The 115343-nt window shown below is 60.8% G+C and carries 105 protein-coding genes, 1 tRNA gene and 1 pseudogene (1 of these 107 running past the window's edge); 66 read left to right on the forward strand and 41 right to left on the reverse strand.

From position 1 onward, the window contains the following. Positions 1 to 523, reverse strand: the 5' portion of a protein-coding gene (locus JOD50_RS08130) for an IMPACT family protein (protein WP_204881120.1). The gene continues 170 nt to the left of window position 1, outside the view; 523 of the gene's 693 nt are visible here — the first part of the coding sequence; its start codon is at positions 521 to 523; its stop codon lies off the left edge, out of view. A gap of 101 nt (positions 524 to 624) precedes the next feature. Here JOD50_RS08130 and coaE point away from each other — a divergent pair, with 101 nt between their 5' ends. The 3 genes from coaE (at position 625) to JOD50_RS08145 (ending at position 4623) form a co-directional block, all read left to right on the forward strand. Next, positions 625 to 1272: a dephospho-CoA kinase gene (gene coaE / locus JOD50_RS08135; protein WP_338052074.1), complete on the forward strand. Its 648-nt coding sequence runs from the start codon at positions 625 to 627 to the stop codon at positions 1270 to 1272. Positions 1273 to 1281: 9 nt separating this feature from the next. Then, complete coding sequence (gene uvrB, locus JOD50_RS08140; protein ID WP_204881122.1) at positions 1282 to 3375, forward strand: excinuclease ABC subunit UvrB; 2094 nt, start codon at positions 1282 to 1284, stop codon at positions 3373 to 3375. Positions 3376 to 3549: 174 nt separating this feature from the next. Continuing rightward, a complete protein-coding gene (locus JOD50_RS08145) occupies positions 3550 to 4623 on the forward strand; it encodes a TerC family protein (RefSeq protein WP_204881611.1) in 1074 nt (357 codons plus the stop codon). Positions 4624 to 4757: 134 nt separating this feature from the next. Here JOD50_RS08145 and hemL read toward each other — a convergent pair whose 3' ends face one another. The 8 genes from hemL to hemE form a co-directional block, all read right to left on the reverse strand. Continuing rightward, complete coding sequence (gene hemL / locus JOD50_RS08150) at positions 4758 to 6080, reverse strand: glutamate-1-semialdehyde 2,1-aminomutase (protein WP_420825532.1); 1323 nt, start codon at positions 6078 to 6080, stop codon at positions 4758 to 4760. Further along, positions 6077 to 7090, reverse strand: a complete 1014-nt coding sequence (gene hemB, locus JOD50_RS08155) for a porphobilinogen synthase (protein WP_204881123.1) — start codon at positions 7088 to 7090, stop codon at positions 6077 to 6079. Before hemB ends, hemL begins: the two co-directional genes overlap by 4 nt. Positions 7091 to 7135: 45 nt before the next feature. Then, positions 7136 to 7897 (reverse strand): uroporphyrinogen-III synthase, encoded by a 762-nt coding sequence (locus JOD50_RS08160; RefSeq protein WP_204881124.1) that lies wholly within the window; start codon positions 7895 to 7897, stop codon positions 7136 to 7138. 81 nt (positions 7898 to 7978) lie between these two features. Next, the gene (hemC, locus tag JOD50_RS08165; protein WP_204881125.1) at positions 7979 to 8878 is read right to left on the reverse strand and encodes a hydroxymethylbilane synthase; all 900 of its coding nucleotides are present in this window, start codon (positions 8876 to 8878) and stop codon (positions 7979 to 7981) included. A gap of 15 nt (positions 8879 to 8893) precedes the next feature. Beyond that, positions 8894 to 10093, reverse strand: coding sequence for a ferrochelatase (locus JOD50_RS08170; RefSeq protein WP_204881613.1), 1200 nt, complete (start codon positions 10091 to 10093; stop codon positions 8894 to 8896). 26 nt (positions 10094 to 10119) lie between these two features. After that, a complete protein-coding gene (gene hemQ, locus JOD50_RS08175) occupies positions 10120 to 10818 on the reverse strand; it encodes a hydrogen peroxide-dependent heme synthase (RefSeq protein WP_204881126.1) in 699 nt (232 codons plus the stop codon). Between the two features lie 57 nt (positions 10819 to 10875). After that, positions 10876 to 12303: a protoporphyrinogen/coproporphyrinogen oxidase gene (locus JOD50_RS08180; RefSeq protein ID WP_204881127.1), complete on the reverse strand. Its 1428-nt coding sequence runs from the start codon at positions 12301 to 12303 to the stop codon at positions 10876 to 10878. A 42-nt stretch (positions 12304 to 12345) separates the two neighbouring features. After that, positions 12346 to 13434 carry a uroporphyrinogen decarboxylase gene (gene hemE / locus JOD50_RS08185; protein ID WP_204881128.1) on the reverse strand — a complete coding sequence of 363 codons (1089 nt, stop codon included), beginning with the start codon at positions 13432 to 13434 and terminating at the stop codon, positions 12346 to 12348. Positions 13435 to 13544: 110 nt separating this feature from the next. Between hemE and JOD50_RS08190 the strand changes: the two genes are divergently transcribed. Next, positions 13545 to 15002 (forward strand): glutamyl-tRNA reductase, encoded by a 1458-nt coding sequence (locus tag JOD50_RS08190; protein ID WP_204881129.1) that lies wholly within the window; start codon positions 13545 to 13547, stop codon positions 15000 to 15002. Here the strand turns inward: JOD50_RS08190 and JOD50_RS08195 are convergent. The 4 genes from JOD50_RS08195 to JOD50_RS08210 are packed head-to-tail and all read right to left on the reverse strand — an operon-like array spanning position 14999 to position 20347. Beyond that, a complete protein-coding gene (locus JOD50_RS08195; RefSeq protein ID WP_204881130.1) occupies positions 14999 to 16381 on the reverse strand; it encodes an alpha/beta fold hydrolase in 1383 nt (460 codons plus the stop codon). The two genes, JOD50_RS08190 and JOD50_RS08195, sit on opposite strands and share 4 nt — an antisense overlap. A gap of 53 nt (positions 16382 to 16434) precedes the next feature. Beyond that, positions 16435 to 17028 carry a hypothetical protein gene (locus tag JOD50_RS08200; RefSeq protein WP_204881131.1) on the reverse strand — a complete coding sequence of 198 codons (594 nt, stop codon included), beginning with the start codon at positions 17026 to 17028 and terminating at the stop codon, positions 16435 to 16437. 36 nt (positions 17029 to 17064) lie between these two features. Then, positions 17065 to 19629: a DEAD/DEAH box helicase gene (locus JOD50_RS08205; RefSeq protein ID WP_204881132.1), complete on the reverse strand. Its 2565-nt coding sequence runs from the start codon at positions 19627 to 19629 to the stop codon at positions 17065 to 17067. A gap of 25 nt (positions 19630 to 19654) precedes the next feature. After that, positions 19655 to 20347, reverse strand: a complete 693-nt coding sequence (locus JOD50_RS08210; RefSeq protein WP_239541557.1) for an MBL fold metallo-hydrolase — start codon at positions 20345 to 20347, stop codon at positions 19655 to 19657. A gap of 73 nt (positions 20348 to 20420) precedes the next feature. Here JOD50_RS08210 and JOD50_RS08215 point away from each other — a divergent pair, with 73 nt between their 5' ends. The 11 genes from JOD50_RS08215 to secG all read left to right on the forward strand — a co-directional run bounded on the left by JOD50_RS08215 (position 20421) and on the right by secG (position 32852). Beyond that, positions 20421 to 20792, forward strand: coding sequence for a GntR family transcriptional regulator (locus JOD50_RS08215; RefSeq protein WP_204881133.1), 372 nt, complete (start codon positions 20421 to 20423; stop codon positions 20790 to 20792). A gap of 71 nt (positions 20793 to 20863) precedes the next feature. Beyond that, positions 20864 to 23746, forward strand: coding sequence for an excinuclease ABC subunit UvrA (gene uvrA / locus JOD50_RS08220; protein WP_338052076.1), 2883 nt, complete (start codon positions 20864 to 20866; stop codon positions 23744 to 23746). Between the two features lie 168 nt (positions 23747 to 23914). Beyond that, entirely contained in the window at positions 23915 to 24583 is a 669-nt protein-coding gene (locus JOD50_RS08225) for a lysophospholipid acyltransferase family protein (protein WP_204881134.1), read from the forward strand. 22 nt (positions 24584 to 24605) lie between these two features. Then, positions 24606 to 26531: an excinuclease ABC subunit UvrC gene (gene uvrC / locus JOD50_RS08230; protein ID WP_204881135.1), complete on the forward strand. Its 1926-nt coding sequence runs from the start codon at positions 24606 to 24608 to the stop codon at positions 26529 to 26531. Between the two features lie 26 nt (positions 26532 to 26557). Then, the gene (gene rapZ / locus JOD50_RS08235; protein ID WP_204881136.1) at positions 26558 to 27451 is read left to right on the forward strand and encodes an RNase adapter RapZ; all 894 of its coding nucleotides are present in this window, start codon (positions 26558 to 26560) and stop codon (positions 27449 to 27451) included. Positions 27452 to 27453: 2 nt separating this feature from the next. Beyond that, positions 27454 to 28494, forward strand: coding sequence for a uridine diphosphate-N-acetylglucosamine-binding protein YvcK (locus tag JOD50_RS08240; protein WP_204881137.1), 1041 nt, complete (start codon positions 27454 to 27456; stop codon positions 28492 to 28494). Positions 28495 to 28545: 51 nt separating this feature from the next. Next, positions 28546 to 29526: a DNA-binding protein WhiA gene (gene whiA, locus JOD50_RS08245; protein ID WP_204881138.1), complete on the forward strand. Its 981-nt coding sequence runs from the start codon at positions 28546 to 28548 to the stop codon at positions 29524 to 29526. 211 nt (positions 29527 to 29737) lie between these two features. Next, positions 29738 to 30367 carry a superoxide dismutase gene (locus JOD50_RS08250; RefSeq protein WP_204881139.1) on the forward strand — a complete coding sequence of 210 codons (630 nt, stop codon included), beginning with the start codon at positions 29738 to 29740 and terminating at the stop codon, positions 30365 to 30367. 104 nt (positions 30368 to 30471) lie between these two features. Further along, positions 30472 to 31710: a phosphoglycerate kinase gene (locus JOD50_RS08255; RefSeq protein WP_204881140.1), complete on the forward strand. Its 1239-nt coding sequence runs from the start codon at positions 30472 to 30474 to the stop codon at positions 31708 to 31710. Then, positions 31711 to 32520 (forward strand): triose-phosphate isomerase, encoded by an 810-nt coding sequence (gene tpiA / locus JOD50_RS08260; protein ID WP_204881141.1) that lies wholly within the window; start codon positions 31711 to 31713, stop codon positions 32518 to 32520. Between the two features lie 68 nt (positions 32521 to 32588). Continuing rightward, positions 32589 to 32852: a preprotein translocase subunit SecG gene (gene secG / locus JOD50_RS08265; RefSeq protein ID WP_239541559.1), complete on the forward strand. Its 264-nt coding sequence runs from the start codon at positions 32589 to 32591 to the stop codon at positions 32850 to 32852. A gap of 100 nt (positions 32853 to 32952) precedes the next feature. Here the strand turns inward: secG and JOD50_RS08270 are convergent, their stop codons facing one another. The 3 genes from JOD50_RS08270 to tkt all read right to left on the reverse strand — a co-directional run bounded on the left by JOD50_RS08270 (position 32953) and on the right by tkt (position 37921). Next, a complete protein-coding gene (locus JOD50_RS08270) occupies positions 32953 to 34584 on the reverse strand; it encodes a glucose-6-phosphate isomerase (RefSeq protein ID WP_204881142.1) in 1632 nt (543 codons plus the stop codon). Between the two features lie 2 nt (positions 34585 to 34586). Next, complete coding sequence (tal, locus tag JOD50_RS08275) at positions 34587 to 35708, reverse strand: transaldolase (protein WP_204881143.1); 1122 nt, start codon at positions 35706 to 35708, stop codon at positions 34587 to 34589. Between the two features lie 110 nt (positions 35709 to 35818). Continuing rightward, positions 35819 to 37921 carry a transketolase gene (gene tkt / locus JOD50_RS08280; protein ID WP_204881144.1) on the reverse strand — a complete coding sequence of 701 codons (2103 nt, stop codon included), beginning with the start codon at positions 37919 to 37921 and terminating at the stop codon, positions 35819 to 35821. Between the two features lie 253 nt (positions 37922 to 38174). Between tkt and JOD50_RS08285 the strand changes: the two genes are divergently transcribed. Beyond that, complete coding sequence (locus tag JOD50_RS08285; protein WP_204881145.1) at positions 38175 to 39161, forward strand: heme o synthase; 987 nt, start codon at positions 38175 to 38177, stop codon at positions 39159 to 39161. Between the two features lie 139 nt (positions 39162 to 39300). Here the strand turns inward: JOD50_RS08285 and JOD50_RS08290 are convergent, their stop codons facing one another. The 3 genes from JOD50_RS08290 to JOD50_RS08300 all read right to left on the reverse strand — a co-directional run bounded on the left by JOD50_RS08290 (position 39301) and on the right by JOD50_RS08300 (position 42094). Next, positions 39301 to 40263, reverse strand: a complete 963-nt coding sequence (locus JOD50_RS08290) for a COX15/CtaA family protein (RefSeq protein ID WP_204881146.1) — start codon at positions 40261 to 40263, stop codon at positions 39301 to 39303. Positions 40264 to 40350: 87 nt separating this feature from the next. Continuing rightward, complete coding sequence (locus JOD50_RS08295) at positions 40351 to 41106, reverse strand: ABC transporter permease (RefSeq protein ID WP_204881147.1); 756 nt, start codon at positions 41104 to 41106, stop codon at positions 40351 to 40353. A gap of 1 nt (position 41107) precedes the next feature. Next, a complete protein-coding gene (locus JOD50_RS08300) occupies positions 41108 to 42094 on the reverse strand; it encodes an ABC transporter ATP-binding protein (protein WP_338052077.1) in 987 nt (328 codons plus the stop codon). A gap of 174 nt (positions 42095 to 42268) precedes the next feature. Here JOD50_RS08300 and JOD50_RS08305 point away from each other — a divergent pair, with 174 nt between their 5' ends. From JOD50_RS08305 to JOD50_RS08330, 6 genes are all read left to right on the forward strand, one after another. After that, positions 42269 to 43087 (forward strand): helix-turn-helix transcriptional regulator, encoded by an 819-nt coding sequence (locus JOD50_RS08305; protein ID WP_204881148.1) that lies wholly within the window; start codon positions 42269 to 42271, stop codon positions 43085 to 43087. A 262-nt stretch (positions 43088 to 43349) separates the two neighbouring features. Further along, the gene (gene sufB / locus JOD50_RS08310) at positions 43350 to 44810 is read left to right on the forward strand and encodes a Fe-S cluster assembly protein SufB (RefSeq protein ID WP_204881149.1); all 1461 of its coding nucleotides are present in this window, start codon (positions 43350 to 43352) and stop codon (positions 44808 to 44810) included. A 1-nt stretch (position 44811) separates the two neighbouring features. Next, positions 44812 to 46107 (forward strand): Fe-S cluster assembly protein SufD, encoded by a 1296-nt coding sequence (gene sufD / locus JOD50_RS08315; protein WP_204881150.1) that lies wholly within the window; start codon positions 44812 to 44814, stop codon positions 46105 to 46107. A gap of 32 nt (positions 46108 to 46139) precedes the next feature. Then, complete coding sequence (sufC, locus tag JOD50_RS08320) at positions 46140 to 46895, forward strand: Fe-S cluster assembly ATPase SufC (RefSeq protein WP_109302908.1); 756 nt, start codon at positions 46140 to 46142, stop codon at positions 46893 to 46895. Positions 46896 to 46901: 6 nt separating this feature from the next. After that, entirely contained in the window at positions 46902 to 47231 is a 330-nt protein-coding gene (locus JOD50_RS08325) for a metal-sulfur cluster assembly factor (RefSeq protein ID WP_204881151.1), read from the forward strand. Positions 47232 to 47396: 165 nt separating this feature from the next. Then, positions 47397 to 48998, forward strand: a complete 1602-nt coding sequence (locus tag JOD50_RS08330) for an ABC-F family ATP-binding cassette domain-containing protein (protein ID WP_204881152.1) — start codon at positions 47397 to 47399, stop codon at positions 48996 to 48998. Between the two features lie 35 nt (positions 48999 to 49033). Here the strand turns inward: JOD50_RS08330 and JOD50_RS08335 are convergent, their stop codons facing one another. Genes JOD50_RS08335 through JOD50_RS08345 form a run of 3 tightly spaced genes read right to left on the reverse strand, consistent with a single transcriptional unit; the run spans position 49034 to position 50784 of the window. Beyond that, positions 49034 to 49999 carry an SURF1 family cytochrome oxidase biogenesis protein gene (locus JOD50_RS08335; protein WP_204881153.1) on the reverse strand — a complete coding sequence of 322 codons (966 nt, stop codon included), beginning with the start codon at positions 49997 to 49999 and terminating at the stop codon, positions 49034 to 49036. Next, complete coding sequence (locus JOD50_RS08340) at positions 50000 to 50323, reverse strand: hypothetical protein (RefSeq protein WP_338052078.1); 324 nt, start codon at positions 50321 to 50323, stop codon at positions 50000 to 50002. A gap of 2 nt (positions 50324 to 50325) precedes the next feature. Then, positions 50326 to 50784 (reverse strand): DUF3099 domain-containing protein, encoded by a 459-nt coding sequence (locus tag JOD50_RS08345; RefSeq protein WP_204881154.1) that lies wholly within the window; start codon positions 50782 to 50784, stop codon positions 50326 to 50328. Positions 50785 to 50939: 155 nt separating this feature from the next. Between JOD50_RS08345 and JOD50_RS08350 the strand changes: the two genes are divergently transcribed. Both JOD50_RS08350 and JOD50_RS08355 read left to right on the forward strand, forming a co-directional pair. Then, the gene (locus tag JOD50_RS08350) at positions 50940 to 51686 is read left to right on the forward strand and encodes a beta-ketoacyl-ACP reductase (protein ID WP_204881155.1); all 747 of its coding nucleotides are present in this window, start codon (positions 50940 to 50942) and stop codon (positions 51684 to 51686) included. A 53-nt stretch (positions 51687 to 51739) separates the two neighbouring features. After that, positions 51740 to 52498, forward strand: coding sequence for an SDR family oxidoreductase (locus tag JOD50_RS08355; RefSeq protein WP_204881156.1), 759 nt, complete (start codon positions 51740 to 51742; stop codon positions 52496 to 52498). A gap of 97 nt (positions 52499 to 52595) precedes the next feature. Here the strand turns inward: JOD50_RS08355 and JOD50_RS08360 are convergent, their stop codons facing one another. Both JOD50_RS08360 and serB read right to left on the reverse strand, forming a co-directional pair. Beyond that, positions 52596 to 54374 carry a VanW family protein gene (locus JOD50_RS08360; protein ID WP_204881157.1) on the reverse strand — a complete coding sequence of 593 codons (1779 nt, stop codon included), beginning with the start codon at positions 54372 to 54374 and terminating at the stop codon, positions 52596 to 52598. 126 nt (positions 54375 to 54500) lie between these two features. After that, the gene (gene serB, locus JOD50_RS08365; protein WP_204881158.1) at positions 54501 to 55421 is read right to left on the reverse strand and encodes a phosphoserine phosphatase SerB; all 921 of its coding nucleotides are present in this window, start codon (positions 55419 to 55421) and stop codon (positions 54501 to 54503) included. 81 nt (positions 55422 to 55502) lie between these two features. On the opposite strand from serB, the gene JOD50_RS08370 reads away from it, so the two are divergent. The 5 genes from JOD50_RS08370 to JOD50_RS08390 all read left to right on the forward strand — a co-directional run bounded on the left by JOD50_RS08370 (position 55503) and on the right by JOD50_RS08390 (position 59907). Beyond that, positions 55503 to 56288: an ABC transporter ATP-binding protein gene (locus JOD50_RS08370; protein ID WP_204881159.1), complete on the forward strand. Its 786-nt coding sequence runs from the start codon at positions 55503 to 55505 to the stop codon at positions 56286 to 56288. Positions 56289 to 56302: 14 nt separating this feature from the next. Then, the gene (locus tag JOD50_RS08375) at positions 56303 to 57100 is read left to right on the forward strand and encodes a TSUP family transporter (protein WP_204881160.1); all 798 of its coding nucleotides are present in this window, start codon (positions 56303 to 56305) and stop codon (positions 57098 to 57100) included. A 186-nt stretch (positions 57101 to 57286) separates the two neighbouring features. Continuing rightward, a complete protein-coding gene (locus JOD50_RS08380) occupies positions 57287 to 57544 on the forward strand; it encodes a type B 50S ribosomal protein L31 (RefSeq protein ID WP_109302917.1) in 258 nt (85 codons plus the stop codon). Between the two features lie 108 nt (positions 57545 to 57652). Further along, complete coding sequence (locus tag JOD50_RS08385; protein ID WP_204881161.1) at positions 57653 to 58744, forward strand: lipoate-protein ligase LplAB; 1092 nt, start codon at positions 57653 to 57655, stop codon at positions 58742 to 58744. Positions 58745 to 59115: 371 nt separating this feature from the next. Continuing rightward, on the forward strand, positions 59116 to 59907 hold the full coding sequence (locus JOD50_RS08390; RefSeq protein ID WP_204881162.1) for a hypothetical protein: 792 nt from the start codon (positions 59116 to 59118) through the stop codon (positions 59905 to 59907). Positions 59908 to 59995: 88 nt separating this feature from the next. Here JOD50_RS08390 and JOD50_RS08395 read toward each other — a convergent pair. From JOD50_RS08395 to JOD50_RS08415, 4 genes and pseudogenes are all read right to left on the reverse strand, one after another. Continuing rightward, a pseudogene (locus tag JOD50_RS08395) lies at positions 59996 to 61262 on the reverse strand (IS3 family transposase). Between the two features lie 204 nt (positions 61263 to 61466). Further along, on the reverse strand, positions 61467 to 64133 hold the full coding sequence (gene pepN, locus JOD50_RS08405) for an aminopeptidase N (RefSeq protein WP_204881164.1): 2667 nt from the start codon (positions 64131 to 64133) through the stop codon (positions 61467 to 61469). A 160-nt stretch (positions 64134 to 64293) separates the two neighbouring features. Then, positions 64294 to 66336 (reverse strand): acyl-CoA dehydrogenase family protein, encoded by a 2043-nt coding sequence (locus tag JOD50_RS08410; protein WP_204881165.1) that lies wholly within the window; start codon positions 66334 to 66336, stop codon positions 64294 to 64296. Between the two features lie 2 nt (positions 66337 to 66338). Next, complete coding sequence (locus tag JOD50_RS08415) at positions 66339 to 67139, reverse strand: TetR/AcrR family transcriptional regulator (protein ID WP_204881166.1); 801 nt, start codon at positions 67137 to 67139, stop codon at positions 66339 to 66341. 146 nt (positions 67140 to 67285) lie between these two features. Between JOD50_RS08415 and JOD50_RS08420 the strand changes: the two genes are divergently transcribed. Genes JOD50_RS08420 through JOD50_RS08430 form a run of 3 tightly spaced genes read left to right on the forward strand, consistent with a single transcriptional unit; the run spans position 67286 to position 70891 of the window. After that, the gene (locus JOD50_RS08420) at positions 67286 to 68602 is read left to right on the forward strand and encodes an acetyl-CoA C-acetyltransferase (protein ID WP_204881167.1); all 1317 of its coding nucleotides are present in this window, start codon (positions 67286 to 67288) and stop codon (positions 68600 to 68602) included. A 1-nt stretch (position 68603) separates the two neighbouring features. After that, entirely contained in the window at positions 68604 to 69953 is a 1350-nt protein-coding gene (locus JOD50_RS08425) for a 3-oxoacyl-ACP reductase (protein WP_204881168.1), read from the forward strand. 2 nt (positions 69954 to 69955) lie between these two features. Then, positions 69956 to 70891 (forward strand): MaoC/PaaZ C-terminal domain-containing protein, encoded by a 936-nt coding sequence (locus JOD50_RS08430; protein WP_204881169.1) that lies wholly within the window; start codon positions 69956 to 69958, stop codon positions 70889 to 70891. Here JOD50_RS08430 and JOD50_RS08435 read toward each other — a convergent pair. Beyond that, positions 70860 to 72044, reverse strand: coding sequence for a glycosyltransferase (locus tag JOD50_RS08435; RefSeq protein ID WP_204881170.1), 1185 nt, complete (start codon positions 72042 to 72044; stop codon positions 70860 to 70862). The genes JOD50_RS08430 and JOD50_RS08435 overlap by 32 nt on opposite strands. A 231-nt stretch (positions 72045 to 72275) precedes the next feature. Here JOD50_RS08435 and JOD50_RS08440 point away from each other — a divergent pair. From JOD50_RS08440 to JOD50_RS08450, 3 genes are all read left to right on the forward strand, one after another. Further along, positions 72276 to 72361: transfer RNA gene (locus tag JOD50_RS08440), tRNA-Leu, on the forward strand. A gap of 87 nt (positions 72362 to 72448) precedes the next feature. Further along, positions 72449 to 72973 carry a terminase gpP N-terminus-related DNA-binding protein gene (locus JOD50_RS10705; protein ID WP_420825533.1) on the forward strand — a complete coding sequence of 175 codons (525 nt, stop codon included), beginning with the start codon at positions 72449 to 72451 and terminating at the stop codon, positions 72971 to 72973. Positions 72974 to 72994: 21 nt separating this feature from the next. Beyond that, positions 72995 to 73928 (forward strand): IS5 family transposase gene (locus tag JOD50_RS08450; protein WP_338052079.1). Its coding sequence is split into 2 segments (ribosomal slippage): positions 72995 to 73372 and positions 73374 to 73928, totalling 933 coding nucleotides; the frame shifts between segments, so codons are not numbered across the junction. Here JOD50_RS08450 and JOD50_RS08455 read toward each other — a convergent pair. Beyond that, complete coding sequence (locus JOD50_RS08455; RefSeq protein ID WP_204881172.1) at positions 73925 to 74308, reverse strand: MerR family transcriptional regulator; 384 nt, start codon at positions 74306 to 74308, stop codon at positions 73925 to 73927. The genes JOD50_RS08450 and JOD50_RS08455 overlap by 4 nt on opposite strands. Before the next feature lie 121 nt (positions 74309 to 74429). Between JOD50_RS08455 and JOD50_RS08460 the strand changes: the two genes are divergently transcribed. The 5 genes from JOD50_RS08460 (at position 74430) to JOD50_RS10635 (ending at position 76446) form a co-directional block, all read left to right on the forward strand. Further along, positions 74430 to 74693, forward strand: coding sequence for a hypothetical protein (locus JOD50_RS08460; protein WP_204881173.1), 264 nt, complete (start codon positions 74430 to 74432; stop codon positions 74691 to 74693). 5 nt (positions 74694 to 74698) lie between these two features. Further along, the gene (locus JOD50_RS08465) at positions 74699 to 75034 is read left to right on the forward strand and encodes a ribbon-helix-helix domain-containing protein (RefSeq protein WP_204881174.1); all 336 of its coding nucleotides are present in this window, start codon (positions 74699 to 74701) and stop codon (positions 75032 to 75034) included. 175 nt (positions 75035 to 75209) lie between these two features. Further along, positions 75210 to 75452 carry an antitoxin VbhA family protein gene (locus tag JOD50_RS08470; RefSeq protein WP_204881175.1) on the forward strand — a complete coding sequence of 81 codons (243 nt, stop codon included), beginning with the start codon at positions 75210 to 75212 and terminating at the stop codon, positions 75450 to 75452. Further along, positions 75452 to 76312 (forward strand): Fic/DOC family protein, encoded by an 861-nt coding sequence (locus JOD50_RS08475; RefSeq protein ID WP_204881176.1) that lies wholly within the window; start codon positions 75452 to 75454, stop codon positions 76310 to 76312. Before JOD50_RS08470 ends, JOD50_RS08475 begins: the two co-directional genes overlap by 1 nt. Positions 76313 to 76314: 2 nt before the next feature. Continuing rightward, the gene (locus JOD50_RS10635; RefSeq protein ID WP_338052081.1) at positions 76315 to 76446 is read left to right on the forward strand and encodes a recombinase family protein; all 132 of its coding nucleotides are present in this window, start codon (positions 76315 to 76317) and stop codon (positions 76444 to 76446) included. A gap of 38 nt (positions 76447 to 76484) precedes the next feature. On the opposite strand, the gene JOD50_RS08480 is transcribed toward JOD50_RS10635, so the two are convergent. The 3 genes from JOD50_RS08480 to JOD50_RS08490 are packed head-to-tail and all read right to left on the reverse strand — an operon-like array spanning position 76485 to position 79304. Then, positions 76485 to 77303, reverse strand: a complete 819-nt coding sequence (locus tag JOD50_RS08480; RefSeq protein ID WP_017836498.1) for an AAA family ATPase — start codon at positions 77301 to 77303, stop codon at positions 76485 to 76487. Then, a complete protein-coding gene (locus JOD50_RS08485) occupies positions 77300 to 78700 on the reverse strand; it encodes a Mu transposase C-terminal domain-containing protein (RefSeq protein ID WP_204881177.1) in 1401 nt (466 codons plus the stop codon). The genes JOD50_RS08480 and JOD50_RS08485 overlap by 4 nt, the downstream gene beginning before the upstream one ends. Before the next feature lies 1 nt (position 78701). Further along, complete coding sequence (locus JOD50_RS08490; RefSeq protein ID WP_017836496.1) at positions 78702 to 79304, reverse strand: recombinase family protein; 603 nt, start codon at positions 79302 to 79304, stop codon at positions 78702 to 78704. A gap of 332 nt (positions 79305 to 79636) precedes the next feature. Here JOD50_RS08490 and JOD50_RS08495 point away from each other — a divergent pair, with 332 nt between their 5' ends. The 5 genes from JOD50_RS08495 (at position 79637) to JOD50_RS08515 (ending at position 83443) form a co-directional block, all read left to right on the forward strand. Next, positions 79637 to 81136: an MFS transporter gene (locus JOD50_RS08495; protein WP_204881178.1), complete on the forward strand. Its 1500-nt coding sequence runs from the start codon at positions 79637 to 79639 to the stop codon at positions 81134 to 81136. Positions 81137 to 81153: 17 nt separating this feature from the next. After that, positions 81154 to 81726, forward strand: coding sequence for a TetR/AcrR family transcriptional regulator (locus JOD50_RS08500; RefSeq protein WP_132064289.1), 573 nt, complete (start codon positions 81154 to 81156; stop codon positions 81724 to 81726). Positions 81727 to 81761: 35 nt separating this feature from the next. Continuing rightward, a complete protein-coding gene (locus JOD50_RS08505; RefSeq protein ID WP_017836493.1) occupies positions 81762 to 82052 on the forward strand; it encodes a DUF3817 domain-containing protein in 291 nt (96 codons plus the stop codon). Positions 82053 to 82151: 99 nt separating this feature from the next. After that, positions 82152 to 82520, forward strand: coding sequence for a recombinase family protein (locus tag JOD50_RS10465; protein ID WP_338052121.1), 369 nt, complete (start codon positions 82152 to 82154; stop codon positions 82518 to 82520). After that, a complete protein-coding gene (locus tag JOD50_RS08515; protein ID WP_204881179.1) occupies positions 82514 to 83443 on the forward strand; it encodes an IS3 family transposase in 930 nt (309 codons plus the stop codon). Before JOD50_RS10465 ends, JOD50_RS08515 begins: the two co-directional genes overlap by 7 nt. A gap of 99 nt (positions 83444 to 83542) precedes the next feature. On the opposite strand, the gene JOD50_RS08520 is transcribed toward JOD50_RS08515, so the two are convergent. After that, complete coding sequence (locus tag JOD50_RS08520; protein ID WP_070491369.1) at positions 83543 to 84802, reverse strand: IS256 family transposase; 1260 nt, start codon at positions 84800 to 84802, stop codon at positions 83543 to 83545. Between the two features lie 228 nt (positions 84803 to 85030). Here JOD50_RS08520 and JOD50_RS08525 point away from each other — a divergent pair, with 228 nt between their 5' ends. The 4 genes from JOD50_RS08525 to mshC all read left to right on the forward strand — a co-directional run bounded on the left by JOD50_RS08525 (position 85031) and on the right by mshC (position 89848). After that, the gene (locus tag JOD50_RS08525; protein WP_204881180.1) at positions 85031 to 86407 is read left to right on the forward strand and encodes a M20/M25/M40 family metallo-hydrolase; all 1377 of its coding nucleotides are present in this window, start codon (positions 85031 to 85033) and stop codon (positions 86405 to 86407) included. A gap of 59 nt (positions 86408 to 86466) precedes the next feature. Then, complete coding sequence (locus JOD50_RS08530) at positions 86467 to 87618, forward strand: acyl-CoA dehydrogenase family protein (RefSeq protein ID WP_204881181.1); 1152 nt, start codon at positions 86467 to 86469, stop codon at positions 87616 to 87618. 32 nt (positions 87619 to 87650) lie between these two features. Further along, the gene (locus JOD50_RS08535) at positions 87651 to 88487 is read left to right on the forward strand and encodes an undecaprenyl-diphosphate phosphatase (RefSeq protein ID WP_204881182.1); all 837 of its coding nucleotides are present in this window, start codon (positions 87651 to 87653) and stop codon (positions 88485 to 88487) included. Between the two features lie 74 nt (positions 88488 to 88561). Next, positions 88562 to 89848 (forward strand): cysteine--1-D-myo-inosityl 2-amino-2-deoxy-alpha-D-glucopyranoside ligase, encoded by a 1287-nt coding sequence (gene mshC / locus JOD50_RS08540; protein WP_204881183.1) that lies wholly within the window; start codon positions 88562 to 88564, stop codon positions 89846 to 89848. A 44-nt stretch (positions 89849 to 89892) separates the two neighbouring features. Here the strand turns inward: mshC and JOD50_RS08545 are convergent, their stop codons facing one another. Further along, positions 89893 to 90816, reverse strand: coding sequence for a PAC2 family protein (locus tag JOD50_RS08545; RefSeq protein WP_204881184.1), 924 nt, complete (start codon positions 90814 to 90816; stop codon positions 89893 to 89895). Positions 90817 to 91001: 185 nt separating this feature from the next. On the opposite strand from JOD50_RS08545, the gene JOD50_RS10470 reads away from it, so the two are divergent. From JOD50_RS10470 to JOD50_RS08615, 15 genes are all read left to right on the forward strand, one after another. Further along, entirely contained in the window at positions 91002 to 92144 is a 1143-nt protein-coding gene (locus JOD50_RS10470) for a site-2 protease family protein (protein WP_239541562.1), read from the forward strand. Next, positions 92119 to 93213 carry a tRNA (adenine-N1)-methyltransferase gene (locus tag JOD50_RS08550; RefSeq protein ID WP_239541831.1) on the forward strand — a complete coding sequence of 365 codons (1095 nt, stop codon included), beginning with the start codon at positions 92119 to 92121 and terminating at the stop codon, positions 93211 to 93213. The genes JOD50_RS10470 and JOD50_RS08550 overlap by 26 nt, the downstream gene beginning before the upstream one ends. Before the next feature lie 69 nt (positions 93214 to 93282). Next, positions 93283 to 94959, forward strand: a complete 1677-nt coding sequence (arc, locus tag JOD50_RS08555) for a proteasome ATPase (RefSeq protein ID WP_204881186.1) — start codon at positions 93283 to 93285, stop codon at positions 94957 to 94959. 2 nt (positions 94960 to 94961) lie between these two features. Beyond that, positions 94962 to 96680, forward strand: coding sequence for a depupylase/deamidase Dop (gene dop, locus JOD50_RS08560; RefSeq protein WP_204881187.1), 1719 nt, complete (start codon positions 94962 to 94964; stop codon positions 96678 to 96680). Positions 96681 to 96739: 59 nt separating this feature from the next. Beyond that, positions 96740 to 96931, forward strand: a complete 192-nt coding sequence (locus JOD50_RS08565; protein ID WP_101630127.1) for a ubiquitin-like protein Pup — start codon at positions 96740 to 96742, stop codon at positions 96929 to 96931. After that, complete coding sequence (locus JOD50_RS08570; protein WP_204881188.1) at positions 96928 to 98421, forward strand: proteasome accessory factor PafA2 family protein; 1494 nt, start codon at positions 96928 to 96930, stop codon at positions 98419 to 98421. Before JOD50_RS08565 ends, JOD50_RS08570 begins: the two co-directional genes overlap by 4 nt. An 83-nt stretch (positions 98422 to 98504) precedes the next feature. Beyond that, positions 98505 to 99491: an FKBP-type peptidyl-prolyl cis-trans isomerase gene (locus JOD50_RS10640; protein ID WP_204881189.1), complete on the forward strand. Its 987-nt coding sequence runs from the start codon at positions 98505 to 98507 to the stop codon at positions 99489 to 99491. A gap of 68 nt (positions 99492 to 99559) precedes the next feature. After that, positions 99560 to 99961 carry an FKBP-type peptidyl-prolyl cis-trans isomerase gene (locus tag JOD50_RS08580; RefSeq protein ID WP_101630130.1) on the forward strand — a complete coding sequence of 134 codons (402 nt, stop codon included), beginning with the start codon at positions 99560 to 99562 and terminating at the stop codon, positions 99959 to 99961. 52 nt (positions 99962 to 100013) lie between these two features. Then, positions 100014 to 102119, forward strand: a complete 2106-nt coding sequence (locus tag JOD50_RS08585) for a WYL domain-containing protein (protein ID WP_204881190.1) — start codon at positions 100014 to 100016, stop codon at positions 102117 to 102119. A gap of 8 nt (positions 102120 to 102127) precedes the next feature. After that, entirely contained in the window at positions 102128 to 102529 is a 402-nt protein-coding gene (locus JOD50_RS08590; RefSeq protein ID WP_204881191.1) for a hypothetical protein, read from the forward strand. A 129-nt stretch (positions 102530 to 102658) separates the two neighbouring features. Next, entirely contained in the window at positions 102659 to 102931 is a 273-nt protein-coding gene (gene tatA, locus JOD50_RS08595) for a Sec-independent protein translocase subunit TatA (RefSeq protein WP_204881192.1), read from the forward strand. Between the two features lie 45 nt (positions 102932 to 102976). Then, positions 102977 to 103762 carry a twin-arginine translocase subunit TatC gene (gene tatC / locus JOD50_RS08600; protein WP_204881193.1) on the forward strand — a complete coding sequence of 262 codons (786 nt, stop codon included), beginning with the start codon at positions 102977 to 102979 and terminating at the stop codon, positions 103760 to 103762. Between the two features lie 126 nt (positions 103763 to 103888). Next, a complete protein-coding gene (locus JOD50_RS08605) occupies positions 103889 to 106906 on the forward strand; it encodes a DEAD/DEAH box helicase (protein ID WP_338052084.1) in 3018 nt (1005 codons plus the stop codon). Continuing rightward, positions 106899 to 108629, forward strand: coding sequence for an amidohydrolase family protein (locus tag JOD50_RS08610; protein ID WP_204881195.1), 1731 nt, complete (start codon positions 106899 to 106901; stop codon positions 108627 to 108629). The genes JOD50_RS08605 and JOD50_RS08610 overlap by 8 nt, the downstream gene beginning before the upstream one ends. Positions 108630 to 108634: 5 nt before the next feature. Then, complete coding sequence (locus JOD50_RS08615; RefSeq protein ID WP_204881196.1) at positions 108635 to 109369, forward strand: polyprenol monophosphomannose synthase; 735 nt, start codon at positions 108635 to 108637, stop codon at positions 109367 to 109369. 115 nt (positions 109370 to 109484) lie between these two features. On the opposite strand, the gene JOD50_RS08620 is transcribed toward JOD50_RS08615, so the two are convergent. The 5 genes from JOD50_RS08620 to JOD50_RS08640 form a co-directional block, all read right to left on the reverse strand. Continuing rightward, positions 109485 to 109832, reverse strand: coding sequence for an RNA polymerase-binding protein RbpA (locus JOD50_RS08620; RefSeq protein WP_204881197.1), 348 nt, complete (start codon positions 109830 to 109832; stop codon positions 109485 to 109487). Between the two features lie 139 nt (positions 109833 to 109971). After that, a complete protein-coding gene (locus JOD50_RS08625) occupies positions 109972 to 110949 on the reverse strand; it encodes an SPFH domain-containing protein (RefSeq protein ID WP_204881198.1) in 978 nt (325 codons plus the stop codon). A 3-nt stretch (positions 110950 to 110952) separates the two neighbouring features. Next, positions 110953 to 111414 (reverse strand): NfeD family protein, encoded by a 462-nt coding sequence (locus JOD50_RS08630; RefSeq protein ID WP_204881199.1) that lies wholly within the window; start codon positions 111412 to 111414, stop codon positions 110953 to 110955. Positions 111415 to 111462: 48 nt separating this feature from the next. After that, on the reverse strand, positions 111463 to 112416 hold the full coding sequence (locus JOD50_RS08635; protein WP_204881200.1) for a methyltransferase domain-containing protein: 954 nt from the start codon (positions 112414 to 112416) through the stop codon (positions 111463 to 111465). Positions 112417 to 112460: 44 nt separating this feature from the next. Further along, a complete protein-coding gene (locus JOD50_RS08640; RefSeq protein ID WP_204881201.1) occupies positions 112461 to 113093 on the reverse strand; it encodes a peptide deformylase in 633 nt (210 codons plus the stop codon). A 160-nt stretch (positions 113094 to 113253) separates the two neighbouring features. Between JOD50_RS08640 and JOD50_RS08645 the strand changes: the two genes are divergently transcribed. After that, the gene (locus JOD50_RS08645) at positions 113254 to 113619 is read left to right on the forward strand and encodes a DUF3054 domain-containing protein (protein ID WP_204881202.1); all 366 of its coding nucleotides are present in this window, start codon (positions 113254 to 113256) and stop codon (positions 113617 to 113619) included. 171 nt (positions 113620 to 113790) lie between these two features. Next, positions 113791 to 114072, forward strand: a complete 282-nt coding sequence (locus JOD50_RS08650) for an Lrp/AsnC family transcriptional regulator (protein WP_204881203.1) — start codon at positions 113791 to 113793, stop codon at positions 114070 to 114072. Positions 114073 to 114209: 137 nt separating this feature from the next. Here the strand turns inward: JOD50_RS08650 and trpD are convergent, their stop codons facing one another. Continuing rightward, the gene (gene trpD, locus JOD50_RS08655) at positions 114210 to 115253 is read right to left on the reverse strand and encodes an anthranilate phosphoribosyltransferase (RefSeq protein ID WP_204881204.1); all 1044 of its coding nucleotides are present in this window, start codon (positions 115251 to 115253) and stop codon (positions 114210 to 114212) included. Positions 115254 to 115343 lie beyond the last annotated feature (90 nt).

Consider the following 115343-nt stretch of genomic DNA (forward strand, 5'->3'; position numbering starts at 1 on the left):
GCATCACATGTTCGGCGCGGCCCGCCTGAGCCATGTCCACCGTAACCAAAAGTTCTCGCTGACGGTGCCACGTCTCAAAACGCGCGCCATCCAGCGCCTGCGAAACCGAATCCGAATACGCGCGAACCAAGCCGCCCGCACCCAACAGGATCCCACCAAACCAGCGCGTGACCACCGCGACGATGTCCGTGAGGTCGCGGCGCTCATCGGAGGTTTCACGCTGAGCCAGTGCCGTCAACATGGGGATGCCAGCGGTCCCAGCCGGCTCGCCGTCATCGGAAGAGCGCTGGGTGTCTTGATCAGGGCCCAGAACAAATGCAGAGCAGTGGTGGCGGGCATCGTGGAACGCGCGGCGCTGCTCCTCGATCACAGCGCGGGCATCGTCCTCGGTACGCACCGGCGCCAGGACGGTGCGGAACACGGAACGTTGAATCTCGATCTCGTGCACGTGCTCAGCCGCCAAACGCGTAAAGCGGGAGGCCCGCACGTGCGGGTCAGCAAGCTCAATCGGGGAGGAAGTCATCGTTTCCAGTCTAGATGCCAACTACAGTGGATGAAGGACCCAGCGAGCAGGACTCAGCGACCAAGACGCAGCCAGCAGGACCCGGCTTTCAAGGAGGCAACGTGACGGATCAGCCGAGGAACAACCCGCGCATCGGGCTCACAGGCGGGATCGCGGCAGGCAAGTCGACTGTTGCGCGGAGGCTCGCTGAGGAGCACGGCGCACTCATCATCGATGCGGACACGATCGTGCGCAAGCTACAGGAGCCGGGAGGCCGTGGGCTGGAAGCGATCGTCGCGGAGTTCGGCGACGACATGCTGACCGCAGACGGCACCCTGGATAGGGCCCGGCTCGGCGCCTTGGTCTTCAACGACGAGGATGCGCGGGCGCGCCTGAATGCGATCATCCACCCGATGGTGCGGGAAGAAGCGCAGCGCCTCGCTGACTCTGCCGCGCCGGGACAGTTGATCATCGAGGACATCCCGTTGTTGGTTGAAAGCGGCCAGGCGGGCCGCTTCGATCACGTGATGGTGGTTGAGGCACCGCTTGCCGAGCGGGTGCGCCGCATGGTCGAAGACCGCGGAATGCACGAGGACGATGCCCACGCCCGCATCAAGGCGCAGGCGACGGATGAACAGCGGCGTGAAGTCGCAACGCATGTGCTGGTGAACCACGGCTCGGTGGATGAACTACATCAAGCGGTCGATGCGGCGGTCGCCTCGATCATCGCGGTGCCGCGCGACGCTGATAGCGGCAGGGGTACCGACTAGGCTTAACGCATGTCGTTGGCGCAGAAAATTGATCGTGTGGTCCACCCGTTCGAGGTGGTTTCTGAATTCGAGCCGGCAGGGGATCAGCCGCAAGCTATTGCGGAGCTCAAGCAACGCATCGAAGGCGGGGAGAAGGACGTCGTCCTGTTGGGCGCGACCGGTACCGGTAAGTCCGCTACCGCGGCGTGGCTCATCGAAGCCGTGCAACGCCCGACGCTCGTCCTGGTTCAGAACAAGACGCTGGCCGCGCAGCTGGCCAACGAGTTAAGGCACCTGCTGCCGAACAACGCGGTCGAATACTTCGTCTCGTACTACGACTACTATCAGCCGGAAGCCTATGTTCCGCAGACCGATACGTTCATCGAGAAGGACTCCTCGATCAACGAAGAAGTCGAACGTCTTCGGCACTCCGCAACCAACGCGCTGTTAACCCGCCGCGACTGCGTCGTCGTATCCACGGTCTCCTGCATCTACGGCCTCGGTACCCCTGAGGAATATATCAAGCAAATGGTGACCCTCAAGGTCGGCCAGGAACTGGACCGCGACCAGATGCTACGGCAGTTCGTGCAGATGCAGTACACCCGCAACGACGTGGACTTCCACCGCGGAACGTTCCGCGTGCGCGGCGACACGGTCGAGATCATCCCGATGTATGAAGAGCTCGCGGTGCGCGTCGAGTTCTTTGGCGACGAGATCGAATCGATCCAGACCCTGAACCCGATCACGGGCGATGTGGTTCGCGACGAAAACGAAATGTACATCTTCCCGGCCTCCCACTACGTGGCCGGCGATGACCGCATGCACCAGGCGATCGGAACCATAGAGGACGAGCTGCGTGAGCGACTGCAAGAGCTAGAGAGCCAGAACAAGCTCGTTGAAGCTCAGCGCTTGCGGATGCGTACGACCTACGACCTCGAAATGATGCAGCAGATGGGCTTCTGCAACGGCATCGAGAACTATTCACGCCACATCGACGGCCGTGCAGCCGGTTCCGCGCCGCACTGCTTGCTGGATTACTTCCCGGATGACTTTCTGCTCATCATCGATGAGTCCCACGTGACTGTGCCGCAGATCGGCGGAATGTACGAAGGCGACATGTCCCGTAAACGGACCCTCGTCGAACACGGATTCCGTCTGCCTTCCGCGATGGACAACCGCCCGCTCAAATGGGACGAGTTCCTCGAACGGATCGGCCAGACCGTCTACTTGTCCGCAACGCCAGGCAGGTATGAGCTGTCCCAGGCCGACGGCTACGTCGAACAGATCATTCGCCCAACTGGCTTGGTGGATCCCAAGATTACAGTCAAACCAACCAAGGGGCAGATCGACGACCTCCTGGGTGAGATCAACGAACGCGTCGCCCGCAACGAACGCGTACTCGTGACGACGCTGACCAAGCGGATGGCTGAAGACCTCACCGACTACCTCGCCGAGAACGGGGTCAAGGTCGAATACCTCCACTCCGACGTCGACACCCTACGCCGCGTCGAGCTGCTCACCGAGCTGCGGATGGGTACCTTCGATGTGCTCGTCGGCATCAACCTGCTCCGTGAGGGCCTTGACCTGCCCGAAGTCTCGCTCGTTGCGATCCTGGATGCGGACAAGGAAGGCTTTCTGCGCTCCACGACCTCGCTCATCCAGACCATCGGCCGTGCCGCACGTAACGTCAACGGCGAAGTACACATGTACGCCGACACGATGACCGACTCGATGAAGCAGGCAATCGAAGAGACCGAACGCCGCCGCGAAATCCAGATAGCGCACAACGAGAAACACGGGATCACCCCGGCCCCTCTCAAAAAGAAGATCGCGGACATCACCGAACAGCTCGCACGCGAAGACGCCGACACCAACGAACTGCTCAACAACTTCGACTACGGCGCCGGCCACCGCGGCTACAACGCGCTACAAGACGACAAGAAGACCGATACACGCGGCGGAACCATCGCTGCGCCAAGCGAAGACCTCGCAACGCTCATCGCACAACTGTCCGAACAGATGCACGCGGCAGCCGCCGACCTTCAATTCGAACTCGCCGCACGATTGCGTGACGAAGTCGCAGACCTCAAGAAAGAACTGCGCGCCATGAAATCGGCCGAATAACCCTCCCGTAAAATAAACGAGAATGTATCGACTCACCGGGCTAGCCGGTGACGTGGGAAGGACCCCGTGGTCAATTTATCTACTCTGACCGCGCTCGCCGCGAGCGCGCCGACAGCGGGAGCATCGACCGCGAGCGTTACAACACCGATCCCTGTGTGGTTTGAAATCGGTTCGATGATCGTGCTGGTAGCGATCCTGCTGATCGACCTCATCGTGATCGGACGTCGCCCGCACATGCCGTCGATGAAGGAAGCCGGCATCTGGGTTGGTGTCTATGTTGCGCTCGCGCTCGTGTTCTTCGGGTGCATGTGGGCGGCCGCGGGGCAGACCGATGCGCTCCAGTTCCTTGCGGGCTGGATCACGGAGTATTCGCTCAGCATCGATAACTTGTTTGTGTTCATCATCATCATGACGAGCTTCGCGGTTCCGCGTGAACTGCAGCAGAAGGCTCTCATGATCGGTATCGTGATCGCGTTGATCGCACGCGGCCTGTTCATCCTTGCGGGCGCGGTTCTGATTGAACGCTTCGTGTGGGTCTTCTACATCTTCGGTGCGTTCCTGCTGTGGACTGCGATCAAGCAGGTCATGGATCATTCGGATGACGAAGAAGACCAGCCTGGCCTGGTCAAGCGCTTGACCGCCAAGCTCAACTTTGCCGACCACTACGACGGCTCCAAGCTGCGCACCACGGTCAACGGTAAGCGGATGTGGACGCCGATGGCGGCCGTCATTCTTGCTCTCGGCGTTACTGACGTGATGTTCGCGCTGGATTCGATCCCAGCGATCTACGGCATCACACAGTCGCCGTTCATCGTGTTCACGGCGAATGTTTTCGCGCTCATGGGTTTGCGTCAGCTGTACTTCTTGTTGGGTGGCTTGCTGGACCGCGTCATCTACCTGACGCACGGAATTGCTGCGATCCTCGTGTTCATCGGTATCAAGCTGATCCTGCACGCCCTACACGAGAATGAACTGCCGTTCATCAACGGCGGCAAGCCGGTACCGGTTCCGGAGATCACGACGGAGTTCTCGCTGATCTTCATTGTGCTCGCGTTGCTGATCGCGGTTGTGTGGTCGTTTATTTCACCGAAGGGCCGCGAGGTCGCTCACTGGGCTGCGGCTCGGGCGGCGGCTGAGAAGCGCATCGCGGCTCGCCGGAAGGCCGCAGAAGCGGAAGCGAAAGGGGCCGATGCCTCGGCTAAGACCGAGAAGAAGAAACCCGGCAAGCGTAAACCGAACGCATCGTAGCCAGCGTCCGCTTAGATAGAGGCTACAAAGCGGCACAGAGCGATGGGGTGGTCATTCCAACAGGAATGACCACCCCATCGCTGTCAGCGCCGAGCCGGAGCGTCTGATGCCGACCTATGAGGGCTGCACAGCGCTTAGGCGTGTGCGGCCGCCTTCGCAGCCACCGGAAGGGCTTCGAGGATGCGGTTCACGATCGCGTCGTCATGCTGTGCGGACACAAACCAGGCCTCGTAAGCCGATGGTGGCAAGTAGATTCCGGAGTCCAGCATCGAGTGGAAGAACCGGCCGAAGGCCTTGACGTCCTGTTGCTTAGCCTGCTCGTGGTTGGTGACGTCGCCGTCACGGAAGAAGACCGAGAACAACGTCCCAGCAGTGTTGATCGTGTGAGGGACGCCGGCTGCTGTGAGTGCTTCGTCCAAGCCAGCCTGGATAGCCTTAGACGCGCGTGCAACGGCCGCGTGAGCATCCTCATCCAGCGCACGCAACGTAGCAAGTCCCGCCGCGGTAGCGAGTGGGTTACCTGAGAGCGTACCGGCCTGATAGACCGGGCCGTTCGGAGCCAAGCGATCCATGATCTCCTTGCGTCCACCGAATGCACCGACTGGCATGCCGCCGCCAATGACCTTGCCGAACGTCATGAGGTCAGGAGCCCAGCCTTCGCCGTCCACGCCGTAGTAGCCGGTTGCGGAAGCGCGGAAGCCGGTCAAAACCTCATCGGAGATCAACAGGGCGCCAGCTGCGTGGGCGGTCTCTGCGAGGAAACGGTTGAATCCGATGCCGTCTTCAGTGCCCGGGGTCAGAACGCCGGTGTTGCACGGCGCGGCTTCCGTGATGATCGCGGCGATTTCCGAACCGCGGGCAGCGAACAGCTCGCGTACGGCCTCACGGTCGTTGTACGGCAGCACCACGGTGTCTTTCGCGGTGCCCTCGGTAACGCCAGCCGAACCAGGAAGTGCGAAGGTCGCAAGCCCCGAGCCGGCCTCAGCCAGCAGAGAATCGACGTGGCCGTGATAGCAGCCAGCGAACTTCACGATCACATCGCGTCCGGTAAAGCCGCGAGCCAAGCGGATCGCCGACATCGTAGCCTCGGTACCCGAGTTGACCATACGCATCTGCTCAAGCGGAGCGATCATCGAGGTCACAAGCTCAGCGAGCTCAACTTCGCCTTCATGCGAAGCGCCGAAAGACAACGAATGATCGGCGGCCGACTTCACTGCATCGATCACGTCAGGGTGGGCGTGGCCCAGAATCATGGGACCCCACGAACCCACCAGGTCCACGTACTCGTTGCCGTCCGCATCGGTCACGTGCGCACCCTTACCCGCAACAAGGTACGGGGGAGTGCCACCAACCGAGCCGAATGCTCGCACCGGCGAGTTCACGCCACCCGGAATAACCTTCTGGGCGCGCTCGAAAACTTCAGCACTGTGGGTCAGATTGCGGTGTTGAGTGGTCACAGGAACTCCTTCGGTGCTCGGCCGGAAGCCAAAAGTTCAGCGGCCTCCAGTGCGTAATAGGTCAGCAGGGTGTCAGCACCTGCACGTTTGAACGACAACAAAGATTCCAGCATGGTGCGTTCGCGGTCCAGCCAGCCTTGAGCGGCGGCGGCCTCGATCATCGAGTACTCACCCGAAACCTGGTAGGCACCCACCGGGACAGGGGAGGCCTCAGCGACCGCACGCAAAACATCAAGATACGGCAAACCAGGCTTAACCATGACCATGTCCGCGCCCTCAGCGATGTCCTGCTCGAGCTCCCACAGCGATTCACGCAAGTTAGCCGGGTCCTGCTGGTAGGTGCGGCGGTCACCTTCGAGGGACGAGTTCACGGCTTCGCGGAACGGACCGTAGAAAGCCGAAGCGTACTTCGCGGTGTACGCGAAAATGCTGGTGTCTTGGTAGCCCTTGGCATCGAGCGCCTCACGGATCACACCGATCTGGCCGTCCATCATCCCGGAAGGCCCCAGCATGTGCGCACCAGCCTCGGCCTGCGCAACCGCCATGTCCGCATAGATCGCAAGCGTCGCATCGTTATCAACTGCCGCAGGGGAGTCGCCGTCCGTCGACAGCACGCCGCAGTGGCCGTGATCGGTGAACTCGTCCAAGCACAGGTCGCTCATGACAACCGTGTCATCTCCGACCTCCTTGCGTACCTCCCACAAAGCCACGTTGAGGACCCCGTCCGGATCCACGCCCGCGCTACCAACGGCGTCCTTGGTTTCCGGAACACCGAAGAGCATGATGCCGCCCAGGCCAGCTTTCACGACATCGTGCGCCGTGCGCTTGAGCGAATCCATCGAATGCTGGACCACGCCAGGCATCGAGGTGATCGGGCGCGGCTCAGTCGCGCCTTCACGGATGAAAACCGGGAGGACGAAATCGGCTGGGCGCAGCGTGTTCTCGCGCACGAGAGCACGCACCGCCGCTGTTGAACGCAGCCGGCGAGGGCGATGATGTGGGAACGCCATGAACAGATGCTCCTTAGGTGGATTGATCCGGACGACTCATGGTCGTCAGGCTTGAGTGGTTTGTGTCGGTGAGACCGTCCGAAGTGCCGCGACGAGGTCAGCGGGGTAGGGGTGCTCGGCCTGCGCGGCGACGGCGTAGCCACGCTCCACGATGCGTTGCGCGGTCGGCTTTCCGATCGCGATGAGCTTGGTGGTTTCCGGCGGCCGATGCGCGAGCACCAGATCCGCGATGTGCGGGCTTGTGAGCAGAAAGGCATGGAATTCGCCGGCTTGGATGCGGGCCGGCAACTCGGCAGGAAGCGGCGCTGGAACCGGTGCGTAGGCGTCGAAGCGGTCAACGTCCCAGCCGAGGTTGGTGAGTCCATCCTTGACGGTCGGCCCGGCCTGCGCTGAAACCGGGTACGCAATCGAACGAGGGCCTTCGACATAGCGTGGGAACGAGGCGACGAGGGCTTCCCCCGAGCCCTCCGCAACGTGGGCAACACGGATGCCAGCCTCTTCGAAGGCTGCCGCGGTGGTGTGGCCGACCGCAACCACGGAAACGCTCGAATGCGGCGCGAAGACGCCGGCTGAACCGAGCGCTTGGACGGTGGTCTTCGACGTCACCACGAGGTGTGCGTCGCCGCCGCGGCTTAGTCGCTCATTGAAAGCCGCGATCGCATCGGAATCGGCGAATGAGAAATCGATGAAGGGATAGGCACACGGCTCAAAGCCGGCGTCTTCTAGCGCCGAACACAACCGAGCCGCGCGGCCAGCAGGCCGAGGGACCAATACCTTCGGAGCTGTAACCCGGAGCCTGTCTGACACGCACCTATCCCATCATCGATTCAATCGCTATATTTGCGGGGCATGGACTGCCGCGCTGGAGCTGCACGTTGAGCACAGCAGTTATGCCTTCAAGACTGTGCCGGCACCGGCGTCGAGCAGTCGCTGGGCCAGCACAGCGCCGAGCTCTACTGCGTCGCTCGCTGGGCCTTCAACATGGTCGACCCAGGTCTGCGAACCGTCGGTCGCGAACGCGCCGCCACGCAACGTGAGGACGCCGTGCTCAACCGTCGCGTACGCACCCACTGGAGCCGAACATCCGGCCTCGAGCGTGCGCAGAAGCGAACGCTCAGCCATAACCGCGGCACGAGTGTCCGCGTGGTCAGCGGACGTCAGTGCCTCGCCGTACCACGTGCCCTCAGCGTCCTCGGAACGGATTTCGAGCGCCAACGCACCCTGAGCAGGAGCCGGAAGGAACTGCTTCGGGTCGAAACGTTCGCTGATGTGCTCCTCGAGGCCCAAACGGTTCAGCCCCGCAGTCGCCAAAACAACGCCGTCCAGCTCACCGTCCGTGACCTTGGCCAAACGCGTGTCAACATTGCCGCGAATCGGCACAACCTGAAGATCAGGGCGCATAGCGCGCAACTGAGCTGCACGACGCGGGGAACCAGTCCCCACGGATGCGCCGGCTGGAAGGTCGGCCAGCGTCATCCCGTCACGGCTGCACAGCGCATCCGTAACATCCTCGCGCTGCGGGATGCATGCCAGAGCGATGCCGTGCTCAGGGGTCGTCGGAAGGTCCTTGAGCGAGTGGACTACCGCATCGACCTCGTTGCCCAGCAACGCCTCACGCACAGCATTCACGAACACGCCAGTGCCACCGATCTGAGAAAGGTGGCGGCGGTCCGTATCGCCCCTCGTCGTGACGTGGACGAGCTCGAAACGGTCCTTACCGACCGTCAGCTCGGCAGCCCACCCTGCCTGCGTCAGCGCGAGTTTCGAGGCACGCGTACCGATGCGCATCAGATCACCCAAGAATCATTCACCAGCCTGTTGACTTTGGTTCTCACGCTGAGCCTTACGCTCAGCGATCATGACCGCAAGTTCGCTCTGCTCCCCAGCGTTAGCGACATCCGCATCCGAATCGACGGCGGACGTTGTCGGCTGGATCGCGCGCTGGTTCGGGCAGCAACCTGCGCCGCACACATCGAACGTCGGGCCGAAGCTCGTGACGCACTTGCGCGGGAAGGTCGGGTCAAGCCGCTCTTGCACCAGGTCAGCGAGCGCCGCGATGAACTCAGGGGACTCGCCCGCGGTAGGGATGCGAACAAATGCGAGACCCGCCTCGTCAGCGGATTCCTTCGCCTCGGTATCGAGGTCCCACACGACCTCCATGTGGTCCGTCACGAAACCGATGGGAACCACCATGACCGCGGTGCGCTTACCTGGAAGCTCAGCGATCACATCGTTGACGTCCGGCTCAAGCCACGGAATGAACTCCGGGCCCGAACGCGACTGGTACACCAACTGCCACGGGAGGTTACCCACGGATTCCATGACGTACTCGGCGGCCGCGATGTGCTGCTTTTCGTACCAGCCGCCCGAACCCTCTTCCCAGGTTGCACGCGGGCCAGAGGTTTCGGCCATCGTGTTCGGGATCGAGTGGGTCGTGAACAGGATCTCGATCTGCTCGTCCTTGTGGCCTTCGGCGCGGAACTTCTCGAGGGCTTCGCGGATATGTGCGGCAACAGGATCCAGGAAACCAGGGTGGTTGAAGAACACGCGAGCCTTGCGGATATCCAGCTCACCCTCAAGACCCGTCGCATCCAACGCGATACCGAAGTCCTCGCGGTACTGACGGCACGACGAGTAGGAAGAGTAGGCCGAGGTCACGATGCCCAGGGCCGTACGGTGGCCGTCAGCGTGGATCTGCTTGACGGTGTCCGCCATGTACGGTTCCCAGTTGCGGTTACCCCAGTAGATCGGTAGGTCGATGCCGCGACGGGCCAGCTCGGCTTCGAGGGCAGCGATCATCGCCTTGTTCTGATCGTTGATCGGCGACTTGCCGCCCATCGAACGGTAGTGAACAGCGACCTCTTCGAGGCGCTCGTCTGGGATGCCGCGGCCGTGCACCACGTTCTTCAGGAACGGGATGACGTCCTCTTGGCCCTCAGGACCGCCGAAGGACGCGAAGAGGATCGCATCGATCGGCTCGGCCTCATCGATGTTGCACGGCATCGAGGTATCGGAGAAATCAACCGTGGTCACAGGAGTACGCCCGCCATTTCCTTGATGTCATCGAACATGCGGCCGGTGTGGAACGGCAGCTCATCGCGCACGTGCAGGCGTGCGTCGCTGTAGCGCAGGGTGCGCATCATGTCGACGAGTTCGGTGAGCTCGTCGGCTTCGAAGGAGAGCAGCCACTCGTAGTCGCCCAAAGCGAAAGCAGCTACGGTGTTGGCGTTGACGTTCGGGTACTGGCGGCCGAGCATGCCATGCTCACGCAGCATGCGGGAACGCTCTTCCTCTTCGAGGATGTACCACTCGTAGGAGCGGGTGAATGGGTAGACGGTGATCCACTTGCGTGGCTTGACGTCTGGGTCCATATAGGACGGCATGTGCGCGCGAGCGAACTCCGCAACCTGGTGAACGCCCATCGCCTGCCACACACGGTCAAGACCAGCAGCGGCCTCCGAGTTTTCGAACTCGCGGATGGCCTTCTGCATCTGCTCTGGGTCTTCGCCGGTCAGCCAGATCATGATGTCGTCTTCGGCGCGGAAGCCGGAGACGTCGTAGAGGCCGCGTACTTCAACGCCGCGAGCCTCGATCGACTTGATGGTGGCTTCGATGTCTGCGACGACGCGGTCAACGTCCAAGTTAGCGTCGCTCAAGCCAACGAGCTTCTGATAAACGTTGTAAGAACAGTACTTCACCTGCGTTGTTGCAATGTCAGCTTTGCTCATAGTTATCTCTCCATCACAGACGGGCCATGAGGCCGCGGATTGGTGTTTGTTTTAAGCCTATCGTTCGGTGGTACCAGAAGGTGCTGGCGGCACGTGGGTTGTCTTAGCGAAGCGTGCGATCGCATCTAAACCTGTTCCTGCACGCCACGATCCGGTGAGTTCAAGCGTCGGGTCTTCACTCAGCGCGATGCTGAGCGCGGCCAGCGATTCCGCATGACCTGGCAAGCGGCGGCGTTGGGTTACAGGCCAGTCTTGGACGAGCCAGTCGCGTACCTCGATCTCCGCGGCGTCGACACCCGTCATCGCTGCGAGGTCCTGGACCGCCTGCTCAGGGAACAGTGCATGGTCGGGCAGTTCGCCATCGGCTGGCGAGTAGCTGAGCCGTACGAACACACGGTCAGCAACCTTGGAGGCCTCACGCTCGATGTGTTCCCACTTGGCTGAAAGATGCGTCATCGCCTTGGCCCGAACACCGAGGGTATTCGGCGGAACGAGCACGCCGTTGCCTCGCGGATTCCTGGCCAGCTTGGGACTCACGACGCTCATCGCGACGAGCCGGACGGGGGAGGCTGGAGCCTCAGGGATGTGCGTGGCCACCTCAGGTGCGGGCTCAGATAACAGGTCCCGAGCGGTGTCGGGATCGGCCGCAACAGCTAGGGTCGCGGCGTCGAAGCTACGACCGTCGTCTGCCAGCACGGTCCATCCGCCGCGATCATCGCGGCGTAACGAGCTCACGCGCACGCCAGTTTCGAGAGTGCCGCCGCGTTGCTTCAGCGCATCTACGAGACCATCGATCAGCGTCGACATCGTCGGCACGGTCGCTCCAACGGCCGCGCCGGCCGTCTTACCTGACTGGTTGTTTGCGCGTCGCTTGTCCAGGACAGCGCGGGCGCCTCGGCGGAGGCTTCCGTACTGCTTGACGCTGTCGATCAGCCCAGGCACGAGCGCCTCAAGTTCGAGCGTGCGCGGATCAGCTGAATGCACACCCGTGATGAGCGGTACCAATAGGCGGTCAGCGACTCGTTTGCCCATGCGTTTTGACACGTAGTCGTACGTCGAGATGCCCAGCTCAGCCCCGTAGCTGCCCGGCAAGAGAGCGTCGCCCCATGCGCGGAGCGCACCCCACCAGCCCACGGCCCGCTTGACGTCATCGTTGAGCGGCTCCGTGGGGATTCCCCACAGCGAGGTTCCGGGGATTGGGAACGGACCGTGATTCGAGTGGATCCAGGATGCGTTGCCTTGCGGGCTTGCAACCTGGTCGCTCAGCCCGAGGGCTTCGATCCACTCCACCATCGCGCCGGTCCCGATTGCGTAGGATTCGGCGCCGCCGTTGAGGCGTACGCCATCCAGCACGATGTCGGACACGGCTCCGCCTGCATGATCGGCCGCCTCAAGAACGGTCACGTTGCGCCCGGCGTCTGCGGCGGCCAGCGCGTGCAGGAGCCCGGATGGGCCCCCGCCGATCACGACGTAGTCACAGCTCATGGTCTTTTGGACTTCAGTGGTTGGTGTCAGAGTGCAGTGTGGTCAGAGTTCGTGGATGTAGGAAACCAGATCCGTCAGTACCTGCGCCTCGGTCGTCGGTGGGACGCCGTGGCCGAGGTTGACGACGTGGCCAGGAGCTTTGCGGCCTTCTTCAACGACGCGGCGGGCTTCAGCGAAGCGGACCTCTTCCGTCGAGAACAGGACGGCCGGGTCGATGTTGCCTTGGACTGCCGTGGTCGGCTTGAGCTGGGCGAGCGCGGAGGGGATGGTCATGCGGTGATCAAGGCCCACAGCGGTCGCGTCGACCTCTTCGATCGCTTTGAGCATGTGGCCGGAACCGAGTGCGAAGTGGGTGCGTGGGGTTCCGAGGTCGGCTACGTGCTGCATCGCGATCGTGCTGAACGGCTGGGCGTGCTCGCGGTACGTCGCTTCAGAGAGCGAACCGGCCCACGAATCGAACAACTGGACCGAAGATGCGCCGGCCTCAACCTGGGCGCGCATGAAGAGGCCCGATGCGTGGGCGACCCACTCGGCGAGCTTGGCCCACAAGCGTGGCTCGGCGGTCATGAGTGCACGGGTCTTGAGGTGGTCACGCGAGGGGCGGCCTTCGATCATGTAAGACGCAACTGTAAACGGGGCGCCGGCGAAACCGATGAGTGGGGTAGTGCCGAGCTCATCGATCGTGAGGCGGACCGCTTCGCGGATGCATTCGAGGCCTTCTTGGTACACGTCATCGAGCGCGGGCAGGGCGTCGATGTCGGCTTCGGACGCGATAGGTGAGTCCAATACTGGGCCTACACCAGGCTCAATCTCTACGCCGAGTCCGGCGATCTTGAGTGGCGTCATGATGTCGGAGAAGAAAATGCCGGCATCAACCTTGTGCCGACGCACTGGCTGGCATGTGATTTCTGCCACCATGTCTGGGATGAGGCAGGACTCGAGCATGTCGGTGCCGGCGCGGACTTCTTTGTATTCAGGAAGCGAGCGGCCAGCCTGGCGCATGAACCAGACGCTCGGTGCGGCATCCGTGCTTTCGCCGCGTAAACGCTTGATGAGCGGGGCATCCGCGGTACCGCCTTCAGCGGTCGTGCGGTGCAGAGGGTGAGATGAAGGCAAAGTCACAGTTGTCATTGTGCCTTCATTATCTCATTGCCAACCTGGGAGGATTCTGAACGACACCTGGTGTTCATATGCCAGTCGCCTGCCGGCCATCGTTCGAGTCGCGGACTAGAATGGCAATCATGCTTATCGCCCTTCGCGCAACTCATGATCGCTTGGGGCTGGACGCCCTCGAACGCGTTACGCGAGGGGCTGACCAGCTCGACACCATCATCGACCGTCTTAACCAGGCTCACTCGGAACAACCGCTGTCCGGGTGGGTCTCGATGTCTACGTGCAACCGCCTTGAGATCTACCTCGACGCGGATCTCTTCCACGACGCTGTGGAGCTCGTCGCTCAGGCCGTATCGGAGGCTTCTGGACTCGCTCAAACCGAGGTTGAAGAGCTCCTGGTTGCTGACGCCGGGTCCTTGTCGGCTCAGCACATGTTCACGGTCGCTGCTGGCTTGAACTCTCAGGTGGTTGGCGAAGGCGAAATCAACGGCCAGGTGCGCTCGAGCTTCTCCGAGGCGCTGGCCGAGGGCCGCACGACGTCGATGCTCAACGACTTGTTCCAAGGCGCGTTGCGTACCGCGAAGAACATTAGCCACCGCACGACGATCGGTGCCGCTGGCCGCTCGTCCGTTACGGTTGCGATCGATCAGGCTGAGCCGACGACAGGTTCCCTCACTGGCGCGCGTGTGATCGTGGTAGGTACGGGCGCGATGGCCCGCATCGCTGCCTCGGATCTGAACCGCCGTGGTGTCGCACGCTTGGATGTTTTGTCCGGTTCTGGCCGCGCCAAGAACTTCGCGACGACGCACAACGCTCATCCTTTGGCAACTGACGAGATGCCTGCGGCGCTCGCGGCCTCTTCGCTCGTTGTTGCGTGCTCGGGCCGCGGTACTGCGCAGATTTTGACGCAGGATGTCCGCGACGCGATGCAGCTGAGGGAGCTGTACAACGCTGAGCACGCATCGGCGAAACTCGGTGAGCTCGTGATTCTTGACATGTCGCTGACTTCCGACTTGGAGGAAGGCGTGCGTTCGATTCCGGGCGTGCGCGTTCTGGGGCTCAAGGATATTTCGGCTGACGCTTCCGACCAGGAAGAGATCGAGCGTGCTCAGGACATGATTAACGCGGGCGTGGGCCGTTTCGAGCTGCGCCAGCAGATCCGCCGTCTGGACCCAGCTGTTTCGGCTCTGCGCCGTTCGGTGCGCTCTGAGATTGAGCGTGAGATCGAGGGCGTGCGCAATAATCACGACGAGGAAACCGTCAAGGTTGTAGAACGCGCTTTGGGGCGCGTCTATAAGCGCCTCTTGCATTCCCCGATGATGCGCGCCCAGGAGCTCGCTAAGGAAGGCGAAGGCCAGAAGTTCATGTCCGCGGTCCACACGCTGTTTGGCGTTGACCTCGAGCAGGGTGGACAGGTCCCTAACGACCCGGTTTCGATCGAGGCTCGCCAGACGCTACGCGAGGTTTCCGAAGGGGACCATAACGGCCCAGCACAAGCGATGCCGTTATCTGAAATCCGCGAAGCATTCGTTGATTACGAAGAGACGGCGAGCGTCATCGAGGACGAGCTCAAAGAAAAGCGCTAGCGGCCGATGCGCTCCCGCAACGCACCGAGGACTGTTGCGGGGTCGTCGGAGAGGCCATCGTGGTGATGATCCGCTGATTCCCACACGTTGATACCGCGGATTCTCGACGCGGTCTCGAGCGAGAGGTCGCGGTCCACATAGATGTCCGGCGTGTAGACGGCTGCCGCGACAGGAACCGTGTTGCTGGCCAGCTGACCGTCATCGTAGAGCGGCGTCCACGCATCGTATTCATGCAACGCGTGTGCGAGCTGCTCGAGTGGCTGCAACGCCGGGTCCTGCTCGAAATCCTCGGGCAGTGCGGCTTCGCCGATGAGCTGTGGAATATCGGTATCTGGCAGGGTCTGCGGATGAGTTTCGTGTTGTGAACGCGACGCCGCCCACCGGGTTGCAGGACCAGACGTGTAGATCGCTTCCTGAAACAGCCAATAGATCGGGTTGCGCGCGTGATCCACTTGCGAGCCCAGAAGCGAAAGCATGACAGGGGAGAGGCTCCTACCGGATCCGGCGCCCTGCGTTAGCGCGTCCTCGAGCCCGAAACGCAACTGCTGCACGCGCGAGTTACCGCCCAAAAGCATCCCGAGGCGTTGAACCGTCAGTTCAGTCACGACGTGTCCGTTGGCCAAGCGGTACGGCTTCCCCGCAGCGCGTGCGCGGCGTACCTCGGTGTACAGATCGCTCAGCTGTTGCTCTGAGTGCGGCCACGCGGTGAAAACCTCTGCCTGACGCTCCGCGATACGTGCGTAAGTCGCGTCATACACCCGCTTGGGGTCGCCTTCAATAAGGCCAAGCCCGCCTGTAATCATTGAGCCGGCCAGCGCATCGGGAGCGAAGCTGAGGTAGCTCATCGTGATGAAGCCGCCGTAAGACTGGCCGAGCGTGAACCACGAATCAACGCCCATAGCCAGCCGGATCGCCTCGGCATCCGCAACGATGTCAGTCGCGCGGAAATGAGACAAGAACTCGATCTGTTGCGCGATCTTCTGGGATTCCCGTTCGCCTGAGCCGATTGCTGACAAGGTCGCGGCGCTGATGGGCGACGAACCGCCGGTGCCTCGCTGGTCGAGCAACAGCACCCGGAAGTGCGGAAGGAGTTGGCCGAGCCAACCCGACGAGGGGTTCGCTGGCCGCAAGGCCTCGAAGCCTGGGCCGCCCTGAAGATAGACAAGCCACGGACGCTTGTCGGCATCCTCATCGGTTGAGCGGACTTCGCGCGCACGCACCGTCACGGTAGCGGCACCGGAATTAGCAGACGCCGGCTCCGTTGCGACGCCGTGCACGAGTGGCACTTCGTAAAGAACTGAGGATACGACAGCGCCCCGGCATGCATCCGCATCATCGCGGCGGAGTAGCGTGGCGGGGCGAACAGTCAAAGAAGTCAATTGAGCGCTGACCTTAGATCCACAAAAGACGCGTCACTCGGAGTGACCGAGCCTTAGTTGAGCTTCTGCAGAACGATGCTGTCCTGACCGTTGGTTAGCTCGACACCGTCAGCGGTCTCGGAAACGCGCAATGCGCCGGAGGTCAGGAACTGGCTCATGTTGTCGGATGGCTCCTGGTCGGCAGGTTCGCAGTCGCTCATGGTGCTGTGCGATTCCGTCAGCGTCACATCGCTGCCGTTCGTAGCGACCTTATAAGCACCGGTGGAGCACTGGCCCATACCCACGAGCATGCCAGCGCCGTCGCCCTCAGGGGTCAGGACGAAGCTACCGAGCTTGTTCTTCCAGGTGTTGCCGTTAACAGTCAAAGACTTGACGCTCAGCTGAGTGGACTCGGAGAAACCAAGGACGGAAACGTCGGAAGCCTTCGTGGAGGTTCCACCATGCGAGGAAGCTTCAGTGGTGGACTCAGCCTTGGTGTTTTCACCTTCAACAGAGCCGTCTTCCATGTGGAACTGGGAGGACTCTGGGGTAGGGGAATCGAGAGTCGTTGGGTGTTTGGGCGAACAACCTGCCAGGGAAGCAACTACCAACGATGCAGGCGCCAAGAGCGCAGCTGCGCGAACAATGCGAGTGGAAAGTCGTGACATGTACACCATTCTATCGCTAATTTGTGTTTCACATGCTCAACGGCGCTCGCCCGTGCCGTCGATGCGGCCGATCGCCGTGACGGTCAAGGCGAGCTCGCCTCTTTCATCGGTCTCATCCAAATCGATAACGGCGTCGAAACCCCAGTCGTGGTCGCCCTCCGGGTCAGCGAACGTCTGGCTGACTTTCCAGATCGGGCGGCCATCGGAATCCTTCGTCTCAACAATCTGCAACAGTTCGGGCGAGCGGCCGCCAGGGCCGTCATCGATGTCTTCGTGTTCAGCGAAGTAATCGTCCATCAGATCAGCCCACGCATCCGCATCGAAACCGGCATCGCCATCGAGCTCACCCAGCGCAACATCCTTCTCCGCGCCGAACAGCTTGACGCGAGAGAACATCGCGTTGCGGACCATGACCCGCAGCGCACGCCTCTGTTGAGACAAACGCGGTGGCTCAGCGGGTTGCTGAACCGACTGATCCTCAGGGACCTCACCCGAGGCCAGAGCCTCCCACTCGCTCAGCAGTGAGGAGTCGACCTGCTCGATCATCTGACCAAGCCACTCAGTGATGTCCTCAAGCTCCTCCGTCACCGCGGAATCAGGAACCGAGCTGCGCAAAGCCTTATACGCATCCGTGAGGTAGCGCAACAGAATGCCCTCGGCGCGCGTGACCTGATAGTTGCGCACGTACTCGCCGAAGCTCTGGCCGGTCTCATACATTTCACGGACCACCGACTTAGGCGAAAGCTCGTAGCCCGCGAGCCAGCCGGCACCCTGGCGATAACGCTCGAACGCCGCCTCGAGCTCTTCCCGCAGAGGCTGGGGGTGCGTGATCTCATCGAGGCGGTTCATGCGCTCGTGATACTCAAGGCCGTCCGCACGCATCTGCGCCATAGCCTCGTTCTTAGCCTTCTTGACTTGCGCGCCGATGACCGGGCGTGGATCCTCAAGCGTAGCCTCAAGAACAGAAACCACATCCACCGCATAATCAGGGGAGTCTTGGTCCAGCATCTCTAGCGCTGCGATAGCGAAGCTCGAGAGCGGCTGGTTCAGACCGAAATCCTCAGGCAAGTCAACCGTGAGATGCAGACGGTTGCGGTACTCGTCTGGCTCGCCGCGCTCCAGGACGTTGGTCGCCAAGAGCTCCTTGATGATGCCCAACGCCTTCTTGACGTGCTCACGGTTGCGGGTCGGCGGCTCGTGATTCTGCGTCAAAATATCGCGAGCATGCGCGAACGCATCGCCCTCGTAGGCGAGCAGGTTCAGGATCATCGCGTGCGAGACCTGGAAGGACGACGTCATGGTCTCCGGCTCAGCGGAAACCAGCCTCTCGAACGTCTTCTCGCTCCACGAAACGAAACCTTCCGGCGGAGTCTGCTTCTTGACCTGTCGCAGCTTCTTCTGATCATCCCCGTGACGGGCCCGTGCCTTCTCCATGGCCTTAGCGTTAGCGATCTCATGCTCCGGAGCCTGAACCACCACATCGCCTGCCGTGTCATAACCGGCCCGGCCCGCACGTCCAGCAAGCTGATGGAATTCACGCGCGTTCACGTGACGGCTGCGCTGGCCATCGAACTTGGACAAAGCCGTCAAGATCACGGTGCGGATCGGAACGTTGATACCCACCCCGAGCGTGTCGGTGCCGCAAATGACCTTGAGCAAACCGGCCTGCGCCAGCTGCTCGACGAGGCGACGATACTTAGGGAGCATCCCCGCGTGATGCACGCCAATACCAGCGCGAATCATCTTCTTGAGCGTCTGACCAAAACCGGACGCGAAACGGAAGCCACCCACGAACTCCGCGATCCGGTCCTTCTCTTCGCGGCTGGCCACGTTAAGTGAAAGCAAGCCCTGAGCCTGCTCGATCGCCTCGCGCTGCGAAAAATGTACAACATAGACCGGGGCCCGGTGCGTTTCGACGAGTTCCTTGATCGTCTCACCGATCGGCTCCATGCCGTACTGGTGATGGAGCGGAATAGGCCGCTCAGAACCCGAGACCGTCACGGCATCGCGGCCCGTGCGTTGCTTGAGGTCTTCTTCAAAGAACGTCGTATCGCCCAAGGTCGCCGAGAGCAACAGGAACTGCGACTGCGGCAGTCCGAGAAGCGGGACCTGCCACGCCCATCCTCGCTGTGGATCAGCGTAGAAGTGGAACTCGTCGGCAATCACGACTCCGCAGTCCGCGCGTTCGCCCTCACGCAACGCCATGTTCGCGAGAATCTCCGCGGTGCAGCAAATGATCGGCGCCTTCGGGTTCACACTCGCTTCGCCCGTAAGCATACCCACGTTCTCAGCACCGAAAACCTTGATCAGGTCAAAGAACTTCTCCGAAACCAGCGCCTTGATCGGCGCGGTATAAAACGAACGCTCACCGCGTGCCAACGCCGCAAAGTGCGCCGCGATAGCAACCATCGACTTACCCGAACCCGTCGGGGTAGCAAGAATCACATGCTTACCCTCAACAAGCTCCATCACGGCCTCATCCTGAGCCGGATACAACGTCAGCCCACGGTCCGAAACCCACCGCACAAACGCATCGTAAATCGCTTCCGGAAGGTTCGTTTCCGTTGCATTCGGAACACGATCAGACAGATTCACACTCATATTTACAGCCATCACCAGCTACGCGTTACCAGCCGCGGGCACGCCACTCGGGCAGGCTCGCGCGTTCGGCACCCAGCGTGGTGCCGTCGCCGTGGCCAGGCAAAACCACAGTGTCATCCGGATAGCGGCCAAACAGCTTGGTCTCAACATCATCAATCAGCGTCGCGAACCGCTCCGGGTCGTTCCACGTATTCCCCACACCACCAGGGAACAACGAGTCACCCGTAAAGAGGTACTGAACGCCGCCGATAGAGGTAGCCAACGCAATCGAACCCGGCGTGTGCCCGCGCAGCCAGATCACATCCAACGTGACACCGCCAGCGGTCACCGTGCCACCATCGTCCACAGAATCAGTGAACGTGACACCTCGCATTTCTTCCACGGCAGGAATATCCAGCGGATGCCCGATGAGGCGCGTACCTTCCGTGAGCATGTCAGCCAGCGCTCCCGTATGGTCATGATGCTGGTGCGTGATCACGATGGTCGGCGCGGCTTCAGCGCCGATGGCGGCACGCAAAACGTCCGGCTCGGCAGGCGCATCGATCAGCAAGACGTCCTGCGGATCAGCTACTGACTGCAGAATATAAGCGCGGTTATCCATATCGGACACCGCGACCATGCTGAGCCGAGTGAACTCATCCGATGCAATGAGCTGTGCTGGTGAATTCTGTGCTGGTGAATCTGCTGGGGAAGCTGGTTCTTGAGATGCTGGAGCCATGCCTCGTAGTATACCCTGATACATATCTACTATTGTGTTGTGTTGAAGGCACTGATGACGCCGGAAAGCTGCTATGACAATCCTCGCTGAGTTTGCGATCTCTGATGAAGATATGCCCCCGTACCGCCAGGTGCGTCGCGCTATTGCCCAAGATATTCGAGAGGGCAAGATCGCTGTAGGAACCAAACTCCCGACAGTGCGTGCCCTCGCGACACAACTCGACCTCGCAACCAACACGATTGCCCGGGCATATAAAGAACTCGAAGAGCTTGGCCTCGTCGAAGGACGCGGGCGAGCGGGGACCATCGTGACCCCAGGCGCTGGCCGCGCATCGGCGAAACTCGCATCCAATGCATCATGGTTCGCGCGCTCAGCAGATGGCGCGGGGCTCAGCCTCGAAGCCGCACTCGACCTCGTCCGTGCGGCCTGGCCTTCCAATAAATAACCGCAACAGCGCCCGCCAGTAATCACGAGCCCCCGCTCACTAGCAAACACACACTCACTATTATTGGAGCTGTGACTTCTTCCGTGACCACACCGTCCACCACGCGCCCAGACCGCACCCGCATCGTCGTCCAGGGAGCCCGCGAACACAACCTCAAAAACGTCGACGTGACCTTGCCGCGCGACGCGATGATCGTTTTTACGGGGCTATCCGGATCCGGTAAGTCCTCCCTTGCGTTCGACACGATCTTCGCGGAAGGCCAGCGCCGCTACGTCGAGTCGCTCTCGGCCTATGCCCGCATGTTCCTGGGGCAGGTGGATAAGCCCGACGTCGACTTCATCGAAGGGCTGTCCCCGGCGGTTTCTATCGACCAGAAGTCCACATCCAAGAACCCGCGTTCGACCGTCGGTACCGTGACCGAAATCCACGATTACCTGCGCTTGCTGTTTGCGCGCGTCGGCGTTGCACACTGCCCTGAATGCGGCGAGAAGATCACCGCACAGACCCCGCAACAGATCGTGGATCAGCTGATGCGGGAAGGGGAGAAGACCCGGCTCGCGGTCATGGCGCCAATCGTGCGCGAGCGCAAGGGCGAATTCCAGGACCTCTTCGCGCAACTTTCGCAAGACGGCTATGCCCGCGCCCGTGTTGACGGGGAAACCATTCAGCTTTCCGGTCCGCCGAAGCTCGCGAAGCAGTACAAGCACACGATCGAGGTCATCGTCGACCGCATCGCAATCAAAGACTCAGCGATGCAGCGCCTCACCGACTCGATTGAGACTGCCCTCAAACTTGCGGACGGGCGCGTCATGATTGACTTCGTGGACCGCGATGCCGATGCGGCGGACCGTACCCGCACGTTCTCCGAAAAGCTCGCGTGCCCCAACGACCACCCGGTCCAGCTCGAAGAGATCGAGCCGCGTACCTTTTCCTTCAACAACCCGTTCGGTGCATGCCAACGCTGCGACGGCATCGGGCACCAGCTCGAAGTAGACCCCGACCTTGTGGTTCCAGATCCTTCCACGACGCTTGCGGAAGGCGCGATCGCTCCGTGGGCCGTGGGCACCCAGGTTGCAAAGTACTGGGTTCGTGTCATGGCCGGCCTGGGGGACGAGCTCGGCTTCGACGTCAACACGCCGTTTGAAAAGCTGCCTAAGAAGGCCCAGAAAGCGCTGTTGCACGGCAAGGACTACAAAGTCACTGTCGCCTACCGCAACCGTTTCGGACGCGAACGCCGCTACACGCAGGGTTTTGAAGGTGTACTCGGCTACATCAAGCGTAAGCACGGTGAAACCGAATCAGACACCGCTCGTGAACGCTACGAAGAGTACATGCGTAACGTCCCGTGCCCGGAGTGCAACGGTGCCCGCTTGAACCCGGCCGTCCTCGCGGTTCTCGTGGGTGGGAAGTCGATTGCTGAGGTCTCCGAGATGGCGCTCGATGAAGCCTATGAATTCGCGGCCAACCTCGAGCTCAACGAACGTGAAGCAAAGATCGCTACCGAGGTCCTCAAAGAGATCCGAGCGCGCCTGAAGTTCATGCTCGACGTCGGCCTCAACTATCTCAACCTGTCGCGTGCATCGGCCACGCTTTCGGGCGGTGAGGCCCAGCGCATCCGCTTGGCAACTCAGATCGGTTCGGGGCTTGTCGGCGTCCTGTACGTGCTCGATGAGCCGTCCATCGGCTTGCACCAGCGCGACAACCGCCGCCTCATCGAGACCTTGACGCGCCTGCGCGACCTCGGCAACACCCTCATCGTCGTTGAACACGACGAGGAAACGATCGAAGAAGCCGACTGGATTGTCGATGTGGGGCCCGGCGCCGGCGAGCACGGCGGGCAGATCGTGCACTCGGGCTCGCTTGCCGAGCTCAAGAAAAACAAGGAATCCATCACGGGCTCGTATCTGGCGGGCCGCCGTAGCATCGCAGTTCCTGAACAGCGCCGCAAGCGCGACACCAAGCGCCAGCTCAAGATTGTTGGCGCGCGTGAAAACAACCTCAAGAACGTGACCGTTAACGTTCCGCTCGGGATGCTCACGGCCGTCACGGGTGTGTCCGGTTCGGGTAAGTCGACGCTCATCAACGACATCCTGTATCGGGTTCTGGCGACAAAGCTCAACAAGGCCAAGCTCGTTCCGGGTCGCCACACCCGCGTCGAAGGTCTTGAACACCTTGACAAGGTGATTCACGTGGATCAGAGCCCGATCGGCCGCACTCCGCGCTCCAACCCTGCGACCTACACGGGGGTGTTCGACCACGTCCGCAAACTATTCGCGGAAACTCCGGAAGCGAAGATGCGCGGCTACCTGCCGGGACGGTTCTCGTTCAACGTTAAGGGCGGGCGTTGCGAAGCATGCAAGGGCGACGGAACCATCAAGATCGAGATGAACTTCCTGCCGGACGTCTATGTTCCGTGCGAGGTGTGCCACGGCGCCCGCTATAACCGCGAGACGTTGCAGGTCAAGTACAAGGGCAAGTCGATTTCCGATGTCCTTGACATGCCTATCGAGGAAGCCGCTGAATTCTTCGCTGCGTTCAGGCCGATCGCTCGCCACCTCGACACGCTGGTCGATGTGGGCCTCGGCTATGTACGGCTCGGTCAGCCGGCAACGACGCTGTCTGGCGGTGAGGCGCAGCGTGTCAAGCTCGCGTCGGAACTGCAGAAGCGTTCGAACGGCCGCAGCATCTATGTTCTGGATGAGCCGACTACGGGTCTGCACTTCGAAGACATCAGCAAGCTTTTGCGTGTGATTCAGGGACTCGTGGACAAGGGCAACTCGGTTGTTGTGATTGAGCACAACCTTGACGTCATCAAGTCCGCTGACTGGATCATTGATCTTGGTCCGGAAGGCGGTTCCGGTGGCGGCACGATCGTCGCGGAAGGAACCCCTGAAGATGTTTCGAAGATTGAGGCCTCGCATACCGGTTTCTTCTTGAACGAGATCCTCAACTGATGTCCGACTCGCATATATGTCTAAAACCGCATGTATATGTGTGCCGTAAACCTCAATTCATGAGATAAAACTGGGTGATATTCGTGGCACAATTGCAAGCGGAAAACTTCCAGAACATGCAAGCGAAGTATGCCAATTGCGGCATGCAGGTAAGGTGACGATTCCGAGATGGCAAGCATCGACTTCTTCAAGCCCGTCGTAGCGCGGGCCATCAAGCTTGTCTTCAGACCGACCATCACCGGCTTCGAGAACGTACCGAAAGAAGGTCCGTTCATCGTTGCCTCAAACCACTTGTCGTTCTTCGACTCGGTCATCATCCAAGCTCTGATGCCGCGCAAGGTCGCGTTCTTCGCGAAAGCGGAGTACTTCACGACCCCGGGTTTCAAAGGCCGGCTCATGAAGGCGTTCTTCACCTCCGTTGGGTCAATCCCCGTTCAGCGCGGCCAGCAAGCAGCTTCCGTTGCTGCGCTCGACAAACTCGTGGAGATCCTCGAAGACGGCTCCGGCGTCGGAATCTATCCTGAAGGCACGCGCTCGCGTGACGGCCGCCTCTACCGTGGCCGCACCGGCGTCGGCTGGCTTGCACTAGCAACCGGAGCCCCGGTTGTCCCTGTGGGACTCATCGGAACTGACAAGCTCCAGCCGGCGGATTCCAACCGCATCCGCCGCCACAAGTTCCAGCTCCACGTGGGGCAGCCACTCGCGTTTGAACACCCAGGTCCTAAACATCCGTTGCCGCTACGTCGTAAAGTAACTGATCAAGTGGTCGACGCAATCGCGAAGATCACGGGACAAGAACGGGTAGGGGAGTACAACAAGGCCCCGACAGCCGAGTAGAGAACCAGGTGAGGTGATTCAGGTGGCCGATCCGGCATCGTACCGCCCTGAGTCATCTCAGATACCTACAAGCCCAGGCGTCTACCGTTTCAGGGACCCTGCGGGCCGCATTATTTACGTCGGCAAGGCTAAGAACCTCCGAAACCGCCTCAACTCGTATTTCGTAGCGCCCGAACAGCTTTCGCCGAAAACGTACACGATGGTGCACACGGCTTCATCGGTTGAGTGGACTGTGGTGGCGTCAGAGCAAGAGTCGCTGCAACTTGAGTACACGTGGATCAAACAGTTCAATCCGCGTTTCAACATCATGTTCAGGGACGATAAGTCCTACCCGTACCTCGCTGTCACGGTGTCTGAAAAGTACCCTCGCGCCCAAGTGATGCGAGGGGACCGCCGTAAAGGAACCAAGTACTTTGGGCCGTTCTCCCCGGCGAAGGCTGTACGCGAGACTCTTGACCTGCTGTTGAGGGTGTTCCCGGTCCGGACGTGCTCGGCCGGTGTTTTCAAACGGGCCGAACGATCAGGCCGGCCGTGCCTGCTCGGTTACATCGACAAATGCTCGGCCCCGTGCGTCGGGCGGGTGAGCGAAGATGAACACCGCGAGCTCGTCGACGGCCTGGTTCGTTTCATGGCAGGCGACGGCAAGCCAGCGATCCGGTCTCTCGAAACCAAAATGAGGCAAGCGGTAGCTGAGCTCGATTACGAATCCGCTGCCCGCTATCGTGATGACATTCAGGCGTTGCAGAAAGTCTTTGAACGTAACGCCGTAGTGCTCGATGAGTCGACGCACGCCGACATCTTCGGTATCGAGCAAGACGATCTTGAAGCTGCCGTGCAAGTTTTTCACGTCCGGCATGGCCGAATCACGGGTCAGCGTGGTTGGGTCATGGAGAAGGTCGAAGACCTCGAAACGCCACAGCTTGTTGAGCAGCTCCTCGAACAGGTTTACGGTGCATACGACGACGCCGACAGGATTCCACGGGAAGTGTTGGTCCCGGAGCTACCGACGCATCTTGACGCCCTGACCGGCTGGCTGTCTGAACTGCGCGGCGCGAAGGTTTCGCTGCGCGTGGCTCAGCGTGGAACCAAACGTGAGCTTGCAGAGACCGTGCAGGAGAACGCGGTTCAGGCGCTCAAGCTCCACAAGATCAAGCGCGCGGGTGACATCACGGTGCGGTCCGCCGGCCTGCAACAGCTTCAGGAAACCCTCGGGCTCAGCGAACCGCCGTTGCGCATCGAAGGCTATGACAACTCGCACTCATCGGGTACCAACGTTGTCGGCTCGATGGTCGTGTTCGAGGACGGCCTGCCCAAGAAATCCGACTACCGCCGTTTCATGGTCAAAGGCGATGCCGCTCGTGACGACACGGCCTCGATGTATGACGTGATTTCGCGCCGTTTCCAGCGTTACTTCGAAGACCTCGCTGAAGCTGAAACTCACACTTCCGGCGAGATCAGCGCGGAGGAAGCGACCAAGGCGCCAGCCGCAAAGTTCGCTTACCCGCCGTCGCTGGTTGTGGTCGACGGCGGGCCTCCGCAAGTCGCGGCCGCTCAGCAAGCGCTCATGGACTTAGGCATCACAGACATCGCTGTGGTGGGGTTGGCGAAGCGACTCGAAGAGGTCTGGGTTCCGGGGGATGACTTCCCCGTGATTTTGCCGCGGCAGTCCGAGGGGCTTTTCCTGCTGCAACGGGTGCGTGATGAATCCCACCGGTTCGCGATTACGTTCCACCGGGAACGCCGCGGGAAATCGATGCTCGAGTCCATCTTGGACACCGTCGATGGGCTGGGGCCTGCCAAGCAGAAGGCCCTGCGTGCGGAGTTCTCGTCGCTCAAGAAAATGCGTGCGGCCACTGTCGACGAGTTGCAGAGCACTAAGGGGATTGGCCCGGCGCTCGCCCAGAAGATCTACGATGCGCTCCACAGTGAGGACGGCGAGGCCCGCTAAGCCTGGCGGTTGGGTAGCCTTAGGTTATGCAGATTGAGCAGCCAGCTGAGGTTCCCCAGAAGAACACGATTGTTGTCATGACCGGCATGTCCGGCGCGGGCCGTACGACGGCGGGCCACGCCTTGGAAGACATGGGGTGGTATGTCGTCGATAACTTGCCGCCCCAGATGCTGCAGACGCTCGTGGATGTCTTGTCCCGGTCGCGCAGCCAGGAGTTCAGGATCGCGGTTGGTATTAACGTACGTTCCGAGCAGGTCCTGGAAGACCTCACGAGCACGCTCGCTCAAATGGATACTGACGGCATCGAGTATCAGATGCTGTTCATTGATTGTGACGATGCGACGTTGGTGCGTCGCTTTGAACAAGGACGCCGTCCGCATCCGTTGCAGGGTAGTGGCCGCATCGTGGACGGGATCGAGGCCGAGCGCGCGCTGACTGAAGGCCTCCGTGAGTGCGCTGATTTCACGGTGGACACCACGACCATGAGTGTGCATGATCTGAGCCGTTCGGTGCATCACTTGTTCAACGAACAAGGCCCGGTCGTGTTGACGCTCAACGTGATCAGCTTCGGCTTCAAATACGGTGTGCCGATGGACGCGAACTTCATGGCGGACGTGCGTTTTGTGCCTAATCCGCATTGGGTTCCTGAACTGCGCCCGCTGACTGGCCAGGACAGCGAGGTATCGGAGTATGTCCTCGGCGCGGAAGGCACCGGGACCTTCGTCGACCATTACGTTGCGGCACTCGAATCGGTTTTCGATGGCTACCGTCGCGAACGCAAGCACTATGCAACGATCGCGATCGGCTGCACTGGCGGTAAGCACCGTTCGGTTGCGATCGCTACCGAGGTTGCTCGCCGCCTGGATGAGCATCCGCATTTGAAAGTTGTGCTTTCACACCGTGACTTGGGGAGGGAGTAAGCGTGGATATCCCTACACATGTGCTCCCTCTGGTTGCTCCTCGGCTGAGCTCGAGCCAACAACGTTCACGTTGGAAGATCACGGCACTGGGCGGCGGGCACGGTCTGCACGCTTCTTTGCGGGCGCTGCGGTTGCTTGATGCGGACCTCACCGCGATCGTGACGGTTGCCGACGACGGCGGCTCCTCGGGACGCATCCGCGACGAATTCGGTGTGCTCCCGCCGGGGGACTTGCGTATGGCGCTTTCCGCTCTGTGCGATGACAGCGAATGGGGTCGTACGTGGGCGCGCGTGATGCAGCACCGTTTTACGACGTTGCCTGATTCTCCGCAAACCATGGAGGGCCACGTCCTCGGTAACTTCCTCATCGTGACGTTGTGGGAAATGCTGGGCGATGCGGTTGAGGGTCTTGAATGGGCCGGCCAGTTGCTAGGCGCTCGCGGCCGAGTTCTGCCGATGTCTACTGACCCGCTGCGCATCAGGGGCACTGTGGTGACGGAGCGGAACGGCCAGCTAACTAGCGAGGTACATGAGGGCCAGGTTGCCCTGGCTAAGGCCGCGCACCAGGGTTCCGTGACCGAGATCTGCTTGCTACCTGAGGAAGCTAGCGGCACGCCACAGGCTCTCGATGCGATTCGTGAAGCCGACTGGAACGTTCTGGGCCCTGGCTCCTGGTACACGTCAGTCCTGCCTCACCTGCTTCTTGAAGACAGCCGGAAGGCCCTCAGCGATTCGAAGGCTCGCACCCTCGTGACAATGAACCTGACGTCCTCGGCGCAGGAGGCGTCTGGGTTGAAGTCTGCGGACCATCTGAAGATTCTGGCCCGCTACGCTCCGGAGCTGCACATCGACGCGGTGCTGGCCGACCCGTCGACGATTGATGACCGCGCGTATTTCTGTCAGGTCGCTGAAAACATGGGGAGCCAAGTGTTTTTTGACCGTGTGGAATCACGGGTACAAGAGTCGGTTCATGACCCGTTGCGGCTCGCTGCAGCGTATAAGGATGTTTTCGCTCACTTCGAGTCCAACGGCGCGTCCCGTTAGACTTAAGATCTTTGTAAGGTTCCGTGTAAGCCGAAAGGGATGTCAACGCTCATGGCATTGACGAATGCTGTTCGAGATGAATTGGTTGCTGTGGATGTGACCGTGACGTCCCAGCGTCGTGCTGAGGTAGCGACGATGCTTCGACTCGCGGGCGGTTTGCATCTTGTCGGTGGGCGGATCGCCGTTCAGGCTGAGGTCAGTGGTGAAGCGATCGCCCACCGTATTCAGAAGACGTTGGCTGAGGTTTTCAACGTTCGATGCGCTATGCGGTTGGTTAGCGGTGGTGGGCTTCGTAACTCGGAGCGTGTTGAGATGCAGGTTTTGGGTGACGGTGCTTCGCTCGCACGGCAGACGGGTTTGGTTGATGGGATGGGCCGCCCGGTCCGTGGCCTTCCTCCGTCGATCGTGAACGGTTCTGTGGCTGATGCGGCGGCCGTGTGGCGTGGCGCGTTCTTGGCCGCGGGTTCTCTCACGGAGCCTGGGCGTTCGTCCGCGCTAGAGATCGTGTGTCCTGGCCCGGAGGTTGCGTTGGCGCTGGTTGGCGCTGCCCGCAGGCTTGGTATTACAGCCAAGGCGCGCGAGGTTCGTGGGCAGGATCGCGTGGTTTTGCGTGATGGCGAGGCCATTGGCCTGCTACTGCAGAAGATCGGTGTTGTTGAGACGGTTAAGGTGTGGGAAGAACGCCGTGCCCGCAAGGAGGTCCGCGCGAACGCGAACCGCCTAGCTAACTTCGACGACGCAAACCTTCGTCGTTCCGCGCAGGCAGCGGTTGCCGCGGGTGCACGCGTTCAGCGCGCGCTGGAGATCCTGGGCGACGACGTTCCTGAACACCTGCGTGATGCAGGTACGCTGCGCATCGAACACAAGGAAGCGAGCCTCGATGAGCTCGGGCGCTTGGCTGATCCGCCGCTCACGAAAGACGCGATCGCTGGTCGAATTCGCCGTTTGCTCATGATGGCGGACCGCGTTGCCGACGAACGTGGAATCCCGAACACGACGACTGCAGTCCCTGCGGATATTCTCGACGATTAGGGAATAACAACGGATGAGGGAATAACTATCCGGTGACGTTGGTTACACGCACATGAGGGCATCTTTCGGAATGGCTCCCAATAGCTTGTGGACCCCAGTGCTCGCACGGCTCACACCGACAGGTTGGAACCGACGGGTGCACAGGTTCGCATCATAAATACCTAATGACCGGCAACGGAGATTCCGGCTGGTCGAACGCATGGAGGTTACCTTGACTCAGTACACGCTTCCGGATCTGGACTACGACTACGGTGTACTCGAGCCGCACATTTCCGGCAAGATCATGGAGCTTCACCACTCCAAGCACCACGCAACCTACGTAAAGGGCGCTAACACTGCGCTTGAGCAGCTGGCAGAGGCACGCGATAAGGGCGACCTGTCCAACGTCAACAAGCTGACCAAGGACCTCGCGTTTAACCTCGGTGGCCACACCAACCACTCGATCTTCTGGAAGAACCTCTCTCCAGAGGGCGGCGGCGAGCCAACCGGTGAGCTCGCAGAAGCCATCAACCAGAACTTCGGTTCTTTCGAGAACTTCAAGAAGCACTTCAACGCAGCCGCACTGGGCATCCAGGGCTCCGGCTGGGCACTTCTGACCTACGAAGGCATCGGCGGCAAGCTCCTCATCGAGCAGCTCCACGACCAGCAGGGCGATGTCCCAGTAGCAACCCAGCCACTTCTGATGCTGGACATGTGGGAGCACGCTTTCTACCTTGACTACCTCAACGTCAAGGCTGACTACGTTGATGCTTTCTGGAACATCGTCAACTGGGACAACGTTTCGGAGCGCTACGCAGCAGCTAAGGAAGGCGCAGCTAAGCTGGTTCTTCCAACCGCCTAAGCAAGGCTTTTAGCGCAACGCACGGTTCGCCGCTCTCGTCCGTTTCTTGCGGATGAGAGCGGCGGACATCGTTAACGCCAGAGTTATCCCGTAGGCTTAGATGTATGCCTGCCTTTACTCTTGAGGATTTGATGACCAAGGGCGTCAAGGGCCGTACGGTCCTGGTGCGCTCCGATTTGAACGTTCCACTCGATGAGGAACGAAACGTGACTGACGCTGGCCGCGTCAAAGCGTCGATCCCTGTGATTTCACGCTTGGCTAACGCTGGTGCGCGCGTGATCGTGATGGCACACTTGGGTCGCCCGAAAGGTGAGCCTGATCCTGCTCTTTCGATCCGCCCGGCAGCCGAGAAACTCGCTGAATTGAGCGGCTTGAACGTCAAGGTCGCCGAAGATGTGGTGGGCGAGTCCGCTCAGTCTTTGGCGCAGGAGCTTGCCGATGGCGAGGTCCTCGTGATCGAGAACGTTCGCTTTGAAGCTGGTGAGACCTCCAAGGACGACGTCGAACGTGAGGAACTCGCGAAGCGCTACGCTGCGTTGGCTGGCGAGGACGGCGCCTACGTGGATGATGCGTTTGGCGCGGTTCACCGTAAGCACGCCTCTGTTTTCGATATCGCTCGTGTTTTGCCTGCGTATCAGGGTGACCTCGTTCGTGACGAGCTTGAGGTTTTGAAGCGCCTCACGGTTGAGCCGAAGCGTCCATTCGTTGTTGTCTTGGGTGGTGCGAAGGTTTCTGACAAGCTCGCCGTGATCGAGCGTTTGTTGACCGTCGCAGACCAGATTCTGGTTGGTGGTGGCATGGTCTTCACGTTCTTGAAGGCTAAAGGCTACGAGATCGGTAGCTCGCTGGTTGAAAAGGATCAGCTTGAGACCGTCAAGGGTTACCTCGAGCGTTCCGGCACCGACGGCCACGCCGAGATCATCTTGCCAACCGACATCGTGATGGCTGATTCGTTCGCCGCTGATGCTGCGTATGAGACACGCCCAGTTGATGACCTGACCGGCGGCACGATCGGTGAAGCAGGAATGGGTCTGGACATTGGCCAGGAATCCGCAGGCTTGTTTGGCGAGAAGATCGTCACGGCGGCTACGGTCTTCTGGAACGGTCCGATGGGTGTCTTCGAGTTCCACGCGTTCGCGAGCGGCACGCGCGCAGTCGCGAGTGCTCTAGAGCGCTCTGAGGCGTTCACGGTTGTTGGCGGCGGCGATTCCGCGGCTGCTGTGCGAAGCCTCGGACACAACGATGACGATTTCGGCCACATCTCGACCGGTGGCGGCGCCTCGCTGGAATACCTTGAAGGTAAGGAACTCCCAGGCTTGACCGTCTTGGAGGAGAACAACTAGATGGCACACATCACCAACGGTGAGTTTGCGCGCCGTCCTCTGATCGCTGGCAACTGGAAGATGAACATGGATCATCGCCAGGGCATCACGCTTCTGCAGAAGACCGTGTGGACGTTGCAAGACGCGAACCACAACTTCGATCGCGTTGAGGTTGCTGTATTCCCGCCGTTCACTGATCTTCGCAGCGTCCAGACGTTGGTAGCAGGCGATGATCTGCCTGTAGTCTACGGCGCTCAGGATGTTTCAGAACATGATTCAGGGGCGTACACGGGCGAGATCTCGGGTCAGTTCCTGGATGCGCTCGGTTGCTCCTACACCCTCGTCGGGCATTCGGAGCGCCGCACGCTCCACCAGGAGACCGATGAGGTCGCGATTGCGAAAACGGCTGCCGCTTTGCGCCATGACATGACTCCGGTTGTGTGCGTGGGGGAGCCGCTTGAGGTGCGCCAGGCTCAGGAGCATGTTGAGCACACGTTGGCTCAGGTCAAGGCTGTGATCAGTACGCTCGACGCGGACACTGTTTCGAAGCTTGTCATTGCGTATGAGCCGGTATGGGCTATCGGAACTGGCGAGGTCGCTGGCCCTGACGATGCGCAGGAGATGGCTCACGCTATCCGCGAATGCGTCAAGCAGGTTCACGGTGAGGATGCGGCGAACGGCGTTCGCATCCTGTACGGTGGGTCAGTGAAAGCAACCAACGTGGCTGAGATTATGCAGGAAGCCGATGTTGACGGTGTTCTTGTGGGTGGCGCAAGCCTTGACGCCGTGGAGTTTGCTAATATTGCTAGGTTCGAACAGCACTACGCGTAGGTGCGCGTGCGTGCCGAACGTGGTTTGAGACAGAATATTTTTAACGGACGTAGAAGCTCGAGGAGATCATGTCGGGTTTGATCAACGCCTCGCAGGTCACCCTGCAGGTCCTTGTATTGATTACCAGCATCTTGCTCATCATGACGGTGCTGTTCCATAAGGGCCGTGGTGGCGGTATTTCGGATCTGTTCGGTGGCGGTATGGCGTCGTCGATGCAGTCGTCCGGTAGCGCAGAGCGGACCTTGAATAAGATCACGGTGACGATCTCGGTCATTTGGGCTGTGTGCATCGTCCTGTTGGCTCTCTTGATGCGGCTCAACGTTGAAGCATAGCGCGGAAGGTTAGCGCGGAAGCCTAGCGCTTTGACTGACTCTGAAAAGTTTGGGGGGCGGACCACACGGTCCGCCCCCCAAACTTTTAACCCAACGCCAGTTACGCCGAGGCTTGTATAGCTTTGAGCTTGTTCACGATGTAGGGGAGGCCTTCCGCGGGGTCGTCCACTGTGACCATCACGACGGGGCGGCCGCGTTCCGCGAGAACGCGTGCGTCACCGGTGGCTTGGGCCGCTAGTTGTTCTCCGCCTGTGTGGCTCAGTCCCGGGATTGTGATGTCGTTGACCGAGCGTGCCAGAACGTGGATGAAGATGCCTTCCGCGGGGCCACCTTTGTGAGCCTGGCCGGTTGAGTGCAGGAACCGTGGGCCCCATCCGAATGCTGTCGGGCGGTGGAAGATGTCGGTGATCGTCTGCTGTAGTGGTGCTGCGACATCACGGTGGGTGTTCCTATCCGCGAACACATTGATCGCAACGTAGCTACGTTCCGTCGCGACCTCACGGAGCGCGTCGATAGCGGATTCGAGGCACGTGACCTTGGAGTGATCGATCCACGATCCGTAAGCGGCAACGGTGATCGGCCCGTCGGTTGTGCAGCCTTCGCTCGATGCGCTGCTATGTTCTGCAGCGAGCAAGTTTTTCGCCGCTTGTTTGGAGGCTTCGACGTCGGGCTGGTCGAAAGGGTTGACGCCGATACGTCGGCACGCCACGGCAACCGCGTATTCCCACACGATGAACTGTGCCGCCAAGCTACCTGAAACTGTGACGCTTGGGCCGGCTGTCTGCGGGAGAGCGGTGTTGCCTCCGTGTAGATAGACGTGAAGGACATCGTCAGCGTGGTCGAAGGCGACGCTGTTGGCTGACGAAACGATCTCAACGGTCGGGACGAGGCCGATGCCCTGTTTACCGGTGGACTCCGCCACGAGTTGCTCAATCCATGCGCTGAAGCCCGGCAGGTTAGCGGCGTCGTCGTGGATCACCAGCTTGTTGCGTTGAGGATGCTGACCAGCCAACGCAGCGCCCAGGATGAGCGCGGGGTTCTCAGGGCTGTCGGGGATGCATTCAGCCTGCGCGTCCATCGCCTCTGTGAGGACACGCTCAACGTCGACTCCCGCAAGTCCGGTTGGTACAAGACCGAAAGCCGCGAGTGCAGAGAAACGTCCACCAACCGTGGGATCGGCTGTGAACATCAAGAGGCGATGCTTGTTTGCCAACTGCTCAAGAGGCGAACCCGGGTCAGTAATGACGACAATGTGCTCGGAGAGTTTAAGTCCTGCCTGCTCGATAGCGTCACTAAAGACGCGGAACGCAACGTCCATTTCGAGTGTGCTTCCGGACTTGGAGGCGACAATCATGAGTGTCGTCTCGAGGTCCGTGAGCGTATCCGCGAGCATCCCTGGGTCCGTCGAGTCAATGACTGTGAGTTCTACATCCGCAGCGCGAGCCGCAACCTCGGAAGCCAGGGTTGAACCACCCGTACCAGCCAGGATGATCCGTTTGATGCCACGCTCTTTCAGCGTGCCACGGAGCTCCGCGATAGGCTCGAGAAGCGGACGAGAAGAAGGGAACGGGTTAGCCCACCCGAGCCTCTGTACCGCTTCAAGGGCGGCTTTCTTACCCCACAGGGAAGCATCTTTGGCAGCCAGCCGGGAAGCAACTCGATCCTTGACGAGCTGGGGGAGCTGGCCCTCCACAGCGTCCTTGATCTCATGACTTGTGTGTACGGAAAGCATTATCATATTTGGCGGGCCTCAGCAGACGCGAGTTCGGCCTCGAGTTGCGTCAAGAGATCCTTCCAAGCATCCACGAATTTCTGCACGCCTTCACTTTCGAGCTTGGCGATCACTTCGTTGTAGTCGATCCCGAGTTCGCTGAGTTCATCGAGGATCGTGTCCTGCTCACGGTAGGTTCCACTCACGGTGTCCTGTGCGTCACCGCCGTGGTCGGCTACCGCGTTGAGTGTGGCTTCCGGCAGCGTGGTCACTGTCAGCGGAGCTACAAGCTCATCAACGTATAGAGTGTCCGGGTACTCAGGGTTCTTGACGCCCGTCGACGCCCACAAAGGACGCTGCGGATGAGCGCCCTGAGCCGAAAGAGTCTTCCAACGCTGCGTCAACGAAACCTCGCGGAAGATCTCGTAGGCGAGGCGAGCGTTCGCGAGAGCTGCCTTGCCGCGCAACGCGAGGGCTTCAGGTGTGCCGATCGCCTCGAGCCGAGCATCAACTTCGGTATCGAGGCGGGAAACGAAGAATGAAGCAACCGAGTGAATTCGGCTCAAGTCCACGCCGGTATCGCGGGCCTTCTCAAGGCCGCGCAAGAAAGCGGACAGAACCTCGCGGTAGCGTTGCAAGCCAAAGATCAGGGTCACGTTGACGCTGATGCCGCGAGCCAGACATTCGGTGATCGCTGGGAGTCCCTCGTCAGTCGCTGGGATCTTGATCATGACGTTCGGGCGGTCCAGCGACTCCCACAGCTCAACGGCCTGATCGATCGTCGCTTGGGTGTCGAATGCATGGCGCGGATCCACCTCTATGGATACGCGGCCGTCGACGCCGTTGGTTGCGTCATAGACAGGACGCAACAGATCAGCGGCCTGCGCGACGTCCTTCGAGGTAATCGCAACCACCGCGTCGTCAACGGAAGCCTTCTTGGCGGCCTGTTCAGCGATGTCTTCCGCGTAGCTTTCCGAATCAGACAGGGCGGAGGCGAAGATCGCAGGGTTCGTGGTCACGCCAGTGACGTTCACATCACGCACTAAGGACTCAAGCGAACCGCTCGTGAGGCGGCTACGCGACAAGTCATCGAGCCAGATGGAAACACCTGCATCGGCGAGAGCCTGAGTATGAACGTTAGACATGAACGAGAACTCCTGAAACAAGACCTAGCAAACGTGAATGAGTGAAGCGTGGGCGCCCTGTCGGCCCATACTGCGCTGTTTGTGAAACCGGGCGCCCACGCATTCGCAAATTAGCGGGACGCAACCTCTACGGCGGCCTCAACAACCGCATCGGAGGTGATGCCGAACTTCTGGTACAGCGTGTCACCATCGGCGGAGGCGCCGAAGTGATCCAAGCCAACGATGCGGCCGTTGCTGCCAACCCATTCGTGCCAGCTCATCGGGTGAGCGGCTTCCACCGCAACGCGTGCGGTGACCTCGGATGGCAGAACCGATTCGCGATATTCGTCGTCCTGGGCGCGGAACCATTCGATGCACGGCATCGAAACAACGCGTGCAGCGATGCCGCGCTCAGCGAGAGTCTTCTGAGCCTCAACCGCAAGCGCAACCTCGGAGCCGGTACCGATGAGGATCACTTCTGGGGTGACCTCTTCGCCGTCGCGGGTTGCTTCACGCAAGATGTAGGCGCCGCGTTCAGCAAGCTCAGCTGCAGCGAAGCCGTCCGTTTCGCGTGGCAGGGTTTCAACGCCCTGACGCGTCAAGATGATGGACGACGGGTGATCGGTGGTTTCGATCATCTTCTTCCACGCGACCGCAACCTCGTTCGCGTCCGCAGGACGGATCACGTCAAGGTTCGGGATAGCGCGCAAGGAAGCGAGCTGCTCAACCGGCTGGTGAGTTGGGCCGTCTTCGCCGAGGCCGATCGAATCGTGCGTCCACACGTAGATCGATGGGATGCCCATCAGAGCGGACAAACGCACTGCAGGGCGCATGTAGTCAGAGAAGATCAGGAACGTACCGGAGTAGGCGCGGGTCGGAGACGACGTCACGATGCCGTTGACGATAGCGCCCGCAGCGTGCTCGCGGATACCGAAGTGCAGGTTGCGGCCGCCTGGGCAGGCCTTGTACGTATCAGTGGCCCACGAGGACGGATTGAAAGACTTAGCGCCGTTGATGAACGTGTTGTTCGAACCCGCGAGGTCAGCCGAGCCACCCCACAGTTCCGGAAGCACAGGGGCCAAAGCGTTAATGACCTTGCCCGAGGCCGCACGGGTAGCGATCTTCTCGCCTGCCTCGAAGCGTGGCAGAACATCCGTCCAGCCCTCTGGGAGTTCGCCCTTCTCAAGGCGCTCATTCAGAGCCACGGTCTCAGCCTCGGAACGGGCGCGCCACGCATCCATCGCGGCATCCCAGTCCTCGCGCAGCTGCTCGCCACGTTCCTGAGCCTTACGCGTGTAAGCGAGCACAGCATCGTCAACAACAAAGCTCTGCTCAGGGTCAAAGCCCACGGCCTTCTTCAAACCAGCAACCTCATCGCCACCCAGCTTGGCGCCGTGAATACCGCCCGTGTTCTGCTTGGTCGGCGAAGGCCAACCGATCACGGTGCGCAAAGCAATCAACGACGGACGGTCAGTCTCAGCCTTAGCGGCCTCGATCGCATCGTTGAGGGCCTTCATATCCTCAACGTAGTCGCCCGTACGCAACCAGTCGACGCGCTGAGTGTGCCAGCCGTAGGAACGGTAGCGAGCCTCAACATCTTCGGTGAAGGCAACGTTGGTGTCGTCCTCAATCGAGATCTTGTTGTCATCCCAAATGACCACAAGCTGGCCCAGCTGCTGGTGGCCGGCAAGCGAAGACGCCTCGGAAGTCACGCCTTCCTGCAAGTCGCCATCGGAAGCGATCACGTAGATGCGGTGATCGAACGGCGACTCACCCGCAGGAGCGTCCTTATCGAACAAGCGGCGCATCCGGCGCTGAGCGTAAGCAAAGCCAACAGCTGAAGCCAAGCCTTGACCGAGCGGGCCAGTTGTGAACTCAACTCCGGCAGTGTGGCCGTACTCCGGGTGACCCGGAGTCAGGGCATCCCACGTACGCAGAGCCTTCATGTCATCGAGGCTCAGGCCATAGCCCGTCATGAACAGCTGAGTGTAAAGAGTCAGCGACGTGTGGCCAGGGGAGAGGATGAAACGGTCACGTCCAGCCCACTTAGGGTCCTGCGGGTTGTGACGGATGTGCTGCTGAAACAGCAGGTGAGCGACCGGAGCAAGCGAGATAGCGGTACCCGGATGCCCGTTGCCCACCTTCTCAACCGCATCAGCGGCCAAAACTCGAGCGGTATCTACCGCTGCAGCATCTTCTTGCGTCCATGTGAAAGTCTGGCTCGCCGAGGGCATTAATGGTCCTTTCGAACTGCTCGCTGACGGGTGTCGCTGATAACTGGGCACGCGGGTTCAGCCTGCCGGCGTGGCAATTCGGAGCCGGAAACGCGCGCGATGACCCGATGTGTCTAAGCCTACCCGCACATGTCCAGTAATCGAGGGCATAGGGCGGTAGAATAAGAAGAAGTATGCAGGATTTGCGTCATCCTGTGCTCCGCATCACTGCGCCCCGTGCTTGGCGCGACCCAACGTCATGAGGTAACCGTCAATGTCCACCTTGAGCCATCTGGAAACGTCTACTCCCGCCGTGCCGCGTCATCAGCGTCAGCCCGGCGAGACTCGTGGCGCCTTCCTGTCGCGCAAGGCTAAGGCCTATCTGGCACTGACTAAGCCCCGGGTCATCGAACTGTTGCTCGTGACGACGTTGCCGACCATGATTTTCGCTCAGCGTGGCTGGCCGGACTTGATTGCGATGCTGGCGACCAACATCGGCGGCGCGATGGCGGCCGGTAGCGCGGGCGTCTTCAACTGCTATTTCGACCGGGACATGGACAAGGTCATGAACCGGACGAAGAACCGTCCGTTGGTGACCGGCGAGATCACGCCGAATGCCGCGCTCGTGTTCGGGTGGATTTTGGGCGTCTTGTCGATCGCAGTTTTGTGGGCCGGAACTAACCTCCTGACCGCGGCGCTGGGTCTTGCTGCGATCCTCTTCTACGTTGTCCTGTACACGCTGATCCTCAAGCGCAAGACTACGCAGAACATCGTGTGGGGCGGCATCGCAGGCTGCATGCCTGTTCTGATCGCGTGGGCCGCTGTGAAGAACACGATCGAGTGGCCAGCCATCGTCTTGTTCCTCATCATCTTCTTGTGGACGCCGCCGCACTACTGGCCGCTGTCCATGAAGTATTCGGAGGACTACGAACGCGCCGACGTTCCAATGCTCGGGGCTGTTGCGCAGGGCCGCACGGTTTCCGCTCAGGTGGTTGTGTATGCGTGGGCCACGGTCGCGTGCTCGCTGTTGCTGATCCCGATGGGCGACGCCGGCATCGTGTACACGGTGGTTGCGCTGGCCTCTGGCGGATGGTTCATCTGGGAATCCCACATTCTGCACCGTGAAGCAGCACAGGATCACAGCGCGAAGAGCCTCAACCGGAAGGCGATGCGCGTGTTCCACCTTTCGATCATGTACCTCACGCTTCTGTTCATTGGCCTGGCGATCGACCCGTTCGTCGGATCGCCACTTCTGGGCTAGAACATATTTACTTGCACAACGTATTGACTGACAAACAGAGCCGCGCTTCACTCGCTGAGTGAAGCGCGGCTCTGTTGTTTAGTTGGGTTAACGTTTGGCTGGGTTCCGCATGGCTCTGTTGCCGTGCGGCTGGTGCCACCTAGTTGACGGTGCGGTCCCACACGTTGGTCACCGCGGAGATCAGCAGGGCGGAGCCGAGCATGTGTGCCAGAACCAGGCCGATCGGTAGGCCTGAGAAGTGCTGCCAGTAGCCGACTCCTGCCTGGATGAGGATCACGCCGATCGCCATAAGGTAGGCGTTCTTGAGGCTCGCGATGTTGCGGCGCATCACAATGACCAGGCCAACGATGATCAGAAGCGTGAGCACGTAGACCGGCACAGTGTGCATGCGGGTCACGATGAGGGGGTTGAACGTGTGTCGTGGCGCGCTTTCGTCACCTGCGTGCGGGCCGGTGCCAGTGACGGTGGTTCCCATCACGATAACCCAAGCGGCTAGAGCCCACGCAGTCGCTGCGATCACACGCAGCGGGCCAAACACTGGCAGCGGAGTGAACGGCACGTTTTCCTTGAGGGCCACGGAGCTTTCGATGTCTGGGTTGCGGTAGGCGCGGCCGGTGCGGTTGACGAGCAGAACTGCGAGTGCGACGCACGCTGCGGACGCAAGGAAGTGGAACGACACAACCCAGGGGTTGAGCTTGGTGAGAACCGTGATGCCACCGATGACGGCTTGTGCCGGGATGATGCCCAGAAGCGCCCAGGACAAAACGAAGATGTTCGTGTGAGCCTTGCGGGAGCGCCATGCGGCAACGATCATCGCGACTGCGATCGCCGCAAGCACGAAGGTCAGGGTGCGGTTACCGAATTCGATGAGGCCATGGATGCCCATTTCCGGGGTAGGGGTCATGGTTTCGGGCGTACACCTGGGCCACTCGGAGCAACCGAGGCCGGACTTGGTCAACCGGACGGCACCACCCGTCACGATGATCCCGATCTGCGAGATCAAGGAAGCGATTGCTAGACCGTGAGCGGTTTTCGTCACCGGCTGGTAGCCGCTGGCTTGTGCGCCAGTTGGCTGAGTTGGCGACGAGGTGGTCGCTGTCATGACGGTTCCTTTCCGGGGCTTGGTGTGAGGTTCGGTTGTGGGGTCGAATGGGGCACGCCCCTCATCGAGATGTGCAATGCCGCACCCTCAATTGTCCCATCTAAAGTGGCGTATTGCGGCCGCGACGAGGATCACGGCCCACACGGCGAGCACGATCGTGGCTTGGATGTTGATGTGGCCGTGTGCGAGGGCGTCCCGCATCCCTTCGCCCAGCGCCGCGGAAGGTAGAAGCTGTACGAAACCTGCGAGCGCATCGTGCAGTCGGGTCAGAGGCATGAGGACGCCGCCGATTGCAGCGATCAGAACGAGACCGATGTTGGTGATGGCGAGCGTTGCTTGTGCTCGCACGGTTCCGGCGATCAGCAGGCCCAGAGCGGTGAATGTGATGACGCCGAGGACCCCGATGAGCACAGCCCAACCGGAGGTCGCTTGGGGCTTCCATCCGAGGAACGTGGCGACGATGCTGAGCACGGTCACGTGGAGCAACGCGACGAGGGCTACGGCTGTGATCTTGCCGAGGATCAGCCCTGACTTACCCAGGGGAGTCGTAGCTAGAGCTCGCAATACGCCGTACTGGCGGTCGAAGCCGGTTTGGATCGCTTGGCCAGTGAAGCCCACGCTCACGAGTGCGAGGGCGAGCACGCCCGGGGTCGCTGCGTTGATGCGGGTATCCGCGATGCCGTCGAGCACCGATGTTGTGGTCAGAGCCCCGAGCGCGAGCAACGGCAGGATGAGGGAGACCAGAAGCTGCTCCGCGTTGGTCACGATGATTCGGGTTTCATAGCCGGCATGGCGCAGGACCCGGGTGAGCGCGGGGGCCGGAAGGCTTGCAGTTGTGCTCATGTCAGTCCTCGCCTTCAGTGGTTTGTGATGCGACTTCAAGGAAAACGTCTTCGAGGCTACGCCGTCCAAGGTGCATGCTCGCGGGCATGAGGTCGGCCTTTTCGAGTGCGGACGCGAGTTCGCGTAGCTGCTGGGGATTCGTCACATCGTCGATAATCCACGTGCCTGGTCGTGCGTTGGTTGCGGTGAGAGGAACACCGGCTTGATCGAAAACGCGTGTGAGGTCAACGGCCTCGGGGAAGGTGAGCGTGAGGCTCGCCGTTGCATCGGCGTCCAAGAGGTCAGAGACACTCGACTGCTTTACGACGCGTCCCCGGTCCATGATGAGGATGTAATCGGAGAGTCGTTCGGCCTCTTCGAGCAAGTGGGTCGTGAGGATAACCGCCGCGCCATCGCTCGTGAGTTCTTTGATGATGTCGAAGACAAGCAGACGCGATTGCGGGTCAAGCCCCGCGCTAGGCTCATCGAGGAAGAGTACTTCGGGCCTTCCGAGCATCGCCATCGCGAGTGAAACGCGCTGTTTCTCGCCCCCGGAGAGGCGCCGGATGGAGCGGCGCGCGAGGTGCGCGATGTTGAGCTGTTCCATGAGTTCGGGCAAGGGACGTGGATTCTGGAACAGGCCGGCAACATGTTTGAGCAGACGCAATGGGGTTTGAGCTGGCGGTAGTCCACCGTCTTGCAACATGACACCTACCCGGGAGCGCAATGTAGCTGACGCGCCCCACGGGTTCTGACCCAGCAAAGAAATCTTTCCGGCGTCAGGTTTTTGCAGGCCCTGGCAACATGCGAGGGTGGTGGACTTACCTGCACCGTTCGTTCCGAGCAGGGTAGTTACCTGCCCACGAGCTGCGGTGAAGGACACGCCTTGAACCGCCTTGATGGGGCGGGTTTTCGAACCGAAAGTTTTCGCAAGCCCCGAAACCTCGAGGGCGATGTCCGCGGTCCGTGTTTCGGGCGCGGAAACTTGGGGTGAATTGTTTTGGGCCACGTTGATATCGTATCGAGCCACTCGTGCGCTTCACTCACTCTGGTCAGCGGGTTGACTGGTTACGATGGTGGATACGTGAGATTTTCCAGTCGAGCTCTAACGCTCCTGGAGAAAGCGACTCGAGGAGAAGATGACTCGAGGAGATGATCACCCGAGGAAAGGCGGCATCCGTTCATGTCTGAAGAGTCCTTCGAAGATGGTGTTGATCGCATCCAGCGAGAAAGTGCCGCTGAGCACGAGCCGCAGCTGGGGCCTGAAGAATCAACGCGTGATCGTGTACTGCACAGCGTGATGGTGAACGGCCCGATCACGGCGGCCAAGCTCGGTAAGGAGCTCGGGCACACTGCTGCCGCGATCCGCCGTCACCTCGACAAGCTTGAAGAAGAAGGCCTCATCGAAGTCAAGGACATGGGCCGTAAGCCTTCGCGCGCAGGCCGGCCTGCGCGTCATTATGTGGTGAATCCGCAGGGGCAGTCTCAGTGGGGTTCCCGCAATGCGGATGTTGCGGTCAAGGCTATTGAACGTTTGTATGCCTTGGGTGGGGAACGTGCGGTTGAAGATTTTGCGCGTGACCTCGCTGCAGAGCAGGAGGCCCGCTATACCGCGATGCTTGAGGGCTCCGAGAAGGGCGCGGAACGCATTGAGGCGCTGGCTCAGGCTCTCGCGGCCGACGGCTATATGGGCTTTACTCGCGATGTTTCGATTACGGCTGGCCGGACATCGATAAGTGCTAAACAGATCTGTCAGGCACACTGTCCGTTAGTTGATATCGCCGCGGCTGTTCCCGCGATCTGCGATGCCGAAACCGAGATGTTTCAGCGGGTTTTGGGCGTGGATGTGCGCAGATTGTCAACGATGGCGGCAGGTGGCCATGTGTGTACGACGCACGTGCCGCTTGATCGTGGAGCGTTGACTCTCAAGGAGAAGGCTAAGGGGACGCGTGAGAAGGTCACGCGCATCGCTGGGCCGCGCCGACCATCGGCTGACAAGTGAAAGCTGATGAGAAGAACGGGTAAGTCCTTTGTGCCGGCTGCGAACTGAGGTTCGGCTTAGTTGACGCCAATATCGGATAACGCAACAGTTAAGTACTGTAATTCTGTCGTGAGGTCGGCGGCCTGGAATAAATCAGGCAATGCCACCGTTACAGGGCAGTAGAGAACTCACGTGAGTCAACATCCCATGCGAATGCACGAGTCGCATGGGTGCAAACATCAGTGACCCGACGCTGGCGTGTGCCAGCAGAGAAGAGGACGCGATGACGGATCAACAGGCGCCTAGCGCAAAGGATCCAGGTGTAATCGCCGAAATCCTCGAGGCGAACCCGGAACTCGAGGGTATTGGTAACTACGAATACGGTTGGGCTGACTCCGACGCCGCCGGACAGGACGCGGAACGTGGTCTCGACGCGGATCGCGTTCGTTCCATCTCGGCGAAGAAGGACGAACCCGAATGGATGCTTAACAGGCGTCTGCGCGCACTGAAGTACTTTGAACGTAAGCCAATGCCAACCTGGGGTCCAGACCTCTCCGGCATCGACTTCGACAACATCAAGTACTTCGTCCGTGCTTCCGAAGGCCAGGCACAGACCTGGGAAGACCTTCCGGAAGATATCCGCAACACGTACGAGAAGCTCGGCATTCCTGAGGCGGAACGCAACCGCCTCGTCGCAGGTGTTGCCGCGCAGTACGAGTCCGAGGTTGTGTACCACCAGATCCGTGAGGATCTTGAAGAGCAGGGTGTCATCTTCCTCGACACCGACACCGCTCTGAAGGAGCACCCGGAGTTCTTCGAAGAGTACTTCGGCACTGTGATCCCAGCCGGTGACAACAAGTTCGCGGCCCTCAACACCGCAGTATGGTCCGGTGGTTCCTTCGTATACGTTCCGAAGGGCGTCCACGTCGAGATCCCTCTGCAGGCCTACTTCCGCATCAACACGGAAAACATGGGCCAGTTCGAACGCACCTTGATCATCGCTGACGAGGATTCCTACGTTCACTACATCGAAGGCTGCACGGCTCCGATCTACAAGTCGGATTCCCTGCACTCCGCTGTGGTTGAGATCATCGCGAAGAAGGGCGCACGCGTCCGTTACACGACCGTCCAGAACTGGTCGAACAACGTGTATAACCTCGTGACCAAGCGCGCTGTATGCGAAGAAGGCGCTGTCATGGAATGGGTCGATGGCAACATCGGTTCCAAGATCACCATGAAGTACCCAGCTGTGTACTTGACCGGTGAGCACGCACGCGGCGAGACCCTGTCGATCGCGTTCGCAGGCGCAGGCCAGCACCAGGACACCGGTTCGAAGATGGTTCACATCGCACCGAACACGTCGTCCTCGATCGTCGCTAAGTCGATTGCGCGTAACGGTGGCCGTTCCGGCTACCGCGGCCTGGTCCAGGTTCGCGAAGGTGCGCACGGTGTCAAGAACAACACCGAATGTGATGCGCTACTGGTCGACACGATCTCGCGTTCGGATACCTATCCGTACATCGACATCCGCGAGGACGATGTGCAGATGGGTCACGAAGCAACCGTTTCGAAGGTTTCCGAAGACCAGCTGTTCTACCTCATGGCGCGCGGCATCCCGGAGGACGAGGCCATGGCGCTCATCGTCCGCGGCTTCGTCGAGCCGATCTCGCGTGAGCTCCCGATGGAGTACGCGCTTGAACTCAACCGTCTAATCGAACTTCAGATGGAAGGATCTGTTGGCTGATATGTCTGAGACGACTTCCACACAGCGTCCTATGGGCGCACCACTGATCGCGGGCTTCACGGAGGAAGGCGAAGACCTTTCCCCGATGAACGCTGATCAGGCTCAGGGCGGTAGCCCTATCGGCGGCGACGCCGTGAAGAGCCATTCGCACGGCGGGGCACAGGCCGGCCAGGTGAGCGCTAACGACACCTCGCGTGCAGGCCGTGCCACGAGCTTCAACGTTGAGGACTTTCCGGAGCTGACCGGCCGTGAAGAGGATTTCCGCTTCACGCCACTGCGCCGACTCAAGGGCCTCCACAAGGATGAACTCGCCGGCGCCGCTCCAGGCCTGAGTCAAGAAGTACTCGCAGGTACAGGCGAGGTCCGCATCGAGCAGGTTGCACAGGACCACGCGGCTGTTTCCTTCATGGAACCAGAAGACCGCCTCTCGGCGAACGCATACGCAGCCGCTCAGCAGGTTGAGCTCGTGACAGTTCCGGCGGAAACCGACGGCCTCGTCACCAAGCTGACCCTGCGCGGTGAGCACAGTGATCCAGCCGGCCAGCACATCACCGTCGTGGCAGAGCCAGGAGCCAAAGCAACCGTCGTGTTCGACCACATCGGCTCGGCTGTTCTGACCCAGCACATCGAATACGACATCAAGGACGGCGCTGAGCTGACCATCGTGTCGCTGCAGAACTGGGAAGACGACGCCGTTCACGCCGCCAACATGCAGGCACGCATCGGCGCTGAAGCGAAGCTCAAGCACGTTGTCGTGACCTTCGGTGGCGACCTCGTCCGCCTGACCCCGTCGGTACGTTTCGACGGCGAACGCGGCGAAGCCTACGTCTACGGCTTGTACTTCACCGACGCCGGCCAGCACCAGGAACACCGCCTGTTCATCAACCACGCATCCGCGAACTGCACCTCCGACGCCCTCTACAAGGGCGCGCTGCAGGGCGACGGTGCACACTCCGTATGGGTTGGCGACGTCCTCATTCCGGTTGCTGGTGAAGGCACCACGACCTACGAAGCCAACCGAAACCTCGTGCTTTCGGAAGGCGCACGCGCAGACTCGGTACCGAACCTCGAGATCGAGACCGGTGTCATCGAAGGCGCAGGCCACGCAGCTACGACGGGTCGCTTCGACGACGAGCACCTGTTCTACCTCATGGCCCGCGGCATCGACGAGAAGACGGCACGCCGCCTGGTGGTCCGTGGCTTCCTGAACGAAATCATCCAGAAGATCGATGTTCCAGAGATTGAGGATTCCCTCAACGAGACCATCGAGGCCGAGCTGGCCGTCAACGATAACTGACCTTCACTTCTCACAAGGAGAAACGACTTTTCATGACTACTCTTGAAATCAAAGACCTGAAGGTCGGCATCGAGACCGATCAGGGTTTCAAGGAAATCCTCAAGGGCGTTAACCTGACCATCAAGCCAGGCGAGACCCACGCGATCATGGGCCCGAACGGCTCCGGTAAGTCCACGCTCGCAGCGACGATCGCTGGCCACCCGTCCTACATCGTGACCGGCGGCTCCATCACCCTCGACGGCGAAGACGTCCTGGAGATGGAGGTTGACGAGCGCGCTAAGGCTGGCCTGTTCCTTGCGATGCAGTATCCAGTTGAGGTACCGGGCGTCACGATGACGAACTTCCTGCGTACCGCAAAGACCGCGCTCGACGGCGAGGCTCCTCAGCTGCGCACGTGGGCTAAGGACGTCAAAGGTGCTTTCGAGGCGCTCAAGATGGACCCAGAGTTCGCGAACCGCAACATCAACGAAGGCTTCTCCGGCGGTGAGAAGAAGCGCGCTGAAATCATTCAGATGGAGCTCTTCAAGCCGAAGTACGCGATCCTCGACGAGACCGACTCGGGCCTCGACGTTGACGCACTGCGCATCGTCTCCGAAGGCGTGAACCGCGTTCAGGAGAACAACAACATGGGCGTCATGCTGATTACGCACTACACCCGCATCCTGAACTACATCAAGCCTGACTTTGTGCACGTGTTCGTCGACGGCCACATGGTTGACGAGGGCGGCCCAGAGCTCGCAGAGAAGCTTGAAGAAGAGGGGTACGACAAGTACCTCGCCAAGGCGTGATCCACTATGGCTGAGACTGCAAGCAACCTGACTCCTGTCGAGGACGTCACCGAGGCGCTGCACGAGGTCATCGACCCGGAGCTCGGAGTCAACGTCGTTGACCTGGGCTTGCTGTACGGCATGGCCTACGACGACGAAGGCGCCCTCGTGATCGATATGACGCTGACAACGGCGGCCTGCCCGCTGTCCGACGTGATTGAGGATCAGATTCAGTCCGCCATTGGCACGATGGTTGACGAATACCGCGTCAACTGGGTCTGGATGCCACCGTGGGGTCCTGAACGGATCACTGAAGACGGCCGCGACCAGATGCGTGCGCTCGGATTCAATATCTAAGCGATCCGATCCTTGACGGCTCACACTTGAGCTAAACCGTGTGGGGTTGAGTACTTACAGGTACTCAACCCCACACTCTATTAATCGGCCGGGCGTTAAGAGGCGTTTCGCATCGAATGCGCGGGTAGACTAGGAAAGTTCGTTTTCTGCCTTGTGGGGGTTTTCTTGATTTCCGTGGACAATGTTGGGCTGCGCGTTGGTGCGCGTCTGCTCATGGACGAGGTTTCGTTCAGGGTTGATCGCGGTGACAAGATCGGCCTGGTGGGCCGTAACGGTGCAGGCAAAACGACGTTGACGAAGGTTCTGGCAGGGCAGGCTCTGCCGAGCGATGGCACGATCGAACGTCGCGGCGAGATCGGGTATCTTCCGCAGGACACCCACCTTCCCGACATGGAGCAGCTCGCGCGCGACCGCATCCTTTCGGCACGTGGGCTCGATAACGTCATCACGCAGCTGAAAGAATCCCAGACGCAGATGGCTAGCGATGACCCGGCTGTGGCTCAGAAAGCGATGCGCCGTTACGACCGCCTCGAAGCTCAGTTCCTCGCTGCCGGCGGCTACGCAGCTGAATCGGAAGCCGCGACGATCTGTAACAACCTCGACCTTCCAGAACGAGTTTTGGCGCAACCGATTGGAACCCTTTCGGGTGGTCAGCGCCGTCGCGTTGAGCTAGCGCGCATCCTGTATTCGCAAGCCGACACGTTGCTCCTGGATGAGCCGACTAACCACTTGGATGCGGATTCGATCGTATGGCTCCGTGAGTTCCTGCAGGCCTACGAAGGCGGCTTCGTGATCATCTCCCACGACACCGACCTTCTGGAGGCTGTCGTGAATAAGGTGTTCCACCTGGACGCGAACCGCGCGACGATCGACCAGTACAACCTCGGGTGGAAGAAGTACCTCGAGCAGCGGGAAACCGATGAACGTGCCCGCCGGCGTGAAGCCGCTAACGTTCAGAAGAAGGCCTCAGCACTTTTGGCTCAGGCTGACAAGATGCGTGCGAAAGCGACCAAGGCTGTCGCCGCGCAGTCCATGATCAAACGTGCTGAGCGCATGCTGCGGGGGATCGAGCCTGAGCGGCAAGCCGACAAAGTTGCGGCCCTGCGATTCCCTGATCCGGCACCGTGCGGCAAGGTTCCGATCTCTGCGGAGGGTTTGAGCCGATCCTATGGTTCGCTTGAGATCTTCACGGGCTTGGATCTTGCAGTGGACCGTGGTTCCCGGGTGGTCGTTCTGGGGCTCAACGGTGCCGGTAAGACGACGCTGCTGCGTCTGCTAGCGGGTGTTGACGAACCGAACTCGGGACAGGTCGTATACGGCCATGGTTGCAAGATCGGCTATTTCGCGCAGGAACACGACACGATCGACGGCGACAAGACCGTTCTTGAGAATATGCGCCGCACCGCACCGAGCCACCTCGGGGATGCACAAGTCCGCTCGATTCTTGGTTCGTTCTTGTTCTCCGGTGACGACGTGGACAAACCTGCTCGCGTACTCTCAGGTGGCGAGAAAACCCGCCTAGCCTTGGCGATGATCGTCGCCTCACACGCAAATGTTTTGCTTTTGGACGAGCCGACCAACAACCTTGACCCCGCGTCGCGCGAGCAGATTCTTGGGGCCTTGGCCACGTACGAAGGCGCGGTCATTCTGGTGTCTCACGACGAGGGCGCAGTCGCGGCCCTCAACCCGGAAAGGGTCTTGCTTTTGCCGGACGGCACCGAGGACCTCTTCAACGACGACTACCTCGAGCTCGTATCGCTCGCATAGCGGCGGCCAAGCCTCGGTTAGGATTTGCTTGAGAGCTAGGTCTTACCCGACATCCACGTGTGGTCTTCACGCTGGGGCTCGGCCAGAGGCGTCTCATCCTCGTAACCCTGCGCATCGAGGTAAGCGTCTTCGACGTCCTCATCGTGAGCGGAGCCATCGCGGCGTGGACGGCGACGCTTCTGCTGAGTCACCCGGCGCGCCTGGAACATCGGCTCTGATCCGCCTGCGCCATCGCCGTCTGCACCATCGGCAACACGGGCCTGCGCTTCTTTACGTTCGGCGTTGATCTTGGCTTGCTGCCGCGCCGCGTAACCGAAACCGATGAAGAACAACAGACCGAAAGCCATCCACTGCAACGCATAGGACCAGTGCATGCCTTCATCTTCAGAAGGCTCCTGGAGTAGCGCAGGGGTCTCAACCTGTGGGTCCTCGGAGGCCAACCATCCGTACGCGCCAGGCGCTATATCCAGTCCGGTCATTTTCGCCGCCCCCACCAGGTCCACGGACGAGATCTGTCCCTCGGGTGCGTCGCGTCCAATGTCCGGCTCTCCACGCACCAAACGGACCACGATGGAGGCTTTGCCCTCCGGGGGAGAGGGAACGTTCTCGGGGCGCTGATCCGGGCCGTCGCCGTTGAGGAGCCAGCCGCGGTCCACGGCGATGACTATGCCGTCGTTGGTTTCGAAAGGAACGAGCTGTTCCATGCCCACACGACCGTTACCGGAACGCATACGAACCAACAGCTGCTGGTCCGAAACATAACGACCGGTCAGCTTAACCGGGGTGTACTGCTTGTCTTCGGGAAGGGAATCAAGCCACGGGCTATCCGGCTTGAGTTCTACCGGGGTAGCGTTCCAGTTCTGTTCGATGAGCCGGTTCGTTTGGGCGACCTCGGCTCGCCGATCCCACTGCCACCAGCTCAAGCCCGCGCAAATCGCGGCGAAAAACATGACCATCAGAAGCCAGCCGATCCAGCGGGTGGAGGCTAAGAACTTATACACCTAGGACTCCTCCCTATGCTCTGCTGGCTGGTCAGCGGGCTCATCAGCTGGCTGATCTGTTGGCTTGGTGATGTCTGTTAGAGGAGCGACGTTCTTGAGGAACATGCGGGCACCGAGGAACGCGCTGAGGTAGTCGAGATGTTCATCGCACGCGAGCCACTGCTTGCGGCGCTCAGGGGCATGAACTTTAGGGTTGTTCCATTCCAGGACATGCCGGGCGTCGCCCTTACATCCCTTGCGTGAACACTTCAACGCAGCGTCCGAGCGGCCCGCACCTGAGGCATCGTCGGCCTGGCCGTTGGAAAGCATTCCGAGCACGTCCATCGTTAAGCCCGCCCTTCGTTGCTGGACTCTGTGCTGCTGGACTGTGTGGCGTTGGACTCGTCGGCGCTGTCTCTACCGCTAGATTGTGCGCGCTGGTGCTGTTCGCTGTGAATCTGGATGACTTGCTCAGATGCGTTGTCGCCGCTCGCATCAGCGAAGGACGTGGGCAATTCTGTGGGCGCTTGTTTATCGGCCCAGGTAGGGTCAACGGTGCTTGACGGCTGGATTGCGTTGGCGCTCACGACGGCGAACCAAGGAATGATGGTCGCGAAGACCAGAAGTCCGAGCCCGAGCCATATGTTCACGTAGTAGGCGAGGATGCCGCCGAGCGGAAAGCAGATCACGCGCAACGTCATTTTGATCGCATACATGCGGTGGCGATGGCGTGCCTCAAGCGACGCTGCCTCTTGCGCGTCGGTGATCGAATATTCCGCTGGGGCGGTTGCATCATTTTTAGCCATCTTTTCTATTATGGACTGCCACTCGTTCGATGCGGCTTCAGGCGTGTTGTTGACTCGCGGTAGGTTGCGTCACACTCGGTAGACTGGGCCTGTACATCAATTTGGCTTAAGCACGCGGCTTACTGTTGCGTGCCCTGGATTGCTCGAGGAGATACATGAGCGCGAGCGCCGCGACCGCGAAAACCACTGAAACGCCTGCACGCACTGTTTTGGTGACCGGTGGTAACAGGGGGATCGGTTTGGCGATTGCCGAGCAGTTCCTTGAGGCCGGCTACCAGGTTGCGGTGACGACGCGGTCGACGCCCGCTCCGGTGGACGGAATCCTTTCAGTCAAGGCCGATGTGACTGATAGCGCGAGCGTTGATGCCGCGATGGCGGAGGTTGAGGAGAAGCTCGGCCCGATCACCGTGGTAGTCGCGAACGCTGGTATTACTCGTGACACGCTGTTGATGCGCATGAGTGAGTCGGACTTCACCGATGTGGTTGATACGAACCTCACCGGCGCGTTCCGTGTTGTTCAGCGCGCTACGAAGGGCATGGTTAAGGCTCGTTTCGGCCGCGTGATCCTCATTTCTTCGGTTGTTGGTTTGCTGGGTGGCGCGGGCCAGGTCAACTACTCTGCGTCGAAGGCGGGGCTCGTGGGTATCGCTCGGTCTGTGACCCGCGAGTTGGGTGGCCGCGGCATCACCGCGAACGTGATTGCTCCGGGATTCATTGAGACGGACATGACCGATGCCCTCGATGAGGACCTCAAGAAGCAGTACAAACAGCAGATTCCTGCTGGCCGTTTCGCATCCCCTGAAGAGGTTGCGAAGGTTGCTGTGTGGCTGGCTTCCGAGGACGCCGGTTACGTCTCGGGTGCCGTGATCCCTGTCGACGGCGGTCTGGGCATGGGCCACTAGGCTCACGTTGTTGTTGATCTGTTTGTAGAAGTTTTGAGTGAAAGTAGGTTTGCATGTCCAAGCTTGAAGGCAAGGTAGCGATTGTCACTGGTTCTAGCCGTGGGATCGGTGCCGATACCGCAAAGCTCCTTGCAGCTGAAGGCGCTGCTGTTGTGGTGAACTACCGCGATAAGGCTCCTCGCGCGAACAAAGTTGTTAAGGCGATTGAGGAAGCTGGCGGTCGCGCAGTCGCCGTCAAAGCTGACTTGACTGTCGCGGAGGACCGCGAGGCTCTAGTCAAGGCAGCGGTAGATAACTTCGGCCACCTCGACATCCTGGTTCTCAATGCATCGGGCGGTATGGAGACTGACCGCGGGGAAGACTATGCGATGCGTCTGAACCGTGATGCTCAGGTCGGCATGCTGGATGCCGCGTTCCCTGCGATCCGCCCGGGCGGTCGCGTTGTGTTCGTGACGAGCAATCAGGCGCACTTCATCGAGACCCATCCGACGCTGCCTGCATACGAGATGGTTGCGAAGTCGAAGCGTGCCGGTGAGACAGCCTTGCGCGAGCGGGAACACGAGTTCGCCGCAGCCGACATCACGTTCGTCGTGGTTTCGGGTGACATGATCGAAGGCACCATCACCGCAACGCTGTTGGACCGCGTCGAGCCAGGCGCAATCGAGGCTCGCCGCGAGGAAGCGGGTCGCTTGTACTCGGTCGCAGAATTCGCGCAAGAGGTCGCCCGCATGGCGATGGACGACGTCGAACACATGCACACGGAATACGTGGGCGGCGCTAAGGGCTTCCTCGACGAGGGGTTCACTCTGTAACGGGCACATCTACGTCAGATATGCGAAGGGGACCACATCACATGATGTGGTCCCCTTCGCTTGTCAGCGCTTGTTCGTTCAGCAGTGCTAGCCGCGGCTAGCCTTTGCAGGTGACTTTCGGCCAGCCGTCGTAGCGGGTGGTCTGGGAGTCTTTGAGCACTTCGCCGGTTTCAACGTTGGTCCGGGTGCGGCTCACATCAACCGTGAAACCGCGTTTGCCACCGGATTCTGGGATGCAGTGCGGATCGTTTGACGTGATGGTTGGCCCGGTCGTGTAGTTGTAGAAGTCGCTGGTTGAGGTCTTGACGTCCCACGTCTTGTGGCCGTACACGGCGGTGTGAACCTTGTTATCGGCGAGCCACATCGCGACCACGACGGGTGCCTTGGTGTTGTTCTTCCACTTGACGTTGATCGAACCTTCCCAGTACGTGGACTCGCGGCCGGCTGGGTAACGGTCGAACCAGCGGTTGTGTGGCCTCCATGCTTCGATGTCCATGCCTGCAAGGTAACCCGCGTTGTAGGCCATGGTAGCGATCTGGGAAAGCCCGCCGCCGACTGCCTTGGTCGACACGCTGTTGACGACTACGCCGGAAGAGTAGTAGCCGTTGGCCTCGGTCACTGGACCGAATTTTTGGGCGAGGTCGAAGGATTCACCTGGCTCGACCACGCTTCCGTTGATGCGTTTGGAGCCTGCTACGAGGTTCTTGGTGCGTGTCGGATCGTATGGATAAGGGGTCGCGAATTCAGCGACCTTCGTGATCTTCCACTTTTTCGCGTCCGCCGTCGTTACGGTCGGCTCTTGCGTCGTGAGGTTCACGGTCGCGGTCCGATCAGACGTCGACTGGGCGGCTTCACGGACTTTCTTGCCGAGCTCTCCGGCGTCCAGTCCCTTTCCGGTTTTGCTTGGAACGATCTCAGCTTTCGCGTTTGCTCCACTACCGACGAGCTTGAGGCTTGCGTTTTGTGCTGTCGAGTGAAGCTTGGAGTTGGATGACTCGACCGCGGATTTGAGGGAGTCGTCGTCGGTTTTGAGCTGTGGGGTCGAGTCTTTGACTTCCACGATGGTGGCTTTACTGAGGTCTTTGACGCTCAGTTCCGCGGTTTCATCGCCAGCTTTGACCGTGACTGGGCCGGAAAGGTACGGTTCCACGGTCGTGTCGATGAACTCGTTCCACTTGTCGGCGCTGACCTGTGGGTCGACGACCTTTGCATCAACAGTGACTGAGCGCTTGGCCGCGAAGGCGTTCTTGGTGATGGTGGTGCGCGCGAGGTCTTCGCTCACTTTGTGGCCGTCTTCGGGTTCGGTGAATTCCGGGCCGCTCTCGGTCAGGTTGACTTTGCCTTCGACCGGATCGGTTGTGAGGGCCTCGGCGACTTCTGTGGCCTTGTTTTTCAGTGGCTTATCGTCGATTGTTTGTTTGATCGAGACTTCTTGGGAACCGCTCAAGCGCTCGATGATGGTCTGAGGGTTCCAGCTCCAGCCGGAAAGTTCTTCGAGGGTTGCCTTGGTGTCGATGCCGATGCCGGCCTTTGCGGGCGTGACTTTAGTGGTTGCGTTTCCGGCGGTGAGGGTCAGTTCTTTGTTGAGTTTGTTGCCGAGCTCTTTCTCGAGCTTGACAGAGGCCTCATCAGTGGAGAGACCGGAAATGTCAACTCCGCTGACAGTCAGGTTGGCGGGCAGCTTGTCCGAGGTGTACCACGCGGATCCAACGTAGGCGGCGCCGGCGAGCAGGAGGACTCCGCCGGTGATGGACGTTGCGATCAGCCCGCCACGCTTACGCTTTGCGGCGCGGTTTTTGCGTGCGCGGCGGCTGGCTGGCTGAGGTGAAGACTGCTCTTGTGTTGCGGTCTCGTCCGGCCCAAGCTGTGAGTCCATGAATACCCTTCTGTAGTGCACGCGGAAGTGCACCTGTTTGAATGCTGGTGAAGCGCTCCCAACATTCTAAGGCTTTTCATATGTTTTATAGAGGTGGCGTGCGGGTTTGAGCTGTGGTCTAGCTCTCTATAGATCCCATCCGAGCAGGGTCGCTACAGCATCCAGGCGACGCAACGAGAGGGTTCCGTTGGCGACGGCCCGCAGCGCTGGTTTGGGCTGCAAGCCGAGACCTCCGGTTGCTGTTGTTAGTAGGTCGATGTCGTTAGCGCCGTCGCCGAGCCCTAATGAAGGGATCTGGTTATTGGAAGTCCATTGCGCGCGATGGGTGGCTTTGGCTTGGCGGTCGATGACCGGCCCGGTCACGCGGCCGGTGAGTGCGGCGTCGCTGATCTCGAGGTGGTTGGCTACGGCTCCGTCGAGGCCGAGCCGTTCAGCGAGCGGGTCGAGGATCTGTTGGAATCCGCCGGAGACTGCATAGACTCTCCAGCCGCGCTGGTGCGCGGCGTCGATCAGTGTTTCGGCCCCGGCAGTTGGGGTGGTTTTGCTGGCGACATTTTCGATGACGTCTGCCGAGAGTCCTTTGAGTACCGCGACACGTTCGCGCAGGCTTTGTTCGAAGTCGAGCTCGCCCCGCATAGCGCGTTCGGTCACGGCGGCGACCTGGTCTTCGAGCCCCACGTGCGCGGCGAGCATTTCGATGACTTCTTGTTCGATCAGCGTTGAATCGACGTCGGTCACGATCGCGCCGGCGGGGGCGCTCCACGCAGCCAGTTCCGCGCTCGTCCATGCGGCCCATGCACACTCTGCGCCGGCAGCACTGGCTTCCGTTGCAATCCACTCACGCAAGCGGTCGCGTGCAACGGCAACTGCGTCGTCGTGAGTTAGGGTCCATGTTGCGGCAGCAAGATCAGGCGCGGTGTGGGGTGCGGGGCATTCGGCTTCCAGCAGTTCCCCGAGCAGGTCGGCAACCTGCGTGCGCGCGGCCGGAACAGAGGCCGTTGGAGCGACGAGGAACACGGTGGGCTTGGATGTGCGAGGAGTGCTCATAGTTGCATTGTTTCGAATATTGAGCGGATGTTGCCCATCCATGGCGCAAGAATGACGCCGATGTGTCCTAAAGTGGTGTGCATGAGCTCCGTTTTGAACCTGGAAAATGTCAGCCTGTGGCGTGGCCGGAAGTACCTGTTGAAGGATGTTAATTGGCAGGTGAAGGACGACCAGCGCTGGGTTGTGCTGGGTCCGAACGGTGCGGGCAAGACGACGTTGATGAAGATCGCGGCGACTCAGATGTTCCCCTCGGCGGGCACCGTCGACATCCTGGGCGAGCGTTTGGGGCGCGTCAACGTAGCAGATGTGCGACCGTCGATCGGGCTGGCGTCGAACTCTGTGGCTGCGATGGTGCGTGAGCGTGAGCAGGCGCTGGACCTTGTGGTGTCCGCGGCCTACGGTATGACGGGTCGTTGGAGCGAACACTATGACAAGGAAGACGAGCGTCGCGCGTTCCAGCTGTTGCAGGAATGGGGCGCGGGCACGTTGATGTCACGCCGGTTCGCGACGCTGTCTGGTGGCGAGAAAGCACGTGTTCTGATTGCTCGTGCTCTCATGACTGATCCTGAGCTGATGCTACTGGATGAGCCGGGTAACGGCTTGGACTTGGGTGGACGTGAAGACTTGGTGTCGCGCTTGTCAGAGTTCGCTCGGAGCCCGTATGCGCCAGCGATGATCTTGGTGACGCACCATCTTGAGGAGATCCCTCCGGGTTTCACGCACGTCCTGATGCTCAAGGACGGCGAAGTGACGGCGAAGGGCCCGCTGGATGAGACTCTCACGGAAGAGAACCTGAAGAGGACGTTCGGCATGGATGTCACGCTGACCCGGACTGAACAGGGTCGCTTTAGCGCGTTCGCCCGCTAGAAACTGGTGCGCCTGTGGGTGAGTGGGAGCTCTGGCAGCTCGCTTTAATTTTCTTGTCTGGCTTGTGGGCCGGGACCATCAACACTGTTGTGGGTTCCGGCACGCTGGTGACGTTCCCGGTTCTGGTGTCGATGGGCATGAACCCAGTGAACGCGGTGGTTTCCAACGCGATGGGGTTGGTGGCCGGCGGTTTCTCTGGGGCCTATGGTTACCGCGAAGAACTCAAGACGGTTCCACGCACGTTCCTGCGTCTTCTTCCGGCATCGCTTATGGGTGGGTTGTGTGGCGCGGCGTTGCTTCTGAACGTTCCGGATGATGTCTTCGATTGGGTTGCTCCCGCGCTCATTGTTTTCGCGCTGGTGTTGGTGATTTTTCAGCCGCGGCTTTCTGCCGCAGTTAAGGCCCGCGCCGGCTCGACGCAATTGCGTACCCCGGACCACCAGCAGTTGTCGCCGCTGCTGTATGTGTTGGTGTTTCTTACGGGTGTCTATGGTGGGTTTTTCACTGCCGCGCAGGGCGTTATTTTGTTCGCGATCTTCGGCGTGATGCTGTTTGGTTCGTTGCAACAGTCGAATGCGCTCAAGGTTGGGTTGACGTTGGTCGTGAATATTGTGGCCGCGCTCAGCTACTTGGTGTTTGCGTGGGACAGGATTTCGTGGCCCGTGGTTTTGATGGTCGCGGCTGGTTCGACCGTGGGTGGTTGGATCGGTGGGCGAGTGGGCCGCAAACTCTCTCCCTCGGTTTTGCGTGGCACCATCGTGGTGATCGGTCTTGTGGCTGTTGTGTCGATGGGGTACAAGCTTTTCGCGTAGGGGGCATGGGAAACCCACACGTATAACCGGACCCAGGAGACGCAACGCGCCCGGCTCAGTGTGCTATCTGCCCGTTGACCATGTAGACTTGTAAAGCTGTTCACGCACGTGCGCGTGCCTGAACGCCACCGAAACCATCGCGACTGGCAAAATCCAGGCGCACTAGAACTTTTAAGGTGCAGATATATGAAGGCTGAAATTCACCCAACGTACGAGCCGGTCGTTTTCCGTGACCTGGCTTCCGGCGAGAAGTACTTGACTCGCTCGACCATGACTTCCGACAAGACCATCGAGTGGGAGGACGGCAACACCTACCCGGTTGTTGACGTTGAAATCTCCGCGGCATCGCACCCGTTCTACACGGGTAAGCAGCGCATTATGGACTCCGCTGGTCGTGTGGAGCGCTTCAACCAGCGCTTCAAGGGCTTTGGCGGCAAGCGCTAAACTCTGCATCGCAAGATTTGTTGCGCTCACATTGTGAAGCGCTCCGATTGAAGGGGCTGGCACCTGAAGGTGTCGGCCCCTTCTGCATGCCGGCGTTAGGGTAGAAGCATGAGCAGCAGCGTGAACAGCAAGCAGTCGGAGTTTACTCATCACGGCGAGTACAAGGTCCCTGGAGGCAAGCTCGTGGTGGCGGACCTAGCGGTGGCGGGGGACCGCATCGAGCGCGCGATGATTAACGGCGATTTCTTCCTTGAACCTGACGAGGCGTTGGCGGATATCAACGGTGCGATCGAGAGGCTCGATGCGAGAGCTAGCCATTCTTCGATCGTTGAGGCTGTTGAAGCTGGACTTCGTGAGGACGCGGTCATGTTCGGCTTTGACGCGCACGCCGTTGCCACAGCGGTGCGGCGCGCGTTGGGGCACGCGACGACGTGGGCTGATCATGACTGGGAGGTTCTTGAGCCGGTTGCGTACCCGATTTCGTGGAATACGGCTCTCGACGAGGTTTTGACGCGGCAGGTCGCTGCCGGTAAGCGTAAGCCGACGTTGCGTTTGTGGGAGTGGAATGAGCCGGCTGTGGTGATTGGTTCTTTCCAGTCACTAGGCAATGAGGTCGATGCGGCGGCTGCTGAAAAGCATGATGTCACGGTGGTGCGCCGCATCAGTGGTGGCGGCGCGATGTTTATGGAGTCGGGTAACTGCGTGACGTATTCGCTCACGGTGCCAGCGACGTTGGTTGATGGGATGAGCTTTGCGGATTCCTATCCGTTCTTGGATGCGTGGGTCATGGAGGCGTTGCGTGAGCTTGGTGTCGAAGCGCACTATGTACCGCTGAACGATATTGCGACGGATCAGGGGAAGATCGGCGGTGCCGCGCAGAAGCGTTTGGCCGGGGGCGGCCTGTTGCATCACGTGACGATGAGTTATGACATTGACGCCGACAAAATGATGGACGTTCTGCGGATTGGTCGCGAGAAGATCTCTGACAAGGGGATTGCGTCCGCGAAGAAGCGCGTTGATCCGCTGAAACGTCAGACCGGAAACACTCCGCGCCAAGAGATCCTTGAAGTCATGATGAGCACGTTCGAGCGCAAGTATGGTGCTCGTCGCGTGCAATTGGATGAGGCAACGTTGGCGGAGGCCCGAAAGCTTGCCGAACAGAAGTTCCAAGACCCAGAGTGGACCGCTCGTTTGCCGTAGTTCGTTTGCCGTGGAGCATCATCAACTTGACATAAGCTAACTTTTTCGTGGCCATCACCGAGTACAGGGTGGTGGCCACGAACGGTTTTAGCCCCGAGAACTCGCGCATTAAAACGAATAAAGCTCCACTTATAAACAATGCTGAAAATAAAATCACTGTAGATCCGCTGCGCGGTCTGCTTAGCGTTAAGAACACCGGGCCCGGGAAATAGGTCGCCCACAAATGGGGAACCAGTACACCCGGGTCTGTTGCAAGGCAAGTACGCAAGAAAACCGAACAAAACGTGCCTCATCAACGGCACGGTTCGTCTAGAACACGATTCATCTAGGTAAACCAGCAACCGCTGGAACGCAACATGTTGGAGGTTCTTGTGAAAACCGTACGCAATATTGCAACAGCAACAGCAACCGGACTACTCATCGGTGGGCTTGCTCTCGGCGGAACAGCCATGGCCAGTCCAACGGTCTCCGTAGCACCGAACGCGGAAGCAACTGTCGCCTCGTGCTTCGCGGATGCCAACACGCAGTTCCTCACCGTTCAGCAGAACCTCGAAGCCACGTTGGGCAACCTGAAGGTAGCGGATAAGAAACTCCTCGCCGAGGACTACCAGTCCAACAACTATTCGGCTGACCTGAAGGAAAACATCGAGCTCTCGCAAGAGAAGAGCGAAGGCGCAAAGAAACTCGTTGCGTCAGCCCTGCTCATCGCCGAGGACGGATACGGAAGCCTTGAAGACCTGAACGCTGCCGTGTCGAAGGCCAAGGCAGATCTTAACGCTGCCACAAAGGCCTACAAAGAGATCGTAGAGAAGGAAAAGAAGGGCGAGATCTCAGGCGAAGAAGCTGAGAAAGCCAAGAAGAAGGCCGCCGATGCGGTAGCTGAGGCAACCGGCGCCTACAACGAAAAGTTGACCGATCTCTCTTCGGTACTCAAACAGCTACGGGCCGCGCGCAACGTCAATGGCGAGGGCCGCGATGCTGCGCAGGCCGGACTCAACAACCTCATGCAGGCCAAAGACGCCGGATACCCACCGGCGAATAACGAAGAGATCAAGAACGCTTTGATCAACGCCGACAAGTCAGCACTCAAGGCAGATGAAGGCCTGGAAAAACTCTTGGCTGGAGACTGCTCGGAGCTCGTTGATCAGCCAGGAACCAACTAAACGCTTCCACCGCGGAAGCGCCACATAAAATCGTGGGCACGTCACCAAGCTTCGTGAACTAGCCCCCGAAAGTTGGACTGGTTTTATTTTAGGCGGCTGAGGCTTCAAGGGTCTGGCTCCGGTATTGCATCGGGGTCAGGCCCTTGAGTCGTTGTTGGACTCGTGTGGTGTTGTACCAGTGGATGTAGTCGTTGATAGCAGTGGTGAATTCTTCGACTGTGGTGAAGGTTTCACCGTGATACATCTCGGTTTTGAGGTGTCCGAAAAAGTTTTCCATCACTGCGTTGTCGTAGCAGTTGCCTTTGCGTGACATCGAAAGTGTTCCTTGGTGCGCATCCACGAGGTCGCGCCAGGATGAGTGTTGGTATTGGAACCCTTGGTCGGTGTGCATGATCCAGCCCGGTGCTGGCGAGTGTTGGGTGAGGGCTTTCTTCAGCGATGAGGCAGTCAATGCTGTGGAGGGCGAGGTCGCTATGGTGTGGGCGATGATCGTGTGATCGAACAGGTCCATGATCGGTGAGAGATAGACGCTGTGTCCTGCGATCCGGAACTCGGTGACATCACTGACCCAGGCTGTATTCGGTGCTACCGGCATAAAGTTACGGTCCAACACGTTCGGTGCGATATGACTGATCGCACCCTTGTAGGAGACATAGGGTCGGCGGCGTCTGATCTTAGCTTTCAAGCTCATCTGGTGCATGAGTTTATAGACCAGTTTATGGTTGATAACCCAGCCCTGGTTGCGTAGGTCTTGTAGCACTCGACGGTACCCGTACCGGTGTTTACTGGATTCGAAACTCTGTTGGATCGCGGCTTTAAGAGCTGCGTGCTTATCGGCAGTAGCAAGCCGTTTCTGGTGATAGAAATACGTTGATCGTGGCATCCGGGCAGCACGCAACAGGTCGTTGAGGCGATGTTGGGACTTGAGGGTGACGATCACCTGGACCTTCAGGCGTGTCCCTGACTCCTGAAGTCTCGCAATTTTTTTAGGTAAGCGTTCTCAGCCTGCAACCGTTCCACTTCCCGGCGTAGCTTTTCCTCTTCAGTCAAAACCTTAGGCTTGCTAGATCCTTTAGGCCTGCCCTTCGGCTTCGGGCGCAACGCCTCGTCACCGCCTTTACGCCAAGCCCCTACCCACTTCGTGACGACCTCATCAGCACTCAACTGGTACTCACGAGCTAACTGTTGCCGTGTCGCGCCAGCCAGGAAACGCTCAACGACTTCTTTCTTGGTCTCATAGCTGTACTGCTTTTTAGTTCGTTTCTGCACAAGGCACAGCCTGCCATGAAGCCGGAACCTATGGTAGAGCTTCACAACCGGATCGCGGCGCACACCAAGAACACGAGCAGCCACATGGAATCCCATACCTTGCTCAAACAACTCCACTAACCGTTCACGTTGAGACTGACTCAACGAACTACGTGACTGCATAAAACTGCTCCCCACTAGTCGGTAACTGAATTTCTCAGTCCAACTAATGGGGAGCAGTTCATCGGTGACGTGCCCACTACTTTTATGTGAGAGGCAGTGCTAGGCCTGTTGTTCTAGGTCTCGTTTTTCTATGCCTTCGAGCTAGCTGACTGCGCCGCGAGTCGGCGCTCGGCATCGTCGAGCTCTTCAAGCACGAGGCGACGCAACGCTGCCGGGGCGTCCTGAGAGTCATTGAGCCATGTGCGTGCACGCACAATCTCAGGGTTGGACTCGCGGTCACCGTCGGTGAGCTCAACCGCGCCAGGGAAGAGACCCTCAACAACGCGGGTCGCCTGCCCCTGCGACATCGAAGACCACACGCTCTCGATCCGCTCCCAGTACTCTGCCGCCTCAGGCTGATCCTTACCAGCCGGGTCGATACCGAGGCCGTCAGCGTAGGCCTGCAGGTAATCGTTGGACAGCACGGTGCCGTCGGATTCCTTGCCCACGTACACGTTTGCGCGGGTCTCCTTCTTGACCTCAGCGTCTGGGCGTGCGGCAAGCGCTTCGCGCAGACCGCGAGCCGCCGTCTGAGTTGGCTTGCGGCGGTGCTCAGCCTCGAGATCATCGGCAGTGACACGGCCATGGGCCGCAAGGGCCGTCAACGACGCCCATGTCAGCTCTTCACCGAGGGTTTCCTTGTCCTGAAGCCAGGACTCAACCACGTCGAGCAGCCCTTCCGGAAGCTCAGCGACGCGAGCAGCCGTGTAGAGCAGCGAACGCGTGAACACGAGGCGGCGGTCCGAGCCAACCTCTTCTTCAAGCACCTGAGTCAGCAGGAACGTGAGCCAACGCTGCGCGATCTCTGCGCGTTGCTGCTTGGTCGTGTAGCCGCGAACCGCAATACCTGCCTGCCCCAGAACAGTAGCCAGGACACCGGAATCCTCGATCAGCGCGGAGTTCGCGACAACGCCATCAATGAAGCGCTCCGCAGGAAGTTCGCCGTCGCGGGTCATGTTCCACGCGGCAGCAAGCGCGGTCGCACGGTCCAACTCGGAATCCAAGCCAACCGTCAACGCGACTTCAAGCGAATCGCCCTCGAGGCGGACCTTCGCATATGTGAGGTCGCCCTGGTTCGGTAGCAAGGCGCTACGGCCCTCAACCAAAGTGCGGCCCACCAACTCAGGTACCGGAGCGGACTCACCCTCAAGGCGAACCTCGAACGACTCAACCAGACGCGCTGGCTCAGCCGCCTGCTCAGCCACATCAGCATCCGCGGCCTCGCCGGCCTCAAACAAGCCAACATTCAGAACCTGCGGGCGCACGACGTCCTTGCCGGTAACCGGGTCCGTACCCTGCTGCTTCACAACAGCGGAGGTAACAACACCATCGGAATCCGTTTCGGTTTCAACCCACAAGCTCGATGGACCCGACGTGTTGAGCCAGGCCTCGGCCCACGCCTGCATGTCGCGGCCGGAGGCCTCAGAGAGGATCACCAGGAAGTCAGCGAGGGTCGTGTTGCCCCACGCGTGACGCTGGAAGTACGTGCGCGATGCCTGCAGGAACGCCTCCTGACCCACGTATGCGGCGAGCTGCTTCAGAACTGACGCACCCTTCGCGTACGTGATGCCGTCGAAGTTCTGATCCGCGGCCTCAAGGTCGACGATGTCGGCCATGATCGGGTGGGTCGTCGGGTACTGGTCCTGTGTGTACGCCCAGCCCTTGCGGCGCGAGGCGAATGTGGTCCACGCGGTCGTAAAGCGGGTCGCCTCATCCACAACGAGCGTACCGATGTAGTCCGCGAAGGACTCCTTGAGCCACAGGTCATCCCACCACGTCATCGTCACGAGATCGCCGAACCACATGTGTGACATCTCGTGCATGAGCGTGTTCGCGCGTCCCTCGTGCTGAGCCAGCGTCGGCGCCGAGGTGAAAACGTAGGCTTCCGTGAAGGTGACCAGGCCAGGGTTCTCCATCGCGCCGAGGTTGTATTCCGGCACGAACACCTGGTGGTAGTCGCCCCACGGGTACGCGTAGTCGAAGTGGGTGTGGAACCAGTCGAGCCCCTGCTTGGTGAGCGTGAACAGTTCCTCGTGGTCGAGGTGCTCTGCGATGGATGCGCGGCACGCCAACTGCAACGGAACGGAGACGTCAACGCCCGATGCGGTGGTTCCGTTGTAGTGGTCCTGCCAGGTGGCGTATGGCCCGGCGAGGAACGTCGTGATGTAGGTCGACATCGGCTCGGTTGTCGTGAAGGAGCGGGTCGCGCTACCGTCGCCGTGATCTTCAGTAGCTTCGAGCGAACCGTTGGCGTCCACGTGCCAGTCGCTTGGCGCCGTGATGGAGACGCTGAAACGCGCCTTCTGGTCCGGCTGGTCGAAGCACGGGTAGATGCGGCGGCAGTCTGCTGGCTCGTTTTGGGAGTAGAGGTAGACCTGGCCGTCGGTTGGGTCCTTGAAGTAGTGGACGCCTTCACCCGAGCGTGAATACGCGGACTTCGAGCGGATCGTCACCGTGTTCTCGGCTTCGAGGTTCCGCAGGTAGATGCGTGCCCCATCAACCGCTTCGTCGACCGCTACCTCGCGGCCGTTGAGGGTAATCTGCTCGACGATGCCGTCGACGTAGTCGAGGAAGGTCTCAGAACCAGCAACTGCAGTGAACTGAAGCGTAGTGGTGAGGTCGAAATGGGTCGGCTTCTCACTCACTGCACTCATGAAGTTCAGGTGCAACTGGTAGGTCTGTGCTTGCACGGTTCGCGAGCGCTGCTGGGCCTCGCTCCGTGACAGGTTTTCGTTGGCGGGACGCAGATTAGTCATGAGCATATTCAAACACCTTTTTCACATTGACCCTTAACTGAGTGTGGCCTGCGCCACGGAGTAATCCAGTAGACCGGATGACTCTGCGGAACAGGCCACGCTCGTCATGCATTTGCCTCAGCAACTACCCGTTGCAGTGCCTATGCTCAGACGGAAATCCTCACTTCGAGGACTTTTCCTTCGCCCGTAGCGTTTTCTCGGATACAGGCGCGTTCGGGTCCTTGCGCAGCTTCTCGTAGTAAGCGTGCGCTTCGTCTTGTCGCTCCTGCTCGCGACCCGAAGAGATCGGTGCGCGGTAGTGCTCCTGGGTGTAGCCGAACGCATCCACCAAGTCCTGGGCGTGCGGACGCAGCCGGGTGATCAAGCGATCCAGGTACTCGGTCAAGGTGCGGCCGCGGTGAGGGGAAATCAGGCCGTGCATCATGTACCAGCCGAGCTCTTCTTCGATCACGGTGAGCGCGAAGACATCCCGTACCCACGTCAGAACCTGCGCGGTGCCGTCCCAGGACTCGCCGTGCTTCTCCTCGAACTCCTCAATCGCGCGGGTGAACGCTTCCCACTGGAGCAAGCGGGCGTGAGCCTTCGATGCGAGCACGAGGTCATTCTGGTGCTGGTTGAACATATCTGCCTGAGCCTCGGCAGAGGACTTCCGCACAGAGTTGAGGGCCTTCGCGATCTCTTCAACCGCCACCTTAACTCGCGAGGACAGCAACGCGTGCTGAACCTGAGGGTCCTTAAGGCTATTCGCTGTGCGGCGTTCCGAGCCGGTGTCCAGGGCGTCCTGAACCACGTTGCGCAAACCGGAGTGCGAATAGAAGCTCTCCGCCAAAGACTTCGCGGCGAACGTCGCCAAGCCCAGTGGCTCCATACCCTTGAGCTGGCCAGCGAACTCGGTCAACAGGCGCTTACCGACCAACTGAAGCAAGACGTTGTTGTCACCTTCAAACGTCGTGTAAATGTCGAGGTCCGCGCGCAGCGAGGTCATGCGGTTCTCAGCCATGAACCCGGCTCCACCGCATGCTTCACGGCATTCCTGCAGCGTGTCCAGGGCGTCCCAAGTAGAAACCGGCTTCAGAGCTGCGGCCAGCGTCTCAAGGTCCTGGCGCGCCTCGTCGTTATCTTCACGGCCAGAGAACACGGCATCGAACTTGAGCAACAGCTCATCGTGAGCGAACGTGCCCGCGTAAGCCTTCGCCAAAAGCGGGATCAAGCGACGTTGGTGACGGCCGTAATCCAGAAGCAGCTGTTCGCGGTTTCCAGCCGCAGAGAACTGGCGGCGCTGATTCGCGTACGTGACTGCGATACCCAAGCCGATCTTAGACGCCGCAATCGAAGCGCCGTCGAGTGACACACGTCCCTGGACGAGCGTGGAAATCATCGTGAAGAAGCGGCGGCCTGGCGAGTCGATGCTCGACGAATATGTGCCGTCCGGTGCGACATCGCCGTAGCGGTTCAGGAGGTTGGTGCGTGGGATGCGCACGTTCGTGAAGTGCAGCATGCCGTTGTCGATGCCGTTGAGGCCTCCCTTGACGCCGTCATCGTCGGAACCGACGCCTGGGAGCATGTTGCCGTCCTCGTCGCGGATCGGAACCATGAAGCAGTGCACACCGTGGTTGACGCCTTTGGTGATGAGCTGAGCGAAGACCGTTGCCGCACGGCCGTGCAGCGCGGCGTTACCGAGGTAGTCCTTCCACGCGGCGCGGAAGGGGGTGTGGATCACGAACTCTTCGGTTTCTTCGTCGTAGGTCGCGGTGGTCCCGATGCTTGCGACGTCGGAGCCGTGGCCGGCCTCCGTCATCGCGAACGCACCAGGCAGTTCGAGGCTGATGATCTGCGGGATCCACTTGCGATGGTGTTCCTCGGTACCAAGGTGCAGTACAGCGGAGCCGAAGAGGCCCCACTGCACGCCGGCCTTGATCTGCATGGATGGGTCGGCGGTTACGAGCTCTTCGAAGGCTGCGATGTTGCCTCCGTGGTCGTCACGGCCGCCGAGCTCGGTTGGGAACGCGCGCGAGATCGCGTCTTGTTCGACGAGCAGCTTGAGGTTGTTGAACACATGCTGACGCTGGTCCTCGAGGACCTGCCCTTCGATCTTGTGCAGACGCGTGTCCTTAACACGTTCGCGGGCCTCGGTGCGGGCTTCGGCAAAGCTGCCCAAGAGGTACTGGTTCAAACGGTCTACGTTGATACTGGTGTTGCTCATGGTCAGTGTGCCTTTCCTTGTACTGAGCGGTTTGGGGCTGGTTCAGAGGTGGATGCGGTTGGTTTTGGGGCCGATGCGGTTGCTGCTTGTGGCGTGGCCCCCATGTCGATGGGGGAGAGGACTCCGTGGGTGAGCCACGTACTGATGGCCCGGGCAAGTTGTGCTGAAGACGCGCTGTTCTCATTTTGGTGGGTCAGCCAGTGGTCTACTGCGGAGAGGATGAAGCCGAGTGCGGCTTCCGCCCAGAGTGCTTCGAACTGCGCGCTGCTGGGGTGGGGTGTGACTTGCCGGAGCCCGAACGTCATGAGCGAGGTGATGTCGTTGCGGGCTTTCGCCGCCATATCTGTGTGCATCGAGTTGCCGGATGGCATGACGCCGGCGGCGTTTTCGGGGTGCATCACGAATGCATACAGTGCTGGCGAGCCTTGGGCTTGGTCGAGGTATTCGAGGATCATCGCGGTCAGGCCGTCCGCGGGTGTCGATGCGCGGCGGCCGGCGTCCATGACGTGTGCTTGGACGCGTTCGATGATTTTGTGGGAGATTGCGGCGCGTAGCCCGTCTTTGTCCCCGAAGTATCGGTAGTAGACGGATTTTGATGTTTGCGCGGCTGCCGCGATTTCGTCCATGGATAGCTGTGGCCCGCCCCGGTGGATGGCTCTGCGAGCTGCGGTGAGAAGTTCTTCTCGGCGTTGTTTCCGATGGTCTTCCCAGCGTGTCGCCCGGCCGTCGCCTTCGCGTGCGTCGCAGCTGAGGTCGTCCTCGACGTGTGTCGTGACGGCACCTTTCGCTTTGTCGCTGTGCATGGTTGTCCTCGTTCGTTTGGCAAAGTTTCCAGAAGATAAACTCATGTGAGGTATTTCACGATACCGATAGTATCAGGTACGCTGAGTATTGGTTGAATCACACGAGCCACTTTTGGCCACGAGTCCACGAGAGAGGACACAGATCCGTGAACACGTCCCTAGAGAACAAGAAGGTTTCGGCGCCGCGTGACGTTGCGATCGTCGGTGGTAACCGCATTCCGTTCGCACGCGCCTACACCGCTTACGCTGATGTGTCCGAAAAGGACATGATGCTCGCGGCCCTCGATGGCCTCGTTGCCCGCTTTGGTTTGCAGGGCGAGCGCCTCGGTGCCGTCGCTGCGGGCGCAGTCCTGAAGCACCCTAAAGATTTCAATCTGACCCGCGAGGTCGTTCTCGGGTCCCAGCTTGACCCCGCCACCCCTGCCCACGACGTTCAGATGGCGTGCGCAACCGGCGTTGAAGCCGTCGGTTCCATCGCGGACAAGATCGCTCACGGCCGCATCGACGTCGGCGTGGCAGGTGGCGTGGACAGCATCTCTGACGCGCCCGTCGTCGTGACCGATGGCCTGCGTAAGATCCTCGTGCGCCTCACGACCGCTAAGACCGTCAAGCAGAAGCTCGCGGCGATCGCATCGATCCGCCCGTCCCACCTCAAGCCAGTTGCGCCAGGTACTGGCGAGCCGCGCACCGGCTTGTCGATGGGTGAGCACCAGGCGATCACCAACGAACGCTGGGGGATCACTCGCGAAGCCCAAGACGAGCTTGCGGCCGCAAGCCACCAGAACCTCGCGAAAGCCTACGATGAGAGCTTCTTCGACGACCTCATCACCGGATTCCAGGGTCTGACCCGCGACAACAACATGCGCCCAGACTCCACGGTTGAGAAGCTCGCGAAGCTCAAGACCGTCTACGGCAAGAACCTTAAGTCGGAACCAACGATGACCGCCGGTAACTCGACCCCGCTGACTGACGGCGCATCAGCTGTTCTGTTGAGTTCGGTTGAGTACGCTGACGAGAAGGGCCTGCCTAAGCTCGCGAAGCTCGTCGACTACGAGCTCGGCGCAGTGGACTTCGTGAGCGGCGAAGAGGGCCTGCTCATGGCTCCTGCCTACGCAGTTCCACGCATGCTGGAACGCAACGGCCTCACTCTCCAGGACTTCGATTTCTACGAGATCCACGAAGCCTTCGCCGGAACTGTGCTGTCGACGCTCAAGGCGTGGGAAGACGAAGAGTTCTGCACGACCAAGCTCGGCTTGAAGGCTCCGCTCGGTTCGATCGACCGTTCCAAGCTCAACGTCAACGGCTCTTCACTCGCTGCGGGTCACCCGTTCGCGGCAACCGGCGGCCGCATCATCGCGTCCGCCGCCAAGATGGTACACACCAAGGGCAATAAGGCGCGCGCCCTCGTGTCCGTGTGCGCGGCAGGCGGCCAGGGCGCGGTAGCAATCGTGGAGGCTTTCTAATATGGCTGATCAGTACATGAAGTTCACCCAGGCTGGGTTCGGTAAGTTCTTGAGCAAAAAGCTCGGGCTTCCGCGTCCAACCACGCTGCGCCGCTATGAAGAAGGCGCTCCGCTCGTACCTGGTACGGCGGTTGTGGTTGGTCTCGAATCCCAGCACGACAGCGCCAAACGCATCGCCGATCTGCTCGGAACCTGGGGCGTCAACGCAACGCCGCATCCGGACTCCGTCCGCGGCGACATTGGCGCGATCATCCTGTGCACCGAGGACATCAACGATCCCGTTGAGCTGTCCCACGTCGCGATGACCGCGTCGCCGCTGGTGAAGAAGCTCGCGCGCACGGGCCGCGTCGTCGCGCTCATGCGTCCAGCCGACCAAGCTGCCAACGTAGCGCAAGCCAGCGCACGCGGCGCCGTGGTGGGCATGATACGTTCGCTCGCACGCGAACTGCGCTGGGGCTCCACGGGCAACGGCATCGTTCTGGACAACGCGGTCGACGTCGACGCCCCGAGCGTTCAGGCAGCACTGCGCTTCCTGCTTTCGGGCCGCTCGGCCTACGTTGACGGTCAGTTCATCGAGGTCAGCACCACGGAAGGAACGCTTCCGGAGAACCCAGAGAAGCCACTCGATGGCAAGGTTGCCGCTGTCACGGGTGCCGCCCGCGGCATCGGCGCGGCCATCGCCAAGACCCTGGCACGCGACGGCGCACGCGTCATTGCGATCGACATGCCTGGCGCCTCTGAATCGCTCACGAAGGTCGCCAACGAGATCAAGGGCACCGCGCTCCAGCTCGACGTCACAGCCGCAGACGCAGGCGAGCGCATCATCGAACACGCACGCCAGTTGCACGGCGGACTCGACATCGTGATCCACAACGCCGGCATCACGCGTGACAAGCTGCTCGCCAATATGGATGAAGCGCGCTGGAACAGCGTCATGGCAGTCAACCTCCAATCCCAGCTGCGCATGAATAAGCAGTTCCACGACGCGGGGCTCGATGGCCTGCGGGTCGTGACCCTCGCCTCGACCTCCGGCATCGCCGGTAACCGAGGTCAAACCAACTACGCGGCGTCGAAGGCAGGCGTGATCTCGATGGTCGCGGCAGAAGCCGAGAAGTTCGCGGCACACGGCGGCTCGATCAACGCGGTCGCTCCAGGCTTCATCGAGACCGACATGACAGCCAAGATCCCACTCGGCCCGCGCGTCGTTGGTCGCCTTGTGATGCCGAGCCTTCAGCAGGGTGGCCTGCCTGTCGATGTTGCGGAAGCGATCAGCTTCCTCGCATCCGATGGCGCGGGCGGCGTCAACGGCCAGACTCTGCGCGTGTGCGGCCAGAGCCTGATTGGAGCGTAAATATGAACATCCGTTACCTGGACGCGCTGCCAAGCCTCGGGAAGATCTACGCGAAAGCCGGAACGGAGGCGCTCAAGAAGCGGCCGAAAAAGGTCGCGCCAGGCAGCCTTCCAACCTACGGGATAGGCGCACGCGACGTCACGATCTCCAGGGAAACCGTCAACGCCGTCAACCGCCACGTCGGGGCGCCGACCCGCGATTCCGTGCCGAGCATCGTGCTGTTCGGAACGGCGTTCCCGCTGCTGATCGAGTTCATGCGGCAACCGGAGTTCCCGTTGCCGATGCTCGGGATGATCCACCTGACCAACACGGTTGAACACCACCGCAGCATCCTTCCGGGGGAGAAGCTCACGTTCGAGGTGTTGCCCGTTTCGCTCGATGCACACCACACAGGCGTCACGTGTGAGATCGAAACGCGCGTGCTCGACGACGGCGGTGACGTGGTCTGGAAGGGAACCGGTGTGTTCCTCGCCAAGGGAGTTTCGCTAGACGGCGCGCAGAAGCCTGCCCGCCCCGAGCGCGAGGTGCCTGAGCTCCCACAGATGAACGCACAGTGGAGCTTCGGTCCGGGGGAAGGCCGCACATGGGCCGGGATCTTGGGTGACTACAACCCGATTCACCTCTCCAACCTGAGCGCGAAGTTGTTGGGGATGAAGACCGCGATCGTTCACGGCGCGGACCTCGCAGCGCACGCGCTCGCGGCAGTAGAGCCAGCCGACGCAACTGCGTGCGGGGGCTACCAATGGCACATCGAATTCGGTGCTCCCGTTCCGATCCCGTCCCACATCAGCTTCAGCCGAACTGCGTCTAAGAAGGCGGAGAATGCTGGGCGAAACTCGGGAGAAGACGTCGACGGACTCATCGGCTTCACCGGATTCAGCACCCGCAAGAAGCCACGGGTCCACTTCACAGGCTATGTGCGTCCACTGAGCTCATAACCGCCTGGCGGTAGAGCTCCAAAAGCGTTGAGGCGGTGGACTCCCACGAGAAATACCGGCCGTGATCCGCGGCCGCAGCAACAACATCGTGGGGGACACCGCCTTTCGCCCACGGAGCCAACGCCCGCGCCCATGCGCGTGGATCACGCGAGTAGACCAACAAACCGTCAATGCCGTCGTCGATCAAATCAAGCAAACCACCCGCGGCATGGCCAACCACGGGAGTACCGGTCGCCAGGGCCTCCGCGGCAACCAAGCCGAATGTCTCGTGACGCGACGGCACCAAAACAACATCCGCGGCCCTGTACATCAACGCGAGCCGATCCTGCATCATCGGCGGAACGAACGCGACCTTATCCTCAACTCCACGCTCGCGCGCCCGCGCCACGAGATCCAGAGAACCCGGCCCGGACTGATCACCGATCATCACCAGGCTCGCGTTCAGCTCGGCGTCCGTCAGCTCAGCCAGCGTATCCAGTGCGACGTCTGGGCCCTTATAGTCCTGAAAGCGCCCAGCAAACAGCATCTTGAGGCCCTTGTCAGAAACCGGCCACCGGGCTGCCGGACCGCCTGGGTAAAACACGTTGCGATCAATTCCCGGGCGCACGATCGTGAGGTTTTCCGGTGGAGCGCCAACGTCAAGGCTCAGCTCATCGCGGTCGGTCGTGGTGTTAGCCGTCAGGGCGAACGTTTCGGCCGCGATGCGTCGTTCGGTTTGCTCGCGGAATGTTTCCGCAGGGCTAGGGGAGTGGCCGTGGTGCCGCTTGCGGCCAGCCGTCGTGTGGAAGGTTGTGATTACGGGCCTGCCGTGAGCGGCCTTGAGTGCGGCATCTGCGGAGAGCCAATAGTGCGCATGAATCACATCGGCACCACGGAAAGAAGGATGGGCAGACAACTGTCGCGCGAACTTATCCGTGTACTGCGGGAGGTCTTCCTTGGCGGCATCCGCTGGGCCTGCAGGCAACGTGTGGACGCGGTATCCCGGAGCCACTTCAACCGTTGAGTGATCGCCTCGCGTGAAAACATCCACGGTTGCCCCAGCGGCCGCAAGCGCACGCGACGTCTGGTCCGCGAAAATGTTGAGGCCACCGGCATCACCCCCGCCAGCGGTGGCACGTGGCGACGTGTGCATGCTGATCACGGCGACGTGCATTTGGTCACACTCCAGGCAAGGGCGCAAAAGGGAACGAAGGAAAGCAAAACCAGCAAAAACGCCGGTATATGCGTTCTTATTCTAAGGCTCAGCGCACTTTGCGGATAGCTTGAGCGTCACTCTTACGACACAGAGACGTCCCCTCGTTTTGGCATTCTGGAAAACCATGTGTAAAGTCTTTTCTGTTGTCTGCGGCCAGCACCGCTGAAAAGGAACTGGCCAAAGCCGCTCGCGCGGGTGGCGGAATAGGTAGACGCGCTAGCTTGAGGTGCTAGTCCTCGCATAAGAGGGTGGGGGTTCAAGTCCCCCTCCGCGCACGAACTGCCCAGGGTAGAAAAACCCGGCGCAGAAAAGCCCCGGCTTTCCGATTTCGGAAAGCCGGGGCTTTTAGTATTCCTAGCAACATGTTTCACGAGCAGCAGGGCGTAAGGGTCAAAAGGGGGTGCGGACGGAATCTTGGAAGGATTCTGTTTGTGAAAGTTGTTTATACGCCCGAGCAGCGTGCGAGAGCTTTGGCGGTTTATCGTCGTACTCAGTCGGTGACGAAGACGGTTCGTGTGCTGGGATATCCCGGTCGGTGGACGTTGTATTCATGGTTGAGGAATCCTCAGCCTAAGGGCCGTAAGCCTAGGAGAAGGCGGCCTGTTAAGCGGTATTCGCTAGAAACTAAGATTGGTGCTGTCGAGCTGTTTGAAGCTGGTTGGCGGCCAGAGGATATTGCTCGTGAGTTAGATCTGACGTCGAAAATGTCGGTTTATCCGTGGGTGAGATCTTACCGCGAGTCTGGGAGGTGGGGATTGATGAGTCCAGCAGAACGTCGTCGCGAACGACAATTGCCGACACGTCGATCGTTAGAAAACTCGTTGCCGGACGATCCTCGGGAGTTGAAAGCGCTTGCAGCTAGGGCGTGTCTCCCATATGTCTGCTGATTGACACGCGATTGTGGGTGTGTGGCTTCAGCTGTTGATTCTCGTACTCGCCGTTTGACAGATGCGCAGTGGGCGTTGATCGGCCCGTTGCTGCCCTCCAATGCGGGGCGGCGGGGGCACCCGTTCCGTGATGATCGTCGTGTGGTGGATGGGATCATCTATCGGTTCCGTGCGGGTGTGGCGTGGCGCGATCTGCCGCGGGGTGAGTTCGGTCCTTGGCAGACGGTATGGAAACGGCACCGTCGTTACGCGGGTGATGGCACCTGGGACCGGGTGTTGCAGGCGCTGCTGTCGCAGGCGGACGCGGCCGGGCTGATCGACTGGGACGTTTCGGTGGACGCGACGATTGCTCGTGCGCATCAGCACGCAACGAACACCCCGCGCCCTGACCAGGACACGGGGGGCGTTCTCAAATTACAAAGATCTGCCGCTGGCTGAGACCGAGCCGGCGGGCCACGGTATCGGCCGCTCGCGCGGCGGTCTGACAACCAAGATCCATCACGCCGTCGATGGCAACGGGCTGCCGTTGGCGATTGTGGTCACGGGTGGGCCACGCAACGACGGCGCGATGCTGGAACAGGTCCTCGACGACATCCGTGTTCCCAGGGTCGACGTCGGCCGGCCACGCACCCGGCCTGACGCGGTCCTGGCAGACAAGGCATACGGCAGTGGGGTGAATCGGCGCATGCTCCGCGCCCGCGGAATCCGAGCTGTCATCCCTGAGAAGAGCGACCAGATTGCAGCCCGAAAGCGAAAAGGATCGAAGGGCGGACGCCCTCCCGCCTTCGATGAAGACGCCTACAGGGACCGCAACGTCGTCGAGCGATCCTTCGCGCTCGTGAAGCAGTGGCGCGGACTTGCCACACGGTATGACAAACTCGCCATCACCTACCGTGCCGCTGCAGTCCTCCACGCGGCCCTCACCTGGGCGACACTATTGGGAGACATGGCCTAGTCGCCCGCGATGCCCTCCAGGCGGCTGATCAGTTCGTCTGCTTGTTCGAGATAGCGCGCCAACTTGGCGCGCTTGTGAATGGCACGCTGTAGGTAATCCACGGCCTGTTGGGATTGCTCGGGGGTTGCCAGCTCGCCGCTCTCCACTACGGGAAGCAGCTCGGCAATTTCCTCAAGGCTGAACCCCAGCGGCTTCATTTGCATAATGAGCAGCAATCGCGCGTAATCTGCCTCGCTGTAGACACGGAACCCGCCCTCAGAGCGGGAGCTGGGTGGCAGTAGGCCAATGTCGTCGTAGTGCCGGATGCTGCGGAGGGAGAGGCCGGTGCGCTCGGCAAGTTCTCCAATGTGCATCGTCTGCCCCTGGGTGTCCTGTTGCATGTTCCTCCGTAGTTCCCAGCCCAAAACTATACCACCGCGTGAGGGTGCGTTATTGTGCGGAAGAGTGGCGGCAACCCCCCAGTACTCAATCTGTAGCCGCATTGTGTGCTACACTTTATTTATGGGAGTTCAGTTCACGAGTAGCGCCGATAAGCACGGCATTCCGAGGGGAGATTCGCTCTACGCGATCATGCACGCGGAGGCATCGGCTGAGGTTGAGGGAGAGCCGGGCGAAACCACGATGGTCTACGTCGGACACCCGCACGGGCAGACGGATCGCTACATCGAAGTGATTGCAGCGCATCGACCACCGCGAACCATCGTGATTTTCCATGCAATGCCACTCAGTGACCTGTTCCGGCACCTACTCCACGAAGGGAAGTAAGCACCATGAATACCAACTACGACAAGCTGGCCGAACGCGCCGAGCGTGGCGAACTCAGCGTGAAGCCCGGCACTGTGCGCCGAGGCCCGAAGGCAGCCGAGGCAGCGCAGCGCCTTCTGATGGAAGCGACCGGCGCGACGAGCGCCGACGAGCTGACGCACATCGCGCTCGGGCGGCCGACCTTGGGGTCGAAGGGTGGTGCGTCACCTGTGGTGCGCGCCCGTGTTCCGCAGGCACTCAAGGAGCGCGTGGCGGAAATTGCCGAGCGCGAGCACCGCAAGGAATCTGACGTAGTACGCGACGCCCTCGCCGCATATGTCGAAGTTCGAGCGGTGGGCTGACTGCCCGTTAACGGTCGTTTTCGGGCAGCCCGGCAGGGCAGCCCGCCGAGGCAGCGACACGCCGCTATCTGACCGACCGAAACCTATGACCGAAACCTAACCCGACCCGAAACCCGACCTATACCGTTTGCGGGCAGGCCGGTAAAATCAGGAGTACACCAGGAGGTGCAGCATTATGTCGCAACCATCATTTGACGTAGAGGCCCGCTGGCCCGAGCTGTTTGACCAGCTCGACGCTGACAAGCGCCGAGCCGTTGTGCGCTCGCTCGCGGCAGGCTGGCATGAGGGATGGGAGCCGAACCGCGAAGACGTGGCCGACCTCATCGACTACACGCGCGGCACGCTGACGTTCGAGGACTACCAGGCACGCTCGGCCGACAAGGCGGCGCGCATCGCCGGAGCGGCCGCCGCGCTCTGATGCCGCAGCAGTTCGACTCGTGGGCGTCATACTTCTACCCGGAAACCTACGACGCTCAGACCGGCTACGGTGTGCTGCGCAACGTGCCCGGCATCCGAGACTTCGAGGCGCTGCGCAGCTACGACTATCGCATGTCGTTCGCTCGGCGCACTGAGCTTGAGCTGCGCCCCGAGCTTGTGGCTCGCACGTTCGACGGCGAGCACATGAAGGCCCTGCACGGCCATATCTTTCAAGACGTTTTTGAGTGGAGCGGTTCTTACCGGACTGTGAACATGGCGAAGGGTGGCACGGCCCCGTTCGCTGACGCTCACAACGGCTCGATAGACGCCTATCTGACCGACGTTCGTTCGATGGTCGAGCGCACCGATTGGGCGCAGCTCGACCACGCAGCGTTCGCGGAACGCTCGGCCGAAATCTTCTCCCACGTCAACCAGGCTCATCCGTTCAGGGAGGGCAACGGTAGGACGACCAAGGTGTTCATGGAACACATCGCGGAGCGGTCACCGTACACGCTTGAGTTCGAGCGTGTGCCCGAGGAAGTCTGGAACCTGGCATCGGCCGCCACGCGGCCGCCGATGGGGGAGTACGCCCCGAATCATCGGCCTATGGTGCCCGTGTTCGAGCACGCGGCCGTGCCGCGCTCGAACGTGCTCATGCACGAGGGCGGCCGCGTCACAGGCGACGCAGCGCCCGAGAAGCCGATGACGCTCGGAGAGCGCATCGAGCGCAAGATGAACGAGCTGCGCGAAGCTCGGCCGAGCAAGCCGAAGCACGCAGCAGATCGCGGCCCGGATACGCCCGAGCTGGGCGACGGTACGAAGCCGAAGCCGTCCGAGCGCGGCCCGAGCTTAGGACGATAACCGTGAAGCTCGGATACACCCGTGTCAGCACCCGCGAGCAGAATGCAGACTCGCAGATCGCCCGCCTCGAACAGGCAGGCTGCGAACGAATTTTCGTTGACGTTGGCTATTCAAGTTGTGACTTTCGCTGTTAAATGGCGGTGTTCTGTCGATGCTCAGTGGCGGTCTTTGTTCAGGTGGTGCCGATGACGAGGGTGCTGGCGGCGGCTTCGATGACGTCGTTGGTGATGGTGTCGAGCTCGTTGATCTTCAGGACGCGCTCGATCTGCGGGAAGAGCCGCTCCAGCAGTCGGAAGTTCCCGCGGGTGATGCGGGTGATGGAAGCGATGGCTTGCGCGTCGGTGAAGTCCTCGGGGTCGAGGGTCTTGCCCAGGGAGCGCCAGTGGCGCTGGAGGACGAACAGCAGCTCGTCCGTGCCCAGGGGCCGGTATTGGTGGGCGAAGCCGACACGACTGTAGAACTGCGGGTAGTGGCTGAACTGCTTCTCCAGGCCGGGCATGCCGATCAGGATCAAGGCGATGTTGTCGCGGTCGTAGCGATCGCGCAGCAGCTCCAGCGCGGTGGGGCGGAGCCGTTCGGACTCATCGACGATGACCAGCTGCACGTGGTTCCTGCCGTGCCGTCGGCCCCACGTCTGCGGGGTGATCTGACCGACTGCCTCCAGATGCTGCTCGATGCAGATATTGGTGCGGGTGATCGCCTGGTCGAGTTCATCCTTCAGCACCCGTGGGGTGGTGAGCACGCTGGGGGTGTAGAGCACGGTACGACTCCGAGCGAGGGCGGCGTAGATCTTGGCGTCGCTGTCGGCGCGCGGACCCCAATAGGTCAGCAGGTCATAGGCCTTCTCCCAGTGGGCGTAGCGGCGCGCGGAGAGTGTCTTGCCCACCCCGGCCGGTCCGAAGCACAGACCGATGGTGTGGCCGCGGCGGACAGCGTCGGCGAACTCGGTGAAGCGGCGGTGCTCTTTGGTCACGATGAAGCGCTGGCTCACCTCAAGTCCTCCTTGTAGACTTTCAGCTTCCGCTTCGGTGCTGGGGCTGGCGGCTCGGCTGTCGATGGCGTCTCAGTGGTGTGCGCGGCTACGACGGCAATGCGTTCATTGATGCCTTGGCGCAGGGCGCGACGGCGCGCGTTGCGGGCAGCCTGGATCTCCTTGAGACTGATCTTCTCGTCGTGATGGTCCTGGTTGACGGCCTTGCACAGGAACTCGTCGTGGTCGAACACGCGGATCTCAGTGATATCGCGCGGGTCGTAGCGGATCACCACCGGCCGTCCGACGTAGCCGGCCAGCGTCGGGGAGACGTAGCGCAGCCCCTGGAAGCGGATGCCATCACGGCGCACCACCCGGGACTGGGCGACCGTGAGCAGCAGCCCGTCGAGGTCTTCCAGGCTCTCGGGCATGCGCGGCAGCCAGCCCTCGGCGATCCACGCGGTGCGCGGCGAGGCACCGAGCTCGCTGTGGGTCCGGTCGTTGTAGGTGGCCACGAACCCCTCCACCGCGCTGTCGAGCTCGGCCAGGGACAGCTTCGGCGTCGGCGCGGGATGGCCCTCGGTGATGTGGCCGGGCAGGTCAGCGAGAAGCTCGGTGTTGACGGTGCCGAAGAACCGCTCGATCTTGCCCCGGCCCTGGGGACGGGCGACGGTGGAGTGGATCAGCCGGATGTGCAGGTCAACAGCGGTGCCGGCGAGGTGGCGGCTGATGAAGTCACTGCCGTGGTCGACATAGAGCACGTCCGGCAGCCCGCACATCGGCCACGCGGGGTCGCTCTTGTGCCAGATAGCCTGCCGCAGCGCCAGGGCGGTGTTCATCGCGGACGGCGCACCCAGGAAGACGGTGTAGCCGCAGATCGCGCGGGAGCAGTCATCGAGGATCGTCGTCAGCCAGGGGCGGACTGGTTTGACGTCGGTGCCCACCACGAGAATGTCGAGCAGCGTGTGGTCACTTTGCCACATCGCATTCGGTTGTTCGGCGTGCCGGCGCAGCACCAGTTCGTGCTTGTCCCGGTAGGACGCCGCGCCCTCCAGGGCTAGGGTGACCATGCCCGGATCGAGGGCACCCGCGATCGAGCGGACCACCCCGTAGGAAGGCACCGGCCACCCTCGGGTACCGCAGATGTCGGTGACCTTGCGGTGGATCGTGGCGATCGCGGGCCGGGGCTTGCTGAGGGCCAGGCCCTCGATCAACCGCACGAGCTCCCTGGGCAGATGGTGGGCGCCGGCGTCCGAGCGCTGGCCTGTCTCCAGGCCCGCGTACCCGTCGGCACGGTAGCGGGCGTGCCAGCGCTCCAGGGTGCGCAGGCTGATCCCGGTCTCCCGGGCCAGGGCGCTCAGCGGGATACCGTCCTCGACGTGCAGCCGCAGGATGCGCCACCGCGCCGGCCCGTCCACCTCACACCTGCTCGGCGACGGCCTCGCGGGCACGGGCCGCCTGCCGATGGCGATAGAGCGTCGCCCGGGACCAGCCGACGAGTCGGGCGGCGTCCTCGGCGGTGCGGCCCTTCGCGCGGGCATCGCCCGCGATTTCGAGCTTCTCCGCGATCACGGCCGGGTCGACCGGGGGTCGGCCGAAGCGGGTGCCGTTCTGCTTCGCCGCGGCGATCCCCGCATTGACGCGTTCGGTGATCAGCTCGCGCTCATACTCGGCCAAGGTCGCGAGCATGCCCAGCATCATCCGGCCCGATGTCGTCTCCGGGTCGATCCCGTCCGAGACCGATCTGATCTTCACGCCCTGGCCGCGCAGCAGCGTGACCGTATTCAGGACGTCGAGCAGGGACCGGCCCAGCCGGTCGATGCGCCACACCACCACCGTGTCGCCGTCCTCGGCGTAGTCCAGCAGACGTTTCATCCCCGGTCGCTCGATCGCGGTCCGGCTACCCGAGGTCACATCGGAGAACACGTCCCGCTTCTGCACCCCGCCCTCCACCAGCGCATCGACTTGCAGCTGCGCGTCCTGCGTCGCCGTGCTCACCCGCGTATATCCCAGAAGCCTCATACCCCCAGCATGGTGCAGAAAGTCCTGGAAGTCACCGCCTTGAGGCACTTTCCGTCGAGACGACTTCGCAAGACAATCCCGAGAGCGCGTTCACGCAGGAAGCGAACCTGAGGCCGACCACCCGCTGAAAGTCTCATAAACCTGTACCCAACTGAGGCACCAGCTCGTCCGGTTTTGCCTGCATCGAAGTGCCGCGCCTTCGCTCTAAAACCTTCCAAGCTTCGCCGCCCGCACGCCATGCATAGCGCGCGCCGTGAGTCTCTCCCTCCGTCGACTTAACTACACTATCCATCTGGTACAGTTATGTCGTTCACGACGAGGGGAAGACGCGCATGTCCGCGATGACGAAGAGGCGACGCTGGTCGCTGCTGGTGACGGTTGGAGCAGGTCTGCTGCTGATCACCTTGGATAACTCGATTCTCTACACGGCCCTGCCGACGCTGACTGAGGAACTGCAGGCTTCGAACACACAGAACCTCTGGATCATCAATGCCTACCCCCTGGTGATGGCGGGGCTGTTGCTGGGCAGCGGAACCCTGGGGGATCGCATCGGCCACACGCGGATGTTTGTTGTCGGTCTGGTGATCTTCGGACTGGCTTCCCTGCTGGCAGCGTTCGCTCCGTCACCCGAGGTCCTGATCGCTGCGCGTGCTGTGCTCGCTGTCGGTGCGGCAGCGATGATGCCGGCCACCCTGGCGCTGATCCGCACCACTTTCACGGTCGAGCGTGAGCGCAATATCGCCATCGCGGTCTGGGGAAGTATGTCGGTCATCGGGTTCGCCCTCGGCCCGATTATTGGCGGCACACTCCTTGAGTTCTTCTGGTGGGGCTCGGTGTTCTTGATCAACGTGCCCGTTGTGGTGCTGGCGCTGGTCGCTACCTGGCTGATCCGCCCGGCCAACGACCCGGATCCCTCGAAGCGATGGGATGCCATCTCCTCGATCTTGGTGATGATCGGGCTTGTCGGAACGGTGATGGCCATCAAAGAGATCGGCCACGCGCCGCCCTCGGCAACGACCATCATTGTTGCGCTGCTCGTTGCTGCCATCGGGTTCTGGCTGTTCGTGCGCCGTCAGCGAGGTATGGAGCAACCTCTGTTGGAGTTCTCCATCTTCGGCAACCCGGCGTTCACTGCCGGAGTGCTGGCCGCGTCGTTCGCGATGTTCGCGATCGGGGGCATCCAGCTCGTCACCACGCAGCGATTCCAGCAGGTCGCCGGATTCAGCCCGCTGGAAGCTGGGCTCTTGGTCGCCGCGAGCGCCGTGGGCACGTTGCCGACAGCGCTCCTGGGGGGCGCGTTCCTGCACCGCACCGGACTGCTCGCGCTCATCACCGGCGGTCTCGCCTTCGCCACCGGCGGCGTCGTGGTGACGGTCATCGGATTCCAGTCGTCCTTCGGCGTGCTGATCCTCGGACTGCTGTTGACCGGAGCTGGTATCGGAGCCGTCTTGGCGGTCGCCTCCACCGCGATTATCGGGAACGTGCCGGTGCGCCGAGCAGGCATGGCCGCCTCGATCGAAGAAGTCTCCTACGAGTTCGGCAGCCTCATTGCAGTGTCCGTGCTCGGGAGCCTGCTCACGGCTATCTACGGCGCACGCGTCGTTCTACCCGACGGCGCCCCGGACGCGGCTGGCAACAGCATCGCTGAGGCACAGGCTGCTGCGCAGGGTGACGCAGAGATCCTCCAGGCGGCGGCGACGGCTTTCGACTCCGCCTACCTCGTTGTGATGCTGGTCGTCGCAGTCGTTCTCGCGGTGGGCGCAGTCATCACCGGAGTGCTTCTGCGCCGGTACCTGCCTGGCACCCAGTCACAGCTGCACTCCGAGCACTGACCGAGAAAGGACCGCCCATGCGGACCAGTAAACGGGACACGATCCTCAAGGCCGCCCTCAGCGTTGTCGAGACCGACGGCGTCACGGCGCTCACGTACGAATCCGTCGCCGCCGCCTCCGGACTCACCAAAGGCGGGCTGCTCTACCACTTCCCCTCGAAGGACGCCATGATGCTCGCGCTGCACGAACATCAAGCCCAGCACTGGGACGAGGAGATGATCCACGCACTGGGCAAGGACCCGGATGAGGCATCGCAGGATGAGCGACTCGCCGCCTATGCCCGAGTCAGCGCCCGCGGCGCCACCGGCGCGGAGTTACTGCTTATGCTCGAAGCGAGCACCCACAGCGAGCTCAGCAAGCCGTGGAAACGAGTCATCACTCGCTGGGTCCCCGACCCCGCCAGCATCGACCCGACCGACCCTCGGGCACTGCAGAAGATGGTCGCCTACCTCGCTGCCGACGGTCTTTGGCTCAGCGAATCCGTCGGCGCGATCCCACTACCCCACCAGCTGCGCGCCGCGCTGGCAGAGCACCTCGCCCGCTCCGTCGCGGACGCAGACGAACTCCCGAGCAACGAGGCGAACCAATGAGCGCAAGCACCCAGCAGCGTTATGGACTTCCGCTTGTGGCAAGAGTCTCCATCGTCGCGGCCTTTCTCGAAGCCTTCACCTGGGCTGGTCTGCTCGCGGGGATGTTCCTCAAGTACGTGACGGGCACAACCGACGTCGGTGTCAGCATCTTCGGCGCCCTGCACGGCGGCATGTTCCTCATCTACCTCGCCATAGCGCTCATCACCGCCATCACCCTGCGGTGGCCATGGCGGGTCACTGCTCTCTCGATCATCGCCGCGGTACCGCCACTGACGACCATTCCCCTGGAGATCTGGCTACGTCGACGAGGACACCTCAGCTGCTGACGATGGCACTGCCGCCCTCGCATCGGCGGCAGGACTCTCGACCACGGACGGCCAGACCACGCTTGTCATCGGTACCACCAACTAAAGCCGCCACGGAGCATCGACAGAACACCGCCATTTACCGGCGAAGGTCACAATTCAAGTCGCGTTGAGGATCGCCCCGACTGGATCGAGTGCCGCAAGATTCAACGCCCCGGTGATGAGCTGGTGATTCCCTCGCTCGACCGCGTAGCAGGCACCGACAGCATCGCTATCTCGGTCATCCGTGACCACGCAGCGCGAGGCGTGAAGCTGCGCAGCCTCGATGAACCGTGGATGGACATAGACCCGTCAACAGCGATGGGCGAAGCCATGCTCAAGATCATGGCGACGCTCGCGCAGCTCCGCGTCGATATGATCCGCGAGAACACCCGGCGAGGCGTCGAGCACGCACGCTCCCTAGCCTTCTTGTCGATAAGGCGGTGTTAGAGAAAGAACTCGAGCTAGTAAAAAAAGACGAGAGCGTCACTCCCGGAGCGCTGAGTAACAGAAATAAGGCCCGGGTCGTTGACGCTTTGCGAGAGTACTTTCCCCTTCCTGAGCTACTGCGGAGTACCGGTTTAAGTTCTTCTAGTTTTTACTATCAAATGGAAGCGATGTCCCGTCCGGACAAGCACGCGACCCTGAGGCAGCTGATCAAAGAGATAGCCAAGACAAGTTTTTACACGTATGGGTATCGCCGCATATGGTTCGAACTCAGGCATCGTGGAATTGTCGTTAGCGAGAAAATCGTGCGTCGTTTGATGAGCGAAGAAGGAATACGTGTCCGCTTCGCTAAGAAGAAGCTCCGGTATTCAAGCTATGAGGGAGAAATATCGCCAGCTCCTCCCAATCTTGTGCGGCGCTGCTTTCAGGCGGATCAGCCCAACAGGCTTTGGCTGACCGATATCAGTGTCTTTGCCGCTAATAATGGTCGTCTCTATCTTTCAGCAATTATAGATTGTTATGACGGCATGGTGGTGGGATACCGAACCAGCCGCCACCCCACCATGGAACTAGCCGAAGACAGCCTCAAGGATGCTATCCGTTCTCAAGGCATCACTGCCCGATCACGGCTTGTTCTCCACTCAGATCGAGGTGCCCACTATCGTGGGCGTTCCTGGCTGGGCTTAACCAACCAGCTCAATATCACCCGTTCTATGTCACGCAAAGGCTGTTCTCCTGACAATGCTGCTTGCGAAGGATTCTTCGGACGAATGAAAGTCGAGATGTACCACGGCTACGTATGGGAAACAACCGAGAAACTTGCCCGAGCAATCGATAAATACATCTCCTGGTACAACAACCGGCGAATCAAGACAAGCCTCGGCGGGCAATCCATAGCGAACCACAGGCTACAAGCAGTAGCCTAGGAAAACACTCCGAAAAACAGTCCGCGGCCCCATTTGACCCTTAACCCGCGGTCAAGCCCCTGGAAGTGGTGTAACTGAATGGTGATCCTTCGTGGGTGGTCAGGCGGGTAGTTGCATCAGGTCGTCGGTGCTCACCTCCGTCGGCGAGCTGGTGGCGGGGTCGGTGGTCAGGGTGAGTCGGCAGCGGCTGAGGACTTCGAGACCGAGGTAGCGGCGGCCTTCGGCCCATTCGTCGGTCTGCTCGGCCAGGACGGCGCCGACGAGGCGAACGATGGCATCCCGGTTCGGGAAGATCCCGACCACGTCGGTGCGGCGGCGGATCTCCCGGTTGAGACGTTCGGTGGGGTTGTTGGACCAGATCTGCCGCCACACATCGTCGGGGAACCCGGTGAAGGCGAGGAGGTCCTCACGGGCATCGCCGAGGTGGTCAGCAACCTCGGGCAGCCTGCTGTCGGTGTACTCCAGCAGGCGGTCGAACTGCTCGTGCACGGCCGATGCGGTGGGCTGGTCGTACACGCTGTGCAACATCGCCTTCACCGCCGGCCACATGGACTTGGGGCACACGGCCATGAGGTTGGCGGCGTAGTGGGTGCGGCAGCGCTGCCAGGCGGCCCCGGGCAGGTGTGCCGCGATCGCCTCCACCAGCCCGGCGTGGGCATCGGAGGTCACCAGCCGCACTCCGCCCAGGCCACGGGCCACCAGGTCGGCGAAGAAGGTGTTCCACGAGGCCTTCGTCTCGCTGGTGGCGACTTGCATGCCCAGGACCTCGCGGTGGCCGTCACCGTTGACGCCGGTGGCCAGCAGCACCGAGGCTTTGACGACCTGCTTGTTCTCGCGGACCTTGATCGCCAGCGCATCAGCGGTGACGAACGTGAACGGCCCGGCCTCGTCCAGACGTCGGTGGCGGAACGCGGCGACCTGCTCGTCGAGGTCGGCGGCCATGCGCGAGACCTGGGATTTCGACAGGGCGTGGATGCCGAGCGTCTTGACGAGCTTGTCCATCCGGCGGGTGGACACACCAGCGAGGTAGCAGTCCGCCACGACCGTGATCAGGGCGGACTCGGCCCGCTTGCGGCGCTCGAGCAGCCACTCCGGGAAATACGAGCCCTGGCGCAGCTTCGGGACGGCGACATCGATCGTGCCGACGCGGGTGTCCAGCGGGCGCTGGCGGTAGCCGTTGCGGCGATTCGTCCGCTGCTCGGAGCGGGCGTTCCATTCGGCCCCGCACACGCTGTCGGCGTCGGCGGAAAGCAGGGCGTTGATCATGGTCTGCAGCAGCTCGCGCATCAGATCCGGTGATGCATCGGCGAGGGCTTGGCCCAGCAGGCCGGCAGGGTCGACAATATGGGGTGCGGTCATCGTGATGACTCCGTTCGAGGATTCTTTGGAAGGTTGACTCGAAGGATCACGCGGTGGCCGCTCTACATCCGACAACGACACGAAGTCGGAGACGATCTCGGCCACCGCGTTACACCACTCTATGGGGCACTACTTAACCCGCATGTTTCAAGAGCACTGCCATGACGAAGTTTCGTAGCTCTAAGTGCAGTATCTGATGCGCGTGAGCTGGGTTCTAGACTTATGAACATGTCAGACTCCGTGAGCAAGGCATCGGACACCGAGCCACGCTACTCAAGTGAACACGCCCCCGACGCACAGACGCGGGAGGCCCTCGATAAGGAAGTCGTGGACATCTGCCGCGACCTCATCCGCATCGACACCACCAACCTCGGCAGTTTCCCCGACGGAGCCAACGAGCGCCCCGCAGCGGACATGGTGATGGAGCTTCTCCAAGAGGTCGGTCTTGAACCGACCCTTTACGAAGCGGCACCAGGACGTGCCAGCGTCGTTGTGCGCATCGAAGGTCGGGAACCCGAACTACCGGCACTCGTGGTCCATGGGCACCTCGACGTCGTACCGGCGCAAGCCGAAGACTGGTCCGTTGACCCATTCGCCGCCGACATCAAGGACGGCATGATTTGGGGTCGCGGAGCCGTCGACATGAAGAACATGAACGCGATGATCCTCACGGCGGTTCGTGACATGGCGCGCCGCGGGATCAAACCACGACGAGACCTCATCGTCGCGTTCTTCGCAGACGAAGAAGCTGGCGGCGAATACGGAGCTCTGTGGCTTGTGAAGAACCACCGAGAGGTCTTCGAAGGCGCAACCGAAGCCATCAGCGAGGTCGGCGGCTACTCGACCACGATCAACGGCGAGCGTGTCTACCTCGTCCAGACCGCTGAGAAGGGCCGCGCGTGGGGTGCGCTGACAGCCCACGGACGAGCAGGCCACGGCTCGGCTGTGACCAACGAGAACCCCATCGTGCACCTGGCGAGCGCGATTGCGCGCATCGCAGGCGATGAGTGGCCGCGCGAATACAACGAGGCCACCACGGCGCTGCTTGAAGGTATCGCGCACATCACGGGTACCGAGTTTGATCCGGAGAATCCTCAGCCGCAGCTCGACGCACTGGGACCGACCGTGAAGTTCATTGCGAACACGCTACAGACCACGAGCAACCCGACCGTGCTCAAAGCGGGTTACAAAGACAACGTGATCCCGCAGGAAGCGGTTGCACGGCTCGATGTGCGTACGCTCCCTGGCCAGCACGAAGCGACCCTGGAACGCATTGCGGAGTTGGCGGGCGAGTACGTGACCTACAGTGTCGAGCATCACCGGCCGTCTGTGAGCGCGCCGATCGAGGCTCCGATTTTCGATGCGATGCGCGAAGCGCTCAACCGTCACGATCCAGGCTGTCATGTGCTTCCATACATGCTCGGCGCGGGAACCGATAACAACGCGCTGGCTGATCTGGGCATCAACGGCTACGGTTTCGCGCCACTCCTGTTGCCGGCCGAACTCGACTTCACCGGGATGTTTCACGGCATCGACGAACGCGTACCGATCGATTCGATCATCTTTGGCCGCGCGGTGCTCTCCGAGTTCCTCCTTGACTACTAGCGCCCAAAATGAGCGCCCTCACCTTTTAGAGACCTCACTCCGTAAGAAAGGACATCATCGTGTCTGATCGCGTCAATGCAATCTTGACCCCTGGCCTGCTCGCAACCCTGCGGGAGCGCGCACCAGAATTGGACCGGAACAACGAGTTCGCGTTCCAAGACGTGCACGACCTGGCCGAAGCCGGTTATTTCACAGCGACGCTGCCGGTTGAGGAAGGCGGTGCGGGCTGGACCTTCGCTGACCTCGTGCGTGCCGAGCGGATGCTCGCGGCAGCCGCGCCGGCCACGGCTTTGGCGGTGAACATGCACCAGGTGTGGTGCGGCGTCGACATGATCCTGCGTTCGTGGGGCGATGAGCGGCTTGCGTTCATGCGCAAGTGGGTTGCTGAAGGTGAGCTGTTGGCTTTCGGTGTCTCGGAGCCGGGTAACGATGCGGTTCTTTTGGATTCGTACACGGAGGCCACGCCTGTTGATGGCGGCTACAGCCTCAACGGCCTCAAGGTCTTCACATCGCTGGGCCCAGCGTGGACGCGCCTCGGCGTGATGGGTAAGCACGACGGCAAGCTGCTGTACGGCTTTGTTGAGCCTCAGGACGGCGTTCAGCGGGTCGGGGAATGGGATGCCCTGGGCATGCGCGCTTCGGGTTCGTTCGCGACCAAGCTCACGGATGCTTTCATGAAGGACGAGACGATCCACACCCGCTTTGAGCCGTGGGATCCGACCGAGCCGTTGGTTTCCGCGATCTTCGCTTCGTTCTTGACGCTCACGGGTTCTGTGTATGTAGGTATCGCGGATCGCGCACTCGAGCTTGCTCGCCAGAGCGCGAGCGAACGCACGTCTCGCTCGACGGGTCTCGCATTGTCGCAGCAGCCTGCCGCACGTGCTCAGATCGCCGAAGCTGGCATGAAGCAAATTGCGCTCGATGCGGTGGTTGAGTCGGTCGTCAACGAGCTCGATAGGGGACTCGCCCCGAGCCCCGAGACCGTGGCACGGTGGGTGACGTTGCGCACTATGGCAACGGATATCGCTCAGTCTCACATCGAGACCGCTCGGGCGCTCTCCGGTGGTGCGGGCTTCACTCGCACCTCCGAGATTTCGCGACTGTACCGCGACATCGCCGCGGGTATCCACCACCCGTCCCAGCGCCCATCGGCGATGGAATCTGTGGCCAACTGGCTGGTCGGTCCGGTGGAACACACCAAGAACAGCTAGGTTGCGTCCCTCTAGCGCGATAGTCTGCAGAGGTGGAATGGTTATACGCAGCGATTCTCGGCCTCGTTCAGGGGCTGACTGAGTTTCTTCCGATCTCGTCGTCGGCGCACTTGCGCATCACGGGTTCCTTCCTGCCTGGCGGGTCTGATCCGGGAGCGGCATTCACCGCGATCACCCAGCTGGGTACAGAGACCGCGGTCTTGCTGTTTTTCTGGCGCGACATCGTGCGGATCATCAAGCAGTGGTGTCTCTCGCTCGTGGGGAAGATCCCTCGGAACGATCCCGATGCGCGCATGGGCTGGCTGATCATCATCGGCTCGATCCCGATTGGTGTGCTCGGTTTGCTGCTCGAGAGCTACATCGACACGACCTTCCGTAGCCTCTGGATCGTCGCGTTCATGCTCGTGTTCTTTGGCTTGCTCTTGGCGGCCGCGGATGCGTTGGGCAAGCAGCGCCGTGAGCTGAAAGACCTCACCGTCAAGCACGGTATTCTCTACGGCTTCTTCCAAGCGCTCGCGCTGATCCCGGGTGTGTCCCGTTCGGGTGGAACCATCACAGGTGGTTTGGCGCTCGGGTACTCACGTGAAGCCGCAACGCGATATTCGTTCCTTTTGGCGATCCCAGCGGTCATGATCTCTGGCGGCTATAAGCTCGCGAAGGCGCTCAAGAACGGTTTTGACGGTCCGTACTCCGCAGGGCCAACCGCTCTCGCGACCGGCGTGGCGTTCGTCGTTGGCTTCGTCGTGATCGGCTGGCTGTTGCGTTACATCTCAACCCACTCGTTCCGCTTGTTTGTCTGGTACCGCATCGCGCTGGGCTTCATCCTGTTCGTGTTGCTGGGGCTTAACCTCATCGACCCGATGGTCTGATCGTCAGCGACACACGATAGCCTCACTTCATGAACGTTTGTTGACGTTCAGATCCGTACCGTAAGGAGATCTCTGTGCAGTCTTGGCCACGTCCTCACGTCCCGCAGGTTCCCGGTCAACCACCCGTCATGCGGTTGTTCGATACGTCGTCGGGGGCTATCGAGGAGGTCAAGACGGCCGACCGCGCATCGATCTACGTATGCGGCATCACCCCTTACGATGCGACCCACCTGGGCCACGCGTCAACGTACGTGACCTTTGACCTGCTGATCCGCCAATGGCTCGACGCCGGGCTTGAGGTCAACTACATCCAGAACGTGACCGATATCGATGACCCGCTCCTTGAACGTGCGGAAGCCACCGGCGTGGACTGGGAATGGCTGGCCGAGGACCAGACGAACCTGTTCCGCGGCGACATGGAGGCGCTGCGCGTCATCCCGCCACACCATTACATGGGTGCGGTAGCCGCGATCCCGTGGGTTGTCGAAGGCGTGGAAAAGATGCTCGCCGACGGCGTGGCCTATCGCGTGGACGGCACCGACGGGGAACCGGACGGCGATGTCTACTTCGACTCTGCTGCAGCCGCATCGGATGCGTGGCGGCTTGGCGACGTATCCCACTACGACGCCGAAACCATGAACGAGTTTTTCGCTGAACGCGGCGGCGACCCGAAACGCCCCGGCAAGCGTGATCCACTGGATCCATTGCTGTGGCGCGTGGCACGCGAAGGTGAGCCGTCCTGGGACGGCGGAACCCTGGGCGACGGCCGCCCCGGCTGGCACATCGAATGTTCAGTGATAGCAGCTCGCCTCAACGACGGCCCGCTCACGGTCCAGGCCGGCGGTAACGACCTGATCTTCCCGCACCACGAGTTCTCCGCGGGGCACACCGCGGCTGTTTCGGGGCATCGCCTCGCGAACCACTATGCGCACACGGGCATGGTCGGGCTTGAAGGCGTCAAGATGTCCAAGTCGCTCGGCAACCTTGTGCTGGTTTCGAAGCTGACGGCGGCGGGCCGTGATCCGCGTGCGATCCGTGCGGTCATCCTGGATCACCACTACCGTGACGATTGGTCGTTCGAACACAGCGACCTGGACCGCGCAGACCAGCGCCTCGCGGCGTGGGAGAAGGCCCTGGGCCACACGAGCCGGCATCAAGCCGAAGACGTGGTCGCTCACATTCGTACGGCCCTGGCGAACGACCTCGACGCGCCGGCTGCTTTGGTCGCGCTCGATGAATGGGCCGGGGCTGCCGATGCGTCGGCTAAGGGTGCGGATGCTGCTGATGCGGAGGCCGCCGGCTTGGTTGCGGATGCCGTCAACGCGCTTCTGGGTATCGAACTCAAGCCAGCTCAGAGCTAGGAGCTAGAGGCGAGGGGCTAGGCCTAGGCGCCCGGCGCTAGGGCCTAGGAGCTAGGGTTCTCGCGGCCTGAAAGGTATCGACGGAGTTCCTCGGCGATCTTTTCGCCGTCAATCCGCTCGTGCGCCGGTGCCTGATCGTTTTCGGCCTGCCGCTCTTGCAGTTGCGCAACCAAGGCAGACATGCGCGGGTCGTCCTCGACCGCATCGTCAAGCGCTTCCTCCCATTCCTTGGCGTGCTCACGCAAACTATCTGTCGTCAGATCCAGGCCCAAGTGCTCATCGAGCGCCGCAATCAAAGCGAGCTGCGCCTTAGGCGACTGCGTCGCAGCAACATAGTGCGGCACATCGACCCACACATCCAAAACAGGCAGGCCCGCGGCCCACGCAGTATCGGAAAGCACCGACACAATACCTGCGGGACCCACGTCGTCGGACTGTTTCGCGTTCGTCAACGAACGCAAAACACGCGAATCCGACGTCAGGCGAGCGGTCACGTCCGAACTGTGCGGGATCTGCTCGGCGGTCGCGTGAAGAGCGGCCACCATTACGACATTCAAGGCCTCAGCATGCATCAAGACCTCCCCAACAAAGGAGATCCACTGCAAGTTGGGTTCGGGACCCAACGCGATCACGACGTCCAGGCCCGTAGGGGTGCGGAAACGGTGTAGGCGCGTCGTTGGCCACGAGAGTTTCAGGCTCCCGTTGGCTCCGGCCACGCGAGACGGGCGGTTGACGCGGAAATCGTAGTAGTCCTCGGGATTGAGCTTGGCGGCGACTGTCTGGTCGACGTGTTCCAAAATCCATTCAGCCGCACCGGTCGCGGCTTGACCCGCGTTTTCGAAACCACCGAAAGCCGCGATCAACACCGCGGGGCGCCGCTCGTCTGCGCTGGAACCTGAAACCGGCTGGGCACGCACCCATTCCTTGACCGAATTGAACGCTTCTGTGTGCTCGTGTTCGCTGTTCACGTTTTCGGCCTCCTCAACCGGGTAGTAGTTTCGCGGTGCGTGTGGACGTAATGCAGTGGACGCCATGCAATGGAAGCAACGCAGGGGTTTAACGGCCTCTGTAATCGTTACCCTAGTCACCCTGACGGCGAGTGAAAAGGGCAACCTTGCACAGAGCCGCCGTTTGAGCCCCTAAGATATGAGTCATGCCTACCGAACGTGCCACGCATCCGTGGTACAACCGCCCGCTCCCGCTCGGGAGTATCGGTGGCGTACCCGTTTCGTTGTCGACGTCATGGTTTTTCGTCGCAGTCGTGCTCGCTATCGCGGTTGCGGTGGTGGTTCAGGACTGGCTACCGGGAACGTCTACGCCTGTTGCGATTCTGATGGGACTTCTGCAGACCCTAGCGTTGATGTTCTCGGTGCTGATCCACGAGGTGGCTCACGCTCTGGTCGCTAAGGCTTTGGGCTGGAAGACCACCGGCATCGAGGTCACGCTGTGGGGCGGACACACGAGCTTCACCACAACGAATCCGAAGGCTTCACAGTCTTTCCTTGTATCGATCGTGGGGCCTCTGACTAACCTCGCGCTCGCGGCCGTCATCTATTCGCCGGTGTGGTTTGGCGTTGATCTTCCGGAAGGGCCGCTGCGCTTCTTTATTCTGATGACGGTGGTCGCGAATCTCGCGATCGGTGTGTTCAATCTGTTGCCTGGTCTGCCGCTGGATGGCGGCCGGGTTGTTGAATCGATTGTGTGGGGTCTCGCTGGCCGTCAGCCGATCGGGACGATCGTCGCCGGCTGGCTGGGTGGCATTCTGGCTCTCGCGGGTGGCGTGGGCGTCGTCGTGTTCTTGTTGCGGGCGGAGCAACGTGTCACGTTTGTGACGCTTTTGATGCTTCTGGTCATGATTGTCCCGTTGCTCGATGGCGCTATTAAGTCTGTGCGGATCGGCCGGTTGCGCTTGCGGATCGAGGGCATGCAGGCCGGACACTTGGTGAGCCCGGTGGTGCGGCTTGCTCCGCATGCTTCTGTTGCCGATGCGGTTGAAGCCGGCGTTTTTGAGGACACCGTGGTTGTGGTGTTGAGCGCGGATGGCACGCGTTTGTTGCGGGTGCGTCCGGATCCGTTGCGCAGGATGGTGCCGGCTGTGTACGCAGGTACGCCGGTGATGCATGTTGCGGTGGATGCGATGGATGCCCACGTTGTGTCCGCTGAGGCTGACGGTGATATTTTGGCTCGGGCCGCGCTGGATTCGGAGACGGGGACGGTGCTGGTTGTGGATTCGCGGCAGCGGTGTATTGGTGCTGTTCGTCGCGAAAGCGTTGTTAAGGCGCTCGAAGGGCGCTGAACGAAAGGACTGGATTGTGGCTGTTGGTGCTGAGCATCGTCGTGGACCGTTCAAGGTTGGCGACCGGGTGCAGGTCACGGATGAGCGCCGGCGTGTGCACACCCTGACCCTCAAGGAGGGCGGGGAATTCCACACGCATGTTGGTGTGTTGTTCCACGATCAGTTGATTGGCCAGCCTGAGGGTAGCGTCGTCGAGAACACGGAAGGTGTTCGCTATCAGGCGCTTCGTCCGTTGCTGAAGGATTTCGTGTTGTCGATGCCGCGTGGCGCGACGGTCGTGTACCCGAAGGACGCGGGGCAGATTGTGACGATGGGAGATATCTATCCGGGTGCACGCGTCGTTGAGGCCGGTGTTGGTTCTGGCGCGCTCACGATTTCGTTGCTGCGCGCGGTAGGTGACACGGGCATGGTGCATTCGTTTGAGCGTCGCGAAGAGTTCGCGGACATCGCCCGCGGTAACATTGCCGCGATGTTCGGTGAGGTTCCGCCGTCGTTCCGGTTGTCGTTGGGTGACTTCCAGGAGCGCGTGGTCGAGGAGCATGAGCCTGGCAGCGTGGACCGCGTGGTCTTGGACATGCTTTCGCCGTGGGAATGCATCGACGCCGTGGCGACCGTTTTGGCCCCGGGCGGGGTGTGGGTCAACTACGTTGCGACGGTGACTCAGCTTTCGCGCGTGATTGAGGCGATTCGCGCGGATGGCCGCTTCACCGAGCCTGAGGCCTTTGAGTCGATGGTGCGCGGCTGGCACGTTGAGGGTCTGGCCGTGCGCCCGGATCACCGCATGGTGGCCCACACTGGTTTCTTAATGACGGTGCGCAGGCTCGCTGATGGCGCCGTCGGGATCCCTGGAGCTCGGCGCGTCAAGGAAGTGAACTTCCCTGCGGAGGATGTGTCTGCGTGGACCGCGGATCACGATCCCGAGGCCTGGACTCACGAGGGCTTGGGCGAACGTGGCTTGTCGGCTAAGAAGCTGCGCCGTTCAGCGCGCGATGCGGTGGCGATGGGGCGTGCCGCAGGTGCTGAACTTCCAGATGCCGGTAGCGGCACGGAAGTCACGAAGTCTGAGTAGTGGACTTCACCATCAGGTAGCAGAGTCACGCTCGTGCTCGGCGTAGTTGCTAACGCGTAGGGTGGAGGTATGAGCGATCAAGCAACCACCCCGTCGTCCTCACCGGCTCTAGGTGCTGAAGTAGAGAGAGGTGCTGAGGTAGCGAGCGAGCTTGCAGAGGTTAGAAGCCGCAACATCGAGCTGTCCCGTCGAACCGAAGACTTGAACCGGCAGAACGCCCGGCTCGTGGATGCGTTGCGTCGTTCACGTGAGGCGATCGACGGGCTACGGGCTTCGCTGGAGCGGGACGGTGACTTTCCGCTGACGCATGCCGTGGTGGTGGCTCGCCATGAAGCGATCACTGACCGAACCCGTGCGATCCCGGGGGCATCCGGGGCAGGTGTGGACATCCTTCACGCTGGCCGAACCGTGCGCACCGGGATTTCGCCTTTGTTGGAAAGCGATCTTGTTGTCCCCGGCGCCGAGGTCTTGGTCAACGAGTCACTCATCGTGGTCGCGGTTCTTGGCCAGCGGGGGACCGGTGCCGTAATGACGGTGGTCGACACGGTGGATGCTGATCGTCTTGTTGTGTCGATGCGGACGGGGGAGCGGGTCGTCGTCCGGGTTGCGCAGGCTTTGGTGCGACGCGGTGTGCGGCCTGGTGAGCTCGTGCTAGTGGACGCCAAGACGGACATGGCGCTCTCGACGATCACGGTGGATTCGGGGACCTCTGGTTTGCAGTTGGCCGAGGTACCGCGGACGACGTACCAGATGATCGGTGGCTTGGATCAGCAGATCACGCAGGTGCGAGACGCGATCGAACTGCCGTTCATCCACCGCGAGAAGTTCGAAGCGTACGGCCTCGAAGCCCCACGCGGCGTCCTGCTGTACGGCCCTCCTGGGACCGGTAAGACGATGATCGCGCAAGCCGTCGCCCATGCGCTCAGCGAGCAAACCGGTTCTTCCGCGTACTTCCTCAACGTCAAAGGTCCCGAACTGCTCGATAAGTTCGTGGGCGAAACCGAACGTCATATCCGCCTGATCTTCGACCAGGCCCGCGAACAAGCGGCAGCAGGCCACCCCGTCGTTGTGTTCTTCGATGAGATGGATGCTTTGTTCCGCACCCGCGGAACGGGTGTGTCCTCCGATGTTGAAACCACGATTGTGCCGCAGCTTCTCGCGGAAATCGATGGGGTAGAGAAGCTTTCGAACGTGCTCGTGATCGGCGCGACCAACCGCGCCGACATGCTTGACCCTGCCGTTTTGCGTCCTGGACGCCTCGACGTCAAGGTGCGCATCGAACGCCCGGATCGCGCGGCAACGCTCGACATCCTGAGCCGCTATCTCAATACAGAAACTCCGCTTACCGCAAGCGAGCTCAGCTGTCACACGGACGCAGCCGCGGCGACCGCCCACTTGCGCGACGTAGTCGCCCAGGAGGTCTTCGACGTTGACGCGCCGCTGTTCGAATGCCTGGATGACGACGGCAGAACCCACTACATCGGTAGGTCCCAGCTCATTTCGGGCGCGGTGATCAAGGCAATCGTGGACCGCGCTAAGCGTGCCGCGATCAAACGCGACATCGAAGGCGGCGAGCCGGGCCTCGATGAGTCCGTGGTGCGCTCGGCCGTGCAGGGCGAGTTCGCGCACTCGGGCCACATGCCAACGCAAGGATCCCCGGATGAATGGGCCCGCATCCTGGGCCTCAGTACGCCAGCCGGAACCCGCATCGTGAGCGTGCGCCGCATCGAACACAGCGAGCAGTAGCCATGCGTGAGGCACAGCATCCAGTTCCAGAAGGGCTGACCGCGACCGGACTCGTGGGGCGAACCCCGGGCGAACGCGTCATGGGCACCGAGACCGAATACGGGATCATCGCGCCCGGCTCAGAACTCACGCCAACACAGCTCTCCGCTGCGGTTGTCACGGCGATGGGCGAGGCGCTTGAAGAGCTTGACTCGGCGAGCGCTGCGGCACCGTGGGATTACCTGCACGAGCGCCCTCTGGATGATGCTCGCGGATTTTCGATGCGACGCGCAGACGCGCACGAATCGCAGCTGACGCACGAGGGCACCTCTGTCGCTGCTGGAGCTTCGGCAGCTGGTGACTGTGCCGGCGCTGGAACGGGCGCTGCCGGAGCGCGGTCGGCGAGCGGCCGTATCCTCATGAACTCGGTTCTCGGCAATGGGGCACGGTTTTATGTTGACCACGCGCACCCCGAGTACTCCTCACCCGAGACCACGAACTCCTATGATGCCGCGGTGTGGGATCAAGCGGGGGATCGCCTCGCAAGCGCGGCCGCCCGCTACGCGAGCGAGCGCATCGGACACGAGGTGATCTTGCATAAGAACAACGTTGACGGCAAGGGGGCCTCGTATGGGACCCACGAGAACTACCTGACGCCGCGGGCTTTGCCGTTCGATGCTCTGGTTGCGGGGCTGTTGCCGTTCTTCGCGTCGCGGCACATTGTGTGCGGTTCGGGCCGCGTTGGGCTCGGGCAATTCGGGGAACAGCCAGGTTTTCAGATTTCGCAACGTGCTGATTATTTTGAACAACGCGTTGGGCTGGAGACGACATTGCGGCGGCCTCTCGTCAATACGCGCGATGAGCCCCACGCCCAGCAACATCGTTTCCGCCGTTTGCACGTGATCGTGGGGGACGCGAACTGTTGGGGTGTTTCGACCCACGTTCGGTTGGGCGCAACGAATTGGGTTTTGCGGCTCATCGAGGCGGGGCATGCACCACGCATCGGGCTCGCCGATCCTGTGGCAGCCGTCAAGGCTTTCTCCCACGATCCATCTCTTCGCGCAACAGTTTCCACTGTTGATGGCCGGAGCCTCAGCGGCCTGGACATCCAGGAAATGTTCCTCGAAGCCGCAGAGAGGTATGCAGGAGAGAACTGGGCGGCAGAAGAGGCGGCGTCCGATGCGGTCAGCTCTGGCGCTGAACGCGGTGCGCTGGTCTTGTGGCGCCGGATCGTCGATACGTTGCGCGCAGACGATCCGGTGGCCGACCGGCTGGTTGAATGGCGCGGCAAATACTCGTTGTTGCGTGCCTATGCGGCTAGAGCCGGCCTTGACGCCGCGGACCCCGCAACGTGGGATGCAGACCAGCTGAAACTGATCGACCTTCAATGGTCTGACCTGCGGGCAGGCAAAGGGCTTGCGTGGGCGCTCGAACGCGCCGGCAAAGCAGAAACCGTACTCGCTGGTGCCGACATCCAAGCCGCACTCACCACGCCTCCAGCGACGACCCGGGCATGGGCACGCGGCCAGGCTGTGACCACATTCGGAAGCCAACTGACATCTGCATCGTGGGACAGCCTGACCTTCGATGTTGACGGCCGCATCGAACGCGTCGACATGCCTGTGCCGTGGGCCGCAACCAAGCACGAGGTTAGCACCACATCGCTGGCCGAATTCTGCGAGAGCATCGAGGCTTCGGAACACACGAACGCGCCGACCGCGAGCGATCCCCACGCCCTCTAACACGGCGGTTTGTAGCATGGAAGCTAACGAGAACCGGCCCACGAGCTAAGGAGAACAACATGGCTCAGGAACGTATTAACCAGCAGAGCTCAGCGCCTGCTGAGCAGAGCAACGAAACCGTCGACGCCCCGCAGATCAACACCCAGGGGCAAGACGCGGGCGTTGACTCGATCCTTGACGAAATCGACGGCCTCCTGGAAACCAACGCCTCCGAATTCGTCTCCGGCTACGTCCAAAAGGGCGGGCAGTGAGCCTAGACAATGTAGCCGCGAACCGCATCGTAGGCCTGGAGACCGAATACGGGCTCGCTTACAGTGCCCGCAGCGGCCGCACACCTGACGTTGACGACGTCGCTAAGCACCTGTTCCAGCCGGTGATCGATTGGGGGAGGGCCACGTCGGTGTTCCTCCCGAACGGTTCGCGGCTCTACCTCGATGTGGGGTCTCACCCCGAGATCGCGACCGCGGAATGCTCGCTGCTGAGCGAAGTCCTGGAGCAAGACCGAGCGGGAGCGCGAACTCTCGAACGGCTCGCACAGATAGCGCAAGGCGCGTGGGAGGATTCTCCGCACCCTGGAAGCATCCACCTGCTGCGCAACAATATGGACTCGGCAGGTAACGCGTTCGGTTGCCACGAAAACTATATGATTCCGCGCAAACTCGGTGCCGCACGTCTTGCGCACACGCTCATCCCGTTCTTGGTGACTCGCCCGCTGATTTGCGGGGCGGGCCACATCCGCTTGATCGATGACCGGCCGCGGTACGTGCTGTCGCCGCGCGCCCGGCACATGTGGGAAGCCGTGTCATCTGGTTCGACGCGCTCCCGCCCGATGATCAACACGCGCGATGAACCACACGCGGATGCCGCGAAGCATCGCCGCCTGCACGTGATCGTGGGGGACACCAATGTCTCTGAAGCGTCAACGTTGCTCAAGGTCGCCTCGACGTGGCTTGTGCTGGATTGGCTCGAGGCCGGCGGAAGATCGGAACTCGGCGAGATTGACCAGCCCGTGGATTCGCTGCGTGCCGTGTCTGATGACGCGGACGGCCACACGATGCTGACCTTCGACACGGGGCGCCGCATGAGCGCGGTTGACGTTCAAGACTATTTCTATGAACAAGCCGCAGCACACGCTCAACGTAGCGGTGCAATCGAGCGGGATCCGCTGATGCGTACCGCGCTGGATCTGTGGCGCCGGACGCTCGATGCGTGGCATGCCGAAGACCTCAGCAGCGTCGCGACGACGCTTGACTTTGAAGCGAAGCGGCGCCTTCTGGACCGCTACGCGCAACGCCGAGGAGTCGACTGGGACGATGCCTCGGTACGCCGCCTCGAGCTCGCCTATCACGAACTCGCTCAGCCTCATGCCGCGTCACTCCAGGAAAAGCTCGAGACATCCGGGCTGCTTGAACGCATCACAACGCCCGATGCGGTTGAGATTGCACGTGTACGTCCTCCTCACACGACGCGAGCGCTTTCACGCGGCGCCTTGATCGCGGCGAGCCACGCAAGCGGGGCAAGCTATAAAGCGGACTGGATGACGTTCCGGCTCAGCGACGCAACCGAGACCAAAGTCCTCATGCCAGACCCACTTGAGGCCGCATCGTCTGCTGCATCCGAGCTCATTGGCACGCTTCCTGGGAGCCATAAGCTCACGGAGCCTGGAGCGAGTGCCGCCGCGATCGTCGACGAGGTTTTCGCAAGCCTTGACGAAGACTCTATGGTCCCCGGCGGACTGTAGAGTTAACCCACAAGACGTAACGTCACGCATTCTGTAACGTCACGGCGGCCCCGCCGTGTGCAAACTGAGAAGGAAGGTTTTCAGTGCGCAAATTAGCTGCTGCAACCCTGGCCGGTGTGCTGGCCTTGTCCCTGGCCGCATGCTCAGGTTCGAAAGAAGAACCAGAGAATTCCACATCGGGGGATGCGCAACTTCAAACCCCTTCACAGAGTGCTGACAAGGGCGACGCAAGCAAGCCCGTCGACTTGAGCTCGGTCAAGATCACTCATGACGGCAAGGACTCCGTATCTGCTGAGTTCGATACCCCGCTCAACGGCAACAAGCCGCTAGCGAAGGTCATCAACAAGGGCGACGGCCCCAAGGTCAAGGACGGCCAGAGCCTCCAGCTGCGCATGGCGACGTTCGATGCAGCCACCGGCAAGGAACTCCAGCCGGGTAGCTATGAGCAGGCACAAGGTCTGACCTTGGAAAAGGATGCTCTGGCTGGTGTCGAAGGGCTGTACGAGGGTCTCAAGGAAGCCACGGTAGGCTCCGATATCGCTTACTTCATCACGACCCCTAACCTGGATAGCCCGCAGCTGTGGGTCATCCACGTTGAGGAAGCGAAAGACCCTTCCGTGCAGTGGAAGAAAGCCACGATGCGCGGCGATAAGCCAACGGTCGACAAGGGCAAAAACGACACCTACACGGTCAACATTCCTAAGTCGGATGCGCCTAAGAAGCTGATCGTCGATGTCATTGAGGAAGGTAAGAAAGGTCCAAAGGCCACCAAGGAATCCAAGGTGACCGTCCGGTACGCCGGCGCGAAATGGTCTGACGCTAAGCAGTTCGACGGCAACTTCGATGCTCCAGAGTCCACTTCCTTCGGCCTCAACCAGGTCATCGAAGGTTGGACGGAAGGCCTCGAGGGCCTCAAGGCTGGCACGACCGTGTTGCTCACGATCCCGGGCGAGAAGGCATACGGCGAAGAAACCCCGGGCCAGCAGAGCAGCTCGCCAATGGGCACGCTCGTATTCCTCGTGACCATCGAGAAGGTCGAAGACCAGGGCGACCCTCGCGACAACGACTAACCAGCGGGCGATATAGCCTCGCTGATCACACGTGCCAGAACAGGGTGCCAGAACAGGAGAGAATCACCATGTCATTCGGACAGCGAAACTTCGACCTCGACCGGGAAAAGCCAGAAATCGATTTCCCGGGAGCCGATGTTCCTACTGAGTTGAAGATCATTGACGAGATCGAGGGCACCGGCTCCGAGGTCAAGCGTGGATCCCACGTCACGACCCACTACGTCGGCGTCGCGTTCTCTTCGGGTGAAGAGTTCGACGCATCGTGGAACCGCGGCCAGCCGCTCGAATTCACGGCGGGCATTGGCCAGGTCATCCAGGGATGGGACGAAGGCCTGCTCGGCATGAAGGTCGGTGGCCGTCGTCGCCTCGAGATCCCAGCGAACCTCGCATACGGCGAGCACGGAGCGCCTCCAGCGATCGGCCCTAACGAAGCCCTCATCTTCGTTGTCGACTTGCTGGCCGTCCGCTAAATCCACGTACCCGATGCGCGCGAGCTAAGCGCGTAGCGTAGAGATACAGCCCGTGAGCAAAAGCAACATCAAGCCTGTGAGCCCTGCGGCGAAAGCCGTGGGGCTCATGCGCGTGCTCACATCAACCCGCATCGGGCTCACAGCAGCCATGCTCCGCGATCGCATCCCCGATTATCAGGGCTTAAGCGACGCAGCTTTCGAGCGCGCATTCGAACGCGACAAGAGCCGGCTACGTTCCCTCGGAATCGAGCTTACGGTCGAAAAGCTTGAGGCAGACGCCCTCGGGGAGGTGCGGTACCGGATCGACCTGCCCGCGCATCGGCTGCCTGAACTGCATCTGAGCGATCAAGAACGTCTTGTGACCGCGCTAGCCGCGGCCGCTGTGGGCGGTAGCGGATGGGGATCCCACGCGCGTCGGGCATCCGTGCGGCTTGGGGGAGTGAGCGCATCATCGCCTGGTGCTGCCGCTGGTGCGCGCGCTGAGCTGTCAAGCCCGCCCGACGCGGCCGAGGCGCTCATCCTCGCGGCATTGTGCGAGTATCCAGTCTCTTTCGATTACCGCGCGGCCAACGGCGAGCATACCGAACGCCGGATCCTGCCGTGGGGTGTTGGCCAGCAGGCTGGCCGCTGGTACGTGTTCGGGGGCGACATCGAGCGCGGCGGCGAGCGCATGTTCCGTCTGGATCGAATCCAGGGGAGTGTTGCGCAAGCAAATGTTCGCAAAGCGGAGATGGTCCACGAGATCTATGGACGCCCAGACAAGTTTTCGATGCGGGACGAGCTCGCCCGGCTCACGCATCGTGACCTGCTCCAGGAGGTGTGGGTTGCTCTGGCGGAAGGGGCAGGCGCTGAGCTGAAAGCCCGCGGCCGATCCATGGTGGAGGACCGTGGTGTTGAGGTTGTCGCGGTCAATGGCGTGTATTCCGATGTGGTTCGCGAGTGCGCGGCCGTTGGTGCCGCTGTTGTGGGCCCCGGTGATGTCGCTCAGGACGTCGCGGATACCGCGCTGATTGAGGCAGCACTGGCCGCACATGATTCGGCTGGCGAGGATCAGTCGTCGCCTCGTTTGCGTTTATCTGCAGGCGGAAGGCCGTCGACTGATCAGGTTTTGGCAGACGTCATCAGTTTGGCTTCGGTGATTCAGTCTGAAGGGGCCCAAGATATTGACGAGCTTGCTACGCGTTTTGCGGTGCCTCGTTCTGAGATTGAGCGGTGGCTCGCCACACTCGAGTTGGGTGCGCACATCGTAGAAGACGTTTCAACCGATCAGGCGAGCTTCGGGCTACGCCTTGATGGCAATACCGTTGAGCTTTCCGCCGATGAGGCGCTCACGTATCCGCTGAACGTTTCACTTCAGGAAGCTACGGCTTTACTGCTGGGTTGTGAGCTGTTGATGTCCGTCCCTGGCCTCGAACCGTCAGTGCACGATGCGGCGGACGCCGTGGTTGAAAAGCTCACGCAGGCGCGTGCGCAACTCAACGATTTCAGCGCGATCGTGGCGATCGAATCCGGACAGCTTCGCGGTGAAACCTTGCGGCTTGCTGAGATGCTGGGGCAGGCGATTGCTGAACAGCGCACGGCGCATATGCGTTACGCGAGTTTCGAAGCGACGACCGAACGGAACATCGACCCGCTCACGCTTGTCCGCTTTGACGACAAGCTGTATGTGAGGGCGTGGTGTCACCTGCGTGGTGGGGAACGCACGTTCAACGTTGAGCGGATCGTCAATCTGGAAGTGACTGACAAGCAGGCAACCCACACGTTGTCCGATGAGCACCCAGCGACCTCTACCGGCTTTGCAAGCGGCGGTGGCTTTGTAGGCGGCGGTCGCGGTACCGAAGCGTTGCTTGGGTTCGGGCGGGATTCCCAGTGGATGGTTTCCTCGTTCCGGCCGAGCGTGACGCGGCGGACGGACACGGAGGTCATTGCTCGAGTTAACGTTGTGAGCGCCGAATGGATTGCCCAAACTGTTGCCGAAACCGGCGGTGACGTTCGGATCGTCTCGCCTCCGCATCTGCGTGATGACGTCCGTGAGGCGCTTGAAGACCTGCTGGAGAGTTCACGCCGTTGCCGTACAGTGGGCACTGAGCTGGTTTCTCAACTAGCTGTTACACCCACAAAGAATCTCAACCCCACAAGCAAACAGGAGCAAAAGTGAATTGGTTCATGTGGACCTTGTTATGGCTCGCGCTTTCGTTGGACCTGATTGCGATGCTCGCGTGGGGTGTCCTGCATCTGTGGCGTAAGTTCCGCGCGTCGATGGTGGATGTTGCACAGGCGGGCGACAAGGTTGCCGATGCGCTACAGACTGAAGCCGATGAGGTTCCTTCTTTGCCAGCTGAAGATCGTCACGGAACCCCAGTGGGCTGGGACGCTACGTTCGCTGACCCAACCGTGGTACGTGCTGGACGCGCCATCAAGCGTGACGAACGTGTTGAAGCCCGCCGGAAGCGGCGCATCGACATGCTGTGGGCCACCGGGCGTCCACGCCGCTGGGGTGACATCCATGACAATGATGAGGCGGCTGTGGATGGGACTGCCGTCGCGGATGAGCCTCGCGGCGTGTGAATTCAACGGCCCAGCCTCCGGTGCCGTTGCTCACGGGGACGAAGGTACCCCTGCACTAGAATAAGAGAAGCTAGCTGACAACCCATGTTTGGCGGGTTGTCTCACCGAACACTATAAGGAGCAGCAACTATGCATCCGCCGTCACCCATGGCCTGGGCGATCATCATTGTCGTCATTCTTGTGCTCTTCGCGTTGCCCAAGTTGCCGAAGATCGCGCGCAGCCTGGGTGAATCTACCCGCATCTTCAAGTCGGAAATGCGGCAGATGAAGAAGGACGAAGAAGCGGAACGTAACGCCAGCAAGGACGGCGCCGCGGAGTCCGGCACGGCTGAGAACCAGGCGAAGGAACCTCTCGAAGGCCGCATCGTAGACACCCCGCAGGCTCGGGAAGACAACAAGTAATTCTTAGCGGTGTCGAGTACTCGGCGGAAGAATACCGGCGGGCATATGCCCTTAAAGCGGCACTTTAAAGAGTTCCGCAACCGGCTCATCGTTTGTGTTATTACGCTACTGATCACGTCCATCGTCGGCTTTTTCCTCTATAAGCCGGTGATGGCGTTCCTGATCGAGCTTGTTTCCGACCTCGGCGGAATCATTAACTTCGGTTCGGCGATCGCTCCGCTCGATGTGATGATCAGGGTTTCGCTGTGGATCGGCATGGTCCTGGCGGCGCCGATGTTCATTTGGCAGATCTGGGCGTTCATTGTCCCGGGTCTGCTACGGAAGGAAAAGCGGCTCACGATCTCGTTTATGAGTGCCGCGATCCCACTGTTTTTGCTGGGTGTCGCGCTGGGTATCTATGTGATCCCTCACGCGCTGCGGTTCTTCCTTTCGCTGACTCCTGACAACGCGGGCAACATCATCCTGGTTAATGATTTCCTCCCGTTCGTGACGCGATTGACGATCGCCTTCGGTATCGCGATGGTCCTGCCAGTAGGCATGGTGGGGCTCAACGTGGCCGGTATTTTGCCGGCGAAATCGATCCTGAAACACTGGCGCATCACGGTATTCCTCATCACCGTGTTTTCTGCGATTGCGGCCCCGGGCGGCGATGCGCTGAGCATGTTCTTCATCGCAGGCCCGATGCTGGTCTTGTTTATCGCGGCGACGTTCTTCTGCTGGGTTCTTGACCGGCGGCGTGCAAAGCGTGAAGCGAAGGCTCGCGCGGATGGACCTAGCGCGGTTGAAGCGCCGCGTACCGTGTCCGCGCCCAAAGGAAGTGATGATCTTTAGAAGACACCGTGATTGAGGCGTGCATTTGCGCAGCAAACATCGTCCGTATGTAACTCTTTGAGACCGCCACCATGGGTTCCTCTGTGAGAGGCCCAGCCCGAGTCAAGAATGTATCGAGGACAAGACGTGTCATCTGAAGTAGAGGGGCTCAGCCCCGCCGAACGTTTCCAAGCAGCCGCGGAAAGGCAGCGTCGGAGCCGGACCGAAGTGGGCAGGTTCGCATCAACGTTTTCGTTCGATTTGGATGAGTTTCAGCTCTCGGCCTGCGAAGCCCTTGAAGAGGGCCGCGACGTGCTGGTGGCGGCACCTACGGGAGCCGGCAAGACCATCGTGGGCGAATTCGCGGTTCATTTGGCGCTTGCCCGTGGAACTAAGGCTTTCTACACGACGCCGATCAAGGCGCTATCGAATCAGAAGTTTTCTGACTTCGCCCAGACGTATGGCGCACACAACGTCGGCCTGCTGACGGGTGACACGAGCATCAATTCGGAAGCGCCCATCGTTGTCATGACCACCGAGGTTCTCCGCAACATGCTCTATGCGGGGTCGACGACGCTCGATGGACTCGAGTATGTGGTCATGGATGAGGTGCACTATTTAGCGGATAAGGACCGGGGTGCTGTCTGGGAGGAAGTGATTTTGCACCTGCCGCAGCGGGTTCAAGTTGCCTCGCTATCGGCCACGGTTTCGAACGCGGAGGAGTTCGGCGGTTGGTTGAACTCGGTGCGTGGAGCCACCGACGTTGTGGTGACCGAGCACAGGCCAGTCCCGTTGAGCCAGCATGTTTTGGTGGGTAAGCAGCTGGTAGATCTGTTTGCTGAGGATGTTTCTTTCGACGAGACCGCGGGTGTCGATCAGCTCGTGAATCCGCACTTGATGCGGTTGGCACAACAACAGAATTCTCGCGATGGTTTGCGGGACTGGCGTTCGCCTCGCGGCGGTTCACATGGGCGTGATGAGCGTGGACGCCGCGATCAGAAGGGGCGCCGCGGCGGCCGTCATGGCCGCGGGCGCGGGCGTCAAGGTGGACGTTCGCGGCGTGCCAAGGAATTCAAAGAGGATGCGCTGCGCTATAGCCGCGGGGAGACATACGCGGCTCACCGGGCTGACCGCAGCGAGCATGGACGCATCGGGCATGAGCAACATGAGGAATATCATCTGGTGCCGTCGCGGGCGCAACGCCCCGACGTTGTGATGACGCTCAAGAAAGCTCAGCTACTTCCTGCGATCGTGTTCATTTTCTCGCGTAAGCAGTGTGATCTCGCGGTTCAGCAGTGCATCAACGCGGGTCTTCGGCTTGCAGATAAGCATGAGCAACGGCTGATTCGCGAAGAGCTCGATGAGGTGGCCCAGAACCTGCCAGCTGAAGATCTCGATGTGCTGGGTTACTGGCAGTTGCGTGAGGGTCTGCTGCGAGGTGTCGCGGCCCACCACGCGGGGATGGTTCCGGTGTTCAAGGAAGCCGTTGAGCGGTTGTTTGTCCGTGGCTTGATCAAGGTCGTGTACGCGACCGAGACCCTTGCGCTCGGTATCAATATGCCGGCGCGCTCGGTGGTACTTGAGAAGCTCGACAAGTTCAACGGCGAAACCCACGTGCCGATCACCCCGGGCGAGTACACCCAACTCACGGGCCGTGCTGGCCGCCGAGGCATCGATGTCGAGGGTCACGCTGTTGTGACGTGGCATCGCGGCATGGAGCCGGGCGAGGTTGCTGGTTTGGCTTCTAAGCGTACGTATCCGCTGAACTCTAGTTTCCGCCCGACGTACAACATGAGCCTCAACCTCGTGCGACGCTTGGGTGCTCCGAAGGCACGTGAGGTCCTCGAACGTTCATTTGCCCAGTACCAGGCCGACGCATCGGTTGTTGGTCTTGCTCGCCAACTCGATTCACGTGAAGAGTCCCTCGATGGCTACGCGGAGGCGATGGCTTGCCACCTGGGCGACTTCAAGGAGTACGCGCAGCTTCGCGCCGAGCTTTCGGCGGCGGAGAAGGCCGCATCGTCGGGTCGGAATCGGGCGCGCAAGAGCGCGATCGAGATGTCCTTGGATTCGCTGATGCGCGGTGACATCATCGAGGTCGGGGGACGCCGTGGGCTTGGCGTGGTCGTTGTGACGCAGCCGAGCCCATCTTTGCGGGATCCGCGGCCATTCGTTGTCACGATGGAAGGCGCGGGCCGCCGCTTGAGCGTCAACGACCTGGACACGCCGGCCGAGGTGCTGGCTCGTGTCAAGGTGCCTAAATCCTTCAAGGGAGCCTCACCGAAGGAGCGGATCGAGCTGGCGCGCCGCGCACGTAACGCTGTCGCTAACAGCTCTCAGAAACATCGTCAGGCGTCAGTGGGCTTCGCATTCCCTGGACAGCAGGATGCGACAGAGCGCATCGAGGAGTTGCGTTCTAAACTCAAGGCTCATCCGTGCCATCAGTGCCCCGAGCGGGAACAACACGCGCGCTGGGCCGAACGGTATCAGCGTCTCAAGCGGGATACGGACCGGATCCACGGCGAGATCCAGGCGCGAACCAATTCGATCGCGCGGACTTTCGACCGTGTGCTGCACGTTCTTGAAGAAGTCGGCTACGTCAAGGGCAGGGGCCAAGAAGCTCGGGTCACGGATGCCGGCACAGTGATGTTGCGCATGTACGGCGAACGCGACCTGCTGACGTGCCTCGTGGCCAACACGGGCCTGTTTTCTGGTTTGTCTCCGGCCGCGATGGCGGCCGCCGCGACGATGTTTGTTTTCATGCCTAAGCGCGATGCGGATGTGGTTCCGCACGTATGGCCGACCGCTGTGCGTCCCATCTGGGATGAAGCCGTCAGCATCGCTGAGGAGCTCACTCATCTCGAGAAGAAGCACCACATCGAACCCACGCCGGCACCGGACTGTTCGCTCGTTCAGCCGATGCACAGCTGGGCGATGGGCGAAGACCTCGCTGACGCGCTGTTCGCCTCGCCGATCGAGGCCGGCGATTTTGTGCGTTGGGCTAAGCAGACCATCGATTTTCTGGGTCAGATCGCGAGCAACGAGGCGATCGCACCAGATGTGTGTGCGACCGCATCGGCCGCCGCAGACCTGATCTCGCGAGGCATCGTGGATGCGTCATCGGTGATTGAAGAAGCGTTAGAAGAAGAGGAAACAGGTGACTAAGCCGGTCATGTACGTCGGCGCTGCGATTTACGCGCCGGAGGACCCGTTCGCCACAGCGATGTTGGTTGAGAACGGAACCATCGCGTGGATGGGAACCCACGCTGCCGCGAAGAGCATCATGTCGGACGCGATGACCGTGGTCGATGTAGAGGGGGCGCTGATCGCTCCGGCGTTCGTGGATTCGCACGCGCACATCACCGAGACGGGCCGGCACTTGGCAACCCTCCAGCTGGATCATGTCCGCTCCAAGCAGGAGTTTCTCGACGAATTGTCCCGCTACGCTAAGGGCCTTGATCCCAAGCAACGCGTGCTGGCTTCCGGTTGGGACGAAACCCTGTGGGACGATCCAGGGGCACAGGACAGCTCCGATGCTGATGCGGATGCCGACGCGAATGCTGCAGTCTTGCCGACTGTCGCGGAGCTGGACCGTGCTGTGGGCTCGCGCCCGGCGTACGTGCTTCGCCGGGATCTGCACACGGCTCTCGCTTCGAGCGCGGCGCTGACTGCGGCCGGGCTTGAGGTTCCATCCGGGGATCTTGACGGTGCATGGATGAGCGAGCATGAACATCACGTTCTGCGCGAGTGGGCGCTCACTGCAAGCGACGACGAACTCCGCTTATGGCAACGCGCAGCTCTGAGCAGCTTCGCGAAAACCGGGCACGCGCTGGTCACGGAGATGTCGGCGCCGCACGTGTCGGGCCGCCGGGACCTCGATGTTCTGCTCGCCGCGGGAGAGGAAGAAGCGCAGGCGCTCCCGTCGGTACATGCGTTCTGGGCGCAGCTTGTCGAGACCGAAGCGGAAGCGCGCGAGCTTGCCGACTCTTTCACCTCCAACAGCCGCTACCGGTGTCTGGCGGGCATCGGCGGGGACTTGTCGATGGACGGCTCGATCGGCGCCTACACGGCGGCTTTGCGGCACGACTATGCGGATGCGCCGGGGGAGAAGGGGCAACTACTGTTGACCCCGCAACAGGTTGCTGCGCACGTGATTGCGTGCGTCAACGCTGGCATTCCAACCGGTTTCCACGCGATCGGTGACGCCGCTTTGGACGCTTTGCTCGAGGGGTACAGGTGCGCCGCTGAGGAGGTGGGCGCGCGGGCTATCCGTCAGCAGCGTCACCGCATCGAACACGCTGAGATGTTGGAGGCCCATCACATCGAGGCGATGTTGGAGTTTGGCCTGACCGCGAGTGTTCAGCCTCGTTTCGATGAGTTGTGGGGCCACGCGGGCGACATGTATGAGGCTCGCCTTGGCGTTGAGCGTGCGGCAAGCATGAACCCGTTCGGTTCGCTATCTGCGGCAGGCGTGCCGCTCGTGTTTGGCTCGGATGCGCCGGTGACTCACGCTTTGCCGTGGAAGACGATTCGGTCCGCTATGCATCACCACGATGCGGGACAGACTCTTCCCGCACGCGCAGGTTTCCTCGCGCACACGCGCGCCGGCTACCGTGCACTCAACATCCCTGACCCAACCGCTGGTGTATTGCGTTGGGGTGCCGCTGCGACGTTCGCGATCTGGGAGCCGAGCGAGCTCATCGTGGGGTCGACTGACCTTTCACGAACCAGTTTCTCGACGGACGCGAGAGCCCGTACCCCGATGCTTCCGGACCTTGAAGCCGATTCCTTGCCGGAATGCTGGGCTACCGTTCGTCACGGCGAGATCCTGTGGGACGGCAAGGGCTTGCACGGTGAACTTCACAGCGGATCGGAAGGGCTAGAATGACCACTGTGCGTGTACTGACTATCATCCCTACCTACAACGAGATCGAGACGCTCGAAAGCATTGTCAAGCGGGTCCGTTCAGCTGTACCGGACGTCGACATTCTGATCGCTGACGATAATTCCCCGGACGGTACCGGCAAACTTGCCGATGAGATCGCGGAGCATGACTCTCAGGTTTTCGTTCTGCATCGTCCTGGTAAGCAGGGCCTCGGCGCTGCTTACCTTGCAGGTTTCGAGTGGGGCAAGGAACGCGGCTACGACGTCTTGATCGAGTTGGATGCGGATGGCTCGCATCAGCCGGAACAGTTGCCTCGTTTGCTCCGTGCGATTGAGCGCGGCGCGGCTGCAGTGATCGGTTCCCGTTGGGTGCCTGGGGGAGAGGTCAAGAACTGGCCTGCGTCCCGCAAGGTTCTTTCGAAGGCGGGATCGTTTGTTTCCCGTTTCTTCTTGGGGCTCAATCTCAAAGACATCACTGCAGGCATGCGTGCCTACAAGGCTGAGATTCTTACGGATGAGTTGCTCGGTTCGATCGAGTCCGTGGGCTACGGATTCCAGATCGATATGACGTTCCAGATTGCGTTAGCTGGCCACAAGATCGTGGAGGTTCCCGTGACCTTCATCGACCGTGAGCTGGGTGAGTCGAAGATGAGCGGCAACATCATCGTTGAGGCGCTACTGAACGTGGTCAAGTGGGGTTTGAAGGCTCGCGCCAAGAAGCTCGCGAGCTTGCTTAGAGGTTAGAAGTCCACGGCTAGAAGCCTGCGACTTGTAACGTTAAGCGTGTGGGCGGTGTCGACATCCAATGTCGACACCGCCCACACGCTTAAGTTCAGGGGAAGCGTTTACTTCTTTGAATTCACTTTTTTGGCTTCTCTCCGCGGGCTTCGCGGAGCTGGTTCAAGCGGTCCTTGAGGATCACTTCAAGCTCGTCGAACGAGCGGCGTTCAAGCAGCATATCCCAGTGGGTGCGGACAGGCTTTTCCTTGGTCGGTTCCTCTTCGCCACCGTCAATCCGCTTAGCCTTCTTGCCGGTCTTGGTGTACCAGACGGTAGGTACTTCGGCTTCGAGGGCGAATACGACGTCCATGCGTTCGCCGTCTTCGGTCTCGTATGTCACGGTCTGGCGTGCTGCAGGTTCAACGCCTGCTTCGGACTCCATCGACTGAGACCCAAGACGCATACCGCGTAGGCTGCGATCGCTCACACATTCTCCTCAGTGTTAGCTTGTCGTGATGATTCATTCTCCGGGTTCAACAACGGTGAGTGCGAGATTATTCCCGCACTCACCGTTATACCTGGAAAAGTAATGCCTTAGTTCTTCTCGGCGTTAGTTTTTCTCGGCGTTAGTTTTTCTCACCGGGCTCGGCAGAGCCATCCGTGTCAGCAGAGTCTGCGCCGAACGCGCTACCGAAGCTCGCCCCAGTCGCACCGAACGCGTTGCCGAGGCCCTTCATGGCGTCGGTCACGTCGGTCGGGATGAACCACAGCTTGTTGGACTCGCCTTCGGCGATCTTAGGCAGCTGCTGCAGGTACTGGTAAGCAAGCAACTTAGGCGACGCATCAGCCGAGTGGACGGCCTCGAAGACGTTGCGGATCGCTTCAGCTTCACCCTGCGCGCGCAAGACAGCGGCTTTCGCTTCACCTTCAGCCTTGAGGATCTGAGCCTGGCGCTCACCTTCAGCGGTCAGAATCTGGGACTGCTTGACACCCTCAGCGGTGAGGATCGCGGCGCGGCGGTCACGTTCAGCGCGCATCTGCTTTTCCATCGAGTCCTGAATCGACATTGGCGGGTCGATCGCCTTGAGCTCTACGCGGGATACGCGGATGCCCCACTTGCCGGTCGCCTCGTCGAGGACGCCACGGAGCTGGCCGTTGATGCGGTCACGGGAGGTCAGCGCTTCTTCAAGGTTCATGCCACCCACGACGTTACGCAGGGTAGTGGTGGTCAGCTGCTCAACCGCGCGGATGTAGTTCTCGATCTCATAGGTCGCGTCCTTCGCGTTGGTCACCTGGTAGTAGACGACCGTGTCGATGTTGACCACGAGGTTGTCTTCGGTGATGACAGGCTGCGGCGGGAAGGTCTGGACCTGTTCACGCAGGTCGATGACCGGGCCGAGGCGGTCGATGAAAGGAACCACAAGCGTCAGGCCGGCTTTAGCTGTGCGGTGGTAGCGACCGAGGCGCTCAACAATGCGTTCGCGGGCCTGCGGGATGATGTGGATGGACTTGACGAGGACGATGAGCGCAATGATCACGACCACGAGCGCAACAACGAGCGCCGGGGAGATGAATGGCTCCGAAGAGGATTCAAACGGTGACATGTTTTAGCTTTCGTATGTCCGGACAGGGGAGATGTAGGCGGTTGCACCCTGGACACGATCGATGACGACGTGTTCGCCGGGTGCGATGCCTTGAGCGAGGGTCGTGCGGGCGGTCCAGGTGTCGCCGTGAATGCTGATCAGCCCGGTGTGGTGGGTGACACGCTCTAACACGACGGCGTGGCTGTTGATGAGGCGGTCAACATTGGAACGCCCGTCTGACGTTCGTTTACGCAACATCCGCATCGCGAACGGACGTAGCGTCAACATGAGGATCAGCGAAACCGCGCTGAACACGATGAGCTGGAGCCAGAACTCGGCATCTGCCAGCGCAGTGAAGGTCGCGACGAGGGCGCCCCCTGCAAGCATCGCGAACCATAAATCGAGCGATAGCATTTCGATGCCCAGCAACAGGAGCATCACGACGAGCCAGAAGGCCCACCCGTTTTCGAGGATCCATTGCATCATGGCTTTATTTTGGCATGAGTCGATCTTTTATGGGAGGTTATGCGGGCCTTATGCGAGATTTTGCGTAAAGACGCTGACTTGAACGTTGCACGTGACGCTCAGCTGAGCCAGCTCGGTTTCGTCAGGCGTGAGCTCGATCGATTCTCGTTCAATGCGTTGGGTGATCTCAGCCCGGCTCTGGTGGTGGCCGGCAGGTCCCATGTGCGCTAGCGCGGCAACCGCATCGTGAGTCAGCTGCATCGAACGTTTGATGGTGTATTCGCCGGACAGCGCGAAGCCGTGGCGGTCGGCTTCCTCAACAAGCTGTTGTTGCTTGTGTTCGTGAATCTGTAGAAGGCCCGCGAGCTCTCGTACTTCCACGAGGTGTTCGGGTAGGGGAGTCACTACGATCAGAGCGCCCTCGGCCTTGAGGACTCTGTGAAACTCTGCCCAGTTGCGCGGCGCAAACACGCTGAGGATTGCGTCGGCACAATGCGAAGCCACGGGCCACGCGCGCCACACGTCCCACACGAGCGACAATGTGCCCTCGACCTGCGCGGCACGCTGGGCGGCCGCCGGCGACATATCGAATCCGAGCCCACGCGCGTATCCTGCAAGCCCGTCCAAAGCGTGCTTGAGGTAATAGCCCGTGCCGCATCCGGCGTCGAGCACGAGGGGAGAGGCGCATGAATCATTATTCGCGATGGTGTGACCCGCGTGTTCCGCGATGGCGGTGCGGATGGTTTGTGCGATGGGTTCGTAGTGCCCGGAATCGAGGAACTCGACCCGTGATGCGACCATCTCGCGGGTGTCCGGCGTGAATGAGGTGCCGCGTCCCGTCAGTAGGTTGATGTGGCCTTGGCGCGCCGCGTCGAATCGGTGGCCCTCAGCGCACGATGCGAAGGTCGGCTTACCGTTTTCCTTGCGGTGAACGGTTAGCGGCGCTGAGTCGGTGCCGCATACGGGGCACGTGAGTGGCCAGGGAGCGGTGCTCGCTGCAGTGTTTGTATTATCTATTGTCATCAATTGAACCCTTGTGTAAGGGGAGTGGGAGCGATAGAATCGCTTTAGAAGTGCAACGCTTCCCGGGCTTCGTCGGCCGTTGGTGAAGCCCACATGTGCGCGTAGTTCTCATCGGTGCAGATACTGCGGATATGGGCCTTGTCGATGTAGATGATGCCGGCGAGGTGGTCGGTTTCGTGTTGGAAGATGCGGGCTTGCCAGCCTGAGAGTTCGCGCGTGTGTCGTTCTCCGTCAAGGCCAAGCCAGGTCGCGCGGATATCGGCTGGGCGTTCGACCGCCGCGGTGTAACCGGGCATCGAGAGGCAACCTTCGTAATGTGTCGCGGTGCGGGTTCCGATTGGCTCATAGGACGGATTGAGTACGACCATGAGTTCGAGCTTTTCGCGCTCGCGCGCTTGAGCGAAACCTTCTGGGATGTCGCACATGTCCTCAAGGACCGCTAGACGCAAGTTCACGCCAACTTGAGGTGCTGCGACACCAACGCCTGGCGCATCGTGCATTGTGGCAACCATGCGGTCGACGAGCTCACGCAACTCAGGTGTATCGTTGCCGTCCCAGTCGTTGCAAAGCTGACGTAAAACTGGATCGCCGACGTGCACGAGTGGCAATGGCTGTACGGTCTCGTCGTGTGTTTCGTCGTCGCGTGTTTCATTGAGTTCAGAGGACATGTGCATCATTATCGCACTGTGTGTACGCATCATCGGCGCGTTCTCGGCATCCTATATGAAACGCCGATAATCTACATTATGTCAAGTAGTGCTGAGAGGCGCGCCCCGGCAACGAGATGTTCCCTCATGTGACGCTCCGTGCGCCCCTCTCCCGCATAGACTTATGAGTATGCAACGTTTCGTGTGGATCCTGTGGCTCATTGTTGACCTCGCGCTCATGGTTGTCTTTGCAACCACTGGTCGTAGTTCGCACAACGAGGAACTCAGCGCAGGCGGCATTTTCAAGGTCGCATGGCCGTTCATGGTTGCCGTACTGATCGCATTCGCTGTGACGCGTGGTTGGGAAACTTACTGGAAAATCTGGCCGCACGGTTTTATCTATTGGGGCCTCGTCGTCATCCTGGGCATTTTGCTACGTGTTATCGCCGGCTCGACCGCGGCCTTGCCATTCATCCTCGTCACCGCAGGTGTGCTTTTCTTGTTCCTGATTGGCCGGCGCATGATCAGCGGTCTGTTTATGCGCCACCGTGTCTAGTAAGAACTGTCTAGTAGGGAATGTCGTCTAGCGGGCGAGACCGTCTCGCGCACAACACACCCGCCACTTCCCTACCGTTTCCCATAATTTACGTGTCTATGCGCCGCGTTCGTTTTTCGCGCGTAAAGTGGCTAACAGGACTTGGCTAACAGGATTTAGATAAGGATTGTCATGATTACTGCATTCGTCATGATCGACGTTGAAGCCGATCGCATTCCAGAAACGGCTCAGGAGATTTCTGAGCTCGAGGGCGTATCTGAGGTTTATTCCGTTGCAGGTGGCGACTGGGACCTCATCGCGATCGTCCGTGTCATGAACCACGAAGACCTCGCCGAGGTTATTCCGAACCATCTCAACAAGGTTCAGGGTGTCGTGTCCACGACCACAAACATCGCCTTCCGTGCTTTCTCGCAGCACGATCTCGAAGCCGCGTTCTCCCTTGGCCTCGAGTAAATCGAATAAGCGCTATTCCCATTAACGCGTGGAGGCGTGGCTAGCTCCGGAACGAGCTAGCCACGCCTCACTGTTTGCTAGGCCATTTGTTCCTAGGTCTTATCCCCTAGGTCTGCCGTTGAGCTTTCCTAAATTGCTTAGCTTTCTTGGGTTGCAGATACCCATGCTTCGAGCACCTTCTGAGCGGCGCCCGAATCGATCGATTCCTCTGCGGCGGAGTACTTCGCTGCAATCCGATCTTTGAAAGAGCCTGTTGCGTCCTGATCGAAAGCAACCAGTGCGGCAGCTGCGTTGAGCAGAACCGCATCGCGAATAGGGCCCTTCTCCCCCGCCAAGACATCGCGCACCACCTGAGCATTGTGATCAGCGTCCGCGCCGCGCAAGTCGTCCAGGGTGGCCCGCGGAACACCGATGTCCTGAGCATCAAACATAAAGGTTTCGATGTTGCCGTCACGGACTTCCCACACCTTATTAGACGCGGTGGTTGTGAACTCATCGAGGCCATCTTCGCCGCGGAACACGAGCCCCCGCTTACCGCGCTTGGCCAGAACGCCAGCCATGATCGGCGCCATTGGAGCGATCGCGCAACCAATCACAGACGCGCTCGGGTCCGATGGGTTGGTGAGCGGACCCATGAAGTTAAATGCCGTCGGCACGCCAAGTTGCGCTCGTGCAGGAGCGGCAAACCGCATCGATGGGTGGAATACCTGAGCGAAGCAAAACGTCAGTCCAGCCTTCTCCAGAACAGATAGGAGCTTCTCCGGTTCGATGTCGAGCCGGACTCCGAGCGCCCCGATCACGTCAGCTGAGCCCGACGAGCTGGATGCTGCACGGTTACCGTGCTTGACGACGCGCGCGCCCGCACCAGCGCAAACCAGCGAAGCCATCGTCGAAATATTGACGGTGTTCTGGCGGTCACCGCCGGTGCCGACGATGTCGAGGGTCTCACCCGTTACATTGAGCGGACGAGCGGCCGCGACCATCGAATCAACGAGGCCTGTGAACTCATCAACCGTTTCACCTTTCGACCTCAATGCGGTCAAGAAGCCTGCAACCTGAGCGTCGGTTGCGGAACCTTGCATAATCTCCCGCATCGCCCAGGCGGCCTGACTTGTCGAAATGTCACGACCATCAATAAGGGGTGCGAGGATCTCGGGCCAGGTGAAAGTTTCATTAGTCATCGTCACGTGGCCAGATTACAAGGTCACGTGGCAACAAGCGGTGAACGTGACGACAATCATGTAACTCTTTCCGGTTAATGGCCACCTAGT

The sequence above is a fragment of the Pseudoglutamicibacter cumminsii genome (genome assembly GCF_016907775.1).
GTDB lineage: Bacteria > Actinomycetota > Actinomycetes > Actinomycetales > Micrococcaceae > Pseudoglutamicibacter > Pseudoglutamicibacter cumminsii.

Coding starts and splice junctions, on each gene's coding strand:
- uvrB (WP_204881122.1), top strand. CDS start 1,282: ATGTCGTTGGCGCAGAAAATTGATCGTGTGGTCCACCCGTTCGAGGTG.
- JOD50_RS08145 (WP_204881611.1), top strand. CDS start 3,550: ATGATCGTGCTGGTAGCGATCCTGCTGATCGACCTCATCGTGATCGGA.
- hemB (WP_204881123.1), bottom strand. CDS start 7,090: ATGGCGTTCCCACATCATCGCCCTCGCCGGCTGCGTTCAACAGCGGCG.
- hemC (WP_204881125.1), bottom strand. CDS start 8,878: ATGCGCATCGGTACGCGTGCCTCGAAACTCGCGCTGACGCAGGCAGGG.
- JOD50_RS08170 (WP_204881613.1), bottom strand. CDS start 10,093: ATGCCGTGCAACATCGATGAGGCCGAGCCGATCGATGCGATCCTCTTC.
- hemQ (WP_204881126.1), bottom strand. CDS start 10,818: ATGAGCAAAGCTGACATTGCAACAACGCAGGTGAAGTACTGTTCTTAC.
- JOD50_RS08180 (WP_204881127.1), bottom strand. CDS start 12,303: ATGAGCTGTGACTACGTCGTGATCGGCGGGGGCCCATCCGGGCTCCTG.
- hemE (WP_204881128.1), bottom strand. CDS start 13,434: ATGACAACTGTGACTTTGCCTTCATCTCACCCTCTGCACCGCACGACC.
- JOD50_RS08190 (WP_204881129.1), top strand. CDS start 13,545: ATGCTTATCGCCCTTCGCGCAACTCATGATCGCTTGGGGCTGGACGCC.
- JOD50_RS08200 (WP_204881131.1), bottom strand. CDS start 17,028: ATGTCACGACTTTCCACTCGCATTGTTCGCGCAGCTGCGCTCTTGGCG.
- JOD50_RS08205 (WP_204881132.1), bottom strand. CDS start 19,629: ATGAGTGTGAATCTGTCTGATCGTGTTCCGAATGCAACGGAAACGAAC.
- JOD50_RS08210 (WP_239541557.1), bottom strand. CDS start 20,347: ATGGCTCCAGCATCTCAAGAACCAGCTTCCCCAGCAGATTCACCAGCA.
- JOD50_RS08215 (WP_204881133.1), top strand. CDS start 20,421: ATGACAATCCTCGCTGAGTTTGCGATCTCTGATGAAGATATGCCCCCG.
- JOD50_RS08225 (WP_204881134.1), top strand. CDS start 23,915: ATGGCAAGCATCGACTTCTTCAAGCCCGTCGTAGCGCGGGCCATCAAG.
- rapZ (WP_204881136.1), top strand. CDS start 26,558: ATGCAGATTGAGCAGCCAGCTGAGGTTCCCCAGAAGAACACGATTGTT.
- whiA (WP_204881138.1), top strand. CDS start 28,546: ATGGCATTGACGAATGCTGTTCGAGATGAATTGGTTGCTGTGGATGTG.
- JOD50_RS08255 (WP_204881140.1), top strand. CDS start 30,472: ATGCCTGCCTTTACTCTTGAGGATTTGATGACCAAGGGCGTCAAGGGC.
- tpiA (WP_204881141.1), top strand. CDS start 31,711: ATGGCACACATCACCAACGGTGAGTTTGCGCGCCGTCCTCTGATCGCT.
- secG (WP_239541559.1), top strand. CDS start 32,589: ATGTCGGGTTTGATCAACGCCTCGCAGGTCACCCTGCAGGTCCTTGTA.
- JOD50_RS08270 (WP_204881142.1), bottom strand. CDS start 34,584: ATGCTTTCCGTACACACAAGTCATGAGATCAAGGACGCTGTGGAGGGC.
- tal (WP_204881143.1), bottom strand. CDS start 35,708: ATGTCTAACGTTCATACTCAGGCTCTCGCCGATGCAGGTGTTTCCATC.
- tkt (WP_204881144.1), bottom strand. CDS start 37,921: ATGCCCTCGGCGAGCCAGACTTTCACATGGACGCAAGAAGATGCTGCA.
- JOD50_RS08285 (WP_204881145.1), top strand. CDS start 38,175: ATGTCCACCTTGAGCCATCTGGAAACGTCTACTCCCGCCGTGCCGCGT.
- JOD50_RS08290 (WP_204881146.1), bottom strand. CDS start 40,263: ATGACAGCGACCACCTCGTCGCCAACTCAGCCAACTGGCGCACAAGCC.
- JOD50_RS08295 (WP_204881147.1), bottom strand. CDS start 41,106: ATGAGCACAACTGCAAGCCTTCCGGCCCCCGCGCTCACCCGGGTCCTG.
- JOD50_RS08305 (WP_204881148.1), top strand. CDS start 42,269: ATGTCTGAAGAGTCCTTCGAAGATGGTGTTGATCGCATCCAGCGAGAA.
- sufB (WP_204881149.1), top strand. CDS start 43,350: ATGACGGATCAACAGGCGCCTAGCGCAAAGGATCCAGGTGTAATCGCC.
- sufD (WP_204881150.1), top strand. CDS start 44,812: ATGTCTGAGACGACTTCCACACAGCGTCCTATGGGCGCACCACTGATC.
- sufC (WP_109302908.1), top strand. CDS start 46,140: ATGACTACTCTTGAAATCAAAGACCTGAAGGTCGGCATCGAGACCGAT.
- JOD50_RS08325 (WP_204881151.1), top strand. CDS start 46,902: ATGGCTGAGACTGCAAGCAACCTGACTCCTGTCGAGGACGTCACCGAG.
- JOD50_RS08340 (WP_338052078.1), bottom strand. CDS start 50,323: ATGGACGTGCTCGGAATGCTTTCCAACGGCCAGGCCGACGATGCCTCA.
- JOD50_RS08345 (WP_204881154.1), bottom strand. CDS start 50,784: ATGGCTAAAAATGATGCAACCGCCCCAGCGGAATATTCGATCACCGAC.
- JOD50_RS08350 (WP_204881155.1), top strand. CDS start 50,940: ATGAGCGCGAGCGCCGCGACCGCGAAAACCACTGAAACGCCTGCACGC.
- JOD50_RS08355 (WP_204881156.1), top strand. CDS start 51,740: ATGTCCAAGCTTGAAGGCAAGGTAGCGATTGTCACTGGTTCTAGCCGT.
- JOD50_RS08360 (WP_204881157.1), bottom strand. CDS start 54,374: ATGGACTCACAGCTTGGGCCGGACGAGACCGCAACACAAGAGCAGTCT.
- serB (WP_204881158.1), bottom strand. CDS start 55,421: ATGAGCACTCCTCGCACATCCAAGCCCACCGTGTTCCTCGTCGCTCCA.
- JOD50_RS08370 (WP_204881159.1), top strand. CDS start 55,503: ATGAGCTCCGTTTTGAACCTGGAAAATGTCAGCCTGTGGCGTGGCCGG.
- JOD50_RS08380 (WP_109302917.1), top strand. CDS start 57,287: ATGAAGGCTGAAATTCACCCAACGTACGAGCCGGTCGTTTTCCGTGAC.
- JOD50_RS08385 (WP_204881161.1), top strand. CDS start 57,653: ATGAGCAGCAGCGTGAACAGCAAGCAGTCGGAGTTTACTCATCACGGC.
- pepN (WP_204881164.1), bottom strand. CDS start 64,133: ATGACTAATCTGCGTCCCGCCAACGAAAACCTGTCACGGAGCGAGGCC.
- JOD50_RS08410 (WP_204881165.1), bottom strand. CDS start 66,336: ATGAGCAACACCAGTATCAACGTAGACCGTTTGAACCAGTACCTCTTG.
- JOD50_RS08415 (WP_204881166.1), bottom strand. CDS start 67,139: ATGCACAGCGACAAAGCGAAAGGTGCCGTCACGACACACGTCGAGGAC.
- JOD50_RS08425 (WP_204881168.1), top strand. CDS start 68,604: ATGGCTGATCAGTACATGAAGTTCACCCAGGCTGGGTTCGGTAAGTTC.
- JOD50_RS08430 (WP_204881169.1), top strand. CDS start 69,956: ATGAACATCCGTTACCTGGACGCGCTGCCAAGCCTCGGGAAGATCTAC.
- JOD50_RS08435 (WP_204881170.1), bottom strand. CDS start 72,044: ATGCACGTCGCCGTGATCAGCATGCACACGTCGCCACGTGCCACCGCT.
- JOD50_RS10705 (WP_420825533.1), top strand. CDS start 72,449: ATGTTTCACGAGCAGCAGGGCGTAAGGGTCAAAAGGGGGTGCGGACGG.
- JOD50_RS08455 (WP_204881172.1), bottom strand. CDS start 74,308: ATGCAACAGGACACCCAGGGGCAGACGATGCACATTGGAGAACTTGCC.
- JOD50_RS08460 (WP_204881173.1), top strand. CDS start 74,430: ATGGGAGTTCAGTTCACGAGTAGCGCCGATAAGCACGGCATTCCGAGG.
- JOD50_RS08465 (WP_204881174.1), top strand. CDS start 74,699: ATGAATACCAACTACGACAAGCTGGCCGAACGCGCCGAGCGTGGCGAA.
- JOD50_RS08470 (WP_204881175.1), top strand. CDS start 75,210: ATGTCGCAACCATCATTTGACGTAGAGGCCCGCTGGCCCGAGCTGTTT.
- JOD50_RS08475 (WP_204881176.1), top strand. CDS start 75,452: ATGCCGCAGCAGTTCGACTCGTGGGCGTCATACTTCTACCCGGAAACC.
- JOD50_RS08490 (WP_017836496.1), bottom strand. CDS start 79,304: ATGAGGCTTCTGGGATATACGCGGGTGAGCACGGCGACGCAGGACGCG.
- JOD50_RS08495 (WP_204881178.1), top strand. CDS start 79,637: ATGTCCGCGATGACGAAGAGGCGACGCTGGTCGCTGCTGGTGACGGTT.
- JOD50_RS08500 (WP_132064289.1), top strand. CDS start 81,154: ATGCGGACCAGTAAACGGGACACGATCCTCAAGGCCGCCCTCAGCGTT.
- JOD50_RS08520 (WP_070491369.1), bottom strand. CDS start 84,802: ATGACCGCACCCCATATTGTCGACCCTGCCGGCCTGCTGGGCCAAGCC.
- JOD50_RS08525 (WP_204881180.1), top strand. CDS start 85,031: ATGTCAGACTCCGTGAGCAAGGCATCGGACACCGAGCCACGCTACTCA.
- JOD50_RS10470 (WP_239541562.1), top strand. CDS start 91,002: ATGCCTACCGAACGTGCCACGCATCCGTGGTACAACCGCCCGCTCCCG.
- arc (WP_204881186.1), top strand. CDS start 93,283: ATGAGCGATCAAGCAACCACCCCGTCGTCCTCACCGGCTCTAGGTGCT.
- dop (WP_204881187.1), top strand. CDS start 94,962: ATGCGTGAGGCACAGCATCCAGTTCCAGAAGGGCTGACCGCGACCGGA.
- JOD50_RS08565 (WP_101630127.1), top strand. CDS start 96,740: ATGGCTCAGGAACGTATTAACCAGCAGAGCTCAGCGCCTGCTGAGCAG.
- JOD50_RS08580 (WP_101630130.1), top strand. CDS start 99,560: ATGTCATTCGGACAGCGAAACTTCGACCTCGACCGGGAAAAGCCAGAA.
- JOD50_RS08590 (WP_204881191.1), top strand. CDS start 102,128: ATGTGGACCTTGTTATGGCTCGCGCTTTCGTTGGACCTGATTGCGATG.
- tatA (WP_204881192.1), top strand. CDS start 102,659: ATGCATCCGCCGTCACCCATGGCCTGGGCGATCATCATTGTCGTCATT.
- tatC (WP_204881193.1), top strand. CDS start 102,977: ATGCCCTTAAAGCGGCACTTTAAAGAGTTCCGCAACCGGCTCATCGTT.
- JOD50_RS08625 (WP_204881198.1), bottom strand. CDS start 110,949: ATGTCACCGTTTGAATCCTCTTCGGAGCCATTCATCTCCCCGGCGCTC.
- JOD50_RS08630 (WP_204881199.1), bottom strand. CDS start 111,414: ATGATGCAATGGATCCTCGAAAACGGGTGGGCCTTCTGGCTCGTCGTG.
- JOD50_RS08635 (WP_204881200.1), bottom strand. CDS start 112,416: ATGACAATAGATAATACAAACACTGCAGCGAGCACCGCTCCCTGGCCA.
- JOD50_RS08640 (WP_204881201.1), bottom strand. CDS start 113,093: ATGATGCACATGTCCTCTGAACTCAATGAAACACGCGACGACGAAACA.
- JOD50_RS08645 (WP_204881202.1), top strand. CDS start 113,254: ATGCAACGTTTCGTGTGGATCCTGTGGCTCATTGTTGACCTCGCGCTC.
- JOD50_RS08650 (WP_204881203.1), top strand. CDS start 113,791: ATGATTACTGCATTCGTCATGATCGACGTTGAAGCCGATCGCATTCCA.
- trpD (WP_204881204.1), bottom strand. CDS start 115,253: ATGACTAATGAAACTTTCACCTGGCCCGAGATCCTCGCACCCCTTATT.